Genomic DNA, 85,849 nt, shown 5'->3' on the forward strand with positions numbered 1-85,849 from the left:
GACCGCCTCGCTGACCCGCCAGGAGGTCGACGGCCTGCTGCGGGTGGTCAACGAGCTGAAGGCGGCCGGCATCTGCGTGGTGTTCGTCAGCCACAGATTGGATGAAGTGATGGAAGTCGCCGATCGCATCAGCGTGATGCGCGACGGCAAGCTGGTGGGCACCTGGCCGGCCAGCGAACTGGACAGCCACGAACTGGCGTTCCTGATGACCGGCCAACGCTTCCACTACAGCCCGCTGCCGCCGCTACCGCCGGCCGAACAGGCGCCGCTGCTCGAGGTACGCAACCTCAGCCGCGGCGAGAAATACCGCAACATCAATCTGGCGCTGCGCGGCGGCGAGATCGTCTCGATCGTCGGCCTGCTCGGCGCCGGCCGCACCGAACTGTGCCTCAGCCTGTTCGGCATGACGCGGCCGGACAGCGGCGAGATCCACATCGAGGGCCAGGCGGTGCAGCTGCACAACAACCGCGAAGCGGTGCGCCACGGCATCGGCTATGTGTCGGAGGATCGTCTGACGCAGGGGTTGATCATGGAGCAATCGATCTACGACAACACCATCGTCACCGTCTTCGATCGGCTGCATACCTCGCTCGGGCTGCTGGATCACGCCAAAGCGACCGAGCTGGTCAACCGGCTGATTCGCGATCTGAACATCAAGGTGTCCGACAGCGCGCTGCCGGTGAAAACCCTGTCCGGCGGCAACGCCCAGCGCATCGCCATCGCCAAGTGGGTGGCGACCCAGCCGAAGATCCTGATCCTCGACTCGCCCACCGTCGGCGTGGACATCGCCAACAAAGAGGGGATCTACCAGATCGCCCGCGATCTGGCGCAGCTGGGCATGGCGGTGCTGATGATCTGCGACGAGATCCCGGAAGCCTATTACAACAGCCATCGGGTGATGGTGATGCGCAAGGGCGAACTGATCGCCGAATTCGCGCCGCACCAGAGTACCGAGCAACAGATCGCCGAGGTGGTGAATGGATAAATCATTATTGGCCCGCCTGGCCGGGCGGCACGAGTTTTATCTCGGCCTGTTGGTGCTGCTGCTGGCGATCGGCCTGAGCGCCGGCACCGACGAGTTTCTGACGCTCGGCAACCTGACCGACGTCGCCACCAGCTACGCCATTCTCGGCATCCTGGCCTGCGGGCTGTTCGTGGTGCTGATCGCCGGCGGCATCGACATTTCGTTCCCGGCGGTCACCGCCATCGCTCAGTACGTGATGGCCAGCTGGGTGATCCAGCACGGCGGCAGCTTCCCGCTGGCGTTCGCCCTGGCGATTGGCGTTGGCCTGCTGCTCGGGCTGGTGAACGGTTTCCTGGTGTACTGGCTGAAAGTGCCGGCGATCATCATCACCATCGCCACCCTCAACCTGTTCTACGGCCTGCTGGTGTACGCCACCAACGGCACCTGGCTGTACGGCTTTCCGGACTGGTTCATGAACGGCATCAACTGGTTCTCGTTCCAGGGCGCCGACGGTTACGACTACGGCCTGACGCTGCCGCTGCTGTGCCTGCTGGCGACCATCGTCGTCACCGGCGTGCTGATGAACCGCACCCGGCTGGGGCGCCAGATCTACGCTATGGGCGGCAACCGCGACGCGGCGTCGCGCCTGGGGTTGAACCTGCTGCGGCTGCATTTTTGCGTCTACGGCTACATGGGCATTCTGGCCGGCGTCGCGGCGGTGGTGCAGGCGCAGATCACCCAGTCGGTGGCTCCCAACTCGCTGCTCGGCTTCGAGCTGACGGTATTGGCGGCGGTGGTGCTGGGCGGCACCAGCATGAGCGGCGGCCGCGGCTCGTTGACCGGTACCCTGCTCGGCGTGGTGCTGCTGGCCTTCCTGCAAAACGGGCTGACGCTGCTCAGCGTCTCGGCCTATTGGCACCAGGTATTCAGCGGCGCGATCATTTTGATCAGCATCAGCACCACCGCCTGGAACGAAAAACGCAAGCTGCTCAAGGAGATCTGACATGACGCAGTTAACTCGGTTGATCCCAAACGATCGGATCATTCGCCTGCAGGGCGCGATCATCATCGCGGTGGCGCTGCTGTTCGCCGGGCTGCTCGGATCGCGCTTCTTCAGCCTCGGCAACTTCCAGTCGATCGCCTCGCAGCTGCCGATCCTCGGCCTGCTGGCGCTCGGCATGGGCATCACCATGCTGACCGGCGGCATCAACCTGTCGATCATCGCCGGCGCCAACGCCTGTTCGCTGGTGATGGCGGCAATCATCGTCAGCCACCCTGACCAGCCGCTGTTCCTGGCGCTGGCGCTGGTGGCCGGCCTGCTGGTGGCGGTGGCGATCGGCGCGCTCAATGGCGCGCTGGTGGCCTGGATCGGCGTCTCGCCCATCCTCGCCTCGCTCGGCACCATGACGCTGATCACCGGTCTGAATATCCTGCTGTCCAACGGCGCGGTGATCTCCGGCTTCCCGGCGGCGATTCAATTTCTCGGCAACGGCGCCGTGCTCGGCGTGCCGGTGGCACTGATCCTGTTCCTGCTGGTGGCGGTGGGTCTGTGGCTGCTGCTGGAGCACACCACGCTGGGGCGCAGCCTGTACCTGATCGGCTCCAACGAGCAGGCCACCCGCTTCAGCGGCGTGAACACCGCGCGGGTGCAGGTAGCGGTGTATATCCTGTCGGCGCTGCTCGGCTGGGGCGCCGCGCTGCTGATGATGGCCAAGTTCAACTCGGCCAAGGCCGGCTACGGCGAATCTTATCTGCTGGTGACCATTCTGGCCTCGGTGCTGGGCGGCATTAACCCGGACGGCGGTTTCGGCCGTATTCTGGGGCTGGTGCTGGCGCTGATCGTGCTGCAAATGTTGGAAAGCGGCCTCAATCTGCTGGGGGTCAGCAGCTACCTGACCATGGCCCTGTGGGGCGGCGTGCTGATCCTGTTTATCGCGTTACAGAATCGAAAAGCCTGAGGAGAAAATAATGGCGAGCTATTTTATTGGCGTAGACGTGGGCACCGGAAGCGCGCGCGCGGGCGTATTCGATCTCAATGGCCGCATGGTCGGCCAGGCCAGCCGGGCCATCGATCTGTACCGGCCGAAGGCGGATTTCGTCGAGCAGTCGTCGGATAACATCTGGCAGGCGGTGTGCAATGCGGTGCGCGACGCGGTCAACCAGGCCGACATCAACCCGATCCAGGTCAAGGGGCTGGGCTTCGACGCCACCTGTTCGCTGGTGGTGCTGGATAAAGAGGGCAAGCCGCTGACCGTCAGCCCCTCCGGCCGCACCGAACAGAACATCATCGTGTGGATGGATCACCGGGCGATCGCCCAGGCCGAGCGCATCAATGCCACCAAACACCGGGTGCTGGACTTCGTCGGCGGCATTATCTCGCCGGAGATGCAGACGCCGAAACTGCTGTGGCTGAAACAGCACATGCCCACCACCTGGGCCAACGCCGGTTACCTGTTCGATCTGCCGGACTTCCTCACCTGGCGCGCCACCCAGGACGCCACCCGTTCGCTATGCTCGACGGTGTGCAAGTGGACCTATCTCGGCCACGAACAGCGCTGGGACAAGAGCTACTTCCAGCAGATCGGGCTGGAAGACGTGCTGGAACATGACGCGGCCAAGATCGGCAGCGACGTCAAAATGATGGGCGAGCCGCTGGGCCACGGCCTGACCCAGCGCGCCGCCAGCGAGATGGGGCTGATCGCCGGCACGGCGGTGAGCGTGTCGATCATTGACGCCCACGCCGGCACCCTCGGCACGCTGGGCGCCACCGGCGTCTCCGGTGAGGTGGCCGACTTCAACCGCCGCGTCGCGCTGATCGGCGGCACCTCCACCGGCCATATGGCGATGTCGCGCACCGCGCGCTTTATCGGCGGCGTCTGGGGGCCGTATTACTCGGCGATCCTGCCGGAATACTGGCTGAACGAGGGCGGCCAGTCCGCCACCGGCGCGCTGATCGACCACGTCATCCAGTCGCACCCGTGCTACCCGGAGCTGCTGGCGCAGGCGAAAACTCAGGGGCAGACCATCTATGAGGTGTTGAACGCCATTCTGCGCCGCATGGCCGGCGAGCCGGAGAATATCGCCTTCCTGACGCAGGACATTCACATGCTGCCGTACTTCCACGGCAACCGCTCGCCGCGCGCCAACCCGACGCTGACCGGCATCCTGACCGGGCTGAAGCTGTCGCGCACGCCAGAGGACATGGCGCTGCACTACCTGGCCACCATTCAGGCCATCGCGCTCGGCACCCGCCACATCATCGAAACCATGAACCACAGCGGCTACAGCATCGACACCATTATGGCCAGCGGCGGCGGCACCAAGAACCCGATCTTCGTGCAGGAGCACGCCAACGCCACCGGCTGCGCCATGCTGCTGCCGGAGGAGAGCGAAGCGATGCTGCTGGGCGGCGCGATGATGGGCACCGTGGCGGCCGGCGTGTTCGACACCCTGCCGGAGGCGATGAGCGCCATGAGCCGCATCGGCAAGACGGTCACGCCGCAGACCAACCAGATAAAAAGCTACTACGACCGCAAATACCGGGTATTCCACGAGCTGTACAACGACCACATGAAATACCGCCGGTTGATGCAGGAGGAGGCGTGATGCAGCAGGAATGGCGGCAGGCCGTGCAGGGTTGGCAAACCTACAGTCAGGAGCTGGCGCAGCTGGGCGAACGCCTCGACGCGCGCACCTGGCAGCGGCTGCTGACGCTGCTGGCCGACTGCCGCGGTAAAATCGCCGTCACCGGCGTCGGCACCTCGGGGATTGCGGCGCGCAAGATAGCCCACATGCTGGCCTGCGTGGAACGGCCGGCGGTCTACCTCGACGCCACCGGCGCGGCGCACGGCGATCTGGGCTTTCTGCGCGCCGACGATCTGCTGATCCTGATCTCGCGCGGCGGCAATTCCGACGAGCTGACCCGCCTGCTGCCGACGCTGCAGGCCAAGGGAGTGACGCTGATCGCGGTGACGGAAAACCCGCATTCCGCCATCGCACAGGCGGCGCAGTTGACGATCGCCACCGGGGTGCAAAAGGAGATAGATCCGCTGAACATGCTGGCCACCACCTCAATTGTGCTGGTGCTGGCGATCTTCGACGCCGCCTGCGCCTGCTTGATGGCGCGCAGCGGTTACGACAAGGACACCTTGTTGGCGGTGCATCCGGGCGGCGGCGTGGGGAAAAGCTTGCGGGAGGAAAACTGAGGGCCCGACACGGCGGGCCCGGCAGACATTACAGCGGCATGTAGATATCGAAACGGTGGCTTTTGGTCAGCGTGGTGGCGTGCGCCGGCACGTCGGCCAGCGGCGGCGCGTAGTCCGGGCGTTTCACCACCACGCGCTTGGTCGCCAAACGGCGCGCCGGCTCCAGCAGGCCGTCGGCGTCATCGTCGCTGCCCACCAGCGATTGAAACACCCGCATCTCTTTCTTCACCAGCGCGCTTTTCTGCTTGTGCGGGAACATCGGATCGAGATACACCACTTCGGGGCGCGGGCTGAGATCCGCCAGCGCCGTCAGGCTGGAGGCGTGCAGCAGCGTCAGGCGCTCGCGCAGCCACGGGCCGATTTCCGCATCCTGATAGCCGCGCTGCAGGCCGTCGTCCAGCAACGCCGCCACCACCGGATTGCGCTCCAGCATCCGCACCCGACAGCCCAGCGCCGCCAGCACGAAGGCGTCGCGCCCCAGCCCGGCGGTAGCGTCCACCACGTCCGGCAGATAGCTGCCCTTGATGCCGACCGCTTTGGCCACCGCCTCGCCGCGGCCGCCGCCGAAGCGGCGCCGGTGCGCCATGGTGCCGGTGACGAAATCGACGTAGATTCCGCCGAGCTTCGGCTCGTCGCGCTTGCGCAGCTCCAGCCGCTGCGGGGTCAGTATCAGCGCCATCGGCGCGTCGTCGTCGGACGTCAGCCGCCAGCGCTGCGCCAAAACAGACAAGGCGCCGGGATCGGCGCCTGCTTCACACAATAAACACACGCTCACGTGTCGGGTTATCCTTTAATGCCGTAATGGCGCAGCATAGCATCCAGCTGCGGCTCGCGGCCACGGAAGCGTTTGAACAGCGCCATCGGCTCTTCCGAACCGCCGCGCGACAGGATGTTGTCGAGGAAGGATTTGCCGGTTTCGGCGTTGAAAATGCCCTCTTCTTCGAAGCGCGAGTAGGCGTCGGCCGACAGCACTTCCGCCCACAGGTAGCTGTAGTAACCCGCCGCATAGCCGCCGGCGAAGATGTGGCTGAAGGCGTGCGGGAAGCGGCCCCAGCTTGGCGAAGGCACCACCGCCACCATTTTCTTCACTTCCGCCAGCGTCGGCAGGATCTGCGCCCCTTTTTCCGGGCTGTATTCGAAGTGCATGCGGAAATCGAACAGGCCGAACTCCAGCTGGCGCAGGATGAACAGCGCCGCCTGGTAATTCTTGGCCGCCAGCAGCTTGTCGAGCATGGCCTTCGGCAGCGGCTCGCCGCTCTGGTAATGGCCCGAGATAAACGCCAGCGCTTCCGGCTCCCAGCACCAGTTTTCCATAAACTGGCTCGGCAGCTCGACCGCATCCCACGGCACCCCGTTGATGCCGGAGACGCCGGCGGTATCGATCTGCGTCAGCATGTGGTGCAGACCGTGGCCGAACTCGTGGAACAGCGTGGTCACTTCGTTATGGGTGAACAGCGCCGGCTGGTCGCCCAGCGGGCGGTTGAAATTGCAGGTCAGGTAAGCGACCGGCTTTTGCAGCGTGCCGTCGGCCTTGCGCAGGCTGCCGACGCAGTCGTCCATCCAGGCGCCGCCGCGTTTGTTTTCGCGGGCGTACAGATCGAGGTAGAAGCTGCCGCGCAGCTCGCCGTCGGCGGCGAACAGATCGAAGAAGCGCACGTCCGGATGCCAGGTCTCCACGTCTTTACGCTCTTTGGCGGTGATGCCGTAGATGCGTTTCACCACTTCGAACAGCCCTTCCACCACCCGCTGTTCCGGGAAGTACGGGCGCAGCTGCTCGTCGCTGATGGAGAACAGGTGCTGCTTCTGTTTTTCGCCGTAATAGGTGATGTCCCAGGCTTCGAGCTCGTCCACGCCATAGTGCTGTTTGGCGAAGGCGCGCAGCTGCGCCAGCTCTTGCTCGGCCTGCGGGCGGGCGCGCTTGGCCAGATCGCTCAGGAAGCCGATCACCTGCTCCGGGCTTTCCGCCATTTTGGTCGCCAGCGACTTGTCGGCGTAGGTGTCGAAGCCCAGCAGCTGAGCCAGCTCGTGGCGCAGCGCCAGCGTTTCCGCCATCACTTCGCTGTTGTCCCATTTGCCGGCGTTCGGCCCCTGATCGGAGGCGCGGGTGGCGAAGGCGCGGTACATCTCTTCGCGCAGCGCGCGGTTGTCGGCGTAGGTCAGCACCGGCAGGTAGCTCGGCATGTCCAGCGTCAGCAGCCAACCGTCCTGCTCTTTGGCCTGCGCCATCGCCTGTGCCTGCGCCAGGGCGCTCTCCGGCAGGCCGCTCAGCTCGGCTTCGTCGGTAATCAGTTTGCTCCAGCCCATGGTGGCGTCGAGCACGTTGTTGCTGTAAGTGGAACCCAGTTCGGACAGGCGCGCGACGATCTCGCCGTAGCGCTGCTGTTTATCCGCCGACAGGCCGATGCCCGACAGTTCGAAATCGCGCAGCGCGTTGTCCACCGCCTTGCGCTGCGGCACGCTCAGCGCCTCAAACGCCGCGCCCTCTTTCAGGCTGCGGTAGGCCTGGTACAGCCCTTCGTGCTGGCCGACCCAGGTGCCGTACTCGGACAGCAGCGGCAGCGCCTGCTCATAGGCGGCGCGCAGCTCCGGGCTGTTTTTCACCGAGTTCAGGTGCCCGATCGGCGACCAGATGCGCGACAGGCGATCGTCCGACTCCGCCAGCGGCTGACACAGATTGTCCCAGGTGAACGGCCCCGGCTGCGCGACCACGCGCTCTACCGCGGCGCGGCAGTCCGCCAGCGCGGATTGCACCGCAGGCACGATATCTTCAGGGCGGATCGCCGAGAACGGCGGCAGGGAAAACGGGGTCAGCAACGGATTTGTCATAGGGCAGTCCTGATTAGCGTTGGGGCCCGCCGTGGGGGCGAGCCTTAAAATGCGTATGAATCTCTAACATGGAGCCAGACAACAGGAAAATCAATGCCCGGCGTTGATCGTTGGTGCCTTAAACGACGCTTTGGCGGATGCGGGCGGCCAGCGCCGCCAGCTGCTCGTCGTCGGCGCGCGCGGCGTCGTGGGAGGAGATATAGCCCTCGTAACGCGCGAAAAACTTCGGCGAGGTCGATTCGATCGGCCGCCACTGCTCCAGCGACGCGGTGCCGTGCAGCGGGATCAGTTTGGCGTGCACGTGGTCGACGCCGTAACCCTCGAACACCATACCGCAGCGGCCGACGTCGTCGAACGCGCGATCCAGCTGCTTCGCCACCCGCTTGGTCGCCAGCATCAGCGCGCTCAACACCTCGTCCGGCAGGTCAAAGGCATAGCTCGGGTGGTGCGCCTTGGGGATCACCACGCTGAAACCGTCGGTGTTGGGGAAGATGGACAGGAACGCCAGATGGTCGTCGTCTTCCCAGATTTTATGGCACGGCGCCTTGCCCGCCACGATGTCGCAAAAAATGCAGCTCATCCTTTCTCCTTGTGATTCACAGCGTTTCAACCCATTCGAACGCTTCGAACACCGGCCGCCAGAACGCCCGTTTGCTCATCGTCCTGTCCCTTTCTGTGAACGTCTGCGGCAACGGAGTCCGGTTTTTCCCGGCCAGACAGTTTATACTGTGCAGATTATAAGCCTTATTGCATTGAATGCTCCGCCTGCGGAGCACAAGGAACCGCCACCCGTCATGTTAAGTTATCGCCACAGTTTCCACGCCGGCAACCACGCCGACGTGCTCAAGCACACCGTTCAGAGCCTGATCATCGAGTCGCTGAAGGAAAAAGAGAAGCCGTTCCTGTATCTGGATACCCACTCGGGCGCGGGCCGTTATCAGCTCAGCGGCGAACACGCCGAGCGCACCGGCGAATACCTGGAAGGCATCGGCCTGCTGTGGCAGCGCGACGATCTGCCGGAAGAGCTGGCGGCCTACATGAGCGTGGTGCACAACTTCAACCGTTCCGGCACGCTGCGCTACTACCCCGGTTCGCCGCTGATCGCCCGCCAGCTGCTGCGCCCGCAGGACAAAATTCACCTGACCGAGCTGCACCCGAGCGACTACCCGCTGCTGCGCAGCGAGTTCCAGAAAGACGAGCGCGCCAAAGTGCAGCGCGCCGACGGCTATCAGCAGCTGAAATCCCAGCTGCCGCCCCTGTCGCGCCGGGGTCTGATCCTGATGGACCCGCCGTATGAAATGAAGACCGATTACCAGGACGTGGTCAAAGGCATTCAGGAAGGCTACAAGCGTTTCGCCACCGGCACCTACGCGCTGTGGTACCCGGTGGTGATGCGCCAGCAGATCAAACGCATGCTGCGCGATCTGGAAGCCACCGGCATTCGCCGCATTCTGCAGATCGAACTGGCGGTGAAACCCGACAGCGATCAGCGCGGCATGACCGCCTCCGGCATGATCGTCATCAACCCGCCGTGGAAACTGGAACAGCAGATGAAAAACGTGCTGCCGTGGCTGCACAAGGTGCTGGTGCCGTCGGGCATCGGCCACCATCTGGTGAACTGGGTGGTACCGGAATAATCCCCGGCAGGGCGCGGTTCGCCGCGCCCTGCGTCCACCTATCGCAGCCATCGACGCAATCTTTGCGACAAACCCCGGTCAGGCGTTAAACTCTTACCCTCTTCAAATTCACAACTCATGGAAATCCCAGATGACGAAACATTACGATTATCTAGCAATTGGCGGCGGCAGCGGCGGTATCGCATCGATCAACCGGGCAGCCATGTACGGCCAAAAGTGTGCGCTGATTGAAGCCAAAGAGCTGGGCGGCACCTGTGTAAACGTGGGTTGTGTACCGAAAAAAGTCATGTGGCACGCGGCGCAGATCGCCGAGGCCATCCATCAGTACGGCCCGGACTACGGCTTCGACACCACCGTCAACGCCTTCGACTGGAAGAAGCTGGTCGCCAACCGCACCGCCTATATCGACCGCATCCACAACTCCTACGACAACGTGCTGGGCAAGAACAAGGTCGACGTGATCAAAGGCTTCGCGCGCTTCGTGGATGCGCACACCGTGGAAGTGAACGGCGAGCTCATCACCGCCGACCACATCCTGATCGCCACCGGCGGCCGCCCGAGCCACCCGGCTATTCCGGGTGCGGAATACGGCATCGACTCCGACGGCTTCTTTGAGCTGGACGCCATGCCGAAGCGCGTCGCCGTAGTCGGCGCCGGCTATATCGCCGTGGAGATCGCCGGCGTGCTGAACGCGCTGGGCGCGGAAACGCACCTGTTCGTGCGCAAGCACGCGCCGCTGCGCAGCTTCGATCCGATGATCGTCGAAACCCTGGTGGAAGTGATGAACACCGAAGGGCCGAGCCTGCATACCGAATCGGTGCCGAAAGCGATCGTCAAGAACGCCGACGGCAGCCTGACGCTGCAGCTGGAAAACGGCAAGGCATTCACCGTCGACTGCCTGATTTGGGCCATCGGCCGCGAACCGGCGACCGACAACCTGAACCTCGGCGTTACCGGGGTGAAAACCAATGAGAAAGGCTATATTGACGTCGATAAGTTCCAGAACACCAATGTCAAAGGCATCTACGCGGTGGGCGACAACACCGGCGCGGTAGAGCTGACCCCGGTCGCCGTGGCCGCCGGCCGCCGCCTGTCCGAGCGCCTGTTCAACAACAAGCCGGATGAGCACCTGGATTACAGCAACATCGCCACCGTGGTGTTCAGCCACCCGCCGATCGGCACTATCGGCCTGACCGAGCCGGAAGCTATCGAGAAGTTCGGCGCGGACAACGTGAAGGTGTACAAATCCTCCTTCACCGCCATGTACAGCGCCGTGACGCAGCACCGCCAGCCGTGCCGCATGAAGCTGGTGTGCGCGGGTAAAGAAGAGAAAATCGTCGGCCTGCACGGCATCGGCTTCGGCATGGATGAAATCCTGCAGGGCTTCGCCGTGGCGGTGAAGATGGGCGCCACCAAGAAGGACTTCGACAACACCGTGGCGATACACCCGACCGCGGCGGAAGAGTTCGTTACCATGCGCTGAGGCGCAGCCTCGCCGAGTTCCGGCGCATAACAGGCCAGGCGCGAAAGCGTCTGGCTTTTTTATTTATCTCGCTCGCCTCACGGCGCCCGGCGGTAGTGATCGCGAAGAAACACCGGCAAATCGTTCGCCGGCGAAGCGAAGGGCACCTGATAGAGCATATCGCCGACAAAACCGCGATGATAGGTCGCGTGGTTGACGACATGCAGCACGATTTCCTGGCGCGTCATGCGACCTTCCCCCCCGCCGACGAATTCGAACTGCACCACCTGCGCCAGCGCCTCGGGCGACCAGTTATCCACCTGTTCGATATACCAGTGGTCCATTTCCTCCACCGCACACCGCAGAGCGTCAAGCGCAGGCGTTTGCTCGGTGTTGCGCGCGAGGTAGCCATGTTTTCGACCTTGCAGGTGGTGCCTGAAGATATCGTCCACCACATAGACATGATTCAAGGTATGCACCATATTGCCAAAACGGGTCGGCCGCGGCCGCAAGGCTTCACCGGCCGGCAAAGACATCACGGTGTCAAAGGTCAGCGCATTCGCCCACGCTTTGTAACGTACCAGCATTTTCAACGTATCGATGACCGTCGTCGGCTGAGTGATATCAGCTTCGACGGGGGTATCGTTTTGTGGCATCGCAAACATACTGTTCACTCCTTATCATCGGATGAAAATCGATATTCCGTTCAGCCGCACACAGTGCGGCGACGCGTTCTACGCCGTGCCAATCCCTTGCAACCGCCCTTCGACCTGAATGCGCGTATTGCCGCCCACCCAAATCCGGCCACCCTCGTCGCGGGTGATATGCACGTGCCCGTTGTGCCCACGACAGCGGCCCTGAGCGGCAATATATCCGCCGCTGACCACGCCGCTTGCGAACAACCACTGGGCCAGGGAGGCATTGAGACTGCCGGTGACCGGATCTTCGACGATAGCGCCAAGATGATCGCTCAAAAAAGCGCGCACTTCGAAGGCTGCGTCACCCTCGGCATGTGGGCCGACGACGCCAATGTCCACTCTGCGCGGCCAGCTTCTCGCCGGCGTCAGGGAAAGTACCCGCTCGGCGCTGGCCAGCCGGATCCCCAGCCACCCCGGGCCATTATCGATCCAGGCGGCATCGAGCACCTCATCAGACGCGATCCCCAAAAACCGCAACGCGTCGGCCAACGTCTCTCCTGACGGCGCCCCGGAACGAATCAACGGTGGCGCGGCAAAACACAACCGCCCTCCCTCGCGACGAATGCTCACCAATCCTGCTCCGCACTCCTGGATGATCTCCGTCTCGTTGCTGGGCGCCCCTCCCAGAGCGAGCCAGGCATGGCAGCTGCCCAACGTCGGGTGCCCGGCAAACGGCATTTCACGATCCAGCGTGAATATTCGCACCCGGTAATCCGCCTGCGGGTGCGTCGGCGGCAGTAAAAAGGCCGTCTCCGACAGGTTGAACCAACGCGTCAAGCGCTGCATGTCCTCCGTCGACAACGCTCCGGCGCCCGCGATCACCGCCAACGGATTGCCGGCGAGTGGCCCGGCGCCAAAGACATCCACCATCTGCATGCCAAAAACCATCGCCTCTCTCCTCAGGTTAACGCCGGGCGTGCATGATTACCCCCGCGATATCAACAGCTCCAGGCCCACGCAAGCGAACAGCAGCGCAAGCATTCCTTCAATCCAGCGCCTCACCCGGGTATAAAACGCGATCATCGGCGCCGTTGAGAACAGCAGGGCATACCCCCCGAAAATCGTCACGCCGAGCAACGCACAACCGCCGATAATCGCCGGTAAAACGCCTTCAGGCGCCCCTTGTCGCAAACCCAGCGACATGATCGCCATCCAGGACATGATGGCCTTGGGATTACCGAGATGCATCAGCACGCCCTGCCGATACAACTTCCGATAAGATCGCCCGCCATCCCCTGCCGCTATCCCTGTCGAGACGGGAGACGCCCGTAATGCGGATTGGCCGGCGCGCAGCGCCAGATACAGCATATACACGCCGCCGACGATTTTGATGGCCCACAGCGCCTGCGCATACGTGGCCAGCACGGCGGAAAGGCCGGTCGCGGCCAACAGTGCCCAGCACAGCGATCCGGTCACCACCCCGGCAGCCAGCGCCAGTGCGGGTGAGCGGCCGTCACGCATCGCCACGCCCATGATCGCCATGTTGCTGGGGCCCGGACTGGCGGTTGCGAGAAGATATGCGCCATAAACCAACGCAAGCTGACTGACATTCATGGAAAAACTCCGCTGACCCGCCTTGCGGCCGAGACGTTGTTGAAAACTCAGGGACTCTTCACCAACATAGTATGTGTTACACTTTTCACCTATTTAAATAGTGTCACGTGACACTATTCATTTTTCGGAGCATCACCATGCGGCTTCAATCGCCCTGGCAACCTCGCCTGGCCAATGCGGAAGTCACCACCGTCGAGCGGCTGGTGTTGGCGTTAGGCGACGACATTATCGAGGGTAAACTGCAGGGTGGCGATCGTCTGCCGGCTCACCGTACGCTCGCCTGGCAATTAGAGATCGGTCTGGGCACGGTGACCAAAGCCTATGCCATCCTGGAACGACGCGGGTTGGTACGCAGCGTGAAAGGCCGCGGGATGTTCGTGGCGATTCGCCACGCCCGTGAAAAACGCGAAATCGATCTTTCGTCCAATGCGCCGCCGGCGGTGCTGACCGATCGTTTGCTGGCGCGCACGCTGGCCAGCATTGCGCGGAAAATGGATGCGGATCATCTGAACCTCTATTCCCCTCCGACCGGGCATCTGGAGCACCGACGTTTGTTGGCCCGCTGGCTCGAAAACGTCGGCGTCACGATCGAACCGTCGAATCTGGCGCTGACCAGCAATGCCCGTCAGGCGATTTCACTGGCTTTTGACCTGGCCTGCGGGCCACGCGGGACGATACTGACGGAGAGAATCAGCTATCCCGGCGCGATCGCGCTGGCCCGGCGCAAAGGCCATTGCTTGATCGGTATCGATATCGATGCGCAAGGCATGGTGCCGCAAGCGCTGTCTCGCGCGCTCGAGCGTGTCTCCTGCGGCCATACTGCGGTCTATCTGACACCGACGCTGCATAACCCGACAACGGCCACCATGAGCGCCGAGCGCAGGCAGGCTATCGTCGAGATATGCCGGCAGGCGAATGTCTGGATCATCGAGGATGGCGTGTATACCTTGGGGCATTCAGCAACGCCTGCGCTCGCGACATTGGCACCCGAGCGGGTGTTCCATGTCAATGGCTTGTCGAAAACGCTCGGCCCGGGGTTGCGGATCGGTATGCTGACTCTGCCGCCCGGCATGCAAAACGCGGCGGAAGAAGCCTTGCAAGATATTCCCTTCGCGCCTTCGCCACTGTCTTGCGCAGTGGTGGGGGAGTGGCTGTCCAGCGGCGCGGTCGAGGCGATACCGCAAGCGTTGCGCCATGAGGCTCAGCGCAGAGTGCATCTGGCCACCTCGATATTCGACGCCGGCGAATGCGTATCGCATCCCGACGCTTATCATGTCTGGCTGCCGATGCCGCGCGAAACCGCCGAGTCTGTGGCCGCCGCCGCCGCATTGGCCAACGTAAAAGTGACGCCGCCGGACGCCGTGATGGTGGACCGCGACGAACGGGCAACGGGCATTCGCCTGTGCCTGGGTTCCTCTTCGCTGGACGAGCTAACGGCAGGCCTGACACAGCTGGCGCAGCTGTTGAAAGCACATCGGAACGGCTGACAAACGGAAGGGAAAGGTTACGCGCACGGGACGACCGGTTCAGGCCTGTTCTTTTTGTGCGGTTTACTATTCCTTTCGCGCCCGCCTGCTTTTTCTGCCATTATTCTGCCTGATAAATTAGCGGGACTGATACAACCTCCCCGCGCCTCTGGAGAACACCGATGCTGTTCAAACTATGCAAAACCCTTGCGATGGCCTGCGTGGCCCTGATTATCGCCCAGAGCAGCGCGCTCAGCTTTACCCTCGAAGTGGCGGGCAAGATCGACAACGTGACCGACCCGGTCAACAAAAGCTATCTGTTCACCGATAAGCAGCTGTTGGCGATGCCGGTGCGCAGCATCACCACCTCCACTTCCTGGACGCCGCAGAGAAAATTCGAAGGGATTTCGGTGGCCGATATCCTGGAGCGCGTCGGCGCCAAGGGCGAGACGCTGACCTTCTATGCGCTGAACGACTATTACATCGACGTGCCGCTGTCCGACGTCAAAAAGTACAACATGATCCTGGCCTACAAGATGGACGGGGAGATGCTGAAACTCAGAAACTTCGGCCCGCTGTTCCTGGTTTACCCGCGCGACGCCGCCGGGCCTGAACTGAACTCGCCGTTGTACAACTCGCGCTTTATCTGGCAAGTGGACAGGATCGTGATCAAATGAAGCTGACGACCTTTAAGAACGGCAGCAGGCTGGCGATCCCGGCCATTTTCGCCGCGCTGTTTTTAGTGGCTTCGACCGTCACGCTCTATTACTACAGCGCCACCCTGTCGAAGAAAGGGCTGTATGCCATCGCCGGCACGCAGGAGAACTACTCCTGGTCAATCGCCAAGTTCTCCATCAAGCTGGCGGAGTTCGACACGCTGGTCGAGCAGCAAAGCCACGCCGCGCAGGTGGACAACGACAACCTGCGGCTGCGGTTCGAAATCCTCTATTCGCGTTTTTACGTGCTGGAAACCGTCTCCGAATCGACCCAGCCGCTGTACGCCGAGCCGGGCTACCCGGAAGTGGTCAAACAGATGCGCCTGCAGATGGATCGCATCGATAAGCTGCTGAGCAGTCGGAAAATCGACTTCGGCCAGGTTTCCGCGGCCATGAGGGCCATCAAGCCTTACGCCATCGAAATGGCCAACCTGACCGACCACGCCGAGGTGAAGCAGCGCACCGCCGCCTATGAGGATTACATCGAGAAACGGCACATTATTTTCTATGGGCTGGTGATCGTCATGTTCTCGGTGATCGCACTGATCGCCATCACCCTGATCGTGTTCCGTCAGCAGCGGCTGACCATTCGCCAGCAGGCCAAGGCCATCGAGGCGGAGAAAGCGACGCGCACCAAAAACGCCTTCCTCGGTGCCATCGGCCACGAGCTGCGCACCTCATTGCAGAGCGTGATGTCGGCCATCGACGTGCTGGTGAATACCCGGGTGTCGGCTGAGCACGCGGACACCTTTCAGCGGCTGGAGACCGCCGCGCAGCAAATCGAAAGCCAGATGAAAGATCTGACCGACTATGCGCACCTCGACAGCGGCATGATGGAATTGCGCATCGTGCCGTTCGACGCGCAGAAGCTGATCGCGGAGACCGCCAACGAAATCGCCACCCTGACCCGCAAAGAGCAGGTCAAACTGAGCTGTGAAGTGGAATGCAGCCACCTGCTGGTGCACTCCGATCCGCTGCGCATCCGGCAGATTATCGTCAACCTGCTGACCAACGCCTACAAGTACACCGAAAGCGGCAGCATTACGCTGCACAGCTGCCTGCGCCGCCAGCCGGGCGGCAGTTCGTTGATTATCGAAGTGACCGACACCGGCATCGGTATCGAAAAAGACCAGCTCGATCAGATCTTCAAACCCTTTACCCAGCTGGATCAGTCGCATACCAAGCAGTATGCCGGCGTCGGGATGGGGCTGGCGATCGTGCACGGCCTGGTGACATTACTCGACGGCACCATCACGGTGTACAGCGAAATCAAGAAGGGCAGCACCTTTATCGTCAGCATTCCGGTGCAGATCAGTGAAGACGAACGCGCCGACGCGCCCGCCGCCGCCAATGCCTCTCTGCAGCAGAAGCCGCAGCAGGTGCTGGTGGTGGATGACAACAAGTCGGTGGGTGACGCCTTTGCGGCGCTATTGGACAAGCTGGGCTACCAGCACGAACTGTGCGACTCGCCGGAGCGCGCGCTGCAGAAGCTGCTCAGACGCCCTTACGACGCGCTGTTGCTGGATCTGCAGATGCCGGGCATCGACGGCGCCGCCCTGGCCAGGCAGCTGCGCAACCGCCGCGGCCCCAACCGCCATGTGCCGATCATCGGCATCAGCGCCTACACGCCGGAGCAGCTGACGGCGGATCAGCGCGCCCTGTTCGATAACTACCTGATGAAGCCGGTTCGGCTGGATGCGCTGTCAAACGCACTGGCCGAGGTGTTCCCCGCTAAAGATTAAAACAGCGTTGCAGTGCGGCTTCGATCACATGGAGCCGCACCGGCTTTTCATAAGGGCCGAGCACATCGTACTCGCGCATCGCCTGAGCGATTGTTGCGCGGCGCGAAAAATGAAAAAGCGGGCCACTTAAAATGAGAACCCGCTAACTTTGCTACTTATTATCAAATTACCCGAATTTAAATACCCAACCGAGATGCGAGCACCGCATCCGCTTCGGACGCAGAATGTAGGTGTAACATATCCCTGAATGTTCCATAACAGCCCGTTGTAGTGCTGCCAGGTGTACCGACTACCAAGGCAGCTGTCCGATCGCGCAGGTCTGCCAGGGCACCCGTTGACGAGGTCGTTTTCATCGCGAACTTACCCTTTTCATAACCGGTGATAACACCGGATGTCACATCGAATAATCCAGCCGCTGGCACGTAGTCTTCATACAGTGTGGCTGCAACCATCAACGCGCCACCAACATCCGCTGGCCAGCCTGAATCACGAGTACCAAAACGCCATGACTCAGTGATCGCTTGGTTGTTCGTAATCATCGTTCGCATATATGCCATCGGGAGCGATCCTATCGGATAGCCGAAAGTTAAACCGTTGCCATCAGCGCGACTACTATCGCTCATGCATCCGGCAAGCAGATAAGTTGCGGACTTCTGCATCACGATACTGCCCCGGCTTTGGAGCCAGGTACCACCGTTAGACGTAATTTGAACATTGATCGAACGGGTCGATATGTCATACAGCATCGGGCCAGGTGGTGTGCCTTTTGATACTGCCAACAGGTCGCCTGCCTCACCGAGCAAGTTATATACGGTCAGAACGTTACCCGCGCTGTCCGTTTTGATGCCAAAGGCCGGTGTCAGAGATACAACAGTTCGCTCAAACATTGCATTGAGCAAAAGGAATTTAAACCGTTCGATACAGCCTACTTCGTCGGGAATATGCCCACCGTCCGCCAACACGCGGCTCTTGTAGCTAGCAAACAATGCCTGCGGATCAAGAATCGACGCTGAAAGATCAAGTGCGGGACGGAATCCTGTATAGGCTTTTCCGGTGTTAATTGCAGCTACCATCAGATTTCTCCAGTCAAAGGAATACGGTCTAAGCACATCCAGTTATAAAGCGGGAACGGAACCCCGGAACGCGTCACCCATTTAGAAATGACAGGCGACGAGTCGCGGAAGCATGTTGTGGGGTAAACACTGCCGTTTGTGTGTGGTTGCGTATTCGTAAATCCGATTAGCAACACGTCGTCAGCAGCCGGAGCCTTATCAAATTCAACACGGATCGTATTACCGTCTACGATTGAGACATTCATCACGGTGGCGCTATTGTGCTCCAGACTGATGCCTTTACCAGGGCAGTCACGGATAAATGCGCTGTCGATGACAATGGGGGGGTAAGGGACATCACACAGTAAATCCGCAATCGCGCCGTTCAGCGTTACATTTCGAATTTTCAGCCCCGTCCACGTGCCTTTCTTTTCCGTGTCGTAGAGATGCCAGTGGATAGCCTGCGCCGTATATTCGCCCTGGAGGACTTTACCGGCCGCATTTAAATGGCTCATCGTACCGTCACTAAACAGCCAGTTCAGGGGATACTTGGGGCCATACATGATGGCTGTATCCGGGTTGTGGCGCACATACGCGGTCTGGTCAACCGCAGTGACTGAATATGGCTGTACGACGATAGTTTCCCCGGTAGGGTTTCCCTCTTCGTCAATTTCACCCGCTTTGGTATTAACACGGCTTCCGACCTGCCCAATAACAACCAGGAACGGTTCAGTCTGCCCCGTGATAGGCGTTACATCAGCTTGGAAATCAGAGAAGTACTCTGTCTCTTTAGCCAGATAATCGCCTGGTTTTGGGTTATCGCCATTGTCGTTGTCGCTTTCACCATGCTCCATAGTCAGGAACTTAAATGAATAGGGTTTCCCAACGGCATCAGCAGCGGTTTTATAAAGTTGAATTAATGCCAACCCCTTGTTGTACGGGACAGTGCCTTTTTTGATTTTGGAGAACGGGGCACCACCAACGGCGAACCCTGCGTGCATAAAGACCACGTTACCCGGTGTAAATGACATCAGCTTATTGTAGAGCGGCAAGACATTGCCCTGACGATAACCTGGGTATGACATATCATTGATCGTCGTTCTGTCAGCGTTCCCGATTCCGCGCCCGCCATCGCCTTCCGGTTTACCGTTGGTGGCGGCGAGCAACCGCCCACGATAGGCTGGGTCACGGTTCACCACGTTTGTATTGCCGGTTTTGTCATACGGGGTGTTCAGCGATTGACCTGTCGAGCCGCCGCCATGAATTTCAGTCGCATCGAGCGGCATTTCACGAATAGACGGGATATACATAACGCCTGCACCAGCAGCAGCTTCGCCACCAGGCAAGTAGCTGAAAACCATCCCGGCATCAGTCAGTTTCTGAACGGTAAGAACGGGGCGCTCAGACCATACCACCGTATTATCCCATGCAGCCGCAGGAACCCCGCCAGAGGTCACCAGTTTGGCGCGTGATTCACCCAATTTGTCTTGCAGCGGCCCATCAACCCCAGGAATGAATACGCCACCATTATCATCAATAGCGAATAGAGCCGTTTTCAAATCAGCGGCAAAAATGACGTGCTGGAACCCCACAATGGTGCGAGAGAACGTTGTTGAACAGAGCGTGTCTAGCCGTTCTTGCAGTACATCATCGGTGCCGACGATACGAATGTCGCCGTTGTCGTTAATCGTCAACAGGCCATCAATCCCATTTCTGGCAACGATAGCGTACTGCAAATTTTGATAGCGGTTCGCCAGGTCTTTCGGAATAAGCTGCTCTACATAATCTTGCAGTGATGACGTCAGTCCGGCTACCCACAGGCCAAAATCATTATCAAGCGCGAGAGCCGTTTCAGAAGGCCCACGTAGGCTCGATAATATCCATTGCCAGTTGTTTGAACTGTACTGATTTAGAACTTCTGTCGTCTTCTGCAACGACGCCTGTTGTGCAGACAGTACAGCCATAAAGTCATTCAAAATCCTGACTGAGTTCGAGCTGGGCGCGTCAGTAATGAGTAACGCAGTGCCATTGTCGTTCTGATAATATTTGAACGATTGTTCGCTATCCAATCCCTGAGGAACACTAAAATATTGTCCGTTATCGGTTTTACTCAGCCCTTCCTCAACCGTATCAAATACGCTGGATTGCGCCGAAAGCCGTTCATTTATCAATGAAACAATAACCGTTGCGATTTGGTTATATTTAAACTTGTCTGGTGCGACATTTGATAGCTTGAGAATATTTAACAGCTCAAGCATGACGATGTTAAACCAGTCGGCGCCAGGGTAAGACGCCTTGTCTTTTTCTTCGGTAAAGTAGCGAATGCTGGTGCTTTCAACATCGCTAACTTTTGGCATTACTTCTACGCCGCTTGGGTTGTCAATATGGAACATGATGGAGCTTCCTTAGGGCTTCGCAGGCCACTCAATGTTAGGGGCAAGTTCAGGTTCAACACGCATCAGCAAGACGCGGTAGCGGCTCCAGGCTTCAAGATTGGCAATCTCATCTTCCGTGGCGATGCCGTATTTGACGGCATCACTGAGGACGGCAATTTCTTCATCGGCTTCATTGCGTAATGCATTCTTTTTCTGGCGGGCCTGCTCGACCTGGTTTTTTACCACTGCATCCTGATTGGTCACCCAGCCGGTGCCGTTCCATTCGTCAAAGGGAGTGGCGGGCATAATGAATGTCAGGGTGTCAGGCAACGCGCCAACATCTGAAATGACGACAGGCGAGCCATCTTCAATGTGATAGGCAGTTTTTCCCCGGTGGTCTTCAACATAAACCCAGTCCAGTCCTGCCCATTGGGTCGCGAACCCTAATTTAGGCTCTGGTGGTTCAACAAATGTATTTCCTTCCGGGAGTATGAAATATGGCTCAGGGACAATATGAATACCGCCGAGATTATCGTAATATTTTTGCCCGGTTTTATCCTCACGCTGTTGCCATTCCCCATTCTCGAACAGCAATACATATCCCGCGAGTTTTTTAGGTGGCTCAATGAGCGTCATACCGTCAGGAATAACGTCACTCAATTCCACGATAACTGAACCATTACCGAATTTATCCCAGTAGCGCGTTCCACGGTTATCACGCATGTAATCCCAGCCAGTCCCATTCCAAACGCCGGTAAAGCCACTCTGCGGCTCACATTTAACTGTAGTGGTATTGGCAGGTAATCCCGTACCCGCCGGTATGATGGTCAACCCACTACCGATAAACACACCCTTGGCGTCGAAGTGGAACAACCACAGAGCCTGGTTAGTGTCAGAGAAAGAAAATTCACTCATTACGCGAGCCTCACGATGTAATTAAATGCGATGTTCTTGACGGTGGTTTCTGGGTTGCCGTCGCCGTTAACCCGCCCGGTATGGCCGTGCCATCCCAGCACCATGGTGTGAAAATGTTGCCCAGCCCAGCTCGTCTTATTTCGTGTGCGGCGTGAGTCGTTATCAGAGCCGACGATATAATCGGTGTCCCATGCTGCACCTGGCCCGCTCATGCCACCATCGTGGTCATGCCCAGGGTCGGTTGAGGTCTCCTTGGTTCCTAAATCGGTGCTGTCGATCTCCAGCCCATGGGCATGGTATTTGTTGCCGTCAGCCTCATAGCTCAGCAGCGCCCGATTTGCTGCCGGTAAGCCCTTGATGGTCTGGCCGCGCATGTCGGGGATGACCAGGCCGGGATAGGCTTGTGCCAGCTTCGGATAGGCTGCGCCGTCGAACGCCTGGCCAACCATTAGCGCGAACCCCGCAGGAGCAGACGAACCCGGCCACGGGTATGGGATGCCGACCGGCATCATGTAGTCGGTGGACATCAAGCGAATAGCCTGGGCGAACTGATCCAGCTTTGTCTTGTCAGGCGCAATGCCCGCCAGCGTCAGCACGTTGAGCATTTCGGCCTGGATGATGTTGAACCAATCGCAGCCGGGATACGTTGGCTCTATGCCTTCACCGCCTTCGGTAAACCACCTAGGCTGAGTAAATAACTGCGGGTGAACCGTGGGCATTTCCGCCACACTGCTTGCATTATCGATATGGAACATTAATTCACCTCAAAAATATATTCGTAGCCGTACCCGGCCAGGCGATATTTGGTTAATACGCACTCAAGCATTTGGGTGTGGTATTCAATCAATGGCGTCAGCACATCTTCCACCACGGTAAACCGAGTGACCGGCGTGTCATGTACCGTAATGGACAATAAAAACCGGTAGCGCTTGGGGTAAATACGCGCCATGCAATTACGCAGGCAGTGGTGCGGCAATATTTCCCGCACCGTAATATCGAATCCCAGCGCGTTCGCCACGTTTTGGATTTGCCACGGAGCCAGCCCGCCTTTGCGGTGATATTTCTCAACCACAGCAGCCCGGCGCGATAAAAAATCATTATTGGGAATATTGCACTCCGGCAATCCCAAATAATTTTCCCACTCAGGCAGGAGCTGAGCGGTAGTTTCTGGGCGCATTTCCGCCAGTAGTAAGTCGGCGTTAATTTCAAGCCGGTTTAAACGGTGGCTAACGCCCCTTATCAGCGCAGTTAAATCCGCCGTTTCATCACGGGGCCAGGCTCGCCCTCGGGGCATGTTCTGCTGAATGGCATCTTGCCATTCTGTTACGCTGTGAGCCATGTGACGTCCCCGATGGTGATCAGCTCACCGCTCGCGCTGGTGATATCGCTGTTGATGTTCAGGGTGTAATCCGTCACGCCGGTAGCCGTACCGATGGCTGTGCGTAGGCTGGACAGCAGCAACGTCGAACCTGGTGACAATGTCCGTTGCAGTGCGTTGAGGTTGGCCAGCGTGGCGCGGCGTGTCTCCGCTGAGTCGGGCACCAGCTTAATGGCCGGGCCAATCGGCTTGAGCGTCAGCGATATGATCCACACCTCAATGCCGCCTGGCTTACCGACAAAATTCCCGGTCGCCGGGTCAGCGTGCCGGAACAAGTACTCATTCATCGCGGCCCTGTCGGCGGCGGTCGGGGTGATGTCCGTGCGGCTATCGTAAACCCAGGCGAGGCCAACGGTTCCCGGCCCGTGCCAGGCATCCCAGGCCCAGGCACGGCTTACCCCCGCCATCTCACGCGCCCAGATGACGTAATCATGGACGGCACCGCCCACCGGTGGGTTGCGTTTGCGGAACAGCAGCCGATCAAGCAGCTCACTGATAGGTTCAATATCGGTGCCGCCGGTAAGGCCGTTGCCATCCACCACGCCGGTGCTCTCGACGCCAGGAATGGGGGAAACCAGCGTTAGCTGGGCGTCGGCATCCAGGTTGCCGGACGCGCCGACGTCGTCAGCCTGGATAGTGACGGTCTGCACACCGTTGGCCGGTGCACTCGCGGTAATGACATGGTAACCGTTACCGTTACGGGCCAGCATCTCGGTGTTTAGCGGGATGGGCTGAGACCCTTTGAAGACGGCCTTGCCGGTGGCATAGGTTGCCGCTTTGCGGATGACACCTTCGGTGCTGGCGGTATCGATAATTGTCTGGTCATCAGATTTTGGCGACGGTACTACCTGGTCGGCGATCCAAGACTGATAGTCATAGACGTCACGAACAGCACCACTGAATGAGGTATTGAGTGCGCGCTCAACACCAACCGGCGGCAACTTTTCATCCAGTTCAATTTCAATATCCTGTTCGCCGGTTTTAATTAACTGGCGCAAGGTCGGCACATTAAATGGCATTCTCTAACGCCTCCCAGCGCTTTTTAATTTCTACTGTTAATGCCGTTTTATTTGGGCGAGCTAATACAACGGAAAAGGAAATCCAACCAGGCTGCGGAATAATTGCGGTGACGTGGGCGGTTTTCGCATAGCCCGCGTTAATTAGCGGTTGCATGGACAACCTGGCGTAATTCTCTACGAGTAAACGAACAGATTCGGTGAGCTTCTCGCGTTCGAGCAGCCACAACCGTGAACCCCATTCGTCATCGCTGAAGGAATCACCCGGCCATCCGCGACGGTCATCAGTCCCATCAGGGATAACGTCGCTTTCTTTGGCGCGGGCGTCGGTGAAAAGACAAATCAGCACTAAAGTAACAAGGCCCTCGTCAGACGAAAGGCCATTGTTGGTTACTTCGATATCACCGCCTTGGGGGTGGTGCCAATTTATTTTGACGGTCATAACATCTCTGAAGTATCAGCACCGTCGCCATCTTTGTGAATGTGTTTAAGAACGCTTTTGCCCTTAACAGTTATATCTTCACTGAAGTTGGCGGGGCCGGTGACATTAATAAGTTTACTCACAATGTCACAGGATTCTTCAGCAACCAGATTAACCGTTTTCCCTCTTAATTCTATTACACCATCTTTCTTAAGGGTGATGGTGTGGCCCTCACTGTGATACACGCAAACGTCGCCGGGGTCTAGCCCTTTAGGCCGTGATTTCTTGTCCTCAACCGCGATGGCCACCAGGCCGGAACGTCTACCTCCGACCGCTATCACGATAGCTTCAGAGCCTGCTGGCGGCACTGACGTCACCCCGTAATTCTGGAACCTTTCAACGTCGTCGTTTGTCTCATCCGCCAGGCTTTGTACCTGTAAGTTTTGCCGCCCCAGACTATCGGTCACGATGCGCACCACGGCGCGGTCTACCATCAAGCGCAAGCGGCGACTCATGGCGGTGATTGAACGGGCTATATTCTCGGTTTTTAATCCCATGTAACCCCCAGACTGGCCGTTTTCTTACCTTTGCCTTTCTTGCCCTTGGCTTTCTCGGCGGGCATATCCATTGATTCAGGCGGCACCAGGGTTAATACCGTGATGCGGCCATTTTCATCGTGCGAGAACGACACGGTTTTAATTAGCCAGGTCACCTTCAGTTGCTGAATTGGATCATCAATCGGCACCAGTATATTGGGCAGCCAGAGTGGCCCGGTTTCGCCATTCTCACGCCAACCGGCAACGGTGATATCTGTGGCGTTCGCCTCACCCATAGCGCTGGCTTTGTACCACTCCCCACGCGCGCTCGCGCCACCAACAGTCAGGTTGTCTTCGTTCACCAGGATTTTGGGACGATAGCGCGTAATCTCAGCATCCGTGATAACCACCTGGCGACCGCCAACCACTTTGACTGGCTGGTCATCCCAGGTTGTTCCACCTGCCGCAGCGGAGCCTTTTACAATGTACTGGCTGGCGCGCTCACGCCAACTGAAGCGACCACGTGCGGCAAGGATGTTTTGACCAAGTACCAGCGCTACGCTGGCGCGCTTAGTGGATGCTCGAGTGATAACCAACCGCCCCCAAGCGTCAGACGTCATTAAAACACCGCGCTGTTTTGCCAGGCGATCGAGCAGTTCGAAGGCCGTTTCGCCCTGTTCCAGGGTGACGCCGCCAAAGGTGTCGCCGGTGTCAGTTTCGGTGATGACCTGGATGTTGTAGGGCTTGCAGATCGCAGCGGCAATTTGCTCCAGTTTTTGGCCTCGCCACTGCCCGGATTTGTCTACCACCGAGCTGTCAACCAGGTCACCGGTTTTATCCCGGCCCAGCACGCGTAATGAAACATTCCTGTCGTCGTAGCTGGGAATAAAGTCATCAATGTAGCCCGTTAGCGTTCGATCCTGGCCGATGTTGACGCTACACGCCATGCCTGGCTTGATGGAGCGCGGCGCGGCCTGCGACCACTGTGCGGTCACTGCCAGGTCAAATTCACCAGCGATGCTGTCCAGGCTGCGGTTAATGGTCATTGCTGTCCAACCGCCCCAAATTTTCCCGTCAACGTTGAGGGTCAGCTCCTCACTCATTCCCGATCACCTCAATGGTTTGTGATGGCAAAATAAACGCGGGATATCGAAGTCTGTTGCGTAATACCAGGCTATCGCGTCTATCTGCGTAGCCCAGTTCGCGCCAGGCTAACAGCATCACCGGCGTGGTTTGAGATGGAGATATGCGGCGCAGCTCCGGTAGCTGCACACTACGAATACGAACATCGTTGACCACGGCAAATCGCAAGGCTCGCAATGAGCGCCACAAATCACGCTGCCCGGATTCAACCGCGATGTTGGCTTGTTCTCCCAGCAATTCAGCAAGCTGATCACCGGCGTTTTGAGCCTCCTGGCTGGTTTCAAACGTTGCAGTCGCTACAGTTTCGGCTTTCGCGACCAGGGCAGAGGTCACAACCAAGAGCCTGAAATCATCGATGTTGGTGCGCATCTCATCTGTGATATCCACCAGAGCCGTAGGGGTGACACTACTGGCAAAACCCGTGGTGGCATTTACCGCCACATTGTCCGCCATGGATTTGGTTGCCGACTGTGCCGCGCGGTCACCATCCCATTTATCGCGGAGTTGGTCATAGACACGCAGCGCCCACGGTGCCTCAGTCACCAGGTCTTTTATATCGCTGATGAGGTCTGTGACATCCCGGATCAGTTCACCAGGTGTTGCCACGATGATTCCAGCGAGGTCTTTGAAGCGGTTCAGTCTGTCCATCCACTCATTAAGTGCGTCAGGCAGGGTTGGGAGGTTAGCGACCAGCCCTTGCATATCGTCAAGCAAGGTATCCACCATGCTGCCCATGCCATCAATCGTCGCAAAGTAATCGCCATTGACCAGCGCCGCTTTAACCTGGTCGGCAGCACTCAATGTTGTGGCACTGGTGTCTTCCTGCTGGGTGGGAAACAGTTGTTGGCCAGCCTCAAATACTTCAAAACTTATGTAGGCAATACCGCCTTCCTGGGTACTAAGCCGGTGGGTTACTTTGCCTGCCTGAACCTGCTGCACGCCATACCAGGGGTGAACCAGTTCACCAGGCCCAGGCGTATTGAGCGCAGCCAAAAGCCTGTTCAGTTTATCCAGGTAATCGGCCCCCAGAAGGATGCCGCTAATTTGCTGCTGGGTGAGTTCTGCGCCGTTGTCCTCTGTCCAGCCCACGTTCTTTCGTGGGTAGGCATGAGGGATGGCGCGACGGCCACCGGTACCTTCGACGTCCTCAAGATAAAACGCGGCCCCACGGAATGAGGCTTCATGTAAGTCTTCCCACTTGGCCATCAATCTTGCTCCACATTACGCACGCCGCTGCTGGCGCTCATCGTCACACCAGGCGTGCTTACATTGACTTTACTCACTTGCACCCGGTCATCTTTAACCGTCACCTCAATGCTGCCCTGAAACTGCTGGGGAACCATGGGATACGAGCTGCCTTGATTTTGTGGCTGAAGGGACGCCCACGGCGATGGGTCTTGATAGGCAGGGGCGGACGTTACCCAGTCCTTGACCTCTTGCCAGACAGAACCCGCAGACACTGGCGTAGGCAAGGCGGATTTATCAACTGACTCATCGATCCAGCTACGGAGTGCGGAGCCTTTGGCCCATTCACCTGCACCAGTGATGTCGTACAGGGTTTTAGCACCATAGTCCGCCAACTCCGTCATGCCGTAGACCATCCCCGCACCGCCGATCGCGCGGCCTGCCAGCCCCCAGAATCCTTTAGTGGCCGCGCCTGCACCGGCCGCAGCGGCTGCACCGCCTCCAGCAGCACCTGGTGCGCTTTTTCCCGCAGCGCCGCCCAGACCGCCAACCCCCATGTTAACGACGTAGACCGGCATGACGCCGGAGCCAAACACATCGGTAACGCCTTTGGGAACGCCTTTCTTTCCAGGCTTCAGGAAGTCATAGGCACCTTTACCTATCTGGAACGCCTTACGAGCGGCCAGCAGGCCACCCACCGCGAGCGTGACGTTCTTGCCGATCTCCAGCCAGTTCTGGACTGTGGCCTGGTCTACGGAGTTCAGCGCATCGGCCAACTCCTGCACTGGTTTGGCCAGGTTGGCGTTCGCGAATTTCTCGCCGGTGGTTGTCAGGCTCTGAATCGCGGAAGTGAAGTCTTGCCCAGCATATTTTGCATCGCCCTCAATGCTGCTGCCGTCTGCGGTCACCCCCATAAAACGACGCAGGTTTTCCATCCCGGATTGACTGGACACACCGGAGATTAAGTCCAGGCTGGTCTGGGTAAAGCCGACCTGTTGCAGCTCACCAATTTGGCCTTGCCCTCCTTTTTTGGCACCACCAGCTTTAGACTTTCGTGCAATCTCTTCAAGTAGCTCCGGCAATGCTCGTAGACGTCCTGCGCTGTCTTTGACGTTCACGCCTTTGTACTTAAGGTTTTTTGCTATCTTGGGGTTCTGAATCTCACGGATAAAGTTTTCGACCAGTGTCGCAGCGGTATCGCGGTTACCGGTGGCCCCGATCGCTGACTCCAACAGTACGCCAACATCTTTGATGCCTTTAACACCGATGCCGCCAGCGGCCGCATAGAGCGACAGGGCTGGTGTTGCCTTTTCAGCGAGGTCTTTCAGCTCAAATGCACCTTCCTTGCCCAGCTTGTTCAAGACGTCCATGGCCAGGAAGCCGTTCTTGCCGTCGTTGATCCCGTACTTTTTGAACTCGGCAAACAGCCCGCCGATAGACGCCCCGGAGCTGCCGGTACCGGCAATGGTTGCAGCCAGCCCCTTCAGGTTTTTTAGGCCAAACTCCATATCACCGGTGCGGGCGTTGATCTCCTCCAGCGCGCCAACCACTTCACTACTGTCTACCTTGAATGCAATAGACACATCCTGGACGTCGTTGAAGATTGCGCCCATCTCTGCGCGTGTTTTGTCGGCGGAAATACCCAAGCGGGTTAGCCGGCGATCGACGGTGGCGTAATTACGTAAAATCGCGCCGCCGGCAAAGCCGGCGATGGCCGTGGTATATCGATTCCCTAAACTGTCCAGCCCGCGCCCAGCCGCCGCCGTGGTGGCTTTGACCACTGACATGGCCCGCTCGTTACGTCGGGCAAAGTCTGTCATGTTGGCACCATACTGGCGGGCCTTGGCCGTGAGGTTACCCGCCAGATTAATGATGATTTCAGTGTCGAGGCGCTTGGACATGCTGCTTCCTCAGTTGTTCGGTGATGCGGAACAGTTGCCGCAAGGGCAACTGTTCCAGGTATGACACGCTGAACCGCGCGCTGAGGTTGACGAAAAGGTTACTGAACGCCGTCGCCAGCGGCATCAGCTCGCCCCCGTTGGCCGATCCCCCGAATTAACTCATCCAGGCTCTCGGCTTTCTGGTTGAGCAGTTCCAAATCTTCCGGGTGAAGCTGGCCCAAATGCTTGAGCGACAGCGGCCCAGGCAAAATGCCCAGTTGAGATACCTGGCGGCGTAGCAGCTCCAGCCCATACAGCACTTCGGACACATACGCTACGGCTTTGCCGTTCTCACCGATCACGACACGTTCAGCCGCCAACTGCGAATCGATAATGTCCTGGCCGGACAGTTCACGCAGCTCGACGTTGAGGTTTTTCGTTTCATCGTCGGTGCCTTTTCCGGTGACCAAGCCGTGGGTTAACTCAAAACTGACTTTGGCCATGGCTTATACCTTTACACATTTGGTGCCGAGGAGCGTGACACTGATCTGGCCATTGTCTTCGCTCAGTTCAGCCGGATTTTCTGCGGCGGCGCCGGTCATCATGTAGCTCAGACCATTGTCACCTTCGAACATCACTGTGACGTTTTCCCAGTTGCTGATCTCGATGACGTCCATGTCCTCTGCTGCCGCGATGGTCAGCTGTATAGATGGCGCAGCCATCTTGCGAGAGGTTCCCCAATGCTTCCCGCCGCCGCTGTGCATCGTGCGCGCATAGCCGCCAGGGTTAAGGGTGGAGGATCCCTCCGTTTTAATTTCACGGCCATTCACGCGAATGGCTGCCATGCCTAAAATCATGCTGCCCCCTTAGAGCTTGAATTGGATCAGGCCAGCCAGAACGCGGAGCTGGTTGATGATGTTCGGATGAGCGACAAAATTGAGCCGGTTCTGGTCACTGATGTCCCGTTCAACAGCCAGCGAGTCTTTGTAGTCGTCAAAGTCTTCCACCAGACCGGCAGGCTCAAGTTCAGTCAGGAAGATATCCAGCAGCTCCTGGCGACACAGCTTTGGCGTGATGACCGGCTGGCCTGCGGCCAAGGTCTCCAGCACATCATCATCGGCGAGTTTGTGGCGCGGATATCGATTGGTGAATCGGTTCTTAATGACGTAGCGGATATGGCCCAGCGTGGCCGGTGAGGTGATATCCAGATAAGACACATCAGCATCGCCAAAGCTGTTAACGCGATAGGTCGTAATTTCGCGCTCGATGCACACGTTGCCGCCTGCATCTATAAAGTGCGTCGCTACGCCATCGAACAGATGCAGGTTACGTTCGACCATATCCCAGCGCACTTCTTTAGCCGGGGCCAACAGACCAGGCAATCTCAGTGTTTGCAGCGGTCGTGCCGGGTCGATTGCCAGGTTAAACGCCGCGACGCCACCATAAGCCGCCGCCCACAAGTACGACGGTTGCGGGGCAATGTTGGTGCCGATAGCGGTGATCAGGAAGTCATTGCGGGAGCTGCCCCAGGTGCCGGTTTGTGCGTGGGTACCACGAACGGCGGTATAGGCGATGGCCTCAATCATCTTGAGCGGCCCCCAACGGCTCAGCAACTCATCGCGCAACGTGTTCAGGCTGGCCACATCGTTAAACGGGCTGACGATATGGTTGAACCACTCATCGCCCAGGGCTGCGACCACTTCAGCCATTTCCGGCGTGCCGGAACCACCGGTGAAGGAGGTTGTGGTGATGCTTAGCCCGGCAGGCGTCTGTTCGCCGACGTAGTAATTCAGGCGCACGTCCAGGTCATTTGTCGTTTGACCTGCCCACTTGGCCGTCAGTACCACCGTGCCAGTGTCGTTGCCTTTTGCGGCCGCAGTGACTGGCAGCGATGCTTTCGCATTCAACGCAGCAATCACCGCGCTGGTCACCGTCGCCGCTGTATCACCGGCTTTTACGCCGACCTGAATGGTCACGCCGCACACCAACAATGCCAGCGTGCCAGCCGCAGTGGCGGTGCCGGAAACTTTCAGCTCTGATACGGCTGCGGCACCTTCAGCCAACTCATCGATCCCCATCGCCCAGGTTTCGGTGTAGCTGTTGCCTTTGCGTAATGCCTTGAGCATTTCCGCCAACATTGAGCCACGGCCATAGAGCTGATCGGCCATGCTGTCACTGGTGATACGGTTTTGGGTCAGTGCCGAGGCAGTACCGGTTTTCAACTGATGACCAATGACCAGGATTTTATGTTGCTGCGCCGGGGCGCTATCCAGTGCCAGGGAATTATCGATTTCGATATAGACCAGTGGCACGCGGACATCATTGGGAATTGAGCCTAACGACATTGTTACTTCTCCGCTTTGGTTGGTTTGGCGGCTGGCGCTACATCGACCAGCTCGGTGGTTGGCACTGGAATATCGCTAACAACCAAATCGCCTTCAGCAATTCGGCGCAGCCAGAATGCCGTCAGCGGCAAGGGTTCACCGGCAGCAGCTAACAGGGAGCCGTCAGGCTTGCGAACCTGCACGGCTTCTGACTTGGGTTTAATTTGTTTTGTTTTCATCGTTCTTCTCTCGCACGTTAATCACACCGTTAACCTCAGGCACGCCGCCGGGCGGTATTACTGTCATCCCCAATCGGAGGAAATCAGGCAGCTCGCTAATGTCCGTTTCTTCATCGAGTTTAAATTCTTGGCCCCATGTCACCGCCCACATGGTCACGCCCAGGTCATCCAGGCTTCCGCTATAGATGTTCTCGGCGGAAATGCTTTCTGCCTTGCGCTCCGCCCCCATACCTTTAGTGGCTTGAGGCATCGCCAAGCGGCGGGCCAGTTTGCCAACCATCACTTCTGCGCGTAGGTCTCGCCCATATCCCCAGGCGTCGGTGGCCATCACATATGCCACCCAGGTCACCAGCCCGACAATCCCACCTGTTTCATGGCGGATATCTCGGACACGCAGGGCCGCGACACGCACGGAACCATCGCGATCGGTGAGATGTCGCTTCACTTCATCCGGGCTGTTGAATTGGCCAATGTGGCGTTCGACAACGCGCACCTGGTCGGGTTGGCTTCCCTGCAAAACGGGCTGCAGCCAGTTAACAATCCGCTCAGCGGCGGAAACTGTGCTGCCTAGCGTGACCAGGCTGGGACGTTCACTCACGGCAATACCTCTTTCCAAAAGTCACCAATGATGTGCAACAGCTCGTTGCTGTTGCTGTTCGACAAGCCAAGCCATTCACGCTGCGGGATGTTCATCATACGGCTGTGGGCGCGCACGCTTTGCCATACCGGGTGCTTCAGCGCCCGACCAAATGCCTGGCGGATCAGCCTCTGATGAGCACCGACGGACACGCTACCGCTGAAGCCATCCTGGTGAATGCCTGGGTATTTCAGCGGTGTCCCCACACGCACCTGGTTTCGCTCTGTGATAAACGTAATGCTGTCCAGCATATCGCCGTCACCTTGCAACAGGCTTTGGTTGCCGTGACGGGTCTTTGCATAGCCCTCTGACCAGTCTTGCCAGGCTTGCCCACCTGGCGCTTGTTTCTCGTCGGTAATGCGACGGCGGGTCTGGGATTCAACCACTGCCCCGATACTGTCCAGCAGTTCGGCGCGCAAACCGCCGTCGGCCAGACGCTCCATGGCTTTCTGGATATCCGCCAGCTTTTCAGCGCCCAGGACTTCAACCTGAATCCCCATCAGAGAACACCCTTAAGGCTCTTGCGGGTGAACAAGCGCGGGTTTTCACCGACCATGATGACCTTGCCGCTATCGCCTTCGGCAGGTTGTTCTATGGTCGGCAACCCCAAATCACGCTGGCCGTTTGCGATTTCCTTCAACGTCTTGATCGCATCTTCATAGCGTTTGCGAACCAGCTCGGTCGCCTGGTTATCACGGTCAGCCAGCCAATAGAAAGCGATGGAGATCGCCACCCGGTTCAGAATGCGGGGAACCGCCGTTTCCAGAGGCAACTTGTACCGGCGAGACAGCAACGAGTTGATTTCCTCATCGGTGTCATCCAGTGCCTGGCTGATTGCTTCCTCATCCAACTGATCGGTTTCCCGATTGATGGCCACGTTCCAAAGATAGGAACCGTCGGCAATCAGCAAATCATCACGGGTGGCGTAGTGCATCATTCCCCCTGGTCTTTAATCACGGTTGGCAGAACGGTTACTCGGAGGTGTGGCTCAGCCTTCAACCTGTCAGCGGTCTCGGTGCTGATGAACGGTGCAATAGCATCCTCTGCTTGGCTTTCAGCGTTATCCGCATCAGGCGTATCACTGACGAACACATTGACGCCATCATGCGGCCAGAACAGCCCGGCGCGGTAAAAGCCGTTGGGCGAAACCGCCTGCACCAGCAACACTTCAACATCCGGCAACGTGGCCACGTTGGACTCCGGCAACGTAGGCTTATCATCGCCAACTACTCCAGATGCTGCTGGATCCGATTCCGGTGACGGACTGGGCTGGGCAAGTGGCTGATAGTGTCCTGTAAGAGCTGACGCAGTAACCGGCGTTTTAGCCGTTTGAGTTGCTTTTGAATCAGCCTGGTTGGCTTGCTCCGACTTTTTTTTGTCTGGTTTTCCACTCACTTTTCCATCCTCTTTGTGGCGTTAGCGAGCGTTTAAACACCCGCTAACGCATAGGTAAACGTGGGTTAATAGACGGTGGCTTAGCCGCCGGACGGTGGCGCAGCAGGCGTCACGATGAACGGGCTGTTCACAATATCCACGTCTTTGTAGTAGATGTTGGAGTCACCGCCATTGACCAGCATGGCGTCGATTAGCTTCTTCGCGGCCGCCCGGTTGGATTTGCCGACGACTAATGCAGTCGGGTTGATACCCAGTGGGACGCCGTTGTCTTTCTTCATACCCTGGAGGATCTCCACGGCTTTTTCGTAGTTTGCGACCGTCAACGGAGCACGGGAACCTACCGCGGTTTGCCAGAACCCAAAACCAGCTTCACAACGGCCGTCCACACCGAACAGGAACTCATTGTTCTTGAAGGTATGCTCCCGGCTGTAATCGTCCAGCGCTGTGAATTCAAACTCACGACGTGGCTGGAAGATGATAGGTTTGAGCACTTGTGAGTTATCGATCAGGAACCATGGCTCACCAGCTTCAGCACCTGTCCCTACAATGTTGCTGTAGGTGCCGCCTGCCATCGGATGGTCGGTATCAAAGAAGTTCTGACCGTCGTAACACAAGGTGCTGAATCCATTAACAAGTAATGGGAAAGTCAGCTTGTCAGGGAAAATGGCAACATCTTGGCCAATACGCTGCGCAATAACGCCATATTGACCCACCTGATCATCTTCAATCGATTCACGTTTGACCTTGACGGAGCTTTCCCACGTCTTGTTGACGATCACGTAACCGTTCTTAGCCAACTCAGCGAACTGGCGCTCACCAATCCACTCCTTGATCTCCGGCCAATCACCTAACCAGGCGTAAGTGTTGGACGCGCCACTGCTCGGTATCACGGTGGCAATTTGCAGGTACTGCGGCTGCGCACCGTTAAGCCCTTTGGTGTACGCGGCGCTCAGTGTGGTGCTGATAGCGTGTAAGATTTCTGCATTAGGTGTTGGCATTACGGTTATTCCTCAGTGGCGTTAGGTTTGGCGGCCAGGAACTCCGCCTCGGTGATACCCATGGAACGGCACATGGCCACCTCGGTTTTGGTCAGCGCCTGCTTGTCCTTCTGGCCTGGCGCTTTCTTTTTCTCCGGGTCGGTGTTCACAATCACCGGTGCGGCTTCGGTGAACGCGCCGAACTGCTTGCGACCTTCTTCGGTGCGGCAGGTTGCCAGGTACATATCACGGTTGGCTGGGGCGATTTTGCCTGCGGCAATCGCCGCATCCACCAGGCCTTCCGCGTCTTTCTCTGCGCGTTCTTTCAACGCGGTCTCCGCTGTTTCCGCACGATTGAGCGCCAGCTGATGGGTCTCTTTCGGCACCCAGGACGCCAAATCGGGATTTTGCGCACGGTTCAATGCGACCTGTTCGGCGGTCTTCAGGCTCTGGATAGCAGTGACACCGGATTCCACGGTGGCGTCTGCGCCCAGGCCCAAGGCTGCCGCAATCTGTTCAGGCAGTTTCATGTCGGTGTTCTCCGAGTTAAGGGCTGGTACAAATAAATTGGGTTTGTTGGTCAGGCCGACGCTGGACAATTTCGTGACCAGGCCACTGGCGGTGAAATGGAATGCCGGACTGTAGTAGAGGTACTTTTTCCCCTGGATGAGCGCAGCCCCCTCTGGGGTCCACTCAACGCGTGCCCAAATCTGATCACCGTCGATTTTAAGGTCGGTGATCCAGCCGTAAGCGGGCGCAGGGTCGCCTTGCGGGCCTTTCAGCTCGGTGGCGTGCTCCATATCGAACGGCAGCTTGTTGTATTGCAGCGACGCGGCAATGACGGCTTCCGGTTCGTTGGTGATCCACGAACGGCCATCGCGCCCGGTGAACGAACCTATAGGCAGCATCGGCAACCATTCAGGCAGCTTGTTGTCAATGGTGTCCGGCAGCTCGAAACAGAGCGCCAGCAATTCAACGGACATGGGGTCATCCACACAAAGAAATCGTATGGACAGTGTGCGGGGGAACGGAGGGAAAGGTGGATTAACCGCTTTCCCTCCAAATGCGGGAGAGAACCGTGTTTAAAACACGTTTAAAAGCGCACAGGAACGTTTAACAAATTTTCTATGCGCCATCGTACCACAGAGCGCGTTAGCGTCACTACGCGCGTTACAGCGAGGTTACCCGCCGGAGTTAGCGGCCAGCATCAAAAGCCTGCTGCTTGGCCTGGAGCTGGCGTTCCAGTGCGGCCTGGCGACTGATGCCGGGATTGTAGTTCCACCCAGGGTCAATACCCTCCGGCACCAGTTCCTCCTCGCCAGTGCGCTTGTTCAACCATTTGACGTTTTTGACTGGCGGAGCCTGCGTTTTCAACGGCACCCTGGAGCGACTGACCTGTCCGGTGGGTTGGCCGTTACCGTCGAATACCGGCGCGGTCTCCGTCACGCCATTTTGCACCATCTGGTCATACTCGTATTTGCTGACCTGGCGCACACCGCATTTGCAGCCCCAGCCGTTCGGGCCGATGTGAGTCAACCAGAACGGGTGATCGACAGGCAGGCAAGTGTTGGCCCATTGGAGATGATCCACGCGGTGCTCCCTGGACGGCCCCAGGGTATAAATCAGGTACGGCATCGCGCGCTTGGTTCGCTCAATACGCTGCCACTGCCCGGCACTCCGGGCGGTGCGCATGTTGGTGTTGTAGATGGTGCGCAGGCGGCTATCGCTGCCGAGCTGCACGACGCGGGTTTCGCCGGTCAACGGGTCGTCCATCTCCCGCACTCCCCACCATCCGCGTTTGACCAACAGCGGCTCCAATACTTTCTGAAAGTCGCGGAAGGTCTGGCCCTCGGCCAGCGCCTGAGTGACCAGGGCTTTCACATCGCTGAGCAAATCGAGCTGCGTCATCTTCGCCACGGTAAATGCGGCGCTGTGTTCTTCCAGCCACACATCACGATAATCAAAGCCGGGTTTGAGCTTCTTGGCCTTGAACCAGGCCAGGGCCTCCTTGGGGACAATGTCGTTATCAGCCATCGTTCATATCTCCCAGGCCGCGCGCCTTGAAGCACAGTTGCGTCAACCCTTCGATAAATTCGCTGGCATCCAGGCTGGCTTGCAGCTCCGGCAATCGCGCCAGGAACTCTTCATAGCTGTCAACCTCATTGACCAGCGCTAATACCGGATTGGTGAACGCCGTGCCAACGCGTTGCCAGTCGTTGATCCCCTCGTTGGCCAACAGGTCAATATCATCCGGTGCAGACTCGCGATTCAACGCCAACTGTTCGCGGTTAAGGGCGGGCAACATGGCATAGCCACTCTGGCTCCCGGCAGGTTGCAGGATATCGGAACCTTCTTCCGGCTCGTCCAGGCCAAACTTGTCACGCAGCGCCGACGACTGGATCTTCATCCCCCGGTCAATCAGCGGAACCAGCGCCTCCACCATGGCCTTCAGGTCTTCCGGCTCATTGATACGCAGGCAGACTTTCGGGTAATTGGCCTGCGGGCCATAGTTGAGCATGATGAACGGCCGCACCAGGAACTCATTGAGGGTGTTCTCCAGTTGGCGAGCATCCCACCTGGCGATATCCATGCGCACCCGGTCATGCACGTTGGCCTGGCTCTGACTGCTGCCGTTGTCGGTGGTCATCGTCTGCCCCAGAACCGCCTTACTGGTCTGTGCGTCACACCATTCCGCCATGCCCTTGAATAGGTCGCCGCCGCCCTGGCGGCTGGCGGTCTCGACCATGTCCACCTGCATGGTGGACGGGATGGCGCACCCGGCATCGGAAGCCAGAGACGCGATGGCGTCAATCAGGGTCTGAATATCTTCTGCGCTGGCGTTGTTACCATATTTGCCGATGGTGATCGGCAAACCGAACTTCTCACCGAACGCCCACCAGTCGCGCACCGTGAATGACTTCAGCATATACATGACCGCCACCAGACGCGCCAGACCGTTGCGCAGCGGCAAGCCGGATTTAAGGCGGGGCTGATGGATGATGTATTTGTACGCGGCCAACGGCTCGCCGTTGAACGGCTCCGCTTCGGTCAACACATGCACCTGGCGCAGCGTATCCGCGTCCATCTTGAGGAAGCGTGGATCAACCCAGGAATAATCACGCGGCATCCATGGTACGGTTGAGGTGTCCCAAAGGATCTCCGCCACACCAATGCCTTTACCCAACCCGTCAAGGAGGTCAAACAGCAGCTCAGGGAGCTGCGGGCGCTCAATCATCACGCGGACAGCATCGGCCAGCTCGACGTCGCGTGCATCATCGCTGGCGGCCTCGACCGTCGGGATAATACCGGCGACGGTGAGCTTACGGGTACGCAGCACGCTGGAGTAATGGAGATCGCGCTCCTCCATCTCTTCGGCCAGGATGAAATAATCCAGAGCATTGCCGTCGGCCGCGTTGCGTAGCACCCCCGCCAGGCGTTGCGGCGTGATGGTGCTGGCGACGCTGATACCGGCATTGGCGCGGCGGGTGCCGGTGGCGCGGGCACGGGTTTGTTCTTCTTTCAGAAGGTCTTGACTTACCTCTACCTTGTCACCGGTGGCGGGGTGAAACAGGTTACGGATGGCTCCGGTCAGCTTGTTTAACATTACAGTAGCCCTCGTTGATTTTTCAGCCCGCGCGTGATGCGCATTTGGCGGCGCTCATCGCGCTCCTCCGGCCGTTTGGGTTGATTGAGTCGGTGCAGCTCATAACGGCGGCAATCCTCTTTACTGGCCAGATAGGCCAGGAAAATCGCATAGGCGCTGTCACCGTGCCGCTTGTGGCCATCGCTGCCGGTATTCTCCCGGTCATCGATACCCGGCACGCCGCGCAAGACGACAATCTGGCCCAGGTCGTTGACAACATCCTCATGCTTCGGCACGACCAGTTCATCGTCTTCAAACGCTGCCTTGAAGCGCGGCATGTTCTCGCGGTAGTGGGCGACAGACGGCATCACGACTTCCACTTCGGCACCGTAGCGTTCGGCGGCCTGCTCGGCCAGGTAGTTGCCGTTGCCGCGCCCATCAAGCTTGATGCCGTCACGATGCGGCAGACGGTCGCAGATGAAGAACAGCGCCTGCTCCTGCTGCTTGTAGGGGACGTTCGCCAGCTCGACCAGGAACGGCACCGTTCGCGTGGTGTCGTCATTGACAGTGATCGGCGCAAAGACCGTCAGGTGACCGGAGCGCGCGAAGTCTTCGCCCAGCGCGTGACGTTTATCGGGGAGCTGGTTAAGTACCGGCAGCACGGTTTTCTCCAGCCATTCCCGCATATCCAGCGCCCGCATCCCTTCCGGCAGGGCGTTGAACTCCGCCGAGCCGGTAAAGCGCAGAACAGGGCCGTCACCGCGTGCGGCACGCTCTCGGATTGACCGGGCCAGGTAGGTGCCGCTGCCGTTCTTCGGCACGCAATAGTATTCCTCCAGCGCATCATCCTGCGTGGCAGTATCGCGCAACAGATCGGCTTTCCATTGGTCTTCGGCGGGCTGGCTCCATTCGCGCTTTTTCACCTGGCAGATGCGCTTGTACAAGCCATCGCGGCACGCATCATCAAGGGTGATGGTATGAACGGAATAGCGTTTCTTCCCGGCGCGACTGTCCTGGATCAACTCGTTGAACAGATTGTCCGTGCCGTTATGGGTGCTGATAAGGCGGACTTTTGCGCCCCACATCGTGAGCGCCAGCGCCGCCTTCAGCACCTCCGCCAGGCGCTCATGGAACGCCGCTTCGTCGATAGTCACGTTGCCTTGCATACCGCGCAGGTTGCTGGGGTTACTGGACAGCGCCTGCACCTTGAACCTACTGGCGAAGTAGATGACAAACGTCAGAATGTCCTTATCGTCATCGGCCAGGACTTCTTCGCAAACGTCAGCCGCTGCCAGGTCGTAGGCTTTGGCCCACATCGCCGCCGCATCGATAAACTCGCGTGCCATCTCTTTGTTGGAGCCGACGTAAAAGTGATTGGTGCCACCGGCGGCTTTGGCTTTCGACGCCGTTAAAGCGGCATCTGCCGCCTCTGCCCAGGTGATACCGGTTCGGCGGGATTTCTCAGCAATCTTCAGCGGTGAGTCGTCAGCGATCCAACGCCGCTGATAACCAAGGAGGACTTCGTTTTCATCGAAGTCCTCCCCGCTGTTAATGCCGGTCGCAATGGCGTTTAAACTGGCTGTTAGCATCATGCAATCCCCAATATCTGGCGTTTGATGTCTGCTGCCTTATCCGCAGACAACCCCGCCTGAGACACGATCTTCTCCGCTGTGGCCGCCGCTTCTTCCGCGAACGCCTGGCGGATCTCTTTTTCACGTTTGTGGCTGACCATTTGTGCCGATTCGATGCGCTGCGCGACTAATGCCAGTTGTCCCAGGGCTTTCGGCTCCACGGGGCCATCGCCTTCGGACAACGTCATGGAGGTTTCAAACGCCAGGGTTTTCACAAACTCCATCAACAATTTGCCGACGTCAGACGTCGGCGCGGACCCCAGCTTGGCGGCCCAAATTTCCGCCATCTCGCGGGAGGCGCGAATTTTGGAGCCGATAGCCTCCATGCGGCTGGCGTAGCGATTCAGGCCGGTACGGCTTAGCTGCATGTCGTCAGGCAACTCATGCTGGTCAATCAGCGTGTTGATAGCCTCACGGATTTCTTCCTGGGTGTGGCGTTTGTCGCGCAGCATCTGGTGCAGTGCATCACGGATGTTCTCCGGCAACAGGTCAATCTTTGACGGACGGCCACGGGTCGGCTTTTCATCGGCCATGCTTCGTTCTCCAGGCTGATATCTGCGCTTTACGCTCTTTGCCAATGGCCCGTCGTAGCGTATCCATGGCGCGCTTGTAAGACGGGTTATTGTTCAAGAACGTGTTGGTGAAGCTATCTGGTGACTCGCGGTCATAGGGCTTGCCGGTGGCCTTTTCATAGGCTGGCGCAATCACATCGGACTCTATCTCCAGACAGACCATAACGGCGGCAAGGTGGTGGATCAGCCGCCGTTGTGCATCGGTATAGGGCTTAAGCTTTGCCATCCGTTACCCCCGTGCCCGTGGCTTTTTGACACCTGGCACGATGGCCCGGCCGTTGGCCACATCGTCGCCGCGCCCGGTGATCGTCGCGACATAACATCCGGCCACATCGCGCAGACTGACAAGTCGCTGCTCCGCCAGCCAGGCCAGATGCGTGCGTACCACATCACGGGATGTACTATGCCCATACGCCTCAAGGCAGGTTTGCAACACGGATTCGTTCGCGCTGTCACCGCACTCCAGCAAGGAACGCAGGATGACCAGTCGCTGATCGCTATCAAGAATTTCTCGCATGGCCATGGCCTCACTTATCCTTCAATTCGTTTTCCAGTAGGAGATCGCTGACGTGTTTCACCTGGCGAATGGCCGGGCCGAGTTCACGTAGGTCTCCCCGTAAATTGCTCATTTCAAGCTGTAACTGGTGCAAGTCTTTTTGACTCGGTAACCCGGCGATGGTGTTCTCCATGGATTGCAGACGGGTGCGGAACAACTCCAGCTCCTCACGCTTCACATAGGTTTTTGCAAGCAGTAACTGGATCACGTTGACGGCAGACATGAACAACGCCCAAATGATGGCCCAGTTGCCTTTAACGACCTCCCAATCCACGCTGGGCCTCCCGTTGCTCTCTGATTTGTTGGCAGGTCACGCAGCAGACTGCATCAGGTAGCGACGCCAGCCGCCGCGCGGGATTGTCATCCCCGCAGTCATTGCAATAGCCATACTCGACAGGCGCCTCTTTAACCCGGTTTAAATGGGTATTTAACGCTCGTTTACGGTCTTCCATTTCCAGTTCGCTGGCGCGGTCGAACGCATCACCCATCACTTCACCACCGGCAGTTTGTGCTTGCTGGACTTGCTGAAGCGGGCGAACCCATCCAGCGTGCGGAAACCGAGATACCCCAGTGCAGGGGTCGCCAACATCAGGGCGATATCCCAATCCGGCGCGGGCATCGTCAGCACATGACCGGCAGCGGTGGCAATCGCCGCCGCCTGCTGTCCGACAGCCAGTAACAGCACATAGGCGATGGAGCTGTAGAGTGACAGACGCGCCATCAACGGGCGGGTGCGGCGCACATAATCATCAACGGCGTTGTCACCGTTGCGAATGGTCTCCTGCTGTTCGTGGTGGGCTGCCTGCTGATCGGCAAACCTGTTACGCTCACGTTCGGCGTTAATCTTCTCCAGCTCAACCTTGAGCTTCTCCAACTCAACGAACTGTTCCGGGGGAAGCGCCGCCAGCTTTTGTTCAAGCACACGCTGGCGGTCTTGCGGGTTGACGGCACCGTTAACGGCTTCAACCATTCCAGCGACAGCATCTGCTGTTTTGGCCGAACCACTACCGAACAGACCACCGACTGCCCGCAGCACGGACGGCCCGGCTTTCATCAACACCCCGGCGACGGTAGACACGGTTATTGGATCCATGGCAAGAACCCCTTATCGCGAATGATACGAATGACGGATGCACCGGCGACAAAGGCCATCAACTGGATGATGCCAAGGGGGCCAATAGCGATTGAAACTAACCCCACACCGAAACCGATAGACGAGACAACCAAGGAGAGTAAGTCCCGAGCTGTAAGAAGATGGCCAGTATCTTCCAGGCTGTTCCCGACATAGGTCACAGCGCCTGCAACAATTGCCAGAAGCCACCACAGCGCAGAAGCTTGTGGCAGCGTTGTTGCCAGGATTAACGATGCCAACAGCAATGCAGCCGCCAGCCAGACAGAATCAATGATGTTTTTCAGGATGGTTTTCACTGTGCAATTCCTTGTAGCGCTGGCACTGCCAGGCAATATCGCGCGGGCCGACGGATTCCCAGCCCTTCATATAAAAGCTGGCATGAGTGCCATCGCAGCCCCGGTAGTTAACCGGCTCTGGTTTGGGGCCTCCGGCCATGCGATAGAGCACCTCCTTTTTGAGGCGATCGCGGCGGCCCTGGCGCATCGACTCATCCCAGCCTTTACCCATGGTGACTAGCTCCGAACGACCGACGCCGAACCGCCGACGACTTCCCATGCGGTATTCGCCACACTGTCCAGGCGGTTGAACCACCCGTTGAGGTATTTACCTTGGGACGGATTGGACTTGATGATGTCGGCGTAATAGCGGGCGCGGTAGACCAGGAAACGGGCCAGCAGCCATTCAGGGTCGGCGTTCAGGACAGCGCCTCTGGTTTTAGTGCCAACGATGCCGTCAGCGGTTACACCTGCTGCCGACTGCAACAGGGAAATGGCTTTCTTGACGCCATGCTGAACGGCGGCATCAAAGACCAACAGTGAGATGCCGTCCGGCCAGTCTGGGCAGTAGGCTGGATACCAGTAATCGCGGAAATAAATCTGACTAGCCTGTTCAAGGGTCAAGTCTTTGATGCGGGTGTCGGGCTTGCCGTCACCGTCAACGTCGGTCATACCGTCGGCGACACCGTCGCGCTTGTCGGAAATGCCGTACTTGGTCTCACCGCCCTGGTCGGTAGGATCATTGACGTAGCCGCCTTCTTTGCCCAGGACAAAAGCAACGGCATGGGTAAACGCTGGGGTAGGATTGAACTGACTCACATTTGCACCTCTGGAAATCTAACTGGATAAAATAATCAGCAGAGTTCCATAGTGCGGCAGGCATAAAAAAAGCCGGATTAACCGGCTTTAATGCATAGTCTTAATTAACTTTAATTCCAGGTCACAAATCCTTCAATTTTACACGCTATAACTGGCGTACTATCAAAGGCAAGGGCTTTTGCTGAAAACATGTAGCCATTGACCAAATCATTTTCCGCACTCCCCATATTCATGGCGGATTTCACTATCACATTTTTAATTGAATTCAGTTGTTCCAACTCAACCTTTGGCATGACCACTCTGGCCAAGCTAGAGCAAACGGAAACAACATGCGCACCTTCAACTTTTGAGTCTTTTCCTGGCAGCATCATGATTGCTGAAACAGCATTATCAGAAATGGAATAAGCATCACGGCCCACCTGGGCGGTCTTTAATTTCATACCCGAATCAGACTTGGCATCTTGCCATTGATTTTGCTGTACTAAATTCAGAGAGTGAAAATTATTAATCAACTCACTTTGTTTAGGTAAGTATGTATCCGCCTTAACAAGGTTCGAGTTGAAAAATAAAATTGCCATCAGGCCAACAACACTTATCCGTTTCATCTTATCCTCAAAATAGCTGTGGTTGTCTTTTCTGTGTTTCTAGTCGTCTCATCCTTCGGATAGCTTTATACACGGTTTTGAAGGTGACGTGGTAGCGATTCGCCAGCTCCGGCACATTGCGACCATCAAAATCTTGCCAGATCTTCATATCTCTGACCAAGAATTCAAGCGCTTGGCCACGGGGTAAATATACCTGGATACCGCCAATTTGTTTGCTGATCGCTACTACCAGCTCTAATGAGTGGTTTGGATTTCCTCCCAGTCGCTCCAACTCAGTTTTCAGCAGAGCATTCAATTCCGCCAACAAAGCCGGGAACTTCGCTCTCTCGGCTTCATCACCTTCAAGGTGTTCAAGAATACTATCGTCCTGCTCATCGTCGAAAAGCTCCAAATTATCGCTCATGGTTTGCTACCCCCATTGCGTTCAAGCCACTCAGTTCCGCCGGGCAATCTCGACACATCTTGGCCAAGGCGGAACATATTAGCCAAATAATCGTCGCGGTTTTTATCCTGGTCAGTTTCGCGCTTGCTCTCATCGCGTTCGCGTGCGTTGATGTTGCTGGTTTGGGCGAATATCTGCTCAGAGGTGCGATAGACTTCACGTAGATAGCTATGATTGTTCAGCGGTTTTTTGTCGCCGTTGATGCGCTTGGCACGGATGCGTTCCACCGTTTCGCTCAAGGCATGGGTTAGGATCCGCCCAGGCTGGTGCTGCGCCAGCACCTCGTTAACCAGCTTCACCGCTCGTGAGTGCGATAAGTTCGACTTCTCTGGGCGAAACAGCCCGATATACGCCACCATTGCCTTGGCGGCACCTCCGGGTAATTTCGTCAGCAGGGTCAGAAGCTCCCGGCCAGCATCGTCTTCAAGAATTGCATCGAGGTGCAATTCAGAGTGGCAAATAGGACAACGGCCCAGTTTCATAGCGAGTCCTCGTAGGCATCCAAAATAATGTCATAGCTGCGTGCATCATCACCGCTCAGCGGGTGCTGTGGTCGTGGTTTCTTGCGCGCATCCAGCGTCGCCAGCATCAGGCGAATGTGCCACTGCTTCAGACACTCCAGGACGCGAAACGCCAAGAAGCCGTCGAGCCAGCCAACTTCATCAACACCGGCACCACCATTAATTTGGCTGCTCATGCGTTTGACATATTTGTTTAACGCGGTTTCTTCACCGCTTTCGACAAAGCCATGGCGATGCATAGTGGCCCATATGGCGCGGAGCTTGCTGATTTCTTCCACGCGCGGTACGCCTTTGGCATTATCGCGCACGCGCTTCGTGGCCTTCTTGAAACTGCGCTTAAAGCCTTTACTTTGCAGCTCGGCATAGACGTCACGTAGCTCCATGATATTCATCTGACTGCAACTGCTTTTTCCGTTGGCAGCGTTGGCCAGTAATGCGCGATAGGCATCATCGGGAATATTTAGTTTTCCCTTAGCGACATGAATCAATCGAACTAATTGTGGTTTATTCATATTAACCTCGAACCCATAAGATAAAAATCAAACCCAAGGCCCAAAAGCATAACGAAGCGGCGAAAACACAAAACCAGGCTGTCCGTTTCATTTTCTTCCCCTTGATTTAGGCGTAAGCGCGCCCTGGCGCGCCTGCGCCTGATATCCTCATGAATTTATTTAAACTGGAATAAGAGCGGTAACTTTAACGAAATACGGCGCTTTATTTATTTCCACGACAGTGCCTGACTTTGTAAAGTCTCGCGCTGGCCCCAGTATTTTAACCAGTACGAACAAAATTTCCTGTTCAGGCTGATATCGAAATACCGACCCGATTTTATGCTGCCGATTAAACTCGTTGGCGCTGACTTTTTTCATATCAGACCCCCGAAATATCCAGGCTGATTTGCGTGTACTTTCCGCTCTCCTGACGTTCATAAATTCGCAGGTATTGGCTGGTGCCCGTAACCGTTATTGAGTCGGCGATAGCCTCCATCGCCTCACGCCATTTGTCATCATCAATATCCAACTGACGCAAACTAAGCACCTGATTAACATCAATACGGCCTTGCTTGTTTACTCGAAATGCGTGCTCTACGAGTGCTCTAAGATTATCACTGGCACCATCCGACCAGGCGATCAAGCATTCATCAATAAGCTTCTTGGCTGCTTGAATGCGCTCATCAAAAACACGATGATCGCCAATAGCACGCCGCACTTGATAGCGACCATCAAAACTGGTCAGCAACACGTTACCCTTGGCCCCGCCAAACTCCACGCCATACTCGCTAGCAGAAAGGTCAACGAAGTCTTCAATTTGCCCCATTGACTCAATTTTGAAGACAGCCATAACTTCGCGGAGAGTTTTTGCCGCCGCGACAATTTTCATCACGACGTCATCGCGCAGTTTATCGACTGGGCGGATCAAGTCTTCGGGAACCAGATAACCCTGGGCGTTTTTGCGATAGTTGCCATTTTTTAATTCAGTATTCATTTGCTCACCTCAAAAAATCGCATCGTTAATTTGGTCACAGGCTTGCTCCAGCCCATCAATAACTTCTTCTATACAAGAAATTGCGTTTTCAGCTGATTGTCCTATCTCTGATTGCTGCAACCCTTCAGGCATGGAGTCAAAGGCATTTTGTTCTTCATCACGAATATCTTCTACTTCACCTTTTATCTGTTCTATTTTCACAAAAATTTCCGACAGCCTTTTTCTACGGTCTGCGTTCATAGTTGATTATCTCCAATAAATAATGCAGCCCTGAATAGTGGCGGCGGATACAGCATGGTAGTTATGCGCTTTACGCTTCAGGTCAGCGTCTGGCGCAGTGACTTCAACGATGGGCTGAGCACGGCTGATATTCACATGCTTGATTTCTACATTGCGACGTTGCAACCATCCCAGCGCATTCACCAGCTTGGTTGGGTTAATCATGCGGATACTCCTTCCAGGTCTTTAACGGCGGCGCGGATGTGTTTTTCGCTCATCGCTTCGTTGCTGCCACGTGCGAACATTGAGGCCAGGCGGAGCGTATGAGAAATGGTACGTAGCGCACCAGGCTTGTCGGCCAGCGCGTGGATCAGATCCCGTTCTGCTTTACCGTTTAACCCCCAGGCATCGGCAATCGCTTCAACGTCGGCTTTCTTGGTTTTCAGGATGGACACCTTTTTCGCAATACGACTGAACAGGCGGGCAAAGTCCATATTGCGGCTGTTACCCCCCGTGAGTTTGCCGTAAACCTGATGGTTACCAATCAGCGCCAAACCGACACCGGTTTCTTCCTGCAAGATGCGCAGCTCCTCCAGCACGGAGTAGTCCAGGTGATCGGCTTCATCGACAAGTACCACACCATTGGTGCCGCGTAATTTGCGACGGATGGCACGACCTAACTGGCCAGAACGGCGCGGAGCATCACCAATTCCCAGCTCCAATGCCAATTCGTACAGGCACTCACTGAGGCTCGAACGTGATGGTGACACGGTTATCAACCAGACATTGGGACGATCGGCGGCAAACTGCTGAAGCGCGCGTGTTTTACCAACACCAGAGTTGCCATAAATCACTGTGATGCACTGCGCTAATTGCGCATATTGGAGAGCATCCCAAATTTGCTTAACGGTGCGCGTTGGGATGAAGTCAGGGGCCACAGGCATATCATTGGCGCGGCGATTGCGGTTATCCAGCCACACACTGATTTTCGCGGCGACGCCGTTATTATCACCACGATATTCGCCTTTGATGAATTGAGAGATAACGCTGGTTGAAATTCCCGCTTCGCGTGCGACGGCAGCGTAAGTCACATCAGAGCTTTCAACGATGGTGCGAACCTTTGCGCGGACGTCGGCAATCTTCTCTTGTTGTTGGTCTAAATCAATTACGTTTGTCATAATTTTTCTCCATTAAATCTGTTTATTCTGAAACGCGTTATAGAGCTGGCTTACTGCATTGCTAAAGGCTTCTTCTGACTCGTCTTCTTCAATCTGTTCTTCCACAATCTGCCGCCGGAGTGTGTTGCCAACTGGGCGCAGCATTTCTACCACCCGTGATTCCGGCGGTGCTGGTGGTACGGTTTCTGGCATAAGCTCGGCCGCTTCCAGCGCTGACATTCTTTTTGCTGCGGCAGCAGCCTCTTTGGTGCGTTTAACGAACTGAGTGCGGTTACGGTTATGCTCTCTCGCTGCCTGCGTGTCGCCAAAGCCGGTTCTTTCGATGCACGTCGCTTCGCAAATAAAACGCCCGTCGAGCGTGTAGCACAGGACACTCTGATGAAGGTTCTGCGGGTCGAAGCGCACCACAATCTTGTTCGGTTTGACGCCCAGCAATCTTTCGCTGAAGTAGCGGTTTTTTCGAGCCTGTACTTTGCCGCCAGCCTCCATAACAAATGTGCCGGACTCGCTGATCCGCACAGCTTCGGCGGGCAGCAGAAGCAAACGGCGTTGCTCTGGTGTTGCTTTGCGAATGGTGGCTTGCTCATAGCTTTCTTCGAATGCCTGATCAAACGACAAGATGCCCCGGCACATTTCGGTATTACGGTTAGGACGGCGGTTCCAGAATGCGATCCCCTCGGCCAACACCCGCAAGAACTCCTCGGCCTCAATAACCCGGTCACCGTAATTGTCAGGCTTATCCATCGGGTTAGGGCCGGTATGCGCGCCAGCCAGTGCCGGGTGCTTATCGACGGTTTCACCAAGTCCACCGTGAGAGAATGCACGCTCTACAGGCTTCGCCTGGCCATGGCCGCGACCGAATAAGACGCTGGTCCAATGCAGTTCAATACCCAGCAGAGGGATGATCCCTTTAGGGTCGTCCTCTTTAATTTTGAAGCGATAGCGGTTAGGAACACCGCCGGTTGTCCATTTGTTTGCTGCCGCCATCGTGTTATCGATGGTCAGTTTGCGTGGTATGCCATAGCGTTCAATCATGTCCGAAAGAGATAGCCGGATTGAGTCGCTGTTCTCACTGACGTCAGTACGCCAAGCCAGAATTTTTCTCGTCTTCACATCCTGCCAAATCCATGTTTTAGGGCGGATCACTTCACCGTTAAACCAGCGGACAAATACGTTGTGCTGATAGCCGTCGCCGTTCACCCATTCCATCGCGTCGAGATCGGCAACGGTTCGCTCCTGAGAAGGGAATAGACGCATAACAGCGTGCTCGCCTTCGCGCAGCAATACCCGTTGCTCAACAGGAACCTCTCTCTCTAACTTGCGACGAATGGTTGATAGGCTAGGGATTTCCCACCCGCGGGCAGCAGCCGTTTCAGCCAGGCGCGCATAAGCTGTACGTAACGCCGGACGTTCTGGACGCAGGAAATCTGCAAGGAAAAAGTCCCATGCTTCCTGGTCACAATCCGCCTCTTTTTTACGGCGTGTTTCGATGCTTTTGCCGTACTGGCCCAGCAACGCTGCCATCCAATCTTCACGAGAAAACTTACGGGCTGAGTAGTACCAGCGCCGCACTGATGCAACAGAAGCATCGTGTGTTTCCGCTACCGCATCGAATGCGGTTACAACGTCAATGCCGGTATCAATAAGAGCAACGACAGCTTGAACGGCTTCGGTCTTTTTCTGCGCGGCAAGGCGCTGTTTTTCAGTGGCCGATTCCCAATGATGCCAAAGGGCTTCGCGGCAATAAGAGTCCTCTTTACGTTGAGGAACCTTATAGGTTTTTTCTCCAACGCAGACCTCACCACGTTGTTTCAACACGTATGCTCTAGCTACAGGAGCTAAACAGTTGATGTTGTATTCAAACGCTTTGGATCCTTGGCGCTTTCTTCGAATGTCTGGCTGGGCTAACGCTTGCTTATCCATGGCCATTCTCAGGCCACGTTCAGTTGTGGGATATCCTGGTACGCCTAAGATTTCGGTTATCGATAACCAAATGCTGTTGCTCATGCTGACATTGCTCATTACGCAACCTCACCACTGTAGCGAGTTGGCCAAATGTCAGCAGGGCTAACACCAATAACAGTGGCTATAATATTTTCACCTTTAGGCCAATGGCGGTCTAAGGCGTTATTTAAAGTCCGCGCATGCCAACCCTGCGCACGCGATATGGCGGCCAAAGTGGTTCCTTTTTTCTTCACGGCGGCAACAATGTCCGCTCGGTGCCAATCGCTTTTATTGGTTCCATTTGGAGCCAGATTTTGAGAAGCTACGGGGTTATTCATAGTCATAACACCTAATCATTATTCACTGTAATGATAGTGTTGATCCAAAAAGGAACCATGTCAAGGTGAATGATTCCTTTTGGGTTCGGTTGTGGCAGAGAGAAACCACCAATCAAACCGGATTGTAATCAATGAGTTACGAGAAAACTGACAACGGCGAACCCAAAAGGAATCAAAGTCCTTTGGGTGAAAGTAGTAAAGGAAGCGGTTTTACGGAGAGATTGAACCTCATAGTTGGTTCTGAAACGGGCCGTTCGTTTGCCCGTAAGGCTGGCATTCCTTACAGCACATTTCATAAATACCAAGCAGGCACGACCCAGCCGACGTTGGATAACCTGATACTTTTGGCGAACGCGGCTGGTGTAAGTGTTGAGTGGTTGGCGACTGGGAAAGGTGACAACCAAGCCCCCTCAGAACAAACTGAATTTTTGGAAGAGTTCGCGCTGATACCTGGATACAACGTCCAAGTGTCCACTGGGCACGGGACTACGGCAATAGACGGTTACGCCCCCACTCGTTACTTAGCATTCCGTCGCAAATGGTTGTCATTCAGAGGTTTCAATGAAGATGACCTGGTGCTGTTATGGGCCAAGGGAGATTCGATGGAGCCGACAATATCGAACAATGACACATTGGTCGTAAACACTGCTTTTACCAAACCCATTGATGGCAACATTTACGTAATCAGGCATGATGATACATTGTGGGCTAAGAGGGTACAGGTTCAGCCTGGCGCATGGCTTTTGATAAGTGACAACCAAGCGGTTTACCCTCCCATGGAAATCAAACGCGAAGACATGGGAAACTTTGAGGTTATCGGCCAGGTTGTTCACATATCAAAAGACGTGGGAATGTAGGTGGGTTTAAACATCATTTAAACCTGCTGATGCGGATCAGCATCTTTATCAAAATAAGTGGTCACCAATCTGGATCCGCATCCGGTTTCTCATTTTATCCTTCTGGCGTTTTTTTCAACCGAAACGTGGCTAGAACCATCCTAACCCCTTGTCTAGCGTGGGTTAGCCATTCCCGCCTGTTCCCGAAAATTTCCGCCAATTTCCTTATTTCCCTTTATCATTCTTAATGACCCATAACAGCGATTTCCGACTCGCGTCGGTCGGTGCCCAGTTCGCCGGTCAGCACCAGTACCGGCGCGTCCGGGTTGTCGGAGGCGCGAATGGTGGCGATACAGCGATCCGCCGTTTCCTCACCGATCAGCCAGTCCACCACGTAGCCGTCGAACAGGCTTTGCTGCAATGCCTGACAGAAACTGTCGACGTCGTAAAACGCCACCGCGTTGAAGCCGCAGCCGCCGAGATACTTGGCCAGCTCATCGGCCGCCTGATGCGAATCGTCCAATACCGCGATGCTCAGCCGCTCGTCGTCGCCGAAGCCGGGCCGGATTTCGATCAGATCGACGCCGTAACGCGGGCCTGCCGGTGCCTCATCGGCGCGATAGATACGCCACTGCCCTTCCACGCGCAGCGCCACAAATTCCGCCGGCCGCCCGGCAGGAAGCTCATCGCCAATGTGCCCGACGCAAGGCATCGCCACCCCCGCCACGAAAAAGATGGCATCGCGCGCCATGTTTGGCTCGGTGGTCTCGTGTTCGGCGCTCAAATCGGCGATCGCCGCCGGCGTTTCTCCCAACGCGGCCGCGACGCTGTTGATCTGTTCCAGCGTCCAGGGGCTTTGCCCTTTCAGTTTGCGGTGCGCATGTGAAAAACTCAGATCCAAGATGCGGCTGAGCTCGCGGGCATGCTGACGTTTTCCAATCCCGTAATGTAAAAACAGCTCCCTGACCCGATTGGCAATCGACTGTGAATCGAATTTTTGGTGATTGTTATCCATTTGTTCCTTCGATTTTTTTTACTGATTTATCAGTCGTTTTGATTATTTCCGCTGAAAAAGCCACATCTAAAACTGGCATCTCATGCAATTATGCGTTAAAAACGTTGCTTGACATACCATGTTGCATCGTCAAACATGGTATCAAAAGAGACATACAGCAATACACTATAAAAAATAACACCAGCACGTTTTTTAATAATAACCATAGTAACACCAGGGAAAATTTGTTCCGTTGCCGCTACTGAGACGATGAGCACATCGCTTGGACTGCGCAAATCAAACGGGGCTTGAGCCTTTAGCGCTAATCTGTTTTACCCACTTTTAAGCCGGGATCCGTCAGGATCCCGGTTTTTTATTGCCCTGGCGCCGCGCCATCATACGGGCTCACCCCGCAGCCGCAAATAAAAACGGAGCCGGCATGCCGGCTCCGTGGTCATTGCGATGATCGCTGAACGTCAGAAGCGCCAGGTAAAACCGGCGTTGACGCTGTTGTCCTGATGGTTCTGCGACAGCAGCCCGCCGTAGCCCAGCGACAGCGTGGCGTTTTCGTTCACCGCCACTTCCGCCCCCGCCTTCAGCACCATGCCGTCGCGCGAGACCGGCACGCTGTCCACCACGAACGGCGCGTTGCCGCCGTTGAACCGCAGCCCGGTGCCACGCTCCAGCCCGCCGTACTGGTGTTGCCACCCCAGCTCGCTGCGCAGCGCCACCGTCGTTCCCGCGCTCACCTGCCATTCGGTGTCCGCACGCAGACCCAGCGTCGACACCGTCGCGTCCGTGTGCTGCTTGTCGCCGCGCAATGCCGCCGCGCCGCCGCTTTCTGCGATGCCGTTGTTCTCGAAGTTCACGTACGCCAGGTTCACGAACGGCTCCAGGTTCAGCCACTCACCCTGCACGCTGTAGCCCGCTTCCGCGAACAGCTGCTCGGTGCGCGCGCTGTACTTCGCCGTGTCGCGGTCCGACTGCATCCCGTAGTTCACCGACCGCTTGGTGTCGATGCGGTGCCAGGTGTAGCCCGCCCCGCCGCGCAGCGCCAGCGCCCCGAACTGCTTGTCGCCGTACGCCGCCAGGTGGTAGTTGTCGCTGTCCGCCTTCGACCCGTACCCGCCGTGCAGCGAGGTGCGGGTGTAGCCGGTCGCCATCCCCAGCCGCCAGTCGTCCGCCGCCGCCGAGTCCAGCCCCACCAGCACCCCGTAGGTCGAGGCCTGATAGCCGGTAGCATTGGCGTCGCCCGACGCGTGGTCCCACGCCCCCAGCAGCTGCGCCCAGGCACCGCCCTCGTCCGCCTTGATGGCCGACGAGCTCGCCAGCCCTTCCGCCTGACGCAGGCGCCCGTTCAGCGCCTCGCGCAGGTAGCGGCTGTCGTTCACCAGCGCCGAGGCGATGTCCGCATGGATTTGCCCCGACAGCTGACGGAACGCCTGCCGCGCTTCGCCCGCCGTGCCGCTGCCGAGCAGGCTCTCGTACACCGGGTTGCCCGCCGCCAGCGCATCCGCCGCCGCCGCCACCGCCCGCTCGTTCGCCGTCTGCGCCACGCTGGCGAAGCTCGTGCCGTTTCGCCCGACGCTCAGCGTCACCCCGGTCGGCTGGTAGCTCAGCCCGGTACCGAGGAACAGGTAGTTCGGCGCCACCGCGTCAAACTGCCCGCTCACCCCCTGCTGCGCGCTCAGGATGGTGTACTGCTGGCCCAGCAGGCTGCGCACCTCGCTTTGCGTCAGCAGGTTGGGGCTGTTCTCCAGCGTGACCGCCACCTCGCCGCCGCCGATCGTCGCCGATCCGCTGCTCTGGATCCGATCGCTCTGGCCGTTCGGCCCCACTTCCACCGCGTAGCGCGAACCCGGCTCGAAGCTGACGTTGCCGACCACGTTAAGGGTACCGATCGAGTTGCCCGGCGCCACGGTGCCGCCCTGACGGGCGGTCAGCGAACCGACCGTGCCGCTGCCGCCGACAATACCGCCGCTCTGCACGCTGACGGCCGAGGTGACCGAGCCGTTGACTGCCAGCCGGCCCTGATTGACCAGCGTCGGGCCGGCATAGGTGTTGTTACCCGTCAGCACCAGCGTGCCGATGCCCTGCTTGGTCAGGCCGCCGTGGCCGGAGATGTCGTTGCTCCAGAAGTCCAGGCCGCAAAGATCGCTGCTGCAGACGCGCTCGGTCGGTTTGCCCTTGTCCAGCACCGCGCCAACGCCCGGCAGATCCACCACGAACTGGGTCGGGCCGTAAGCCACGCCCGTCGGATCCGGGATGCGGAATTCTTCGGGAATATCCTCGACGGTCGCCAACATGCCAGGGCCGTTGATGGCTTTGCCCAGGTTGATCATCCCCCAGCCGTAGAGCGCGTCGATGCCCGGCGCCCCCATGTCGGTGGCGGTGGTTTTCAGCACTTCCGCCACCTGCGCGCCATTCAGATACGGGAAACGCTCCATCAGCACCGCGACGCTGCCGGCCACGTGCGGCGCCGCCATCGAGGTGCCGCTGTATTTGGCGTAGCCGGTCGTCAGATTCTCCACGCTGGTGCCTTCAATCACCGAGCTGTATACCCGGGTGCCCGGCGCCGAAACGCAGAAGCTGGCGGTGTAGCCGCAGCGGGAAGAGAAGGTGCTGATGCTGTAGTCGCCGCTATTAGAGGGATCCTGCAAGCTGGCGACCGACAGCCAGTTCGGTGCAATCTCCGGCACGAAATAGGCCAGGCCGGCCATGGCATCGGGGTTATTCAGATTGCCGTCGTTACCGGCGGCGAAGATGGTGACCACGCCGCTGCGCGCCGCGTCGATCGCGCCCTGATAGGCGCCGCCGGGCTTGGTGCCGAGGATCTGTTTGATCTGATCGAACTGCTTTTGCGCATCGTTTACCGTGAAGTGTGGATAAGCCGGGTCATAACCCCCCTCCTCAAACTTTTCGGTAATGCCGATGCCCCAGCTGTTGTTGATGATGCGCGCGCCGCTGGCCACCAGCGCATCCCAGCCGGCCTGGTACACCGCGCCGTCGTTGCCGAGGATGATGCCGTCCTCCGGGCCGGGATCGCCGTTTTCGGCGCTGATGATCTGCGCGTTGAACGCCACGCCGTGCATGGCGCCGCCGTCGCGGCTGCCGGCGGCGATGCCGCCCACGTGGGTACCGTGCGAACCGAGCGTGCCATCGGAGTCCACGCTCGGCGTACCGTCATAGCGGAAAGTGTCGCCTTTTTTCACCGGGATATAGGGATCGGTGTATTCGCGGATGCCTTCGGTGACCAAATTGATCACCTTATTCTCACCGGCAAATTCGGGATGCTTGGCGTAGACCGGCTGATCGAAAATGCCAAGTTTGATGCCTTTTCCGGTATAACCAGCGGCGTAGGCCTGGTCGGCGTGGATCGCCCCCAGCCCCCATTCCGCGTTGAACTCACTGCTGCGCCAGCTGGCCGGATCGCCCGCTTTGCCGTTCTCTATATAGCTGGCAGCCTGCGCCCCGCCGATCGCCGTCAGGCAGATCAGCATCGCGCTCCATTGTGCGCGATGAACTCCGATTTCAGGCCAGCCGAAGGCCGCCCGAGCGGATTTGACTCCTCTAAGTTTCTTCTCCATCCCAGATACCGTCCGTTGTTGTTTGCAAATGTTTTATAAGATTTTTTGTGTAACAGTTTGGTAACACCAAATAAATAAAGCACAACAATCTCAAGTGCGCTTAATGTGTCATCCGGCAGTTCGGCGGGAGGAGAGAAAGTTTCAGGGGTGAATCAGGCCAGCGACGATAAGAAATGACAATGACGCTTGGCGGTATCGGAGCGGCGATAGCACGTGAGGGAATAAATATTAATTAACTGATAAATAAAAATATAATTCAGGGGTAAATGAAGGGTGTGGCCGCCTGAAAAGTGCTTAACAGGCGTCTTTTATCACTTTAAATTATAAATTTTGCCAATATTCACTCAGTGAATTATGCTGGTTTTTCAGTCAGGCATCGGCAAAAATTGGATTATCCTGCTGATGTTTTTTTGCGGTTCGTCGCGTCCTCTTCCGCCTGACGAAGGATGGCTTTGGCCATCCATTGCGTGACGTCCTGAATGCTCTCAAGCTCCAGCCCCCAGATATCTTTCAGCACCAGGAACACCTCCGAGCCGTAAATCAGCGAGAAAGCATGAATCACTCTCTGCAGAGAGTCCGGCGGCAGTTTGCCCTGCAGCGGTTCTACCGCCAGCGCCAACAGACGCTTGCGGTTGCCGCGCACGAATTTTTCGCCCGGCGTCGCGTGCGCCCACTGCTGCAAAGAGAGCTGCAACGCCGCGCGCAACGCCCCCTCGTGCCGTTCCATCTGAGGATAGGCGAAGGTCAGCAACTGCTGGATGCGCTTCAGGGCATCATCGTCTTGCGGGCGCCATTCCAGAATAGGCCCCAGGCTTTCCGCCACCACGGCGCTAATCAGCGCACTCTGGGTCGGAAAGTAGCGGTAGGCGGTCGCACGCGATACCTGCGCATACGCCGCCAGTTCGGTGATCGAAGGAAACGCGCCTTCGTCATACAGCGCCATCGCGCTGGCCAGCAACAAACGGTAGGTTTTTGCCCGGGTGGACGTCAGTGAAGGATCGAACGGGGTGGGAAAAGCATTTATCGGCACTTAAACCTCATACATCTGTACATGCTTGCGCGGCTGGAGATACGCCACTGCCGACAGGTTGACGACAAAGGCTCGGCCGCGCAAAAAGCTCAAAAATGAGACAGAAGTCCCATTTTGCACTGAGCTGCCCTTGCAAAAATGATACTGCCGTCTCATTATATAAATACATTAATCAATTTAATTTAAATGCCAACACCAGGGCACCTAAAAAAATATAATGCATTAATTTTTAAAATAAAAATTAGAAGCACCTCGGAAAACCCATGAAAGATACTTCAAATTTTGTCTATATTGCTACCACAGCAGATACGAAAGGACAAGAGTTGGAGTATGTGCGGCGGCTGATTGCCAGCCTGGATTTACCCACGCGAACCGTCGATCTCTCCACCCGTAGCTTGCCGTTTGACTCCCCGGCCGATATCGGCCCAGAAGAGGTCGCTCGCCACCATCCGGCGGGCGCCGGCGCGGTCTTCTGCGCCAGCCGCGGCCAGGCGATCGCCGCCATGGCGACCGCTTTCGAACGCTTTATCCTGACGCGCCGCGATATCGCCGCCCTGCTTGGCCTGGGCGGCTCCGGCGGCACCGCCATCATCACGCCGGCCATGCAGCAACTGCCGATCGGTCTGCCGAAAGTGATGGTCTCGAGCATGGCGGCGGGTGACGTTTCCGCCTATGTCGGCGCCAGCGATATCAGCATGCTGTATTCGGTCACCGATCTCGCCGGCCTGAATCGCATCTCGCGACGGGTGCTGGGCAACGCGGCGCGCCAGATAGCCGGCGCAGTCCGCTTCGCCGCCGTCGACTCTCACGACGACAAGCCGGCGATCGGCCTGACAATGTTTGGCGTCACCACGCCCTGCGTTCAGGCGTTGATTGCCGAGTTGGGATCGCTATGGGATTGTCTGACGTTTCATGCGACCGGCAGCGGCGGCAGAGCGTTGGAAAAACTGATCGATAGCCGCCAACTGCACGGCGCCATCGATTTGACCACCACCGAAGTGGCCGATCACCTGTTTGGCGGCGTGCTGCCCTGCAATACCGATCGTTTCGGTGCCATCGCGCGTACCGGCATCCCGTGCGTGCTCTCCTGCGGCGCGATCGACATGATCAACTTCGGCGCGCCGAACACGGTGCCGGCTCGCTATGCCAACCGTCTGCGCCACCCTCACAACCCGCAAGTGACGCTGGTGCGCACCAGCGCGCGGGAGAATGCGTTAATGGGGCGTTGGATGGGCGAAAAAATCAACGCCTGCGCGGGCGAAGTGCGTTTCGTTATCCCGGCGGGCGGCGTATCGGCTCTGGACGCGCCCGGGCAACCGTTCTGGGATCCGGCGGCGCTGGCCGCCTTTACGCAAGCGCTGGAAGAAACGGTGCGCGCCACCGACAAACGCCGGTTGATAAAAACGCCTTATCATATTAACGACCCGCGCTTTGCTCAGGCCGTTGCCGAGCAGTTCCGGCACATGGTCGGCGGAGAATGATTATCACTCACTGCATAGCCTGCCAGTGATAACGCCAAATAGGAAAAGGGCCAGACAAATAGTCTGGCCCTTTATTATTCACCGCGAGCGGATATTACTGATCGGAGGACATCTGCGCCTTCATTTTATTCATATGGTCCATCATCTTTTGCTCACGTTTCTGATAATTCTCATTGTATTGTTTTTTCTGCTCAGGGGTCAGCAGGTTATACATTTTATTTTCCGCTTTGGCGCGCTCCAGCATGCGTTCGGATTGCGCTTTACCGATCGCGTCAATTTGCGCCTTCGCCTTCGCTTCGTCAAAGCTGTCGGAAGCGACCAGATTGTGCAGCGCCTGGCGCTCCTCTTTCATGCCCGGCCCGCGCTTCTGGTGCGACTCTTTCATGATATCGCGCATCTGCTGGCGCTGCTGCTCGGTCAGGTTCAGCCCGGCGAACGGGCCGCCTTTGCCTTCACCCTTGTGATGCATCATTTTCATCGGCGCCGCATCCGCCGCCGGGGCAGTGGTGTCTGCAGCGAACGCCGCGGAAGCAGAACCCAGGGCCAGCGTGGAAGCAATAAATAAAGCCGTCAATTTACGCATAATCATTTCCTTAAAAGTTTTTCTTCATCAGGAGCGCTGTACGTTAACAGGCTCATTCGTCGTCGGAGATAATAATAGGCTGATAAATTTCAAGTAATGCGAGGGTGTGTAAACTTTTTAAAACCCGTCTCGGATTTATTCACCAATTATGAGAAAACTATGAAGATGGCGTTTATTTGATGGAAATTTTAATTTCCCGGCAACAATCCCCTCGGTGGAGTTATTTTTCCGCTTTCCCCTTACCGTTATAATTTACTCGCCTGCACGGCAACCTTGCATCAACCGTTTTCCGATAACGGGGGGAAGTCAGTACCAGCATCACAGGATCCGATGTTCTCCTACACTTTAAGACAACCGGCCGCCGGGCGACGTTTACACCGCAAAACTAATCATTGCTTATATAATAGTTCCCATCACCCGCTCCGCCTGTGAAAACCTGTTATATGATGCACAGATGCGTACGGCGATCGCTTTCGGGCCAACAGGCTGCCCGGAGCTGTGCTGACCGGCCGCCCGTGCTCTTTTGAGGAATCATCATGCCCGCAGACCAAGGCCCTGAGCTTCTTAACGCCCACTTCGGCACCCAAAGCCCCCACTGGCGGCTGGCGTTTGACAGCAATGCCCTGGAGCTGTCCGCCGTTAAAGGCAAAGCCCACGTCGCGGTGGCGCTCAGCGCCATGGAAGCGGCGAAAATCCGTCGCCTGACCGGCGTCACCGCCAGCCTGGAGCTGACCATTACGCTAGCCGGTGCACCGCTGCATCTGCATCTGGTCGGGCGCCGCGTCAACAACCTCGAATGGGCGGGCACCGCTTCCGCCTTCAGCGACACCCAATCTGTGGCGCGCGACCTGGTGCACGGCCTCTCCTTCGCCGAGCAGGTGGTGTCCGAAGCCAACTCGGTGATCGTGATCGTCGATCAACACGGCCGCATTCAGCGTTTCAACCGGCTGAGCGAGGAGTATACCGGGCTGCACGAACACGAGGTGATCGGCAAAAACGTTTTCCAGCTGTTTATGAGCCCGGAAGAAGCCGCCGCTTCGCGGCGCAACATCGCCGGCTTCTTCCGCAACGGTTCGTCCTATGAGGTGGAACGCTGGGTAAAGACGGTCAAGGGCGAACGGCTGTTCCTGTTCCGCAATAAGTTCGTGCACAGCGGCAGCGGCAAAAACGAAGTCTTTCTGATCTGCTCCGGTACCGACATCACCGAAGAACGCCGGGCGCAGGAGCGACTGCGGGTGCTGGCCAACACCGATCTCATCACCGGCCTGCCGAACCGTAACGCCATCCAGGACAAGATCAATCACGCCATCGCCACGCGCGGCGAAGAGAGTTTCGGCCTGGTGTACCTCGATCTCGACAACTTCAAAAAGGTCAACGACGCCTACGGCCATATGTTCGGCGATCGGCTGCTGGTCGAGGTCGCGCTGGCGATCCTCGGCTGCCTGGGCCCGGACCAGGTGCTCGCCCGCCTCGGCGGCGACGAATTCCTGGTGCTGGCACCGCAAACCGATCGCGAGCGCCTGCAAACGCTGGCGCAGCGCATCATCGACAGGCTGAAAACCCCTTTCCGCATCGGCCTGATTGAGGTGTATACCGGCTGTTCGATCGGCATCGCGCTGTGCCCGGAGCACGGCAACGATCTCGACAGCCTGATCCGCAGCGCCGATACCGCCATGTACGTCGCCAAGGAGCACGGCAAACGTACCTATACCGTCTTCTCGCCGGAGATGAATAAACGCGTCGCCGAATACATGTGGCTGGACACCAACCTGCGCAAAGGGCTGGAGCAAAATCAGCTGGTGCTGTATTACCAGCCGAAAATCGACGCGCGCAGCGGTGAAGTGCACAGCGTGGAAGCGCTGGTGCGCTGGGATTCGCCGGAGCGCGGCCTGATCCCGCCGCTGCAGTTCATTTCCTATGCCGAGGAGTCCGGCCTGATCGGCCCGCTCGGCCAATGGGTGCTGCAGACCGCCGCCGGGCAGGCGGCGCAGTGGCAAGAACAGGGCTTGAATCTGCGGGTGGCGGTCAATCTCTCTGCCCGTCAGCTGGCCGATGACAGCATCGTCAACGACCTGCTCGGGGTGCTGCGCCGTCACCGCATGGCCCCCTGTCTGCTGGACTTCGAGTTGACCGAAAGCAGCCTGATTGAAGACGAGAACCGCGCGCGCGCGTTGATCACCCGGCTGCGCGAACTGGGCGCGCAGGTGCATCTCGACGACTTCGGCACCGGCTATTCGTCGCTGGCGCAGCTGGCGCGCATTCCTCTGGACGCCATCAAGCTGGATAAAAGCTTCGTGCGCGGGGTGAATTTCAACCCGGTATCGCAATCGTTGGTGCGCGCGATCGTTGCGGCGGCGGAGGCGTTGGCGTTCCGGGTGATCGCCGAAGGGGTGGAGACCGAGAGCGAAAACCACTTCCTCGACGAGGTCGGCGTGGACGAAAAACAGGGCTTTCTGTTTGCGCGGCCAATGCTCCCGGAACAGCTGGAGCATTGGCTGCAGTCCTATCGCCCGCGCTCACCCTCCGCATGAGGCGGGCGCGTTAAGGTTAGCCGGCACGACGCAGGTTCAGGGTATGGCGATCCTGCAACATCACCAGCCGCTCGATGTAGGCGCGGTCTTTTTCCTCAATGGTAAAGGCCGAGTGCACCCAATCTTCGGTAATGTCCATCAGCTCGGAGCGCGTCAGCTGCAACACGCGCTGACGCGCCCGCAGCATGGCGCGCATGCCGTTGAGCTTCGGCCGAATGGTATCGATAAAGGTGCGCGTCGCCATGTAGGCGTCGCCGGGCTGGAACAGCTGATCCACCAGCCCGCGGCTCTCGAACCACTCTGCGGTGTGCGACTCGCCGCCCCAAATCAGCTCCTCGGCCAAGCGCATGCCCGCCTTGCGCGCCACCAGCGAGTAACCGCCCATACCGGGAAACAGATTGAACGCGATCTCCGGAAACCCCATGCGCGCATTGTTCTGCGCCAGCACGAAATGGTGCGCCAACGCCGCTTCAAAGCCGCCCCCCAGCGCGCTGCCTTCGACCATCGCAATGCTGACCGCGCCGGTGTCGAAACCGCGAGCCGCCGCATGCACGCAGTCGATGCAGGCGCGCGCGTAGGCCATCATCGCCTCGCGCTTGCGGTTTTTGATCGCGTCGGCGAAGAACTGCAGATCGCCGCCGACGTTGAACATGTTCGGCACCAGCGAGCCGGTGACCCAGAAATCGAACCGCAGCGAAGATTCCTTCGCCGCCTGCGCCAGCGTCATGATGTCTTCGATCAGCGCCTGGTTGAAGCAGGGGCGCGGCGCGGCGCGCAGCAGCATCCACATGATGTGCCGCCCCTCTTCATAGTAGGCGGACAGCTGCGACAGATTGCCCGCTTCGGTAAACGGGCGGCAGGTGGGGTGATTAAGCAATTTCATAAGACCTTCCAGTTTTTCTGTTGATGACGGATGAGACCGTTCCAGCCCCTACGGCTGCAGCGGAGCGGCGAGCGGCAAAGCGCAACGCCACATCATGAGTAAACGCTTTCTCGCCGACGAAACAGATAAAAATTGGAGGTAGGAAAGTGAAAAAAACCGAGGCGCCACGGGGTTTTCATAGGAATTTTACCTATCTGCCCCTCCCCGGCATTTCATGCCGGGCGCTAACGCGCTAAGCTCGGAAAATGACCGTTTACCGCCCCGGCGCTCAAAACGCCGCGGGGCTTTGGCTATAATCAATGCTGAAACATGCCGTTTAACGTTAAGGAAATCGTGAAGTAATGCCTACAGGACCAGACCAGGAACGCCGCCAGCCCGCACAAGACACGCCGCCGAAGCCGCTTATCGCCATCAAGACCGGCCATGAGACCCTCGACCGCCGCATCGGTGGTTTTTCACGTCTGATTGAACGCATCAAAGCCTGGCCGAGCGTGGCGCACCTGCTGCGCGCGGCCGAACGCTTTAACGATCGGCTGGGTAGCCAGTTCGGCGCCGCCATCACCTATTTTTCATTCCTCTCGCTGATCCCGATCCTGATGGTGTCGTTTGCCGCCGCCGGCTTCGTGCTGGCCTCCAATCCGGATCTGCTGGCCCGCTTGATCAACCGGATCGTCGGCAGCATCAGCGATCCGACGCTGGCCAGCACGCTGAAGAACACCGTCAATACCGCCATTCAGCAGCGCACCACCGTGGGGTTGACCGGCCTGGCGCTGGCGCTCTATTCCGGCATCAGCTGGATGGGCAATCTGCGCGAGGCGATCCGCGCGCAGTCGCGCGATGTCTGGGAGCGCAATCCGCAGGATCAGGAGAAAATCTACTTCAAATACACCCGCGACTTCATCTCGCTGACCGGCCTGGTGGTCGCGCTGATTATCACGCTGTCGCTGACCTCGGTCGCCGGGTCGGCGCAGGCGGCGATCGTCAACGCGCTGGGGCTGGACGGCATCGAATGGCTGCGGCCGGCGCTGACGACGATCGCGCTGTCGATCTCGATCTTCGCCAACTATCTGCTGTTCCTGTGGATTTTCTGGATGCTGCCGCGCCACAAACCGAAGAAAAAAGCGCTGCTGCGCGGCACCTTGCTCGCCGCCATCGGCTTTGAAGTGATCAAGTTCGTGATGACCATGACGCTGCCGCAGGTGGCGAAGTCGCCTTCCGGCGCGGCCTTCGGATCGGTGATCGGGCTGATGGCGTTCTTCTACTTCTTCGCTCGTTTGACGCTGTTTTGCGCCGCCTGGATCGCCACCGCCGACTACAAAGGCGACAAAGCGTTGCCGGAACGCGAGCCGCCAGCGCGCTGAAGCCATGCAATCGTGCCGGTGTTATCGCACACACCGGCACGTTAATCTGGTTAACAGCCAAAAAACCAGTCAATACATCTGAATCGCACGGTGCGCCATCCGGAAACCAGCATAACAAACTGCCCAGTCACTTTTCTTTGCCGTTTTTACAGCCATTCCCTCTGCGCGAACTCCATTTCTCAACGTTTAACGCTGCAGAAAAGAAGCCCGGTAAAACATTAGTCTTTTTAACCGGTTAGGAGCGGCGTTGCCCAAAGCTCCCGCGTTGAAAAGGCCGCATGCTGTCACTAAGATGGATTTTTACCCCCTCTAACGATAAGAAATATTATGCAAGCCACCATCGCACCCCCACTCGACGCCGACGAGGCGTCCACACCGGTGAACTCCCGCGGGAAAGTCATCGTCGCCTCGCTGGTCGGCACCGCCATCGAGTTCTTCGACTTCTACATCTACGCCACCGCCGCGGTGATCGTGTTCCCGCACATCTTCTTCCCGCAGGGCGACCCGACCACCGCGACGCTGCAGTCGCTGGCCACCTTCGCCGTCGCCTTTGTCGCGCGCCCTATCGGCTCTGCGCTGTTCGGCCACTTCGGCGATCGGGTAGGGCGCAAGGTCACGCTGGTCGCCTCGCTGCTGACCATGGGGATTTCCACCGTGCTGATCGGCCTGCTGCCAAGCTATGAAACCATCGGCATCTTCGCCCCTATCCTGCTGGCGCTGGCGCGCTTTGGGCAGGGTCTGGGGCTGGGCGGCGAATGGGGCGGCGCCGCCCTGCTGGCGACGGAGAACGCGCCGGCCAAAAAGCGCGCGCTGTACGGCTCCTTCCCGCAGTTGGGCGCGCCGATCGGCTTCTTCTTCGCCAACGGCACCTTCCTGCTGCTCTCCTGGCTGCTGAGCGACCAGCAGTTTATGGATTGGGGCTGGCGCGTGCCGTTCATCCTCTCCGCGGCGCTGGTGCTGATCGGCCTGTACGTTCGGGTATCGCTGCATGAAACGCCGGTGTTCGCCAAAGTGGCCAAGGCCGGCAAACAGGTGAAAGTGCCGCTCGGCACGCTGCTGAGCAAGCATCTGAAAGCCACTATCCTCGGCACCTTCATCATGCTGGCGACCTACACGCTGTTTTATCTGATGACGGTGTATTCGATGACCTACGGCACCGCGCCGCAGCCGCTGGGCCTCGGCTACTCCCGCAACAGCTTCCTGTGGATGCTGATGGTGGCGGTGATCGGCTTCGGCGTGATGGTGCCGATCGCCGGCCTGCTGGCGGATGCGTTCGGCCGCCGCAAGACCATGATCGCCATTACCCTGCTGATGATCGGCTTCGCGTTCCTGTTCCCGCCCCTGCTGGGTTCCGGCAATCAGGCGCTGGTGATGGGCTTCCTGCTGTGCGGCCTGAGCATCATGGGGCTGACCTTTGGCCCGATGGGCGCGCTGCTGCCGGAGCTGTTCCCGACCGAAGTGCGCTATACCGGCGCGTCGTTCTCCTACAACGTCGCGTCGATCCTCGGCGCGTCCGTGGCGCCTTATATCGCCGCCTGGCTGGCGGCCCACTACGGGCTGTTCTACGTCGGCATGTACCTGGCGGCGATGGCCGGGTTGACGCTGCTGGCCCTGCTGTTGATGAAAGAAACCCGCCACCGGTCGCTGTGATCCCCTGCGGCCCCCTCACTGCGGGGGCCGCACGCGTTGTTCGTTTACTGTCATAAAACCGGGCTATGCTGGATGTTTCTCTCGGTAACAGGATCGGCCGATGTCTCTGCGTCGTGGGTTATTTGTCTGCGTTGCGCTGCTGGCGGCTCTCGCCATCGCGCTCTATTACGGGTTGAAGCCTGATCATCCCGATGCGCTGTGGCGCATCGTCAGCCAGCAATGTCTGCCCAATCAGCAAGCGCATGACAACCCGGCGCCCTGCGCGCAGGTAGATGTGCCGGCCGGCTTCGTGGTGTTTAAAGATCGCAACGGGCCGCTGCAATACCTGCTGATGCCCAGCGCCAAAATCACCGGGATAGAAAGCCCGGCGGTGCTGGACGCCACTACGCCGAATTTCTTCGCCCAGGCCTGGCGCGCGCGCCACGTGATGGCGGAACGCTATGGCAAGCCGATCGACGATGGCGATATTTCACTGGCGATCAACTCGGAATATGGCCGCACGCAAAACCAACTGCACATTCATATCTCCTGCCTGCTGCCGGCGGTAAAACAGCGGCTGGCGCAGATCGGCCCCGATTTTATCGATCAATGGCAACCGCTGCCCGGCGGCCTGTTGGGGCATGACTATCTGGGGCGGCGGGTGACCCCCGCCGAACTGGAACAACAGGGCGCCTTCCGCCTGTTGGCTTCCGGCCTGCCGCGCGCCGAAGGGCGCATGGGCAGCTTCGGCCTGGCGATGACCGCGCTGCCGGACGGCGATTTCCTGCTGCTGGCGACCGAGCGCAGCCTGCTGCCGTTTACCCTGGCCTCGGCGGAAGAGATCCAGGATCACGACTGCCGGCTGCTCACGCCGCCGCCGCGCGCCTGACTATTTTTTGCCTTTCATCTCCCGCAGGATCTGCCCGCACTGGTTCTCCTCGCCGCCTTCACTGGGTGAAACCAGCGCCAGCAGCGCCGCCGCCGGCGTCAGCACCGCGCCCAACGCCACCGCCGCCGCGCCGCGGGCGATCAGCGGCCCGGCTTTGACGCCGGCGTCGGGGTGCTTGAAGGTGCCTTTCACGTACAGCGGCGAGCGCAGGGTCAGCACGCGCATCCCCTTGCTTTCCGGATCGATGGACAAATCCAGCCGTTCGGTGGCGAGGTTGGTGTTGCCGGTGATGTTGATCACCGCGTTCTCGGTGTCGAACACGAACAGCCGCGGCGCGGCGACGCCGTTGCGGATGCCGACGTCCGCCGCCGCGCAGTTGATGCCCACCACATCGTCACCGAACAACTGCGCCACCAGATAGTTGCCGACGTTCAAACCGAGGATCTCCATCAGGCTGCGGCTGATCACCCCGTTATTGATCAACAGGCGCAGGTCGCCGTTGCCGGTCGCCAGCAGCTCGGCTACCGAATTGCCGCTGCCCGTCAGCCTGGCGTCGCCGTTCATCTGCCCGAGGCTGCGCTTCATCGCCGCCACGTTCGGCAACAGCTGTTTGAGCTGGAGTTTGCGCGCGTGCATATCCACCTGGCCGCGCATCGGCTTTTTGCCGCCGTCGAGACGCACCACGGCGTTCAGGCTGCCGCCCGCCATGCCGAAGCGCAGCGGATCCAGGCGCAGTTCGCCATTGTTCAGCTTCAGATGCGTGGCCAAATCGCTCAGCGGCAAATCGCTGCCGCGTTCAATGCGTGCGGCGGCAAACTTCACGTCCGCATCCATCTTGCGCCAGCTTTGCGTATCGAACTGTTCGACCGGCAGCACCTTATCCGCCGGCTGGCGGCTCTTCTCGCCGCGCCCGGCTTTGGCGGCGTTGGAGTCCGCGCCGATCAGCGGCGCCAGATCCGCCAACCTCAGCTGCCGGGAGCTCACCGCGCCGCTCAGCGTCGGCCGCGGCTTACCGGCAACGTATTTCAAATCGCCGTGAATGTCGCTGTCGCCGATTTTGCCGTCGAATTTCTGATATTCGAACACGGCGCCGCCCGGCTGATGCAGGCGGGCTATCAGATGGCCATCGGTCGCATACGGCGGCGTGTTCGGCAGCAGCACGCCGGTCAAGCCATAGAGATTACCCAGGCTTTCGCCGGAAAATTTCAGCTGCACGTCCAGCCCGCCGAGGTTCAGCGGATCGGTCAAGGTGCCCGCCACCGCCACACGGGTGCTGCCGGAGCGCACGTCGGCCTGCAGCGGGAACGGCAGATCGGCGCTCTGCAGCGACAGCATGCCACCAATCTTGCCGCTGCCGCTCAGCGGCTCGCCGTTGTATTTGCCCTTGACCTGCCAACCGAAGACGTAGTCAGGAGTGGCGGCCTTGCCGCTGCTCTGTTTGCCGGTCACTTCACTGAACGGCAGCGGTTTGCCGAGCGGATCGATGACGGCGCGGAAGTCCGCCTTCAGCGTGGCGTCTTTAAAGGCGATCTGCCCCTTGTCGAACACGATGTCGTGAACGGTGAACGACCAGTCGGAAGGCGGTTGCTGCGGATCCTGGCCAGCGGCCAGGTCAAACGTCCAGTTGTTGTCGCCGTTGGCCAGGCGTTGCAACGACGCATTCGGCTGCTTGAGCCAAATGCGCGGGATCAGCAGTTCTTTCTTCAGCAACGCCAGCGGTGCGATGCTGGCGTCGACGCGCTGCAGCGTCACCATGCTGTCGCCGGGCATGTTTTTCGGGTTACCCAGCCACACGTCTTCGGCGTGAATATGCGGCCAGGGCACCCAGGCGCGCCAGCCGCCCTCATCCCGATTACGCGACCAGTCGACGCCCAGATCGCCGCGGATGGCGAACGGCCGCCGCAGTTCGGCCGACACTTTGTCGTTGATGGTGGGCTTGAGTCGATTCCAGTCGAAGGTAGCGATGAAGATCGCCAGCGCGGCGATCGCCAGCAGCACAATGCCGCCCAGCCAGCTGAAAACCTTTCCTGTTCTTGTCATAGGGCTCCCTCAGCACATAAACCGGGCTGCCGAATGAAAGGAAAAGGAATGAGCAGCCCCGTTTAAGATTAGCTGAGGATAGGCCGGAGTTCACGCCGGCGCGCCGGGCGCGGCGAACAGCGTCGGTACGCTGTGTAAAGTTTCAAAGCATGCCGGGCGGGAAAGATAGTAACCCTGCGCGGCCAACGCGCCGGAACGCTGTACCAGCCGCCACTCCTGCTCGGTTTCCACGCCTTCGACGATCACCCCGTCGCTGTGCTGGTTCATCATCTTGATCAGGGTGCCGAGCAGCTGCACGCCCTCTTCAGACTGTTTAAGCAAGGTGAACAATTCGCGCGCTACCTTGATGTATTGATAGCGCCAGGCGCCGACGGCGGAGAAGTTGGCCAGCCCGCTGCCGAAATCGTCCAGCCACAGCCGTTCGCCGCCGACCATCTGGTGCAACGGGCGGTTTGACGCCGTTTCGGCGTGCTCCACCAGTTCGAAGCGCAGATAGGGCATCTCGGCGATCTGCCGCTGCAGCTCGCTATGGCGCTGCAACGCTTGCAGCGCCATGCCGTCGATATTGACCGACACCATCAACGCGTGGCGAATGAACAATGCCTGCCAGCGCTGCAACAGCGCCAGCTGTTCCTGGATCACCCGCAAACGCTGGGCGACGCCGAGCGAGGAAAAATACTGTTCCGGGGATTGCCGTTTGTCCGGTTCATTCGGGTGATATACCGCCGTCAGCAGTTCCACCGCCAGCAGCGCGCCGCTGGTGCGATAAATCGGCTGGAAGGTATACAAGCGCCGGCATTGCCGCCAGTAGCGCCGCGATTTGGCGCAGGCATAGAGGGCAAAACAGGGCGCCAGCAGACCCGAGATCAGGTTGGTTATCATCGGTACTATCGCCGTGGCGGGGAAGTGAGAGCGCTGCCGCTGTTTCTTTACCCAGCTTATCGGCCGCGCCGCGCAAAACTTTAAGCACGAATTGCCGCACGGTTTCTTCTTCACCCTGTTTTGGCATGGGCCGATCGCGATCATAAAAAAATCAAAACACCGTTTTAATTTATTGACTCCCTCACCGCCTTGCGTGGAGACTGGCGGTTGTTGCTTCTTCTTTAGCCAGGGCTTATTGACGATGACTATCCGAAATCTCGCCGTGATCGGCGAATGCATGATCGAACTGTCGCAGCAGGGCGCACAGCTGACGCGCGGCTTTGGCGGCGATACCCTCAACACCGCCGTCTACCTCGCCCGCCAAATGCCGGAACAGACGCTGCAGGTACATTACGTCACCGCGCTCGGCACCGACAGCTTCAGCGGCGAGATGCTGCAGGCCTGGCGGCAGGAGAAGATCGAGACCGGGCTGATTCAGCGGTTGGAAAACAAACTGCCGGGCCTGTACGTGATCGAAACCGACGCCGCCGGCGAACGCACCTTCTACTACTGGCGCAACGACGCCGCCGCCCGGTATTGGCTGGCGGGCCCCCAGGCCGACGCACTGTGCGCCCGGCTGGCGCAGTTCGATTACCTGTATCTCAGCGGCATTAGCCTGGCGATCCTCGCGCCTGCCGACCGCACGAAGCTGCTGGCGCTGTTGCGCCGCTGCCGCGCCAACGGCGGCCAGGTTATCTTCGACAATAACTATCGCCCGCGCCTGTGGCACAGCCGTGAGGAAACGCAGCAGGCCTACCGTGAGGTGCTGGCCTGCACCGACATCGCCTTCCTGACGCTGGATGACGAAGAGCTGCTGTGGGGAGCGCAGCCGGTTGAACAGGTGGTGGCGCGCACGCAGGCGCTCGGCGTCGGCGAGATCGCTATCAAACGCGGCGCGGATGCCTGTCTGGTGTTCAGCGTGGAGGGAGAGCGGCTTGAGGTGCCGGCGATCGCGCTGCCGCCGGAGCGCGTGGTGGATACCACCGCGGCGGGCGACTCTTTCAGCGCCGGTTACCTGGCGGTACGCCTGAACGGCGGCAGCGCCCAACAGGCGGCGCAGCGCGGCCACCTGCTCGCCGCAACGGTGATCCAACACCGCGGCGCCATCATTCCCGCCGAGGTCATGCCGGAGGCATAAAAAAGCCGGCATCGCTGCCGGCTCTGTGTGCTTTGCCTTGCGGGAAATCAGCCCGCAACGGCGATGCGTTTCATGTCGGTCATGTAGCCACGCAGTTTGCGGCCGACGGTTTCGATAGGGTGGCTGCGTACCGCTTCGTTCACGTCACGCAGCTGCGCGTTGTCCACCGCCGTACCCGCCACGGCTTTGCCCAAATCGCCCGCCTGCAGGGTGGTCATGAAGTCCTTCAGCAACGGCACCGCCGCGTTGGCGAACAGGTAGTTGCCGTACTCCGCGGTATCGGAGATGACCACGTTCATTTCATACAGACGCTTACGCGCAATGGTGTTGGCGATCAGCGGCAGCTCGTGCAGCGACTCGTAGTAAGCCGACTCTTCGATGATGCCGGCATCGACCATGGTTTCGAACGCCAGCTCAACGCCCGCTTTCACCATCGCCACCATCAGCACGCCGTGATCGAAGTACTCTTGCTCGCTGATTTTGCCTTCAAACTGCGGCGCATTCTCGAACGCGGTTTTGCCGGTCTCTTCGCGCCAGGTCAGCAATTTCACGTCGTCTTCCGCCCAGTCGGCCATCATGCCGCTGGAGAAAGCGCCGGAGATGATGTCGTCCATGTGCTTCTGGAACAGCGGCGCCATGATGGTTTTCAGCTGTTCGGACAGCGCATAGGCACGCAGCTTGGCCGGGTTGGACAGGCGATCCATCATCAGGGTGATGCCGCCCTGCTTCAGCGCTTCGGTGATGGTTTCCCAGCCGAACTGAATCAGTTTCTCGGCGTAAGCCGGATCGGTGCCCTCAGCAACCAGCTTGTCGAAGCACAGCAGCGAACCCGCCTGCAGCATGCCGCACAGAATGGTCTGCTCGCCCATCAGGTCGGATTTCACTTCGGCGACGAAGGAGGACTCCAGCACGCCGGCGCGGTGGCCACCGGTCGCCGCCGCCCAGGCCTTGGCGATCGCCATGCCTTCGCCTTTCGGATCGTTTTCCGGGTGAACCGCAATCAGGGTCGGCACGCCGAAGCCGCGTTTGTACTCTTCGCGCACTTCGGTGCCCGGGCATTTCGGCGCGACCATCACCACGGTGATGTCTTTGCGCACCTGCTCACCCACTTCAACGATGTTGAAGCCGTGGGAATAACCCAGCGCCGCGCCGTCTTTCATCAGCGGCTGCACTGCGCGCACCACGGAAGAGTGCTGCTTGTCCGGCGTCAGGTTGACCACCAGATCCGCCTGCGGGATCAGGTCTTCGTAGGTGCCGACCTTAAAGCCGTTTTCGGTCGCCTTGCGCCAGGAAGCGCGCTTCTCGTCGATCGCTTCTTTGCGCAGGGCATAGGCGACGTCCAGGCCGGAATCGCGCATGTTCAGACCCTGGTTCAGCCCCTGGGCGCCACAGCCGACAATCACCACTTTTTTACCTTTCAGGTAGCCGGCTTCGTCAGCAAATTCGTCGCGCGCCATAAAGCGGCATTTACCCAATTGCGCCAACTGCTGACGCAGGTTCAATGTGTTGAAATAGTTAGCCATGGTGGTACTCCGGTTTGATGTTGTCTTGCATTGTTATTTTCATTCCCCGCCCTGTCTGTGCGGAGATTCGTTAAACTCAATGTATAACAGGAAATGCGTTGCTTAAATTGATATATTAAGAACGTGATATTGCAATTTATGCAACACTCTCACTGCGAGCGTATCGATATGGATTTACGTGATTTAAAGCTGTTCCTGCATCTGGCCGAAAGCCATCACTTCGGGCGCACCGCCAAGGCGATGCACGTCAGCCCGTCGACGCTCTCCCGCCAGATCCAGCGGCTGGAAGAGATCCTCGGGCAGCCGCTGTTCCTGCGCGATAACCGCACCGTGCAGCTGACCGACGCCGGCGAACAGCTGAAAGAATTCGCCCAGCAAACGCTGCTGCAATATCAGCAGCTGAAGCACTCGCTCGGCCAGCACGGCCCTTCGCTCAGCGGCGAACTGCGGTTGTTCTGCTCGGTGACCGCGGCGTACAGCCACCTACCGCCGATCCTCGATCGCTTCCGCGCGCAGCACCCGCTGGTGGAGATTAAGCTGACCACCGGCGACGCCGCCGACGCGGTCGACAAGGTGCAATCCAACGAGGCCGATCTCGGCATCGCCGGCCGGCCGGAAACGCTGCCCGCCAGCGTGGCGTTCACCAAAATCGGCGAAATCCCGCTGGTGCTGATCGCGCCGGCGCTGCCCTGTGCGGTGCGCAGCCAGGCGTTCGCCGACAGGCCCGACTGGGCCGAGATCCCGTTCATCCTGCCGGAGCACGGCCCTTCGCGAAAACGCATCGAGCTGTGGTTCCGCCGCCACCGCATCAGCAATCCGCTGATTTACGCCACCGTCGGCGGCCACGAAGCCATCGTGTCGATGGTCGCTCTGGGCTGCGGCATCGCGCTGATCCCGAGCGTGGTGGTGGACAACAGCCCGGAGCCGGTACGCAACCGCATCTCGCAGCTGGATAACATCTCGATGGTCGAACCGTTCGAGCTGGGGGTCTGCGTCCAGAAAAAGCGCCTCAGCGATCCGCTGATCGACGCCTTTTGGCGCTTGCTGCATCCCCGCTGACGCAGGGTTTACAGATCCGCCGGATCGATCTGCTTCATCGTCTCTACCTGCATCAGCCAGTGGTAGAGCGGCTCAAGCTGCAAAAATGCCCCGGCCAGCAGCGGCGCCAGATCGGCGCTGAACAGCTTTTCCACTTCGCTGTCGGTCACCATCACCGCAAACGACTTGCGGTTGTACCAGGTGGCGATCTCCGCCGCCTGTTCCTTCACCAGCGGGCGCTTGTAGCTCTCACCCACCAGCTCGAACGGCGGCCGGCAGCAGGTGGCCACCTCAAGGAAAGGCTGCGGCCGCTGCCTCAGCGTATGGCGGAACAGATCCATGGTCGGCTTGTTGGCGCTGTAGTAGCCGAGCCCATAGCGCAGCATGTCCGGCCCCAGTTCGAAAAAGTAAACCGGCGCGTCTTTCCAGTCTTTACTCGGGCGCTTGAACGTCAGCCACATGCGGCTGCGGTAGCGCGATTTGTCATGTGAAAAGCGCGTATCGCGATGAATGCGCGACAGCGTTTTGCCGATCGCCGGGCGAGTCTCGAACTGCGGGTCGATCGCCAGCATGCCGGGAGCCAGCTGCTCCACCAGCGCGCGAAACGGCGCCAGCAGCTCGCGATCATAGATGCCGCGGTTGCCGTCGAACCACGCCTTATCGTTCTCGATCCGCACCTGCTGCAGGAAATTCAGACCCTGCTGGCTAAAGCCGGAGAAGGGTTGCGTCATAAGTTTTTCCGTTCTGACGGTTTATCGGGTGTTGCGCAGATCTTCCCTCTGCCAACGGCGTTTGATAAATACGCGCCGACGCGTGCGAAAATAGGCGACATAGAGAGAGAACACCGCCCGGTTGCTGAATAGCGCCCCGCCAACCACGCCCCCCAGCAGCATGGCGACAGTGGCGATGCCGGTCATCCCCGCCGCCCACGCCGCCGCGGCGCCAAGGCAAAACAGGCCGAGCATGCCAAGATAATATTGCAGCAATACCACCCCGCTGTTTTTACCCTGCGCCAGTTGGAACAGGATCAACGTCATCCACACCGCCACGATCGCGCCGCTGCCCATGAGAACGGCAGCGGAAGTCTTGCCGCTCCAGGCGGCCGCCACGTCCGTGGCCAGGCCCATCACGCCCGCCAGCCCCAGCGTCAGGCAAACCATCAGCAACATGACATTGCCGACGCCCGGCGGCGACAGCCGCTGGCCCGGCGTCAGGAAATGCTGCTCGAGCTGCGCATCCACACCGGCGAAAAGCGCGCCATCGCGCGCCGCGATTTGGCGTTCCATCTCCCGGCCTTGTGCCGCTAAGCGGGCCAGCCGGCCGGGTAAACGCACCGGACTCACCCCTGCAAAAAGAAGCGGAACGCCGGGTTGTCGGTTTCGTCGTGACAATCGTAGCCCAGCGCCTGCAGGTGACGCTCGAATTCCGGCTCGCTTTGCGCCAGCTCGAAGGCCGCCAGCACCCGGCCGAAGTCGGTGCCGTGGCTGCGATAGTGGAACAGCGAAATGTTCCAGTGCGTGCCCAGCGTCTGCAAGAACTTCAGCAGCGCGCCCGGCGACTCCGGAAACTCAAAGCTGTACAGCCGTTCGCGCAGCGGCTTCGATGGACGCCCGCCCACCATGTAGCGCACGTGCAGCTTGGCCATCTCGTCGTCCGACAGATCCACCACCTGATAACCGTCGGCGTTGAGTTCGTCGATGATCTCCCGCCGTTCGGCGTGGCCGCGCGTCAGACGCACGCCGACGAAAATGCAGGCGTTGTCGGCATCGGCGTAGCGGTAGTTGAATTCGGTCACCGAGCGGCCGCCCAGCAGTTGGCAGAACTTGAGGAAGCTGCCCTGCTGTTCCGGAATGGTTACCGCCAACAGCGCTTCGCGTTGTTCGCCCAGTTCGCAACGTTCGGAAACGTAGCGCAGCCCGTGGAAGTTGAGGTTGGCGCCGGACAGCACGTGCGCCAGACGCTCGCCCTGAATATTGTGCTGCTGCACGTACTTTTTCAGCCCCGCCAGCGCCAGCGCGCCGGAAGGTTCGGCAATGGCGCGCACGTCCTCGAACAGATCTTTGACCGCCGCGCAGATGGCGTCGCTGTCCACGGTGATCACGTCGTCCAGATACTCACGGCACAGGCGGAAGGTTTCGTCGCCGATGCGCTTCACCGCCACGCCTTCAGCGAACAGCCCGACGCGCGCCAGATCCACCGGATGGCCGGCATCCAGCGCCGCGCGCAGGCAGGCGGAGTCTTCCGCTTCGACGCCGATCACTTTGATCTGCGGCATCAGCTGCTTGATCAGCACCGCCACCCCGGCGGCCAGGCCGCCGCCGCCGACCGGCACGAAGACCCGATCCAGATGCGCGTCTTGCTGCAGCAGCTCCATCGCCAGCGTGCCCTGCCCGGCGATCACCGTCGGATGATCGAACGGCGGCACGAAGGTCATGCCCTGCTGTTGGGAAAGCTCGATCGCCTTCGCCTTGGCCTCGTCGAAATTGGCACCGTGCAGCAACACTTCGCCGCCGAAACCGCGCACCGCATCCACCTTGATGTCCGCGGTGGACACCGGCATCACGATCAGCGTTTTGAGCCCCAGCCGTTTACCGGAGAAGGCGACGCCCTGCGCGTGGTTGCCGGCCGAAGCCGTTACGACGCCGCGCGCCTTCTGCTCTTCGTCCAGCCCGGCGATCATCGCATAGGCCCCGCGCAGCTTGAAGCTGTGCACCGGCTGGCGATCTTCGCGCTTCACCAAAATGGTGTTGCCGAGGCGCGAAGAGATTTTGCTCATGGCCTGCAACGGGGTGACCTGCGCCACCTCGTAGACCGGCGAGCGCAGTACCGCTCGCAGATATTCCGCGCCGCAGGGGGCGCTGGGTAGGGGTTGAGAGACCGCCATGCTGCTTATCCCCCCAGTTTGCTCTTGTCGCGCACCGCGCCTTTGTCGGCGCTGGTGGCCAACGAGGCGTAAGCGCGCAGCGCGAAGGACACCTGACGTTCACGGTTTTTCGGCGTCCAGGCCGCATCGCCGCGCGCCAGTTCCGCCTCATGCCGCGCCGCCAGCTCCTGCTCGCTGACATCCAGCTGGATGCCGCGATGCGGAATGTCGATCGCGATCATGTCGCCGTCCTGCACCAGGGCGATCAGGCCGCCGTTGGCCGCCTCCGGCGAGGCGTGGCCGATGGACAGCCCGGAGGTGCCGCCGGAGAAACGTCCGTCGGTGATCAGCGCACACGCCTTGCCCAGCCCCATCGATTTCAGATACGTGGTTGGGTAAAGCATTTCCTGCATGCCCGGCCCGCCTTTCGGCCCTTCGTAACGGATAACGACCACGTCGCCCGCCACCACTTTGCCGCCGAGGATAGCTTCTACCGCATCATCCTGGCTTTCATAGACTTTGGCCGGGCCGCGGAAGGTGAGGATTTCCTTGTCTACGCCGGCGGTTTTGACGATACAGCCGTTTTCCGCCAGGTTGCCGTACAGCACCGCCAGCCCGCCGTCCTGACTGTAGGCGTGCTCACGGGTGCGGATGCAGCCCTCCTTGCGGTCGGTGTCCAGCGAATCCCAGCGGCAGTCCTGAGAGAATGCCTGCGTGGTGCGGATACCGGCCGGCCCGGCGGAGTACATTTTCTTGACGCTTTCGTCGCGGGTCAGCATCACGTCGTAGGCTTCCAGCGTCTGCGGCAGGGTCAGCCCCAGCACGTTGTTCACCTCGCGGTTCAGCAAACCGGCGCGATCCAGCTCGCCGAGGATGCCGATTACGCCGCCGGCGCGGTGCACGTCTTCCATATGGTATTTCTGCGTGCTCGGCGCCACCTTGCACAGGTGCGGCACTTTGCGCGACAGGCGGTCGATGTCTTCCATGGTGAAATCCACCTCGCCTTCCTGCGCCGAAGCCAGCAGGTGCAGCACGGTGTTGGTCGAGCCGCCCATGGCGATATCCAGCGTCATGGCGTTTTCAAACGCCGCCTTGTTGGCGATATTGCGCGGCAGCGCGCTTTCGTCGTCCTGCTCGTAATAGCGTTTGGTCAACTCGACGATGCGCTTGCCGGCGTTGAGGAACAGCGCTTTGCGATCGGCGTGAGTGGCCAGCAGCGAGCCGTTGCCCGGCTGCGACAGGCCCAGCGCTTCTGTCAGGCAGTTCATCGAGTTGGCGGTAAACATGCCGGAGCAGGAGCCGCAGGTCGGGCAGGCGGAACGCTCGATCTGCTCGCTGTCGGCGTCGCTGACGTTCGGGTTCGCGCCCTGGATCATCGCGTCCACCAGATCCAGCTTGATGATCTGATTGGAGAGTTTGGTCTTGCCGGCTTCCATCGGGCCGCCGGAGACGAAGATCACCGGGATATTCAGGCGCAACGCCGCCATCAGCATGCCCGGGGTGATCTTGTCGCAGTTGGAGATGCACACCATCGCGTCGGCGCAGTGGGCGTTCACCATATATTCGACCGAGTCGGCGATCAGCTCGCGCGACGGCAGGGAATAGAGCATGCCGCCATGGCCCATGGCGATGCCGTCATCCACCGCGATGGTGTTGAACTCTTTGGCCACGCCGCCGGAGGCTTCGATCTGCTCAGCGACCAGTTTGCCCAGATCGCGCAGATGCACGTGGCCCGGCACGAACTGGGTAAAGGAGTTGACCACGGCGATGATCGGCTTGCCGAAATCGGCGTCGGTCATCCCGGTCGCGCGCCACAATGCGCGGGCACCCGCCATGTTGCGGCCGTGGGTGGTGGTGGCGGAACGGTACTTAGGCATGCTCTTTTCACTCCAAATGTATTTATGACAGGCGGCGAACGAACCGCCTGGATATTCTTATCTGTCTGTCTTGTCGTTACGGATTGACCGGATCCAGCCAGCCGTATTTGTCTTCTGTCTTGCCGCTGAACAGGCCGAAGAACGCCTGCTGGATCTGTTTGGTCACCGGGCCGCATTTGCCGATGCCGACCTGAATGCCGTCCACGCTGCGCACCGGCGTGATTTCCGCCGCGGTGCCGGACATGAACACTTCGTCGGCCAGGTACAGCGATTCGCGCGACAGCACCTGCTCACGCACTGCGAAGCCCATGTCTTTCGCCAGCTTGATGATCGCGTCGCGGGTGATGCCCGGCAGCGCCGAAGAGGTGAACGGCGGGGTGTAAATCACGCCGTCTTTCACTTCAAACAGGTTCTCGCCCGCCCCTTCGGAAATGTAGCCGTGCACGTCGAGCGCAATGCCTTCCTGATAGCCGTGGCGACGCGCTTCGCTGCCCACCAGCAGAGAGGAAAGATAGTTGCCGCCAGCCTTGGCCGCGGTGGGGATGGTGTTTGGTGCGACGCGGTGCCAGGAGGAGACCATCGCGTCGATGCCTTGATCCAGCGCTTCTTCACCCAGATAAGCGCCCCAAGGAAACGCCGCGATAATCACGTCCGTTTTGTAACCGGCCGGCGGGTTGACGCCCATGCCGACATCGCCGACGAACACCAGCGGGCGGATGTACGCGCTGACCAGGTTGTTCTTGCGCAACGTGGCGCGGCAGGCTTCCATCAGTTCGTCAACGCTTTGCGAAACCGGCATGCGGTAGATTTTCGCCGAATCGTGCAGGCGCTGCATATGCTCGCGATGACGGAACACTACCGGCCCCAAGTGCGAGTCGTAGCAGCGCACCCCCTCAAATACCGACGTGCCGTAATGCAGCGCGTGCGACATCACGTGCACTTTGGCCTCGGCCCAGGGAACCATCTCACCATTGAACCAAATGTAATCGGCTTTCTTTGTCATTGTTATTTATCCTTCTCGGCGCCTCAGGCGCGTATTTGTTGTGATGTTGGCTGCTGGATCTCGACGCAGGAGACGTCCATCAGTTTGCTTAATTGAGATGACAACAGGGCAACCGGACGCGGGCTGGCAACGGTCAATTCGATATTGATGCTGTCGGCGTTGGCCGGGGAAACCATATTCATAGCACAAACCTGAAAGCCGCGATGACGCACGACCCGCAATACGCGCTCTAACATTTCGGGGCGAAAACGCGCCTGGATCGAGAGTTGATGCTGCATCATGATATTTCCTCCAACATGGTTTCGTTGCCGGCGCCCGGCGGCACCAGCGGCCAGACGTTTTCGAGTTCGTCGATAGAGACCTGCAGCAGATAAGGGCCTGCGGTGTTGAACAGCGCCTCGAGCGCGCCCTCCACCTGATCCTTGCGGCTGATGCGCTGGCCGGGAATGCCGAAGGCGGCGGCCAGCATCAGGAAGTCGGGGTTATCGGACAGGTTGGTTTCACTGTAGCGGCCGTCGAAGAACAACTGCTGCCATTGACGCACCATTCCGAGGCGCTGGTTGTCCAGCAGCACGATCTTCAGCGGCAGCTGTTTGCGCTTGATGGTGCCCAGTTCCTGCACGTTCATCATGAAGGAGCCATCGCCCGAGACGCAGATCACCGTATCTTGCGGGCGCGCGATCTGGGCCCCTACTGCCGCCGGCACGCCGAACCCCATGGTGCCGAGGCCGCTGGAGGTGATGAAATTCTCCGGGCGTTCGAACGTCATGTGCTGCGCGCTCCACATCTGGTGCTGGCCCACGTCGGTAGTCACTACGCTGTTGGCCGGCTTGCGGGCGGACAGCTGGCGCAAGAACAGCGGCGCGTAGATCGGCTGGCCGGGGTGATCGTAGCGACAGGCGTGGTCGGCTTTCAGCGCCGTCACCTGCTGCTGCCAGGGGGCGATGTTCAGCGGGCGCTGCAACGCCGGCAGCAACGCTTTCAGATCGCCCTGCAGGGCCACATGCGCCTGGCGCAGCTTGCTCATTTCCGCCGGGTCGATATCCATGTGGATCACTTTGGCGTGCGGTGCGAAGGCGTTCAGTTTGCCGGTCACGCGGTCATCGAAACGCGCGCCGACGGCAATCAGCAGATCGCACTCCTGCACCGCCAGGTTGGCAGCCTTGGTGCCGTGCATGCCCAACATGCCGAGGTACAGCGGATCTTGCGCATCCGGCGCGCCCAGCCCCTTCAGGGTGGCGACGTTCGGCATGCGGGTCACGGCGATGAACTCGCGCAGCGCCGGCACCGCCTGCGCCATGCCCACGCCGCCGCCGACGTACAGCATCGGTTTGTGCGCCTGCGCCAGCAGCTCGGCCGCCTCCGCCAACGCCGCCGCCGGGAATGCCGGCACTTCATCGACCGGTATCAGATGCGGGTGCAAGTCGCCCTGCGCCAGCTGGATGTCTTTCGGGATATCGATCAGCACCGGGCCAGGGCGGCCACCGGCGGCGATGGCGAAGGCTTCCGCCATGATGCCCGGCAGCGCGTCCAGCGATTCCACCAGGAAGCTGTGTTTGGTGCAGGCCAAGGACAGGCCGAGAACATCGATCTCCTGAAAGGCATCGGTGCCGATCAGCGCGGAACCCACCTGACCGGTGATGGCGACAACGGGAACGGAATCGAGCAGCGCATCAGCCAGGCCGGTGATCAGGTTGGTGGCGCCGGGGCCGGAAGTGGCGATGCAAACGCCGACTTTGCCGGTGGCGCGGGCGTAGCCGATGGCGGCCATCGCGGCGCCCTGTTCATGGCGGCACAGCAGGTGTTCCACGCCGCCGTCGTACAGCGCATCGTACACCGGCATGATTGCCCCGCCCGGATAGCCGAATACGGTATCCACACCCTGCGCACGCAACGCTTGAACTACCCACTGAGCGCCATTCATAGTTATTTCCCCGCCTTACTTCGACAACTGCAGGATTTTGTTCTGTTTTTCATGTTATGACCCTTGCTCCACTTTTCTCTTGCCAATAAAAAACCCCCGGACCTGACGGTGCGGGGGTTCTCTTGCGATTCCGGCTTGTTTGCTAAGCCTTTCTTCGTCCAAGTGCAGCCCCGCACGGTGGGATAATAATCACCACCACGCTAATCACGACTAGGCTAATCACTTGGGCAAAGGCTTTCATAATGGGTTTGTTCACTGTGCTCATTCAGAACTAATGCTTACAGAGGTACCATAGTCGCGCGCGGCATGACAACACTTTTTTTGCGTTATTATTCGGCGCAATCTGGTCATACCTCACGCGAATCGCCCGGATTTCACACGTTGGCGCGCACGCCCGGATTTCTCACCGCGTCTGTGATCGCCTTGCCGCGCGTATCCTTGCCGAAGAACACCAACAGGGCGATCGCCAGCGCCACCGTACCGGCGACGATCGCCATCGCCAGGCCGTAATTATGCCCATGATGTTCGGCGATGGTGGCTTGCAGCGTGGCGTTGACCGAAGCGATCAGGTTACCCAACTGGTACACGAACCCCGGCAGCACCGCGCGGGTGTTGGCCGGCACCAGCTCAGTCAGGTAGGTCGGCACCACGCCCCAGGCGCCCTGCACCATGAACTGCATCAGGAAAGCGCCGATCCCCAACATCAGCGAACCGCTGGAAAATGCCCACAGCGGGATCACCGGCAGCGCCAGCAGCGCGGCGATGATGATCGCTTTTTTGCGGCCGATCTTTTCCGACAACGAACCGAAGAAAACGCCGCCGATAATTGACGCGATATTGTAGCTAATGGCGATGATACTAACGGTTTTTGGATCGAAACCATGCTGAACTTTCAGAAACACCGGATACAGATCCTGCGTGCCGTGGGAGAAGAAATTGAACGCCGCCATCAGCAGCACCAGATAGCAGCACAGCTTCCAGTGGCTCTTCAACACCGGCAGCAAGGCAGAGCTTTCCTTGCGTTCACGCGCCGCCAGCCACACCGGCGACTCCTGCACGCAATAATAAATAAACGGCAGCAGCAGGATCGGCGCCGCGCCGATGACAAACATGCCGCGCCAGCCGACCGTTTCGAACAGCAGGCCGTACACCACCGCCGCCAGCAGATAACCGAACGGATAGCCGGCCTGGAAAATACCCGACATCAGGCCGCGCGAGCGGTCCGGTATGGTTTCCATCGCCAACGACGACGCCACGCCCCAGATGCCGCCCATCGCAACGCCGTACAACACCCGCAACAGCAAGAAGACCGTCAGCGAGGGCGCGGCGGCGGAGAGCAGCTCAAACACCGAGAAGAAGACGATATTCAGCATCAGGATCGGCTTGCGGCCATATTTTTCCGCCGCCCGCCCGAAGATCAGCGCGCCAATCGGGCGCACCGCCAGCGTGAGCAGAATCGCCAACGTCACCTGTTCCAGACCGACGTGAAAGGATTGCGCGATGTCACTGAGTAAGAATACCAGCACGAAAAAATCGAAAGCGTCGAGCGTCCAGCTTGAAAAGCTGGCGATTGCCGCGTTGCGTTGCAGCGGGGTCCAACCAAACATAGTGTTATCCCTACCGTAGAGTACGAAGTCAGGAGGTTTAGCGGCTGCCGGGCAGAATGCGGCGGCGGTCGGGGTTTGTTAAATAAGTGATTTTTCTTTTAATCAATTGTTAAATACACCCGTTAACCCTATGGTTGCAATGCGTATGGGCCGCTAATATGTTGCAGCCTTCAGCGAATTGTTAATGGGTATTGCCGCAGGTTGCGAGGCGGCTCGCACAACCTCATTTATTTCGATGAAAATCAGCGATTACTCTGCTAAATGCATCGAAAAACCACCAATAACGCCGCGCAATGCCCGGATGAATCACGCATCATGTCGCCCTCAGCAAGGAGAGCGATATGTCACTGGCGGTAATCTATAGCCGCGCCATCATCGGCGTTCAGGCCCCTTCCGTGACGGTGGAGGTGCATATCAGCAATGGCCTGCCCGGCTTGACGCTGGTCGGCCTGCCGGAAACCACGGTAAAAGAGGCGCGCGATCGGGTGCGCAGCGCCCTGATCAATAACGGTTTCACCTTTCCCGCCCGGCGCATCACCGTCAATTTGGCGCCCGCCGATCTGCCGAAAGAAGGCGGGCGTTACGATCTGCCGATAGCGCTGGCGATCCTCGCCGCCTCCGAGCAATTGCCCCTCGCACCGTTGGCGCGCTACGAGTTTCTTGGCGAGCTCGCGCTGTCCGGCTCACTGCGCGCGGTCAGGGGCGCGATCCCGGCGGCGCTGGCGGCGGCTGATGCCGGGCGGCAACTGATTCTCTCAACGGACAACGCCGCCGAAGTCGGCCTGATCGCGCAGTCGCACTCCCATACCGCCCGGCACCTGTTGGAAGTCTGCGCCTTTCTGCTCGGCCAGGGCGAACTGCCGGTGGCGGCCACGCCTCCCGCTGCGGACACCGCCTGCGACAGCGCCGATCTGCGCGATATCATCGGCCAGGAGCAGGCCAAGCGGGCACTGGAGATCGCCGCCGCCGGCGGGCATAACCTATTGCTGATTGGGCCGCCGGGCACCGGTAAAACCATGCTGGCCAGCCGCCTCACGGGCCTACTGCCACCGCTCACGGAGCCTGAGGCGCTGGAAAGCCTGGCGGTCGCCAGCTTGCAGCATCACATTCCCGCTGCCCTACCATGGCGCCAGAGGCCGTTTCGCGCACCGCACCACAGCGCCTCGATGGCGGCATTGGTCGGCGGCGGCTCACTGCCGCGACCGGGCGAGATCTCGATGGCGCATAACGGCGTGCTGTTTCTGGATGAACTGCCGGAATTCGAGCGTAAGGTACTGGATGCGCTGCGTGAGCCGTTGGAATCCGGCGAGATCGTGATTTCACGCGCCAACGCCAAGGTCTGTTTCCCCGCCAGAGTGCAGCTGATCGCGGCAATGAACCCCAGCCCGACGGGGCACTATCAGGGGCTGCACAATCGCGCCTCACCGCAGCAGGTGTTGCGCTATCTGGCCCGGCTGTCAGGGCCTTTTCTCGACCGTTTCGATCTGTCTATCGAAGTGCCGCTGTTGCCGCCGGGAACACTCAGTCATCGGAAAACACGCGGAGAAAGCAGCGAACAAGTGCGAAAAAGAGTGCTGCAGGCACGCGCCCGGCAACTCGAACGTGCCGGTAAAGTCAACGCGCTGCTGAGCAACCGCGAAGTGGAACGGGATTGCGTTCTGCAGGCGGCAGACGCCGAGTTTTTGGAAGCGACATTAAACGCGCTGGGGTTATCGGTTCGCGCCTGGCAGCGCATCTTGAAAGTGGCGCGCACGCTGGCGGATTTGGCGGGAGATGCTGAGCTCGACAGGCGCCACCTCAGCGAAGCGCTGGGCTATCGCAGCATGGACCGCCTGCTGTTACAACTGCATCGTAGTCTGGAATGAAAATGGGGCCCGCAGGCCCCATCGTCTTTAGTCTTCGCTGTCGCTGTAATCTTCTACTGCGTCAGCCTGCGGTTTACCGCCGGACAGAGTATGGAATTTCTTCGGGCGACGTGTGCGCGCCAGATATTTAGCCCATACTTTTTCCTGCTCGGTAGCCGCTTCGCGCTCACCGCGGCACACTGCGACGAACAGTTGTTCTTCTTCAGTGGCCGGCTGGCGTTTGCCCGAGTCCAGCTCGTTAAACGCGTAGCCGAAGCGCTCTAGCAATTGCGCCTCTTTAATGGTGAAATCGCCGTGACGGGAGAACCCGCGAGGGTAATGTTTATTATCAAAAAAACGATTGGTCGTGGTGAAGCTATCCGCCATCTGACACGCTCCTAATTCTCTTATGGCCGTGCTGTTTATGGCGCGGAGTATTAGATAGGCTTGACAGCGTGTAAAACAAAACATTTAAATCTTAACGACAAATTTTTTTGGAGATAGGTGTGGATACCGAATTACTGAAAACCTTTTTGGAGGTCAGTAGAACGCGTCACTTTGGCAGAGCCGCAGAATCTTTGTACTTAACGCAGTCCGCGGTCAGTTTCCGCATCCGTCAGTTAGAAAACCAGCTGGGCGCCAATTTATTTACCCGTCATCGCAATAATATCCGCCTGACGCCTGCCGGCGAGCGGCTTCTGCCCTATGCCGAGAGCCTGATGAACACCTGGCAGCTGGCGAAAAAGGAGGTCGTGCGTTCGCTGCAACACACCGAGTTGTCGATCGGCGCTACCGCTTCGCTGTGGGAAGCCTATCTGACCCCTTGGCTACAGGCGCTCTATCAACAACGCGAAGCGCTGCAGCTAGAAGCCAGGGTGGCATTAAGGCACTCTTTGGTAAAACAACTGCATGAAAGGCAGCTCGATTTACTGATCACCACTGAACCGCCTAAGATGGATGAGTTGGCCAGCCAGCAACTGAGCAATTTCTCATTACGCCTGTTCTCATCCGCGCATCGTGACAAACAGGCCCCCATGCCCTACATCAAGCTGGAATGGGGAGCCGACTTCCACCAACAGGAAAGCCGCATGCTGGAAGGTGATAACGTGCCGGTGCTTACCACCACCTCTGCTCACCTGACTCGTCAGCTGTTGGAAACCACGGGCGGATGCGCTTTCCTGCCCAGCCAGTGGGAAAAAGAGTATCCACAGTTGGTGGCCGCCACCGAGATCCCGCCGATTATCCGCCCGCTGTATGCCGTCTGGTTGCAAAACAGCGATCAACAGCCTTTGATTCGGCAATTACTTAAAATACCTTTAAATACCGCAGCCTAAAGCGTTATGGCGGCCTTAAACGCCGTCATCGTGGTCATGCCTGTCTATCACGCCAAAACGCGCTCATCGCCTTCTGAGAGAAGATAATGCAAAACGAGATAAGAATCAGGAGGCCGGCAGGATAGAGTTCGGAGGAACATGAAGCAACCAGGATCGGGCAAACATCGGCATATAGCGTCAAAAGCGCTCTATTCCAAAGCGGCAAGGAAGAAAAATGATAGGCAAAAAAAAACCCTTTGCTTTCGCAAAGGGTTCTTAATATGGCAGGGGCGGAGAGACTCGAACTCGCGACACCCGGTTTTGGAGACCGGTGCTCTACCAACTGAGCTACGCCCCTAAATCTCGCTTAACATTATGCCTGCTAATAAAGCAGGCATAATTAAATAAGTGGCGGAACGGACGGGGCTCGAACCCGCGACCCCCTGCGTGACAGGCAGGTATTCTAACCAACTGAACTACCGCTCCACCGATTCTTTTACGTTGCATCTCTCGATGCCGGCAAATTCGCGCGCTGCGATTTGCGCATTACCAGTCGTCACGCTGATAACGTTTATTTGATGCCTGGCAGTGTCCTACTCTCGCATGGGGAGACCCCACACTACCATCGGCGCTACGGCGTTTCACTTCTGAGTTCGGCATGGGGTCAGGTGGGACCACCGCGCTATTGCCGCCAGGCAAATTCTGTTTCATTCCAACCGCTTCACTCTCGTGTCGCCATCAGAACCAATCTCGGAACTTCGCTGAAAATATCTTCGTCTCTAAAACACCTTCGGTGTTGTAAGGTTAAGCCTCACGGATCATTAGTACTGGTTAGCTCAATGCATCGCTGCACTTACACACCCAGCCTATCAACGTCTTAGTCTTAAACGTTCCTTCAGGGACCTTAAAGG

Annotated in this window: 87 protein-coding genes, 2 tRNA genes, 2 rRNA genes and 1 pseudogene (1 of these 92 only partly in view); 20 read left to right on the forward strand and 72 right to left on the reverse strand. The window is 58.7% G+C overall.

Annotation, left to right across the window (positions count from 1 at the left end; genetic code table 11):
- The 5 genes in view from ACF8MC_RS21915 to ACF8MC_RS21935 are tightly spaced (at most 10 nt apart) and all read left to right on the forward strand, a layout consistent with a single transcriptional unit that may run on beyond the window.
- Nucleotides 1–985: the 3' portion of a sugar ABC transporter ATP-binding protein gene (locus ACF8MC_RS21915; protein WP_121535930.1), read on the forward strand. 515 nt of this gene lie to the left of the window's left edge; 985 of the gene's 1,500 nt are visible here — the last part of the coding sequence; its start codon lies off the left edge, out of view; its stop codon occupies nucleotides 983–985.
- A complete protein-coding gene (locus ACF8MC_RS21920; protein ID WP_015379367.1) occupies nucleotides 978–1,967 on the forward strand; it encodes an ABC transporter permease in 990 nt (329 codons plus the stop codon). Before ACF8MC_RS21915 ends, ACF8MC_RS21920 begins: the two co-directional genes overlap by 8 nt.
- Before the next feature lies 1 nt (nucleotide 1,968).
- Nucleotides 1,969–2,922, forward strand: a complete 954-nt coding sequence (locus ACF8MC_RS21925) for an ABC transporter permease (protein ID WP_060443818.1) — start codon at nucleotides 1,969–1,971, stop codon at nucleotides 2,920–2,922.
- A gap of 10 nt (nucleotides 2,923–2,932) precedes the next feature.
- Nucleotides 2,933–4,570, forward strand: coding sequence for an FGGY-family carbohydrate kinase (locus tag ACF8MC_RS21930; RefSeq protein WP_038873847.1), 1,638 nt, complete (start codon nucleotides 2,933–2,935; stop codon nucleotides 4,568–4,570).
- Nucleotides 4,570–5,169: an SIS domain-containing protein gene (locus ACF8MC_RS21935; RefSeq protein WP_060388446.1), complete on the forward strand. Its 600-nt coding sequence runs from the start codon at nucleotides 4,570–4,572 to the stop codon at nucleotides 5,167–5,169. The genes ACF8MC_RS21930 and ACF8MC_RS21935 overlap by 1 nt, the downstream gene beginning before the upstream one ends.
- 28 nt (nucleotides 5,170–5,197) lie before the next feature.
- Here ACF8MC_RS21935 and rsmJ read toward each other — a convergent pair whose 3' ends face one another.
- From rsmJ to ACF8MC_RS21950, 3 genes are all read right to left on the reverse strand, one after another.
- The gene (gene rsmJ, locus ACF8MC_RS21940) at nucleotides 5,198–5,944 is read right to left on the reverse strand and encodes a 16S rRNA (guanine(1516)-N(2))-methyltransferase RsmJ (protein WP_164105605.1); all 747 of its coding nucleotides are present in this window, start codon (nucleotides 5,942–5,944) and stop codon (nucleotides 5,198–5,200) included.
- 8 nt (nucleotides 5,945–5,952) lie between these two features.
- Entirely contained in the window at nucleotides 5,953–7,995 is a 2,043-nt protein-coding gene (prlC, locus tag ACF8MC_RS21945) for an oligopeptidase A (RefSeq protein ID WP_033649387.1), read from the reverse strand.
- A 118-nt stretch (nucleotides 7,996–8,113) separates the two neighbouring features.
- Nucleotides 8,114–8,575 carry an HIT family protein gene (locus ACF8MC_RS21950; protein WP_049235313.1) on the reverse strand — a complete coding sequence of 154 codons (462 nt, stop codon included), beginning with the start codon at nucleotides 8,573–8,575 and terminating at the stop codon, nucleotides 8,114–8,116.
- A 214-nt stretch (nucleotides 8,576–8,789) separates the two neighbouring features.
- Here ACF8MC_RS21950 and ACF8MC_RS21955 point away from each other — a divergent pair, with 214 nt between their 5' ends.
- Both ACF8MC_RS21955 and gorA read left to right on the forward strand, forming a co-directional pair.
- On the forward strand, nucleotides 8,790–9,632 hold the full coding sequence (locus ACF8MC_RS21955) for a 23S rRNA (adenine(2030)-N(6))-methyltransferase RlmJ (protein WP_004931012.1): 843 nt from the start codon (nucleotides 8,790–8,792) through the stop codon (nucleotides 9,630–9,632).
- Nucleotides 9,633–9,762: 130 nt separating this feature from the next.
- A complete protein-coding gene (gene gorA / locus ACF8MC_RS21960; RefSeq protein ID WP_033654483.1) occupies nucleotides 9,763–11,115 on the forward strand; it encodes a glutathione-disulfide reductase in 1,353 nt (450 codons plus the stop codon).
- Between the two features lie 77 nt (nucleotides 11,116–11,192).
- On the opposite strand, the gene ACF8MC_RS21965 is transcribed toward gorA, so the two are convergent.
- The 3 genes from ACF8MC_RS21965 to ACF8MC_RS21975 all read right to left on the reverse strand — a co-directional run bounded on the left by ACF8MC_RS21965 (nucleotide 11,193) and on the right by ACF8MC_RS21975 (nucleotide 13,346).
- Nucleotides 11,193–11,759, reverse strand: a complete 567-nt coding sequence (locus tag ACF8MC_RS21965; RefSeq protein WP_072269791.1) for a DinB family protein — start codon at nucleotides 11,757–11,759, stop codon at nucleotides 11,193–11,195.
- Between the two features lie 69 nt (nucleotides 11,760–11,828).
- Nucleotides 11,829–12,680 carry a PhzF family phenazine biosynthesis protein gene (locus ACF8MC_RS21970; RefSeq protein ID WP_164105607.1) on the reverse strand — a complete coding sequence of 284 codons (852 nt, stop codon included), beginning with the start codon at nucleotides 12,678–12,680 and terminating at the stop codon, nucleotides 11,829–11,831.
- Nucleotides 12,681–12,716: 36 nt separating this feature from the next.
- Nucleotides 12,717–13,346, reverse strand: a complete 630-nt coding sequence (locus tag ACF8MC_RS21975; protein ID WP_033636389.1) for a LysE family translocator — start codon at nucleotides 13,344–13,346, stop codon at nucleotides 12,717–12,719.
- A gap of 137 nt (nucleotides 13,347–13,483) precedes the next feature.
- Here ACF8MC_RS21975 and ACF8MC_RS21980 point away from each other — a divergent pair, with 137 nt between their 5' ends.
- The 3 genes from ACF8MC_RS21980 (at nucleotide 13,484) to ACF8MC_RS21990 (ending at nucleotide 17,270) form a co-directional block, all read left to right on the forward strand.
- Entirely contained in the window at nucleotides 13,484–14,833 is a 1,350-nt protein-coding gene (locus tag ACF8MC_RS21980) for a PLP-dependent aminotransferase family protein (protein ID WP_164105609.1), read from the forward strand.
- A gap of 161 nt (nucleotides 14,834–14,994) precedes the next feature.
- Nucleotides 14,995–15,489, forward strand: a complete 495-nt coding sequence (locus ACF8MC_RS21985) for a molybdopterin-dependent oxidoreductase (protein WP_033636391.1) — start codon at nucleotides 14,995–14,997, stop codon at nucleotides 15,487–15,489.
- Entirely contained in the window at nucleotides 15,486–17,270 is a 1,785-nt protein-coding gene (locus tag ACF8MC_RS21990; protein ID WP_033636392.1) for an ATP-binding protein, read from the forward strand. The genes ACF8MC_RS21985 and ACF8MC_RS21990 overlap by 4 nt, the downstream gene beginning before the upstream one ends.
- Nucleotides 17,271–17,446: 176 nt before the next feature.
- Here the strand turns inward: ACF8MC_RS21990 and ACF8MC_RS21995 are convergent, their stop codons facing one another.
- The 44 genes from ACF8MC_RS21995 to ACF8MC_RS22210 form a co-directional block, all read right to left on the reverse strand.
- Nucleotides 17,447–18,343: a hypothetical protein gene (locus ACF8MC_RS21995; protein ID WP_197842172.1), complete on the reverse strand. Its 897-nt coding sequence runs from the start codon at nucleotides 18,341–18,343 to the stop codon at nucleotides 17,447–17,449.
- Nucleotides 18,343–20,715: a hypothetical protein gene (locus ACF8MC_RS22000; RefSeq protein ID WP_197842173.1), complete on the reverse strand. Its 2,373-nt coding sequence runs from the start codon at nucleotides 20,713–20,715 to the stop codon at nucleotides 18,343–18,345. Before ACF8MC_RS22000 ends, ACF8MC_RS21995 begins: the two co-directional genes overlap by 1 nt.
- A gap of 12 nt (nucleotides 20,716–20,727) precedes the next feature.
- Nucleotides 20,728–21,612, reverse strand: a complete 885-nt coding sequence (locus tag ACF8MC_RS22005) for a tail fiber assembly protein (protein WP_197842174.1) — start codon at nucleotides 21,610–21,612, stop codon at nucleotides 20,728–20,730.
- Nucleotides 21,612–22,367 (reverse strand): phage tail protein, encoded by a 756-nt coding sequence (locus ACF8MC_RS22010; protein ID WP_060430715.1) that lies wholly within the window; start codon nucleotides 22,365–22,367, stop codon nucleotides 21,612–21,614. The genes ACF8MC_RS22005 and ACF8MC_RS22010 overlap by 1 nt, the downstream gene beginning before the upstream one ends.
- Nucleotides 22,367–22,951 carry a putative phage tail protein gene (locus ACF8MC_RS22015; protein WP_197842175.1) on the reverse strand — a complete coding sequence of 195 codons (585 nt, stop codon included), beginning with the start codon at nucleotides 22,949–22,951 and terminating at the stop codon, nucleotides 22,367–22,369. The genes ACF8MC_RS22010 and ACF8MC_RS22015 overlap by 1 nt, the downstream gene beginning before the upstream one ends.
- Nucleotides 22,936–24,009, reverse strand: coding sequence for a baseplate J/gp47 family protein (locus tag ACF8MC_RS22020; protein ID WP_197842176.1), 1,074 nt, complete (start codon nucleotides 24,007–24,009; stop codon nucleotides 22,936–22,938). The genes ACF8MC_RS22015 and ACF8MC_RS22020 overlap by 16 nt, the downstream gene beginning before the upstream one ends.
- A complete protein-coding gene (locus ACF8MC_RS22025) occupies nucleotides 23,999–24,448 on the reverse strand; it encodes a phage GP46 family protein (protein ID WP_169540840.1) in 450 nt (149 codons plus the stop codon). The genes ACF8MC_RS22020 and ACF8MC_RS22025 overlap by 11 nt, the downstream gene beginning before the upstream one ends.
- Complete coding sequence (locus ACF8MC_RS22030) at nucleotides 24,445–24,984, reverse strand: phage baseplate assembly protein V (RefSeq protein ID WP_197842177.1); 540 nt, start codon at nucleotides 24,982–24,984, stop codon at nucleotides 24,445–24,447. Before ACF8MC_RS22030 ends, ACF8MC_RS22025 begins: the two co-directional genes overlap by 4 nt.
- Complete coding sequence (locus tag ACF8MC_RS22035) at nucleotides 24,975–26,066, reverse strand: phage baseplate assembly protein (RefSeq protein WP_169540838.1); 1,092 nt, start codon at nucleotides 26,064–26,066, stop codon at nucleotides 24,975–24,977. The genes ACF8MC_RS22030 and ACF8MC_RS22035 overlap by 10 nt, the downstream gene beginning before the upstream one ends.
- Entirely contained in the window at nucleotides 26,059–27,312 is a 1,254-nt protein-coding gene (locus ACF8MC_RS22040) for a DNA circularization N-terminal domain-containing protein (protein ID WP_197842178.1), read from the reverse strand. Before ACF8MC_RS22040 ends, ACF8MC_RS22035 begins: the two co-directional genes overlap by 8 nt.
- Nucleotides 27,312–29,192: a phage tail tape measure protein gene (locus tag ACF8MC_RS22045; RefSeq protein ID WP_392423999.1), complete on the reverse strand. Its 1,881-nt coding sequence runs from the start codon at nucleotides 29,190–29,192 to the stop codon at nucleotides 27,312–27,314. Before ACF8MC_RS22045 ends, ACF8MC_RS22040 begins: the two co-directional genes overlap by 1 nt.
- Before the next feature lie 98 nt (nucleotides 29,193–29,290).
- Complete coding sequence (locus tag ACF8MC_RS22050) at nucleotides 29,291–29,674, reverse strand: phage tail assembly protein (protein WP_103826579.1); 384 nt, start codon at nucleotides 29,672–29,674, stop codon at nucleotides 29,291–29,293.
- A 3-nt stretch (nucleotides 29,675–29,677) separates the two neighbouring features.
- Nucleotides 29,678–30,028, reverse strand: coding sequence for a phage tail tube protein (locus tag ACF8MC_RS22055; protein ID WP_197842180.1), 351 nt, complete (start codon nucleotides 30,026–30,028; stop codon nucleotides 29,678–29,680).
- Between the two features lie 9 nt (nucleotides 30,029–30,037).
- The gene (locus tag ACF8MC_RS22060; RefSeq protein WP_197842181.1) at nucleotides 30,038–31,516 is read right to left on the reverse strand and encodes a phage tail sheath subtilisin-like domain-containing protein; all 1,479 of its coding nucleotides are present in this window, start codon (nucleotides 31,514–31,516) and stop codon (nucleotides 30,038–30,040) included.
- 2 nt (nucleotides 31,517–31,518) lie between these two features.
- Nucleotides 31,519–31,734 (reverse strand): DUF2635 domain-containing protein, encoded by a 216-nt coding sequence (locus ACF8MC_RS22065; RefSeq protein ID WP_197842182.1) that lies wholly within the window; start codon nucleotides 31,732–31,734, stop codon nucleotides 31,519–31,521.
- The gene (locus ACF8MC_RS22070) at nucleotides 31,715–32,332 is read right to left on the reverse strand and encodes a hypothetical protein (RefSeq protein WP_197842183.1); all 618 of its coding nucleotides are present in this window, start codon (nucleotides 32,330–32,332) and stop codon (nucleotides 31,715–31,717) included. Before ACF8MC_RS22070 ends, ACF8MC_RS22065 begins: the two co-directional genes overlap by 20 nt.
- Nucleotides 32,329–32,871, reverse strand: coding sequence for a phage virion morphogenesis protein (locus ACF8MC_RS22075; protein WP_197842184.1), 543 nt, complete (start codon nucleotides 32,869–32,871; stop codon nucleotides 32,329–32,331). Before ACF8MC_RS22075 ends, ACF8MC_RS22070 begins: the two co-directional genes overlap by 4 nt.
- Nucleotides 32,871–33,308 (reverse strand): phage protein Gp36 family protein, encoded by a 438-nt coding sequence (locus tag ACF8MC_RS22080; protein ID WP_197842185.1) that lies wholly within the window; start codon nucleotides 33,306–33,308, stop codon nucleotides 32,871–32,873. Before ACF8MC_RS22080 ends, ACF8MC_RS22075 begins: the two co-directional genes overlap by 1 nt.
- Nucleotides 33,305–33,766, reverse strand: coding sequence for a hypothetical protein (locus ACF8MC_RS22085; protein WP_197842186.1), 462 nt, complete (start codon nucleotides 33,764–33,766; stop codon nucleotides 33,305–33,307). The genes ACF8MC_RS22080 and ACF8MC_RS22085 overlap by 4 nt, the downstream gene beginning before the upstream one ends.
- 80 nt (nucleotides 33,767–33,846) lie before the next feature.
- Complete coding sequence (locus ACF8MC_RS22090; protein ID WP_197842187.1) at nucleotides 33,847–34,764, reverse strand: Mu-like prophage major head subunit gpT family protein; 918 nt, start codon at nucleotides 34,762–34,764, stop codon at nucleotides 33,847–33,849.
- A gap of 5 nt (nucleotides 34,765–34,769) precedes the next feature.
- Complete coding sequence (locus tag ACF8MC_RS22095) at nucleotides 34,770–35,726, reverse strand: phage protease (RefSeq protein WP_197842188.1); 957 nt, start codon at nucleotides 35,724–35,726, stop codon at nucleotides 34,770–34,772.
- Between the two features lie 211 nt (nucleotides 35,727–35,937).
- A complete protein-coding gene (locus ACF8MC_RS22100; protein ID WP_060430681.1) occupies nucleotides 35,938–36,777 on the reverse strand; it encodes a phage minor head protein in 840 nt (279 codons plus the stop codon).
- Nucleotides 36,770–38,347: a DUF935 family protein gene (locus ACF8MC_RS22105; protein WP_197842189.1), complete on the reverse strand. Its 1,578-nt coding sequence runs from the start codon at nucleotides 38,345–38,347 to the stop codon at nucleotides 36,770–36,772. The genes ACF8MC_RS22100 and ACF8MC_RS22105 overlap by 8 nt, the downstream gene beginning before the upstream one ends.
- The gene (locus ACF8MC_RS22110; RefSeq protein WP_392424021.1) at nucleotides 38,347–39,915 is read right to left on the reverse strand and encodes a hypothetical protein; all 1,569 of its coding nucleotides are present in this window, start codon (nucleotides 39,913–39,915) and stop codon (nucleotides 38,347–38,349) included. Before ACF8MC_RS22110 ends, ACF8MC_RS22105 begins: the two co-directional genes overlap by 1 nt.
- Complete coding sequence (locus tag ACF8MC_RS22115) at nucleotides 39,915–40,490, reverse strand: phage protein Gp27 family protein (protein WP_197842191.1); 576 nt, start codon at nucleotides 40,488–40,490, stop codon at nucleotides 39,915–39,917. Before ACF8MC_RS22115 ends, ACF8MC_RS22110 begins: the two co-directional genes overlap by 1 nt.
- A complete protein-coding gene (locus tag ACF8MC_RS22120) occupies nucleotides 40,480–40,755 on the reverse strand; it encodes a hypothetical protein (RefSeq protein WP_197842192.1) in 276 nt (91 codons plus the stop codon). The genes ACF8MC_RS22115 and ACF8MC_RS22120 overlap by 11 nt, the downstream gene beginning before the upstream one ends.
- A 3-nt stretch (nucleotides 40,756–40,758) precedes the next feature.
- Nucleotides 40,759–41,046: a hypothetical protein gene (locus ACF8MC_RS22125; protein WP_060446335.1), complete on the reverse strand. Its 288-nt coding sequence runs from the start codon at nucleotides 41,044–41,046 to the stop codon at nucleotides 40,759–40,761.
- A gap of 10 nt (nucleotides 41,047–41,056) precedes the next feature.
- Nucleotides 41,057–41,359, reverse strand: a complete 303-nt coding sequence (locus ACF8MC_RS22130) for a DUF2730 domain-containing protein (protein ID WP_060430672.1) — start codon at nucleotides 41,357–41,359, stop codon at nucleotides 41,057–41,059.
- Nucleotides 41,340–41,573: a TraR/DksA family transcriptional regulator gene (locus tag ACF8MC_RS22135; protein WP_392424005.1), complete on the reverse strand. Its 234-nt coding sequence runs from the start codon at nucleotides 41,571–41,573 to the stop codon at nucleotides 41,340–41,342. Before ACF8MC_RS22135 ends, ACF8MC_RS22130 begins: the two co-directional genes overlap by 20 nt.
- Nucleotides 41,573–42,178, reverse strand: coding sequence for a hypothetical protein (locus ACF8MC_RS22140; protein ID WP_197842193.1), 606 nt, complete (start codon nucleotides 42,176–42,178; stop codon nucleotides 41,573–41,575). Before ACF8MC_RS22140 ends, ACF8MC_RS22135 begins: the two co-directional genes overlap by 1 nt.
- On the reverse strand, nucleotides 42,166–42,513 hold the full coding sequence (locus ACF8MC_RS22145) for a hypothetical protein (RefSeq protein WP_197842194.1): 348 nt from the start codon (nucleotides 42,511–42,513) through the stop codon (nucleotides 42,166–42,168). Before ACF8MC_RS22145 ends, ACF8MC_RS22140 begins: the two co-directional genes overlap by 13 nt.
- Nucleotides 42,485–42,724: a hypothetical protein gene (locus tag ACF8MC_RS22150; protein ID WP_169540820.1), complete on the reverse strand. Its 240-nt coding sequence runs from the start codon at nucleotides 42,722–42,724 to the stop codon at nucleotides 42,485–42,487. The genes ACF8MC_RS22145 and ACF8MC_RS22150 overlap by 29 nt, the downstream gene beginning before the upstream one ends.
- Nucleotides 42,725–42,729: 5 nt before the next feature.
- Nucleotides 42,730–43,311 (reverse strand): glycosyl hydrolase 108 family protein, encoded by a 582-nt coding sequence (locus ACF8MC_RS22155; protein ID WP_197842195.1) that lies wholly within the window; start codon nucleotides 43,309–43,311, stop codon nucleotides 42,730–42,732.
- Nucleotides 43,312–43,421: 110 nt separating this feature from the next.
- Nucleotides 43,422–43,916 carry a hypothetical protein gene (locus ACF8MC_RS22160; protein WP_197842196.1) on the reverse strand — a complete coding sequence of 165 codons (495 nt, stop codon included), beginning with the start codon at nucleotides 43,914–43,916 and terminating at the stop codon, nucleotides 43,422–43,424.
- Nucleotides 43,917–43,923: 7 nt separating this feature from the next.
- Entirely contained in the window at nucleotides 43,924–44,319 is a 396-nt protein-coding gene (locus tag ACF8MC_RS22165) for a Mor transcription activator family protein (RefSeq protein WP_197842197.1), read from the reverse strand.
- Nucleotides 44,316–44,840: a hypothetical protein gene (locus ACF8MC_RS22170; protein WP_197842198.1), complete on the reverse strand. Its 525-nt coding sequence runs from the start codon at nucleotides 44,838–44,840 to the stop codon at nucleotides 44,316–44,318. Before ACF8MC_RS22170 ends, ACF8MC_RS22165 begins: the two co-directional genes overlap by 4 nt.
- Entirely contained in the window at nucleotides 44,837–45,391 is a 555-nt protein-coding gene (locus ACF8MC_RS22175; RefSeq protein WP_197842199.1) for a phage protein GemA/Gp16 family protein, read from the reverse strand. Before ACF8MC_RS22175 ends, ACF8MC_RS22170 begins: the two co-directional genes overlap by 4 nt.
- 159 nt (nucleotides 45,392–45,550) lie before the next feature.
- Nucleotides 45,551–45,748: a hypothetical protein gene (locus tag ACF8MC_RS22180; protein ID WP_197842200.1), complete on the reverse strand. Its 198-nt coding sequence runs from the start codon at nucleotides 45,746–45,748 to the stop codon at nucleotides 45,551–45,553.
- 1 nt (nucleotide 45,749) lies between these two features.
- On the reverse strand, nucleotides 45,750–46,364 hold the full coding sequence (locus ACF8MC_RS22185) for a DUF3164 family protein (RefSeq protein WP_103826602.1): 615 nt from the start codon (nucleotides 46,362–46,364) through the stop codon (nucleotides 45,750–45,752).
- A 9-nt stretch (nucleotides 46,365–46,373) separates the two neighbouring features.
- Nucleotides 46,374–46,604, reverse strand: coding sequence for a hypothetical protein (locus ACF8MC_RS22190; protein WP_197842201.1), 231 nt, complete (start codon nucleotides 46,602–46,604; stop codon nucleotides 46,374–46,376).
- Between the two features lie 6 nt (nucleotides 46,605–46,610).
- Nucleotides 46,611–46,808: a hypothetical protein gene (locus ACF8MC_RS22195; protein WP_103826604.1), complete on the reverse strand. Its 198-nt coding sequence runs from the start codon at nucleotides 46,806–46,808 to the stop codon at nucleotides 46,611–46,613.
- Nucleotides 46,805–47,761: an AAA family ATPase gene (locus tag ACF8MC_RS22200; protein WP_103826605.1), complete on the reverse strand. Its 957-nt coding sequence runs from the start codon at nucleotides 47,759–47,761 to the stop codon at nucleotides 46,805–46,807. The genes ACF8MC_RS22195 and ACF8MC_RS22200 overlap by 4 nt, the downstream gene beginning before the upstream one ends.
- A gap of 12 nt (nucleotides 47,762–47,773) precedes the next feature.
- Complete coding sequence (locus ACF8MC_RS22205) at nucleotides 47,774–49,783, reverse strand: transposase domain-containing protein (protein WP_392424010.1); 2,010 nt, start codon at nucleotides 49,781–49,783, stop codon at nucleotides 47,774–47,776.
- Nucleotides 49,783–50,043, reverse strand: coding sequence for a helix-turn-helix domain-containing protein (locus ACF8MC_RS22210; protein WP_197842202.1), 261 nt, complete (start codon nucleotides 50,041–50,043; stop codon nucleotides 49,783–49,785). The genes ACF8MC_RS22205 and ACF8MC_RS22210 overlap by 1 nt, the downstream gene beginning before the upstream one ends.
- A 131-nt stretch (nucleotides 50,044–50,174) precedes the next feature.
- On the opposite strand from ACF8MC_RS22210, the gene ACF8MC_RS22215 reads away from it, so the two are divergent.
- Complete coding sequence (locus tag ACF8MC_RS22215) at nucleotides 50,175–50,900, forward strand: S24 family peptidase (RefSeq protein ID WP_197842203.1); 726 nt, start codon at nucleotides 50,175–50,177, stop codon at nucleotides 50,898–50,900.
- A gap of 238 nt (nucleotides 50,901–51,138) precedes the next feature.
- Here ACF8MC_RS22215 and ACF8MC_RS22220 read toward each other — a convergent pair.
- The 3 genes and pseudogenes from ACF8MC_RS22220 to ACF8MC_RS22230 all read right to left on the reverse strand — a co-directional run.
- Nucleotides 51,139–51,894, reverse strand: a pseudogene (locus ACF8MC_RS22220) (helix-turn-helix domain-containing protein); the annotation flags it as partial.
- A 455-nt stretch (nucleotides 51,895–52,349) separates the two neighbouring features.
- Entirely contained in the window at nucleotides 52,350–55,373 is a 3,024-nt protein-coding gene (locus ACF8MC_RS22225; protein WP_164105611.1) for an autotransporter serine protease, read from the reverse strand.
- Nucleotides 55,374–55,851: 478 nt separating this feature from the next.
- Entirely contained in the window at nucleotides 55,852–56,490 is a 639-nt protein-coding gene (locus ACF8MC_RS22230) for a TetR/AcrR family transcriptional regulator (protein WP_033636396.1), read from the reverse strand.
- 263 nt (nucleotides 56,491–56,753) lie between these two features.
- Between ACF8MC_RS22230 and ACF8MC_RS22235 the strand changes: the two genes are divergently transcribed.
- Entirely contained in the window at nucleotides 56,754–57,971 is a 1,218-nt protein-coding gene (locus ACF8MC_RS22235) for a Tm-1-like ATP-binding domain-containing protein (protein ID WP_049212973.1), read from the forward strand.
- A gap of 94 nt (nucleotides 57,972–58,065) precedes the next feature.
- Here ACF8MC_RS22235 and spy read toward each other — a convergent pair whose 3' ends face one another.
- Nucleotides 58,066–58,554, reverse strand: a complete 489-nt coding sequence (gene spy, locus ACF8MC_RS22240) for an ATP-independent periplasmic protein-refolding chaperone Spy (protein ID WP_033636398.1) — start codon at nucleotides 58,552–58,554, stop codon at nucleotides 58,066–58,068.
- Nucleotides 58,555–59,090: 536 nt separating this feature from the next.
- Here spy and pdeR point away from each other — a divergent pair.
- The gene (pdeR, locus tag ACF8MC_RS22245; RefSeq protein ID WP_039569730.1) at nucleotides 59,091–61,085 is read left to right on the forward strand and encodes a cyclic di-GMP phosphodiesterase; all 1,995 of its coding nucleotides are present in this window, start codon (nucleotides 59,091–59,093) and stop codon (nucleotides 61,083–61,085) included.
- A gap of 16 nt (nucleotides 61,086–61,101) precedes the next feature.
- Here the strand turns inward: pdeR and ACF8MC_RS22250 are convergent, their stop codons facing one another.
- Nucleotides 61,102–61,968, reverse strand: coding sequence for a crotonase/enoyl-CoA hydratase family protein (locus ACF8MC_RS22250; RefSeq protein ID WP_033636400.1), 867 nt, complete (start codon nucleotides 61,966–61,968; stop codon nucleotides 61,102–61,104).
- Between the two features lie 341 nt (nucleotides 61,969–62,309).
- On the opposite strand from ACF8MC_RS22250, the gene yhjD reads away from it, so the two are divergent.
- The 3 genes from yhjD (at nucleotide 62,310) to ACF8MC_RS22265 (ending at nucleotide 65,847) form a co-directional block, all read left to right on the forward strand.
- A complete protein-coding gene (gene yhjD, locus ACF8MC_RS22255; RefSeq protein WP_033636401.1) occupies nucleotides 62,310–63,329 on the forward strand; it encodes an inner membrane protein YhjD in 1,020 nt (339 codons plus the stop codon).
- A gap of 327 nt (nucleotides 63,330–63,656) precedes the next feature.
- The gene (locus ACF8MC_RS22260) at nucleotides 63,657–64,979 is read left to right on the forward strand and encodes an MFS transporter (RefSeq protein WP_164105613.1); all 1,323 of its coding nucleotides are present in this window, start codon (nucleotides 63,657–63,659) and stop codon (nucleotides 64,977–64,979) included.
- A gap of 100 nt (nucleotides 64,980–65,079) precedes the next feature.
- Nucleotides 65,080–65,847 carry a CDP-diacylglycerol diphosphatase gene (locus tag ACF8MC_RS22265; protein ID WP_060431557.1) on the forward strand — a complete coding sequence of 256 codons (768 nt, stop codon included), beginning with the start codon at nucleotides 65,080–65,082 and terminating at the stop codon, nucleotides 65,845–65,847.
- Here ACF8MC_RS22265 and ACF8MC_RS22270 read toward each other — a convergent pair whose 3' ends face one another.
- Together ACF8MC_RS22270 and pdeH are read right to left on the reverse strand one after the other, a co-directional pair.
- On the reverse strand, nucleotides 65,848–67,887 hold the full coding sequence (locus ACF8MC_RS22270) for an AsmA family protein (protein WP_060425257.1): 2,040 nt from the start codon (nucleotides 67,885–67,887) through the stop codon (nucleotides 65,848–65,850).
- A gap of 90 nt (nucleotides 67,888–67,977) precedes the next feature.
- The gene (gene pdeH / locus ACF8MC_RS22275; protein ID WP_049212970.1) at nucleotides 67,978–68,769 is read right to left on the reverse strand and encodes a cyclic-guanylate-specific phosphodiesterase; all 792 of its coding nucleotides are present in this window, start codon (nucleotides 68,767–68,769) and stop codon (nucleotides 67,978–67,980) included.
- 241 nt (nucleotides 68,770–69,010) lie between these two features.
- Between pdeH and ACF8MC_RS22280 the strand changes: the two genes are divergently transcribed.
- On the forward strand, nucleotides 69,011–69,946 hold the full coding sequence (locus ACF8MC_RS22280; RefSeq protein ID WP_049212969.1) for a sugar kinase: 936 nt from the start codon (nucleotides 69,011–69,013) through the stop codon (nucleotides 69,944–69,946).
- Nucleotides 69,947–69,993: 47 nt separating this feature from the next.
- On the opposite strand, the gene ilvC is transcribed toward ACF8MC_RS22280, so the two are convergent.
- Nucleotides 69,994–71,469, reverse strand: coding sequence for a ketol-acid reductoisomerase (ilvC, locus tag ACF8MC_RS22285; protein WP_033636408.1), 1,476 nt, complete (start codon nucleotides 71,467–71,469; stop codon nucleotides 69,994–69,996).
- Nucleotides 71,470–71,637: 168 nt separating this feature from the next.
- On the opposite strand from ilvC, the gene ilvY reads away from it, so the two are divergent.
- Complete coding sequence (gene ilvY, locus ACF8MC_RS22290; protein ID WP_033636409.1) at nucleotides 71,638–72,528, forward strand: HTH-type transcriptional activator IlvY; 891 nt, start codon at nucleotides 71,638–71,640, stop codon at nucleotides 72,526–72,528.
- An 8-nt stretch (nucleotides 72,529–72,536) separates the two neighbouring features.
- Here the strand turns inward: ilvY and ACF8MC_RS22295 are convergent, their stop codons facing one another.
- From ACF8MC_RS22295 to ACF8MC_RS22335, 9 genes are all read right to left on the reverse strand, one after another.
- Nucleotides 72,537–73,238 (reverse strand): DUF2461 domain-containing protein, encoded by a 702-nt coding sequence (locus ACF8MC_RS22295; protein ID WP_049197343.1) that lies wholly within the window; start codon nucleotides 73,236–73,238, stop codon nucleotides 72,537–72,539.
- 21 nt (nucleotides 73,239–73,259) lie between these two features.
- Nucleotides 73,260–73,793 carry a hypothetical protein gene (locus ACF8MC_RS22300; RefSeq protein WP_060431555.1) on the reverse strand — a complete coding sequence of 178 codons (534 nt, stop codon included), beginning with the start codon at nucleotides 73,791–73,793 and terminating at the stop codon, nucleotides 73,260–73,262.
- A gap of 53 nt (nucleotides 73,794–73,846) precedes the next feature.
- The gene (ilvA, locus tag ACF8MC_RS22305) at nucleotides 73,847–75,391 is read right to left on the reverse strand and encodes a threonine ammonia-lyase, biosynthetic (RefSeq protein ID WP_033649966.1); all 1,545 of its coding nucleotides are present in this window, start codon (nucleotides 75,389–75,391) and stop codon (nucleotides 73,847–73,849) included.
- 5 nt (nucleotides 75,392–75,396) lie between these two features.
- Nucleotides 75,397–77,247 carry a dihydroxy-acid dehydratase gene (gene ilvD / locus ACF8MC_RS22310; protein WP_033649965.1) on the reverse strand — a complete coding sequence of 617 codons (1,851 nt, stop codon included), beginning with the start codon at nucleotides 77,245–77,247 and terminating at the stop codon, nucleotides 75,397–75,399.
- Nucleotides 77,248–77,323: 76 nt separating this feature from the next.
- Nucleotides 77,324–78,250, reverse strand: coding sequence for a branched-chain amino acid transaminase (locus ACF8MC_RS22315; protein ID WP_103830368.1), 927 nt, complete (start codon nucleotides 78,248–78,250; stop codon nucleotides 77,324–77,326).
- A 23-nt stretch (nucleotides 78,251–78,273) separates the two neighbouring features.
- Nucleotides 78,274–78,531, reverse strand: coding sequence for an acetolactate synthase 2 small subunit (gene ilvM / locus ACF8MC_RS22320; protein WP_004929955.1), 258 nt, complete (start codon nucleotides 78,529–78,531; stop codon nucleotides 78,274–78,276).
- A complete protein-coding gene (ilvG, locus tag ACF8MC_RS22325; RefSeq protein ID WP_060429273.1) occupies nucleotides 78,528–80,174 on the reverse strand; it encodes an acetolactate synthase 2 catalytic subunit in 1,647 nt (548 codons plus the stop codon). The genes ilvM and ilvG overlap by 4 nt, the downstream gene beginning before the upstream one ends.
- Nucleotides 80,175–80,316: 142 nt before the next feature.
- Nucleotides 80,317–80,415, reverse strand: a complete 99-nt coding sequence (gene ilvL, locus ACF8MC_RS22330) for an ilv operon leader peptide (protein ID WP_013814970.1) — start codon at nucleotides 80,413–80,415, stop codon at nucleotides 80,317–80,319.
- A gap of 133 nt (nucleotides 80,416–80,548) precedes the next feature.
- On the reverse strand, nucleotides 80,549–81,781 hold the full coding sequence (locus ACF8MC_RS22335; protein ID WP_033654504.1) for an MFS transporter: 1,233 nt from the start codon (nucleotides 81,779–81,781) through the stop codon (nucleotides 80,549–80,551).
- A gap of 341 nt (nucleotides 81,782–82,122) precedes the next feature.
- On the opposite strand from ACF8MC_RS22335, the gene ACF8MC_RS22340 reads away from it, so the two are divergent.
- Nucleotides 82,123–83,646, forward strand: coding sequence for a YifB family Mg chelatase-like AAA ATPase (locus ACF8MC_RS22340; protein WP_164105615.1), 1,524 nt, complete (start codon nucleotides 82,123–82,125; stop codon nucleotides 83,644–83,646).
- 27 nt (nucleotides 83,647–83,673) lie between these two features.
- On the opposite strand, the gene ACF8MC_RS22345 is transcribed toward ACF8MC_RS22340, so the two are convergent.
- Nucleotides 83,674–84,012, reverse strand: coding sequence for a DUF413 domain-containing protein (locus tag ACF8MC_RS22345; RefSeq protein WP_004929946.1), 339 nt, complete (start codon nucleotides 84,010–84,012; stop codon nucleotides 83,674–83,676).
- Nucleotides 84,013–84,131: 119 nt separating this feature from the next.
- On the opposite strand from ACF8MC_RS22345, the gene hdfR reads away from it, so the two are divergent.
- The gene (hdfR, locus tag ACF8MC_RS22350) at nucleotides 84,132–84,959 is read left to right on the forward strand and encodes an HTH-type transcriptional regulator HdfR (RefSeq protein WP_033636417.1); all 828 of its coding nucleotides are present in this window, start codon (nucleotides 84,132–84,134) and stop codon (nucleotides 84,957–84,959) included.
- 261 nt (nucleotides 84,960–85,220) lie between these two features.
- On the opposite strand, the gene ACF8MC_RS22355 is transcribed toward hdfR, so the two are convergent.
- The 4 genes from ACF8MC_RS22355 to ACF8MC_RS22370 form a co-directional block, all read right to left on the reverse strand.
- Nucleotides 85,221–85,296 (reverse strand) — tRNA-Trp (locus ACF8MC_RS22355).
- Between the two features lie 51 nt (nucleotides 85,297–85,347).
- Nucleotides 85,348–85,424 (reverse strand) — tRNA-Asp (locus ACF8MC_RS22360).
- Nucleotides 85,425–85,518: 94 nt separating this feature from the next.
- Nucleotides 85,519–85,634: ribosomal RNA gene (gene rrf / locus ACF8MC_RS22365) — 5S ribosomal RNA — on the reverse strand.
- A 104-nt stretch (nucleotides 85,635–85,738) separates the two neighbouring features.
- Nucleotides 85,739–85,849: ribosomal RNA gene (locus ACF8MC_RS22370) — 23S ribosomal RNA — on the reverse strand; the annotation flags it as partial.

Origin of the sequence: Serratia sp. LACPHL-BACT-2024-00286 (assembly GCF_043109535.1) — a bacterium.
In the GTDB taxonomy this organism is placed as follows: Bacteria; Pseudomonadota; Gammaproteobacteria; order Enterobacterales; family Enterobacteriaceae; genus Serratia; species Serratia sarumanii.

Bases quoted from the DNA above. Each gene is read 5' to 3' on its own strand.
- ACF8MC_RS21920 (WP_015379367.1), top strand. From the start codon at position 978: ATGGATAAATCATTATTGGCCCGCCTGGCCGGGCGGCACGAGTTTTAT.
- ACF8MC_RS21925 (WP_060443818.1), top strand. From the start codon at position 1,969: ATGACGCAGTTAACTCGGTTGATCCCAAACGATCGGATCATTCGCCTG.
- ACF8MC_RS21930 (WP_038873847.1), top strand. From the start codon at position 2,933: ATGGCGAGCTATTTTATTGGCGTAGACGTGGGCACCGGAAGCGCGCGC.
- ACF8MC_RS21935 (WP_060388446.1), top strand. From the start codon at position 4,570: ATGCAGCAGGAATGGCGGCAGGCCGTGCAGGGTTGGCAAACCTACAGT.
- prlC (WP_033649387.1), bottom strand. From the start codon at position 7,995: ATGACAAATCCGTTGCTGACCCCGTTTTCCCTGCCGCCGTTCTCGGCG.
- ACF8MC_RS21950 (WP_049235313.1), bottom strand. From the start codon at position 8,575: ATGAGCTGCATTTTTTGCGACATCGTGGCGGGCAAGGCGCCGTGCCAT.
- ACF8MC_RS21955 (WP_004931012.1), top strand. From the start codon at position 8,790: ATGTTAAGTTATCGCCACAGTTTCCACGCCGGCAACCACGCCGACGTG.
- gorA (WP_033654483.1), top strand. From the start codon at position 9,763: ATGACGAAACATTACGATTATCTAGCAATTGGCGGCGGCAGCGGCGGT.
- ACF8MC_RS21965 (WP_072269791.1), bottom strand. From the start codon at position 11,759: ATGTTTGCGATGCCACAAAACGATACCCCCGTCGAAGCTGATATCACT.
- ACF8MC_RS21970 (WP_164105607.1), bottom strand. From the start codon at position 12,680: ATGGTTTTTGGCATGCAGATGGTGGATGTCTTTGGCGCCGGGCCACTC.
- ACF8MC_RS21975 (WP_033636389.1), bottom strand. From the start codon at position 13,346: ATGAATGTCAGTCAGCTTGCGTTGGTTTATGGCGCATATCTTCTCGCA.
- ACF8MC_RS21980 (WP_164105609.1), top strand. From the start codon at position 13,484: ATGCGGCTTCAATCGCCCTGGCAACCTCGCCTGGCCAATGCGGAAGTC.
- ACF8MC_RS21985 (WP_033636391.1), top strand. From the start codon at position 14,995: ATGCTGTTCAAACTATGCAAAACCCTTGCGATGGCCTGCGTGGCCCTG.
- ACF8MC_RS21990 (WP_033636392.1), top strand. From the start codon at position 15,486: ATGAAGCTGACGACCTTTAAGAACGGCAGCAGGCTGGCGATCCCGGCC.
- ACF8MC_RS21995 (WP_197842172.1), bottom strand. From the start codon at position 18,343: ATGGTAGCTGCAATTAACACCGGAAAAGCCTATACAGGATTCCGTCCC.
- ACF8MC_RS22000 (WP_197842173.1), bottom strand. From the start codon at position 20,715: ATGTTCCATATTGACAACCCAAGCGGCGTAGAAGTAATGCCAAAAGTT.
- ACF8MC_RS22005 (WP_197842174.1), bottom strand. From the start codon at position 21,612: ATGAGTGAATTTTCTTTCTCTGACACTAACCAGGCTCTGTGGTTGTTC.
- ACF8MC_RS22010 (WP_060430715.1), bottom strand. From the start codon at position 22,367: ATGTTCCATATCGATAATGCAAGCAGTGTGGCGGAAATGCCCACGGTT.
- ACF8MC_RS22015 (WP_197842175.1), bottom strand. From the start codon at position 22,951: ATGGCTCACAGCGTAACAGAATGGCAAGATGCCATTCAGCAGAACATG.
- ACF8MC_RS22020 (WP_197842176.1), bottom strand. From the start codon at position 24,009: ATGCCATTTAATGTGCCGACCTTGCGCCAGTTAATTAAAACCGGCGAA.
- ACF8MC_RS22025 (WP_169540840.1), bottom strand. From the start codon at position 24,448: ATGACCGTCAAAATAAATTGGCACCACCCCCAAGGCGGTGATATCGAA.
- ACF8MC_RS22030 (WP_197842177.1), bottom strand. From the start codon at position 24,984: ATGGGATTAAAAACCGAGAATATAGCCCGTTCAATCACCGCCATGAGT.
- ACF8MC_RS22035 (WP_169540838.1), bottom strand. From the start codon at position 26,066: ATGAGTGAGGAGCTGACCCTCAACGTTGACGGGAAAATTTGGGGCGGT.
- ACF8MC_RS22040 (WP_197842178.1), bottom strand. From the start codon at position 27,312: ATGGCCAAGTGGGAAGACTTACATGAAGCCTCATTCCGTGGGGCCGCG.
- ACF8MC_RS22045 (WP_392423999.1), bottom strand. From the start codon at position 29,192: ATGTCCAAGCGCCTCGACACTGAAATCATCATTAATCTGGCGGGTAAC.
- ACF8MC_RS22050 (WP_103826579.1), bottom strand. From the start codon at position 29,674: ATGGCCAAAGTCAGTTTTGAGTTAACCCACGGCTTGGTCACCGGAAAA.
- ACF8MC_RS22055 (WP_197842180.1), bottom strand. From the start codon at position 30,028: ATGATTTTAGGCATGGCAGCCATTCGCGTGAATGGCCGTGAAATTAAA.
- ACF8MC_RS22060 (WP_197842181.1), bottom strand. From the start codon at position 31,516: ATGTCGTTAGGCTCAATTCCCAATGATGTCCGCGTGCCACTGGTCTAT.
- ACF8MC_RS22065 (WP_197842182.1), bottom strand. From the start codon at position 31,734: ATGAAAACAAAACAAATTAAACCCAAGTCAGAAGCCGTGCAGGTTCGC.
- ACF8MC_RS22075 (WP_197842184.1), bottom strand. From the start codon at position 32,871: ATGGGGATTCAGGTTGAAGTCCTGGGCGCTGAAAAGCTGGCGGATATC.
- ACF8MC_RS22080 (WP_197842185.1), bottom strand. From the start codon at position 33,308: ATGATGCACTACGCCACCCGTGATGATTTGCTGATTGCCGACGGTTCC.
- ACF8MC_RS22090 (WP_197842187.1), bottom strand. From the start codon at position 34,764: ATGCCAACACCTAATGCAGAAATCTTACACGCTATCAGCACCACACTG.
- ACF8MC_RS22095 (WP_197842188.1), bottom strand. From the start codon at position 35,726: ATGTCCGTTGAATTGCTGGCGCTCTGTTTCGAGCTGCCGGACACCATT.
- ACF8MC_RS22100 (WP_060430681.1), bottom strand. From the start codon at position 36,777: ATGGCTGATAACGACATTGTCCCCAAGGAGGCCCTGGCCTGGTTCAAG.
- ACF8MC_RS22105 (WP_197842189.1), bottom strand. From the start codon at position 38,347: ATGTTAAACAAGCTGACCGGAGCCATCCGTAACCTGTTTCACCCCGCC.
- ACF8MC_RS22110 (WP_392424021.1), bottom strand. From the start codon at position 39,915: ATGCTAACAGCCAGTTTAAACGCCATTGCGACCGGCATTAACAGCGGG.
- ACF8MC_RS22115 (WP_197842191.1), bottom strand. From the start codon at position 40,490: ATGGCCGATGAAAAGCCGACCCGTGGCCGTCCGTCAAAGATTGACCTG.
- ACF8MC_RS22120 (WP_197842192.1), bottom strand. From the start codon at position 40,755: ATGGCAAAGCTTAAGCCCTATACCGATGCACAACGGCGGCTGATCCAC.
- ACF8MC_RS22125 (WP_060446335.1), bottom strand. From the start codon at position 41,046: ATGCGAGAAATTCTTGATAGCGATCAGCGACTGGTCATCCTGCGTTCC.
- ACF8MC_RS22135 (WP_392424005.1), bottom strand. From the start codon at position 41,573: ATGGGTGATGCGTTCGACCGCGCCAGCGAACTGGAAATGGAAGACCGT.
- ACF8MC_RS22140 (WP_197842193.1), bottom strand. From the start codon at position 42,178: ATGGATCCAATAACCGTGTCTACCGTCGCCGGGGTGTTGATGAAAGCC.
- ACF8MC_RS22150 (WP_169540820.1), bottom strand. From the start codon at position 42,724: ATGGGTAAAGGCTGGGATGAGTCGATGCGCCAGGGCCGCCGCGATCGC.
- ACF8MC_RS22160 (WP_197842196.1), bottom strand. From the start codon at position 43,916: ATGAAACGGATAAGTGTTGTTGGCCTGATGGCAATTTTATTTTTCAAC.
- ACF8MC_RS22165 (WP_197842197.1), bottom strand. From the start codon at position 44,319: ATGAGCGATAATTTGGAGCTTTTCGACGATGAGCAGGACGATAGTATT.
- ACF8MC_RS22170 (WP_197842198.1), bottom strand. From the start codon at position 44,840: ATGAAACTGGGCCGTTGTCCTATTTGCCACTCTGAATTGCACCTCGAT.
- ACF8MC_RS22175 (WP_197842199.1), bottom strand. From the start codon at position 45,391: ATGAATAAACCACAATTAGTTCGATTGATTCATGTCGCTAAGGGAAAA.
- ACF8MC_RS22180 (WP_197842200.1), bottom strand. From the start codon at position 45,748: ATGAAAAAAGTCAGCGCCAACGAGTTTAATCGGCAGCATAAAATCGGG.
- ACF8MC_RS22185 (WP_103826602.1), bottom strand. From the start codon at position 46,364: ATGAATACTGAATTAAAAAATGGCAACTATCGCAAAAACGCCCAGGGT.
- ACF8MC_RS22190 (WP_197842201.1), bottom strand. From the start codon at position 46,604: ATGAACGCAGACCGTAGAAAAAGGCTGTCGGAAATTTTTGTGAAAATA.
- ACF8MC_RS22195 (WP_103826604.1), bottom strand. From the start codon at position 46,808: ATGATTAACCCAACCAAGCTGGTGAATGCGCTGGGATGGTTGCAACGT.
- ACF8MC_RS22200 (WP_103826605.1), bottom strand. From the start codon at position 47,761: ATGACAAACGTAATTGATTTAGACCAACAACAAGAGAAGATTGCCGAC.
- ACF8MC_RS22205 (WP_392424010.1), bottom strand. From the start codon at position 49,783: ATGAGCAATGTCAGCATGAGCAACAGCATTTGGTTATCGATAACCGAA.
- ACF8MC_RS22210 (WP_197842202.1), bottom strand. From the start codon at position 50,043: ATGAATAACCCCGTAGCTTCTCAAAATCTGGCTCCAAATGGAACCAAT.
- ACF8MC_RS22215 (WP_197842203.1), top strand. From the start codon at position 50,175: ATGAGTTACGAGAAAACTGACAACGGCGAACCCAAAAGGAATCAAAGT.
- ACF8MC_RS22225 (WP_164105611.1), bottom strand. From the start codon at position 55,373: ATGCTGATCTGCCTGACGGCGATCGGCGGGGCGCAGGCTGCCAGCTAT.
- ACF8MC_RS22235 (WP_049212973.1), top strand. From the start codon at position 56,754: ATGAAAGATACTTCAAATTTTGTCTATATTGCTACCACAGCAGATACG.
- spy (WP_033636398.1), bottom strand. From the start codon at position 58,554: ATGCGTAAATTGACGGCTTTATTTATTGCTTCCACGCTGGCCCTGGGT.
- pdeR (WP_039569730.1), top strand. From the start codon at position 59,091: ATGCCCGCAGACCAAGGCCCTGAGCTTCTTAACGCCCACTTCGGCACC.
- ACF8MC_RS22250 (WP_033636400.1), bottom strand. From the start codon at position 61,968: ATGAAATTGCTTAATCACCCCACCTGCCGCCCGTTTACCGAAGCGGGC.
- yhjD (WP_033636401.1), top strand. From the start codon at position 62,310: ATGCCTACAGGACCAGACCAGGAACGCCGCCAGCCCGCACAAGACACG.
- ACF8MC_RS22260 (WP_164105613.1), top strand. From the start codon at position 63,657: ATGCAAGCCACCATCGCACCCCCACTCGACGCCGACGAGGCGTCCACA.
- ACF8MC_RS22265 (WP_060431557.1), top strand. From the start codon at position 65,080: ATGTCTCTGCGTCGTGGGTTATTTGTCTGCGTTGCGCTGCTGGCGGCT.
- ACF8MC_RS22270 (WP_060425257.1), bottom strand. From the start codon at position 67,887: ATGACAAGAACAGGAAAGGTTTTCAGCTGGCTGGGCGGCATTGTGCTG.
- pdeH (WP_049212970.1), bottom strand. From the start codon at position 68,769: ATGATAACCAACCTGATCTCGGGTCTGCTGGCGCCCTGTTTTGCCCTC.
- ACF8MC_RS22280 (WP_049212969.1), top strand. From the start codon at position 69,011: ATGACTATCCGAAATCTCGCCGTGATCGGCGAATGCATGATCGAACTG.
- ilvC (WP_033636408.1), bottom strand. From the start codon at position 71,469: ATGGCTAACTATTTCAACACATTGAACCTGCGTCAGCAGTTGGCGCAA.
- ilvY (WP_033636409.1), top strand. From the start codon at position 71,638: ATGGATTTACGTGATTTAAAGCTGTTCCTGCATCTGGCCGAAAGCCAT.
- ACF8MC_RS22295 (WP_049197343.1), bottom strand. From the start codon at position 73,238: ATGACGCAACCCTTCTCCGGCTTTAGCCAGCAGGGTCTGAATTTCCTG.
- ACF8MC_RS22300 (WP_060431555.1), bottom strand. From the start codon at position 73,793: ATGGAACGCCAAATCGCGGCGCGCGATGGCGCGCTTTTCGCCGGTGTG.
- ilvA (WP_033649966.1), bottom strand. From the start codon at position 75,391: ATGGCGGTCTCTCAACCCCTACCCAGCGCCCCCTGCGGCGCGGAATAT.
- ilvD (WP_033649965.1), bottom strand. From the start codon at position 77,247: ATGCCTAAGTACCGTTCCGCCACCACCACCCACGGCCGCAACATGGCG.
- ACF8MC_RS22315 (WP_103830368.1), bottom strand. From the start codon at position 78,250: ATGACAAAGAAAGCCGATTACATTTGGTTCAATGGTGAGATGGTTCCC.
- ilvM (WP_004929955.1), bottom strand. From the start codon at position 78,531: ATGATGCAGCATCAACTCTCGATCCAGGCGCGTTTTCGCCCCGAAATG.
- ilvG (WP_060429273.1), bottom strand. From the start codon at position 80,174: ATGAATGGCGCTCAGTGGGTAGTTCAAGCGTTGCGTGCGCAGGGTGTG.
- ilvL (WP_013814970.1), bottom strand. From the start codon at position 80,415: ATGAAAGCCTTTGCCCAAGTGATTAGCCTAGTCGTGATTAGCGTGGTG.
- ACF8MC_RS22335 (WP_033654504.1), bottom strand. From the start codon at position 81,781: ATGTTTGGTTGGACCCCGCTGCAACGCAACGCGGCAATCGCCAGCTTT.
- ACF8MC_RS22340 (WP_164105615.1), top strand. From the start codon at position 82,123: ATGTCACTGGCGGTAATCTATAGCCGCGCCATCATCGGCGTTCAGGCC.
- ACF8MC_RS22345 (WP_004929946.1), bottom strand. From the start codon at position 84,012: ATGGCGGATAGCTTCACCACGACCAATCGTTTTTTTGATAATAAACAT.